Source organism: Collinsella sp. CLA-ER-H3, from assembly GCF_040092425.1.
In the GTDB taxonomy this organism is placed as follows: domain Bacteria; phylum Actinomycetota; class Coriobacteriia; order Coriobacteriales; family Coriobacteriaceae; genus Collinsella.
In genome coordinates, this window is record NZ_JBBNLP010000004.1 from 173,014 (window position 1) to 275,237 (window position 102,224).

At 61.1% G+C, this 102,224-nt stretch carries 77 protein-coding genes, 2 tRNA genes and 1 pseudogene (1 of these 80 running past the window's edge); 18 read left to right on the forward strand and 62 right to left on the reverse strand.

Features of this window, described 5'->3' with window-relative positions:
• A protein-coding gene (locus tag AAAX32_RS04855) for a phosphatidylinositol-specific phospholipase C (RefSeq protein WP_349100153.1) crosses the window boundary here: on the forward strand, positions 1-177 show its 3' end. The gene continues 2,313 nt to the left of window position 1, outside the view; only the last 177 of its 2,490 coding nucleotides appear in the window; its start codon lies off the left edge, out of view; its stop codon occupies positions 175-177.
• A gap of 94 nt (positions 178-271) precedes the next feature.
• On the opposite strand, the gene AAAX32_RS04860 is transcribed toward AAAX32_RS04855, so the two are convergent.
• On the reverse strand, positions 272-541 hold the full coding sequence (locus AAAX32_RS04860; RefSeq protein WP_022095134.1) for a hypothetical protein: 270 nt from the start codon (positions 539-541) through the stop codon (positions 272-274).
• Between the two features lie 205 nt (positions 542-746).
• Here AAAX32_RS04860 and AAAX32_RS04865 point away from each other — a divergent pair, with 205 nt between their 5' ends.
• The 3 genes from AAAX32_RS04865 (at position 747) to AAAX32_RS04875 (ending at position 2,866) form a co-directional block, all read left to right on the forward strand.
• Positions 747-1,760 carry a PDDEXK nuclease domain-containing protein gene (locus AAAX32_RS04865; protein ID WP_349100154.1) on the forward strand — a complete coding sequence of 338 codons (1,014 nt, stop codon included), beginning with the start codon at positions 747-749 and terminating at the stop codon, positions 1,758-1,760.
• Between the two features lie 63 nt (positions 1,761-1,823).
• Positions 1,824-2,612, forward strand: a complete 789-nt coding sequence (locus AAAX32_RS04870; RefSeq protein ID WP_117817517.1) for an ADP-ribosylglycohydrolase family protein — start codon at positions 1,824-1,826, stop codon at positions 2,610-2,612.
• Between the two features lie 32 nt (positions 2,613-2,644).
• Positions 2,645-2,866: a hypothetical protein gene (locus AAAX32_RS04875; protein WP_055250924.1), complete on the forward strand. Its 222-nt coding sequence runs from the start codon at positions 2,645-2,647 to the stop codon at positions 2,864-2,866.
• A 610-nt stretch (positions 2,867-3,476) separates the two neighbouring features.
• On the opposite strand, the gene AAAX32_RS04880 is transcribed toward AAAX32_RS04875, so the two are convergent.
• Both AAAX32_RS04880 and AAAX32_RS04885 read right to left on the reverse strand, forming a co-directional pair.
• Positions 3,477-3,848, reverse strand: a complete 372-nt coding sequence (locus AAAX32_RS04880; RefSeq protein ID WP_055250926.1) for a DUF1499 domain-containing protein — start codon at positions 3,846-3,848, stop codon at positions 3,477-3,479.
• A 116-nt stretch (positions 3,849-3,964) separates the two neighbouring features.
• Complete coding sequence (locus tag AAAX32_RS04885; RefSeq protein ID WP_349100155.1) at positions 3,965-5,302, reverse strand: hypothetical protein; 1,338 nt, start codon at positions 5,300-5,302, stop codon at positions 3,965-3,967.
• Positions 5,303-5,520: 218 nt separating this feature from the next.
• Here AAAX32_RS04885 and AAAX32_RS04890 point away from each other — a divergent pair, with 218 nt between their 5' ends.
• Entirely contained in the window at positions 5,521-6,702 is a 1,182-nt protein-coding gene (locus AAAX32_RS04890; RefSeq protein WP_349100156.1) for a cation diffusion facilitator family transporter, read from the forward strand.
• 12 nt (positions 6,703-6,714) lie between these two features.
• On the opposite strand, the gene AAAX32_RS04895 is transcribed toward AAAX32_RS04890, so the two are convergent.
• From AAAX32_RS04895 to AAAX32_RS04960, 14 genes are all read right to left on the reverse strand, one after another.
• Positions 6,715-7,704, reverse strand: coding sequence for a hypothetical protein (locus AAAX32_RS04895; RefSeq protein ID WP_349100157.1), 990 nt, complete (start codon positions 7,702-7,704; stop codon positions 6,715-6,717).
• Between the two features lie 179 nt (positions 7,705-7,883).
• Positions 7,884-9,551 (reverse strand): formate--tetrahydrofolate ligase, encoded by a 1,668-nt coding sequence (locus AAAX32_RS04900; protein WP_117778469.1) that lies wholly within the window; start codon positions 9,549-9,551, stop codon positions 7,884-7,886.
• 144 nt (positions 9,552-9,695) lie between these two features.
• On the reverse strand, positions 9,696-10,763 hold the full coding sequence (gene ruvB, locus AAAX32_RS04905) for a Holliday junction branch migration DNA helicase RuvB (protein ID WP_022095140.1): 1,068 nt from the start codon (positions 10,761-10,763) through the stop codon (positions 9,696-9,698).
• Positions 10,763-11,383 (reverse strand): Holliday junction branch migration protein RuvA, encoded by a 621-nt coding sequence (gene ruvA, locus AAAX32_RS04910; RefSeq protein ID WP_117564493.1) that lies wholly within the window; start codon positions 11,381-11,383, stop codon positions 10,763-10,765. The genes ruvB and ruvA overlap by 1 nt, the downstream gene beginning before the upstream one ends.
• Positions 11,383-11,904, reverse strand: coding sequence for a crossover junction endodeoxyribonuclease RuvC (ruvC, locus tag AAAX32_RS04915; protein WP_035137351.1), 522 nt, complete (start codon positions 11,902-11,904; stop codon positions 11,383-11,385). Before ruvC ends, ruvA begins: the two co-directional genes overlap by 1 nt.
• 137 nt (positions 11,905-12,041) lie before the next feature.
• Positions 12,042-14,027 (reverse strand): hypothetical protein, encoded by a 1,986-nt coding sequence (locus tag AAAX32_RS04920; RefSeq protein WP_117637342.1) that lies wholly within the window; start codon positions 14,025-14,027, stop codon positions 12,042-12,044.
• 117 nt (positions 14,028-14,144) lie between these two features.
• On the reverse strand, positions 14,145-14,507 hold the full coding sequence (locus tag AAAX32_RS04925) for a desulfoferrodoxin family protein (protein WP_349100158.1): 363 nt from the start codon (positions 14,505-14,507) through the stop codon (positions 14,145-14,147).
• A 150-nt stretch (positions 14,508-14,657) separates the two neighbouring features.
• Positions 14,658-18,122 (reverse strand): SNF2-related protein, encoded by a 3,465-nt coding sequence (locus tag AAAX32_RS04930; RefSeq protein ID WP_349100159.1) that lies wholly within the window; start codon positions 18,120-18,122, stop codon positions 14,658-14,660.
• A 28-nt stretch (positions 18,123-18,150) separates the two neighbouring features.
• Positions 18,151-21,954, reverse strand: a complete 3,804-nt coding sequence (gene dnaE, locus AAAX32_RS04935; protein WP_117716861.1) for a DNA polymerase III subunit alpha — start codon at positions 21,952-21,954, stop codon at positions 18,151-18,153.
• Between the two features lie 240 nt (positions 21,955-22,194).
• A complete protein-coding gene (locus AAAX32_RS04940) occupies positions 22,195-23,394 on the reverse strand; it encodes an MFS transporter (protein ID WP_349100160.1) in 1,200 nt (399 codons plus the stop codon).
• Between the two features lie 103 nt (positions 23,395-23,497).
• Complete coding sequence (locus tag AAAX32_RS04945; protein ID WP_349100161.1) at positions 23,498-24,007, reverse strand: DUF3284 domain-containing protein; 510 nt, start codon at positions 24,005-24,007, stop codon at positions 23,498-23,500.
• Between the two features lie 135 nt (positions 24,008-24,142).
• A complete protein-coding gene (locus AAAX32_RS04950; protein WP_349100162.1) occupies positions 24,143-27,766 on the reverse strand; it encodes a UvrD-helicase domain-containing protein in 3,624 nt (1,207 codons plus the stop codon).
• Between the two features lie 3 nt (positions 27,767-27,769).
• Complete coding sequence (locus AAAX32_RS04955; RefSeq protein WP_349100163.1) at positions 27,770-30,919, reverse strand: PD-(D/E)XK nuclease family protein; 3,150 nt, start codon at positions 30,917-30,919, stop codon at positions 27,770-27,772.
• Positions 30,920-31,138: 219 nt separating this feature from the next.
• Entirely contained in the window at positions 31,139-31,438 is a 300-nt protein-coding gene (locus AAAX32_RS04960; RefSeq protein WP_022094855.1) for a YerC/YecD family TrpR-related protein, read from the reverse strand.
• A 324-nt stretch (positions 31,439-31,762) separates the two neighbouring features.
• Here AAAX32_RS04960 and AAAX32_RS04965 point away from each other — a divergent pair, with 324 nt between their 5' ends.
• The gene (locus AAAX32_RS04965; RefSeq protein ID WP_349100164.1) at positions 31,763-32,128 is read left to right on the forward strand and encodes a phage holin family protein; all 366 of its coding nucleotides are present in this window, start codon (positions 31,763-31,765) and stop codon (positions 32,126-32,128) included.
• A 137-nt stretch (positions 32,129-32,265) separates the two neighbouring features.
• On the opposite strand, the gene AAAX32_RS04970 is transcribed toward AAAX32_RS04965, so the two are convergent.
• Positions 32,266-32,694 (reverse strand): Rrf2 family transcriptional regulator, encoded by a 429-nt coding sequence (locus AAAX32_RS04970; RefSeq protein WP_117583966.1) that lies wholly within the window; start codon positions 32,692-32,694, stop codon positions 32,266-32,268.
• 253 nt (positions 32,695-32,947) lie between these two features.
• Here AAAX32_RS04970 and cysK point away from each other — a divergent pair, with 253 nt between their 5' ends.
• Together cysK and mnmA are read left to right on the forward strand one after the other, a co-directional pair.
• Complete coding sequence (cysK, locus tag AAAX32_RS04975) at positions 32,948-33,886, forward strand: cysteine synthase A (RefSeq protein ID WP_349100165.1); 939 nt, start codon at positions 32,948-32,950, stop codon at positions 33,884-33,886.
• A 57-nt stretch (positions 33,887-33,943) separates the two neighbouring features.
• The gene (gene mnmA, locus AAAX32_RS04980; RefSeq protein WP_349100197.1) at positions 33,944-35,167 is read left to right on the forward strand and encodes a tRNA 2-thiouridine(34) synthase MnmA; all 1,224 of its coding nucleotides are present in this window, start codon (positions 33,944-33,946) and stop codon (positions 35,165-35,167) included.
• 136 nt (positions 35,168-35,303) lie between these two features.
• Here mnmA and AAAX32_RS04985 read toward each other — a convergent pair whose 3' ends face one another.
• From AAAX32_RS04985 to AAAX32_RS04995, 3 genes are all read right to left on the reverse strand, one after another.
• Positions 35,304-36,347 carry a M42 family metallopeptidase gene (locus AAAX32_RS04985; protein WP_250787427.1) on the reverse strand — a complete coding sequence of 348 codons (1,044 nt, stop codon included), beginning with the start codon at positions 36,345-36,347 and terminating at the stop codon, positions 35,304-35,306.
• 603 nt (positions 36,348-36,950) lie between these two features.
• Positions 36,951-38,117, reverse strand: coding sequence for a lactaldehyde reductase (fucO, locus tag AAAX32_RS04990; protein WP_022094861.1), 1,167 nt, complete (start codon positions 38,115-38,117; stop codon positions 36,951-36,953).
• Positions 38,118-38,282: 165 nt separating this feature from the next.
• Complete coding sequence (locus tag AAAX32_RS04995; protein ID WP_118377270.1) at positions 38,283-38,999, reverse strand: YoaK family protein; 717 nt, start codon at positions 38,997-38,999, stop codon at positions 38,283-38,285.
• A gap of 268 nt (positions 39,000-39,267) precedes the next feature.
• On the opposite strand from AAAX32_RS04995, the gene AAAX32_RS05000 reads away from it, so the two are divergent.
• Positions 39,268-41,403 (forward strand): YgiQ family radical SAM protein, encoded by a 2,136-nt coding sequence (locus AAAX32_RS05000; RefSeq protein WP_349100166.1) that lies wholly within the window; start codon positions 39,268-39,270, stop codon positions 41,401-41,403.
• On the opposite strand, the gene AAAX32_RS05005 is transcribed toward AAAX32_RS05000, so the two are convergent.
• From AAAX32_RS05005 to AAAX32_RS05060, 12 genes are all read right to left on the reverse strand, one after another.
• Complete coding sequence (locus AAAX32_RS05005) at positions 41,400-42,311, reverse strand: type II CAAX endopeptidase family protein (RefSeq protein ID WP_349100167.1); 912 nt, start codon at positions 42,309-42,311, stop codon at positions 41,400-41,402. The genes AAAX32_RS05000 and AAAX32_RS05005 overlap by 4 nt on opposite strands.
• An 88-nt stretch (positions 42,312-42,399) precedes the next feature.
• Positions 42,400-42,603 carry a hypothetical protein gene (locus AAAX32_RS05010; RefSeq protein WP_117637355.1) on the reverse strand — a complete coding sequence of 68 codons (204 nt, stop codon included), beginning with the start codon at positions 42,601-42,603 and terminating at the stop codon, positions 42,400-42,402.
• 215 nt (positions 42,604-42,818) lie between these two features.
• The gene (locus AAAX32_RS05015) at positions 42,819-44,195 is read right to left on the reverse strand and encodes an ATP-binding cassette domain-containing protein (protein ID WP_349100168.1); all 1,377 of its coding nucleotides are present in this window, start codon (positions 44,193-44,195) and stop codon (positions 42,819-42,821) included.
• A 3-nt stretch (positions 44,196-44,198) separates the two neighbouring features.
• Positions 44,199-45,245: an ABC transporter substrate-binding protein gene (locus AAAX32_RS05020; RefSeq protein ID WP_349100169.1), complete on the reverse strand. Its 1,047-nt coding sequence runs from the start codon at positions 45,243-45,245 to the stop codon at positions 44,199-44,201.
• A 2-nt stretch (positions 45,246-45,247) separates the two neighbouring features.
• Entirely contained in the window at positions 45,248-47,002 is a 1,755-nt protein-coding gene (locus AAAX32_RS05025; protein ID WP_349100198.1) for a [FeFe] hydrogenase, group A, read from the reverse strand.
• A 50-nt stretch (positions 47,003-47,052) separates the two neighbouring features.
• On the reverse strand, positions 47,053-48,885 hold the full coding sequence (locus AAAX32_RS05030) for an NAD(P)-binding protein (RefSeq protein ID WP_349100170.1): 1,833 nt from the start codon (positions 48,883-48,885) through the stop codon (positions 47,053-47,055).
• 256 nt (positions 48,886-49,141) lie between these two features.
• Positions 49,142-50,524 carry a 6-phospho-alpha-glucosidase gene (locus AAAX32_RS05035; RefSeq protein ID WP_117655571.1) on the reverse strand — a complete coding sequence of 461 codons (1,383 nt, stop codon included), beginning with the start codon at positions 50,522-50,524 and terminating at the stop codon, positions 49,142-49,144.
• 3 nt (positions 50,525-50,527) lie between these two features.
• Positions 50,528-52,144, reverse strand: coding sequence for a PTS transporter subunit EIIC (locus tag AAAX32_RS05040; RefSeq protein WP_349100171.1), 1,617 nt, complete (start codon positions 52,142-52,144; stop codon positions 50,528-50,530).
• Positions 52,145-52,243: 99 nt separating this feature from the next.
• Positions 52,244-53,098, reverse strand: a complete 855-nt coding sequence (locus AAAX32_RS05045; RefSeq protein WP_349100172.1) for a PRD domain-containing protein — start codon at positions 53,096-53,098, stop codon at positions 52,244-52,246.
• Between the two features lie 18 nt (positions 53,099-53,116).
• Positions 53,117-53,629 (reverse strand): PTS glucose transporter subunit IIA, encoded by a 513-nt coding sequence (locus AAAX32_RS05050; protein WP_349100173.1) that lies wholly within the window; start codon positions 53,627-53,629, stop codon positions 53,117-53,119.
• A 343-nt stretch (positions 53,630-53,972) separates the two neighbouring features.
• Positions 53,973-54,734, reverse strand: coding sequence for a 4Fe-4S dicluster domain-containing protein (locus AAAX32_RS05055; RefSeq protein ID WP_349100174.1), 762 nt, complete (start codon positions 54,732-54,734; stop codon positions 53,973-53,975).
• Between the two features lie 621 nt (positions 54,735-55,355).
• Complete coding sequence (locus AAAX32_RS05060; protein ID WP_349100175.1) at positions 55,356-57,599, reverse strand: DEAD/DEAH box helicase; 2,244 nt, start codon at positions 57,597-57,599, stop codon at positions 55,356-55,358.
• A 507-nt stretch (positions 57,600-58,106) separates the two neighbouring features.
• Between AAAX32_RS05060 and AAAX32_RS05065 the strand changes: the two genes are divergently transcribed.
• The 6 genes from AAAX32_RS05065 to AAAX32_RS05090 all read left to right on the forward strand — a co-directional run bounded on the left by AAAX32_RS05065 (position 58,107) and on the right by AAAX32_RS05090 (position 65,468).
• A complete protein-coding gene (locus tag AAAX32_RS05065; protein ID WP_349100176.1) occupies positions 58,107-59,069 on the forward strand; it encodes an FHA domain-containing protein in 963 nt (320 codons plus the stop codon).
• A gap of 171 nt (positions 59,070-59,240) precedes the next feature.
• A complete protein-coding gene (locus tag AAAX32_RS05070; protein WP_349100177.1) occupies positions 59,241-61,325 on the forward strand; it encodes a DUF6273 domain-containing protein in 2,085 nt (694 codons plus the stop codon).
• A 490-nt stretch (positions 61,326-61,815) separates the two neighbouring features.
• Positions 61,816-64,158 (forward strand): heavy metal translocating P-type ATPase, encoded by a 2,343-nt coding sequence (locus tag AAAX32_RS05075; protein WP_349100178.1) that lies wholly within the window; start codon positions 61,816-61,818, stop codon positions 64,156-64,158.
• Positions 64,159-64,305: 147 nt separating this feature from the next.
• Positions 64,306-64,527: a heavy-metal-associated domain-containing protein gene (locus AAAX32_RS05080; RefSeq protein WP_006235338.1), complete on the forward strand. Its 222-nt coding sequence runs from the start codon at positions 64,306-64,308 to the stop codon at positions 64,525-64,527.
• A 48-nt stretch (positions 64,528-64,575) separates the two neighbouring features.
• The gene (locus tag AAAX32_RS05085) at positions 64,576-64,848 is read left to right on the forward strand and encodes a metal-sensing transcriptional repressor (RefSeq protein ID WP_055285698.1); all 273 of its coding nucleotides are present in this window, start codon (positions 64,576-64,578) and stop codon (positions 64,846-64,848) included.
• 146 nt (positions 64,849-64,994) lie between these two features.
• Positions 64,995-65,468, forward strand: coding sequence for a hypothetical protein (locus AAAX32_RS05090; RefSeq protein ID WP_349100180.1), 474 nt, complete (start codon positions 64,995-64,997; stop codon positions 65,466-65,468).
• 133 nt (positions 65,469-65,601) lie between these two features.
• On the opposite strand, the gene AAAX32_RS05095 is transcribed toward AAAX32_RS05090, so the two are convergent.
• From AAAX32_RS05095 to gltB, 5 genes are all read right to left on the reverse strand, one after another.
• Positions 65,602-66,972: an amidohydrolase family protein gene (locus AAAX32_RS05095; RefSeq protein ID WP_349100181.1), complete on the reverse strand. Its 1,371-nt coding sequence runs from the start codon at positions 66,970-66,972 to the stop codon at positions 65,602-65,604.
• Between the two features lie 295 nt (positions 66,973-67,267).
• On the reverse strand, positions 67,268-68,356 hold the full coding sequence (locus AAAX32_RS05100; RefSeq protein ID WP_349100182.1) for a hypothetical protein: 1,089 nt from the start codon (positions 68,354-68,356) through the stop codon (positions 67,268-67,270).
• Between the two features lie 265 nt (positions 68,357-68,621).
• On the reverse strand, positions 68,622-69,329 hold the full coding sequence (locus AAAX32_RS05105) for a hypothetical protein (protein WP_349100183.1): 708 nt from the start codon (positions 69,327-69,329) through the stop codon (positions 68,622-68,624).
• Between the two features lie 353 nt (positions 69,330-69,682).
• Entirely contained in the window at positions 69,683-71,164 is a 1,482-nt protein-coding gene (locus AAAX32_RS05110) for a glutamate synthase subunit beta (protein ID WP_349100184.1), read from the reverse strand.
• Positions 71,165-71,169: 5 nt separating this feature from the next.
• On the reverse strand, positions 71,170-75,867 hold the full coding sequence (gene gltB / locus AAAX32_RS05115; RefSeq protein WP_349100185.1) for a glutamate synthase large subunit: 4,698 nt from the start codon (positions 75,865-75,867) through the stop codon (positions 71,170-71,172).
• Between the two features lie 419 nt (positions 75,868-76,286).
• Between gltB and gpmA the strand changes: the two genes are divergently transcribed.
• Positions 76,287-77,033 carry a 2,3-diphosphoglycerate-dependent phosphoglycerate mutase gene (gene gpmA / locus AAAX32_RS05120; RefSeq protein ID WP_192934668.1) on the forward strand — a complete coding sequence of 249 codons (747 nt, stop codon included), beginning with the start codon at positions 76,287-76,289 and terminating at the stop codon, positions 77,031-77,033.
• Positions 77,034-77,108: 75 nt separating this feature from the next.
• The gene (locus AAAX32_RS05125; RefSeq protein ID WP_349100186.1) at positions 77,109-78,365 is read left to right on the forward strand and encodes an Nramp family divalent metal transporter; all 1,257 of its coding nucleotides are present in this window, start codon (positions 77,109-77,111) and stop codon (positions 78,363-78,365) included.
• Between the two features lie 307 nt (positions 78,366-78,672).
• Here the strand turns inward: AAAX32_RS05125 and AAAX32_RS05130 are convergent, their stop codons facing one another.
• The 6 genes from AAAX32_RS05130 to AAAX32_RS05155 form a co-directional block, all read right to left on the reverse strand.
• On the reverse strand, positions 78,673-78,816 hold the full coding sequence (locus tag AAAX32_RS05130) for a rubredoxin-like domain-containing protein (RefSeq protein ID WP_055251878.1): 144 nt from the start codon (positions 78,814-78,816) through the stop codon (positions 78,673-78,675).
• Between the two features lie 89 nt (positions 78,817-78,905).
• Positions 78,906-79,409 (reverse strand): flavin reductase family protein, encoded by a 504-nt coding sequence (locus tag AAAX32_RS05135; RefSeq protein ID WP_349100187.1) that lies wholly within the window; start codon positions 79,407-79,409, stop codon positions 78,906-78,908.
• 206 nt (positions 79,410-79,615) lie between these two features.
• The gene (gene smpB / locus AAAX32_RS05140; RefSeq protein WP_006235325.1) at positions 79,616-80,086 is read right to left on the reverse strand and encodes an SsrA-binding protein SmpB; all 471 of its coding nucleotides are present in this window, start codon (positions 80,084-80,086) and stop codon (positions 79,616-79,618) included.
• The gene (locus AAAX32_RS05145; protein ID WP_349100188.1) at positions 80,076-80,993 is read right to left on the reverse strand and encodes a hypothetical protein; all 918 of its coding nucleotides are present in this window, start codon (positions 80,991-80,993) and stop codon (positions 80,076-80,078) included. Before AAAX32_RS05145 ends, smpB begins: the two co-directional genes overlap by 11 nt.
• Positions 80,994-81,090: 97 nt before the next feature.
• Positions 81,091-81,167, reverse strand: a tRNA-Glu gene (locus AAAX32_RS05150).
• Between the two features lie 17 nt (positions 81,168-81,184).
• A tRNA-Gln gene (locus AAAX32_RS05155) sits at positions 81,185-81,258 on the reverse strand.
• Between the two features lie 266 nt (positions 81,259-81,524).
• Here AAAX32_RS05155 and AAAX32_RS05160 point away from each other — a divergent pair.
• Positions 81,525-81,935, forward strand: coding sequence for a hypothetical protein (locus AAAX32_RS05160; protein WP_117564211.1), 411 nt, complete (start codon positions 81,525-81,527; stop codon positions 81,933-81,935).
• Positions 81,936-82,007: 72 nt separating this feature from the next.
• Here the strand turns inward: AAAX32_RS05160 and AAAX32_RS05165 are convergent, their stop codons facing one another.
• The 18 genes and pseudogenes from AAAX32_RS05165 to AAAX32_RS05250 all read right to left on the reverse strand — a co-directional run.
• On the reverse strand, positions 82,008-82,367 hold the full coding sequence (locus AAAX32_RS05165; protein ID WP_117638063.1) for an arsenate reductase family protein: 360 nt from the start codon (positions 82,365-82,367) through the stop codon (positions 82,008-82,010).
• A 92-nt stretch (positions 82,368-82,459) separates the two neighbouring features.
• Positions 82,460-83,512 (reverse strand): MupG family TIM beta-alpha barrel fold protein, encoded by a 1,053-nt coding sequence (locus tag AAAX32_RS05170; RefSeq protein WP_349100189.1) that lies wholly within the window; start codon positions 83,510-83,512, stop codon positions 82,460-82,462.
• A gap of 117 nt (positions 83,513-83,629) precedes the next feature.
• On the reverse strand, positions 83,630-85,060 hold the full coding sequence (locus tag AAAX32_RS05175; protein ID WP_349100191.1) for a PTS transporter subunit EIIC: 1,431 nt from the start codon (positions 85,058-85,060) through the stop codon (positions 83,630-83,632).
• Positions 85,061-85,117: 57 nt separating this feature from the next.
• Entirely contained in the window at positions 85,118-86,041 is a 924-nt protein-coding gene (murQ, locus tag AAAX32_RS05180; protein WP_349100192.1) for an N-acetylmuramic acid 6-phosphate etherase, read from the reverse strand.
• A 10-nt stretch (positions 86,042-86,051) separates the two neighbouring features.
• The gene (locus AAAX32_RS05185) at positions 86,052-86,903 is read right to left on the reverse strand and encodes a MurR/RpiR family transcriptional regulator (protein ID WP_117655743.1); all 852 of its coding nucleotides are present in this window, start codon (positions 86,901-86,903) and stop codon (positions 86,052-86,054) included.
• Between the two features lie 204 nt (positions 86,904-87,107).
• Positions 87,108-87,689 carry a VanZ family protein gene (locus tag AAAX32_RS05190; protein ID WP_158556474.1) on the reverse strand — a complete coding sequence of 194 codons (582 nt, stop codon included), beginning with the start codon at positions 87,687-87,689 and terminating at the stop codon, positions 87,108-87,110.
• 104 nt (positions 87,690-87,793) lie between these two features.
• A complete protein-coding gene (locus tag AAAX32_RS05195; protein ID WP_117638065.1) occupies positions 87,794-88,399 on the reverse strand; it encodes a recombinase family protein in 606 nt (201 codons plus the stop codon).
• Between the two features lie 177 nt (positions 88,400-88,576).
• On the reverse strand, positions 88,577-90,712 hold the full coding sequence (locus AAAX32_RS05200; RefSeq protein ID WP_349100193.1) for an RNB domain-containing ribonuclease: 2,136 nt from the start codon (positions 90,710-90,712) through the stop codon (positions 88,577-88,579).
• Positions 90,713-90,903: 191 nt separating this feature from the next.
• Positions 90,904-91,824 carry a permease-like cell division protein FtsX gene (ftsX, locus tag AAAX32_RS05205; protein ID WP_006235311.1) on the reverse strand — a complete coding sequence of 307 codons (921 nt, stop codon included), beginning with the start codon at positions 91,822-91,824 and terminating at the stop codon, positions 90,904-90,906.
• Complete coding sequence (ftsE, locus tag AAAX32_RS05210) at positions 91,811-93,031, reverse strand: cell division ATP-binding protein FtsE (protein WP_349100194.1); 1,221 nt, start codon at positions 93,029-93,031, stop codon at positions 91,811-91,813. Before ftsE ends, ftsX begins: the two co-directional genes overlap by 14 nt.
• A 451-nt stretch (positions 93,032-93,482) precedes the next feature.
• Positions 93,483-94,424 (reverse strand): transketolase family protein, encoded by a 942-nt coding sequence (locus tag AAAX32_RS05215; protein ID WP_349100195.1) that lies wholly within the window; start codon positions 94,422-94,424, stop codon positions 93,483-93,485.
• Position 94,425: 1 nt separating this feature from the next.
• Positions 94,426-95,256, reverse strand: a complete 831-nt coding sequence (locus tag AAAX32_RS05220; protein ID WP_006235308.1) for a transketolase — start codon at positions 95,254-95,256, stop codon at positions 94,426-94,428.
• Between the two features lie 207 nt (positions 95,257-95,463).
• A complete protein-coding gene (locus AAAX32_RS05225) occupies positions 95,464-96,354 on the reverse strand; it encodes a YitT family protein (RefSeq protein ID WP_035137417.1) in 891 nt (296 codons plus the stop codon).
• Between the two features lie 165 nt (positions 96,355-96,519).
• Positions 96,520-97,668, reverse strand: a complete 1,149-nt coding sequence (gene prfB, locus AAAX32_RS05230; protein WP_271740608.1) for a peptide chain release factor 2 — start codon at positions 97,666-97,668, stop codon at positions 96,520-96,522.
• Positions 97,668-100,475 carry a preprotein translocase subunit SecA gene (secA, locus tag AAAX32_RS05235; protein WP_349100196.1) on the reverse strand — a complete coding sequence of 936 codons (2,808 nt, stop codon included), beginning with the start codon at positions 100,473-100,475 and terminating at the stop codon, positions 97,668-97,670. Before secA ends, prfB begins: the two co-directional genes overlap by 1 nt.
• A gap of 307 nt (positions 100,476-100,782) precedes the next feature.
• A complete protein-coding gene (gene rpmE, locus AAAX32_RS05240; protein WP_006235303.1) occupies positions 100,783-101,208 on the reverse strand; it encodes a 50S ribosomal protein L31 in 426 nt (141 codons plus the stop codon).
• A 366-nt stretch (positions 101,209-101,574) separates the two neighbouring features.
• Positions 101,575-101,880, reverse strand: coding sequence for a hypothetical protein (locus AAAX32_RS05245; RefSeq protein ID WP_346979655.1), 306 nt, complete (start codon positions 101,878-101,880; stop codon positions 101,575-101,577).
• 54 nt (positions 101,881-101,934) lie between these two features.
• Positions 101,935-102,224, reverse strand: a pseudogene (locus AAAX32_RS05250) (hypothetical protein); the annotation flags it as partial.

The following is a 102,224-nucleotide window of genomic DNA, read 5'->3' on the forward strand; positions in this document are numbered from 1 at the left end:
AGCGCTGATAAGAACGGTAAGGGCAACAAGGGCAAGGGCTCGCGCGGAAAGCTCGCCGACACGGGCGACGGCTCTGGCGTTGCCGCCGGGCTCGCTGCCGCCGCCGTGGCGACAACGGTCGCCGGCGCGGCGATGCTTGCCAGTGACGGTGAAAACGCTGGGGACGGTAGCGAATAGGCAAGCCGGCCTTTTAGACACATCGACTCAATCGGGGGCGCAGAACACCGTTCTGTGCCCCCGATTTTTACCTTGGTCCGAACGCCGCTATCGGCTACATCACCATGTTCAGCGCGTTCACAAATTCCTGGGCCTTCGCACGGCTGCTCAGGCTAAAGACACAAGCAGTCAACAGCCTGTTACGTAGGAAAACGTCGCGGCCCTTGATCCTGTTGACCCCCGTGATGTCCTTAAGGTAGACAATCTCGGTGTGCTTGCCGCCGAAAGTGCCCTTCTTGAGTACCTCAATACGGTTGGGGTAGATCTTGACGTCTTTAAACCTACCCGAACCTTTGTCCTGGAACAGCAAAGTGTTGTTGTCCATACGCGCCGCTCCCCGTGGGGTTCGCTAAAACCGTCTCTATGGTCACATTTTAGTCACCGCAAGGCCCCCATGCAAAGGTGCCAGACAACGCAGCAATTCGTGTCCGCGCGAGGCTTTAAACTAAATGTAATAAAGATGCATTCCTCAAGAGGAAAGTCGGGCGATATTGATGGGTGAACTGGTAAACCGCGGGGAATCGACAATCGTGCCAGAAGTTTTTTACAAGCAGGTTTCCTCGATTCTCAACGCCGCTCGCAACAAGGCATATACCGCCGTTAACTTTGCGATGGTTGAGGCGTATTGGGAGATCGGCAAGAGCATTGTTGATGAGCAGGGCGGAGAGGAGCGCGCCAAGTATGGAGAGGCACTGCTCAAGGCCCTCGCAATCAGACTTACCAAGGATTTTGGTAAAGGTTTTGAAGCAAGAGAGCTGCGCAAAATGCGTCAGTTCTATCTTGCATTTCCAATTCGGGACTCACTGCGTCCCGAATTGAGCTGGACACATTACCGCAGGTTAATACGCATTCCTGACCCCGAAGCTCGCAACTGGTACATGAACGAATGCGCCGATTCTCGCTGGAGCACGCGTCAGCTCGAACGCCAGATCAACACCATGTTCCGAGAGCGCCTACTTGCCAGTAAGGACAAGGAGGCCGTCACCCAGGAAATCCAAAAGAGCGCCCCGGCTCGTCGCCCCGAGGATATCATCCGCGACCCATATGTGCTGGAGTTTTTAGGTTTCTCGGACGATACTGCGTTTCGCGAGAGCGATCTAGAGCAGGCGCTCATCACGCATCTTCAGAAGTTCCTGCTGGAGCTTGGCCGTGGCTTCGCTTTCGAGGCGCGCCAAAAGCGCATCACCTTTGATGGGCGCCATTTCTATATTGACCTTGTGTTTTACAACTATCTGATGCGCTGCTTCGTGCTCATCGACCTTAAGACCGATGACCTTACGCATCAGGACCTGGGCCAGATGCAAATGTATGTGAACTACTACACACGCGAGCTCATGAACGAAGGCGACAATCCGCCCATAGGCATCGTGCTCTGCGCGGACAAAAGCGATTCGATCGTCGAGTACACGCTGCCCGAAGACAACGACCAAGTGTTTGCCGCCAAATACCTGCCATATCTTCCAAGCAAGGAAGAGCTGGCGCGCGAGCTGAGTGCCGAGTACCGCGCCATCAACGAAGCGACTAATGGCGAAGCGCAAGGGTAGCGGCACGTTGCGACCGATACCCCCGACGGCGCTCCACATCACCCGGGATAAGAGGAGCTTTCCATGACAGACAGACCGAAAACAACACTGCGCGACTGCATCTATGGGCTTGCCGTCGGTGACGCGCTGGGCGTTCCCTACGAGTTCAGGCCCCGCGGTACGTTCGAATGCACGGACATGATCGGCTACGGCACGCATGGGCAACCCGCCGGCACCTGGAGCGACGACACATCTATGACGCTTGCTACCTGCGACTCGATTAGGGAGCTCGGGCACATCGACACCGCGGACATGCGCGACAAGTTCGTAAGCTGGATTGCCCGTGGCGAGTATACGATCGACGGCGTTTTCGATTACGGCGGTACGACCGCCCGCGCCCTGCGCACCGGCAAAGGAGGCTCCGGCGAGCGCGACAACGGCAACGGATCGCTCATGCGCATCGCTCCCCTGGCGTTCACCGATGCGACAGACGAAGAGGTCAGCAAGGTCTCCGCGATTACGCACGCCCACAGAACGTCGACCGACGCATGCATCATATTTGTCGAGCTGATGAGGGATGTGATGAACGACGTGCTCCCCTCGTGGGCGCTCCATCTGAAAGGCGTGCCTGAGCAGGAGATCAGGTCGGGTGGCTTCGTGCGCGACACGCTTAAGGCAGCCACCTGGTGTTTCGTCAACACTAACAGCTACGAAGATTGCGTGCTTGCCGCCGTCAACCTAGGCGACGACACCGACACCACCGCAGCCGTCGCCGGCGCCCTCGCCGGCACGGCATACGGTCTCAAAGCCATCCCACAGGAGTGGATCGACACTCTGCGCGGCAAAGAGCTGATTGAGAGCTGCCTGTTTTAAGGCGCCATTCAAGAAATAAGGCAGGAGGCATCATGGAGAGGAAGATCGCAAATATAGACGAGTTCCAAGTGGACGAAAACGGAATTCCGCTATTTCCAGTAGGACTGAAGGAGGAAGCCAGCCTCTATGTCCTCCCCGACGGGCGTTACCTCCCCTGCGGGGTCTACAGGACCGCGGACGGCGGTTCGATCATTTATGAGCCATCCGAACTAAGCTTCTTCGGGCAGATGCTTGCTCAATTCAAAGAGAACTAGAGGCTTGATTGCCCGTTAGATCGACACTGCTCCAAGCCATGGGGCGGGTAGGATGTCTCCCGCCGCGGCCTGTGAGGTAGAATTACGACTGCCGCGGAATCCGCCTGCGGGCAACGCTCCGATCTCCGATTGGGGTGAAGCCTATGAACTTGTTTCTTGAAATCCTGCGCCTCTCGATGTATGTAACCGGCATCGTCCGGAACCTCTACTCGATCTGGCGGGAATATAAGCAGTAACGGATAGCGAAGGGAGTCATGCAAAGGGCCGGTCGCACCCGGCCCTTTAGACGATAGTACCTGCGTTGCCCGCGCTTCCAAAGTTGACCGACTGAGGAGCGGGTTCCGCGGCACATCCTGATTTTACCCAGTGGCAAGGCTCTTTTACAGCCGTTCCACCGTTTATTTACATCCGCCAATCAAGACGAGGCTACTACGCACCTTTATTACACACGATGTTTTCAGCCTGGTATAAACAAGTTCAATAATAGAATGCAAATCCAACCATCGTGTCTGATTACGAAAGGATTTTTGCCTTTTCTGCAGCAAACTCTTCCTCGGTAAGTACTCCACTCTCACGCAGTGCTGCAAGCCTCTCAAGCCTTGCAACTACATCAACCACTATCCGCCAGCGTCTCAATAGTCTGTGAAACCTGCGGATACCGCTCGAGCTCCTTCGATAGGGCATCGACTATCTTGGCAATATTCTTTGCATTTTTGCCCCCGTTTAATACGTTTGCCCTGACCTTAGATGACGACTTGACAGTAACGCCAGATCCGCCTTCAACTGGAACAACCGAAATACTGATATTTTCGCCCCAAGACCAAAGGCTCATACCAATCTCGGCTGCAACTGTTCTTGTTGTGGGCGATGCACTATCAACTTTTACTTTAGGCAGCTTTTCCATAGCTGCCTTCAAGGCATTAAACGTGTCGTCAGGAGAATACGGTACCTGAAGCTGAAGCTGCTGATCCGCAAAACCCATAATCTGGCCTCCGCTTCTTACAAGATTAAGGCTATCGGCAATGGTAGCACGTTCCCAGCAGTCTTAAGTTCGTCTCATGACCTTGCGATGCAGCCCGACGCCCCGGCACCACTCCCCTACTTACCAAAAATCGCAGCGAACAATCCCTTGCGTTTGGGCTTTTCTTCTCGGTAAGAACCCTCGGCGACCGCTGCCACCTGATGCTGCTGCTCGCCGCCTCCACGGCGCACGATCTGGTACAGAAACGGCGACTTAACGTATTTGACCTCGATGGGCGTGGCGTGCACGGTGCTCTCGCCGGACAGATGCAGGCTCGGGTTGAGCGGTGCCACCACATGCGTCTCGCGCTTGTCGCTAAACACCACCGCGGCCGCGCGGCCCGTCTGGCCGTTCACAGCGATGCGCACTTGCTCGCCGTCGCGGCTGTCCGTCGCCGGACGATCGACAAAGTAGACCGGCACCATCACCAGACCGTCCTTATGCTTGCGGGCCTTGCGCGCCCAGGTTCGGATGCTCTTTTTATTGAGCCCAAGCACTGCCTCGGCATCGTTGCCGGCAATGTCGAGCGCCAGCTTATCAATGACCACCTGGTCCTTGGTAGATGCATCGACGGAGACAACGCGAAAGTCGCCCTCCTGCATGGCAGGATCGAACGGCCCCACCTTGCCAAAGTCCCACGGCTCCAAAATGCCCATAAGACGAACGTCCAGGTAGTTTGCCCGCGGATACGCCCAATCGAGTACCTCGTAGTACACCAAGGTCTCCTTGCTCAGGCCCTTGCCCGGGAAGGACGCCATCATGCGCAAATCCGCGAGCGCCATGGGGAAGTAGAAGAGCATCATGTCGTTTTGAATCACGTCTTCCACATCGTGCCCGGCAAAGGCGTCGGGGTACTGGCGCACCAGCTGCAGCGCGTTGGCACGTGCCTGCTGCGGTGAGATTTCGCAAGGAATACCCTGCTCGGGTACATACTCCGCGCCAACGCCCATGGTCAGGCGCTTGCTAAAGGTACCGGGCTTGAGCAGGTCGGTAACGCCGATCTTATTGCCGCAGGACGGGCACTCAAACACGCGCTGAGTGGACTCGCCTTCAAAGGACGCGCCGCAGAAGGGGCAGGGAATGCTCACGTGCGTGGCTTCTTGGAACTCCTGCGCCGTGCCGCGGTCCTCCCATAGCAGATGCTCCAGAACCGACTGATTGCGCCAGTGCGAATTAAAGAAATACCAGTCCGGGTCCTCCGGGCGCTCGAGCTGCGACACATGGGTGAGCTTAAGTAGCCCATCGACAACCGTCAGCGGCGCATGGCGAATGCCCAAAGCGCTCTTGGGCTCCCCCGCATCGGCCTGCCACGGAACGACCGTGCCGCAATAGGCGCACTCAAAGCTGCGTTTAGCCTGGTGTGAGTACATAGGGCCGCCGCAGTTTTGGCATTTAATGGCAAACATCTCGTCCATGGAAACGTCCTCCTTTGCACAGGGGCTGTCGACATTAAGTATGTCGAGCAAACAGGCACATGCCCATACCCATGTGGCCCAAAATGGACCACCCAGGCAAACGAGAAGGCTCGCTCGTTAGCACCGGCAGACCATTGCTGCATTTTCTGAGCATCGGTGCACAGCGCCTCCGCGCGAGCTACACTATCCCCTTAAACATGACTGTGAGGACGACCGCTATGCTATTTGTAAATCGGCTGGTACATACGCTTGTTCCCGGCAGCGAGGGCGAGCCGGTCGATACCTCCTGCCGCACCAACGCGGGCTTCGCCGCAAGCCTCATCTGCATTGGCCTCAACATCACCCTGTGCCTGGCCAAGGGCATCGCAGGCCTGCTCGCCGGCTCCGTCTCCCTCATCGCCGACGCCTTCAACAACCTCTCCGACGCCTCGAGCAACATCGTGAGCCTGCTCGGGTTCCGCCTTGCCAGCCGCCCTGCAGACGAAGGCCACCCCTATGGCCACGGCCGCTACGAGTACCTAGCCGGCTTGTTTGTCGCCGTCCTGGTTTGCGCCGTCGGCATCAACCTGATCCTCGAGTCGGTCACTAAGATCATCAAGCCCTCCCCCACCGCCTACACACTGGTCTCCCTAGCCGCTCTCGTCTTGTCCATGCTCGTCAAATTCTGGATGGCCGCATTCAACCGTGCGCTGGGCAACCGTATCGATTCCGAAACACTCATCGCCACAGCACAGGACTCCAAAAACGACGTCATCACCTCGGGATCGGTCCTGGCCGCAGCGCTTATTTCGCAGACGACCGGCTTTGACCTCGACGGCTGGGCGGGCCTGGGCGTGGGCGTCTTCATCTGCATCAGTGGCATGGGCCTGGTGCGCGACGCCATCAGCCCGTTGCTGGGGCAAGCGCCCGACCCCAAGCTCGTCCAGGCAATCCGCGACAAGATCATGTCCTATCCGCAGGTCTTGGGCACACACGACCTGATGGTGCACGACTACGGCCCCGGTCGTCAGTTTGCCAGCGCCCACGTGGAGATGCCCGGCGAGGGCGACGCGTTTGAACATCACGAGATCCTGGACACCATCGAGCACGACATCAAGCGCCAGATGGGCATTGACATCACGCTGCACTGCGACCCCATCGCGACAACCGGCGATGATTTGCGCGGCTGGGTCAAGCGCGGCATCATGCAGATCGACCCCGCACTCTCCATCCACGACCTGCACGAGCACGACGGGTTCGTTTCGTTTGACCTGGTGCGTCCCGACGGCTTTGATATATCCGACGAGGAGCTGCTGGAGCTCGTCACGCGCATCGTGCACGAGCGCCGGCCCAACGTCTCGTGCGTCGTCACATTTGATTCGGGCTTCAGTTCGCCCGAGCGTCCGGCCGAGCAGCTGTAGCCCGCTTAACAGCTAGTTTCCCTGCGCGCCCGAGATGCCGTTTTGTAGGGCGTTCCAGGCATCCGTCGCCATGTCGCCCAAGTTCTGAGCGGTGTCGCCCAGGTTCTGAGCCGTATCACCCAGCTCTTGGGCCTTATCCCCAAGCTCCTGTGCCTTGTTGCTCAAGTCCTCCAGCGTATTGGAGCTCGAGCCGTCGGTACCGCTTTGGCCGTCGGACGAGTTGCCCGAGCTGTTCTTGTGCGTGAGCTGAATTTCGAGGTTGCCGCTGTCGTTATAGTAAGCAGAAGTAACGATCCAGTTGGCATCGACGACGGGCGTTGAGCCATCAACAGTCAGGACCACGGCATTCGAAAGATCGGCGCCGCGCGACTTAAGGAGCTTCTTGGCGTTGGACCAGTACTGCCCCGGGATATCGCTCAGATCGACGGTGCTAGACGAGGCGGACTCGGTTTGCTCGGCAGCGGTATCGGCCGTTGAACTCCCTCGCTTGTTGAGCATGCCCGACACAATGGCAAACACAACCGACAGCGCAAAGAAGATCGCCAGCACGATGAGGATCTTCTTGATCACGCTCGACGAACGCGACGGCTTCTTCTCCTCGTCCTCGCCATATTGCGGAATCGACTTGGGGTACTCGCGATACGGCTCGCGCGACTCGTAGCGAGGCTGCGCCGTGCGAGGCATATACGTCGTCTGCTGAGGCTGCGGAATGGGATTCTGCGGCAGGTCATCATAGGGATTCGGTGTCGAAGCGGCATAAGAATCCTGCGACGCATAATCAAACGGGTCCGGAGCTGCGTTGCCATAGGGGCCTTGCGAAGATGCAGCGTAAGAATCCTGCGCCGTGTCGCCATAGCCCATAACCCGGGTGAGCTCGGCAGAAGGCTGCGTCGCGGCGGGGTCGGCATAACCGGGGTTGGGAACAACGCGGGTCGCATCGGCGCTATCGCCAGCCTGCGCGGAACCGTAGCCGCCCATCACGGTTGTCTTGTCCTGATCCATGCAACGATTCCTTTCCGTCGCGCGCGAGCCTCAAGTTATCCATGCATTCTACCCGCGCAAAAGCCTATGATGGGCAGAGTCCGTCGGTATCTACAAGACATGCGCGGGCCTAAGGATAAAAAAGCCCCGCCGGGCCTTGGGGGCACGGCGGGGCGGGCAGGCAGCTAGGGGCAACAGGCTTAGAACAGGCCGGTGATGTTGCCGTCGTTGTCGACGTCGATGTTCTCGGCCGCGGGAACCTTGGGCAGGCCCGGCATGGTCAGAACACTGCCAGTCAGTGCGACCACAAAGTGGGCACCGGCGGAAACCTTGAGCTCGCGCACCGTGATGCGGAAGTTCTCGGGAGCGCCCAGGGCCTTGGCGTTGTCGCTAAAGCTGTACTGCGTCTTGGCCACGCACACCGGCAGGTTGCCAAAGCCGTTCTCGCGCAGCTCGGCGAGCTGGCGCTTGGCGGCCGGCGTAAAGTCAACGCCGTCGGCGCGGTAGACCTTGGTGGCAATGGCCTCAAGAGCGTCGGCCACATCGGCGCCGTCCTCATAGGCAAACTTGAGCTCGCTCGGCTGCTCAATCAGACGCATGACCTCATCGGCAAGCTCGAGCGCGCCCTCGCCGCCCTTGGCCCAGACCTCGGAAAGCTTAACGTTGACGCCGAGCTTCTGGCACTCGGACTCGATGAGCGCAAGCTCGGCCTCGGTGTCCGTCGGGAAGCGGTTGATGGCGACCACGCAGGGCAGACCATAAACGTTCTGGATGTTGTCGACGTGACGCAGCAGGTTGGGCATGCCGGCCTTGAGTGCCTCGAGGTTCTCCTCGTTGAGGTCGGCCTTGGCGACGCCACCGTTGTACTTCAGCGCACGAGCGGTCGCGACGACCACGACGGCGCTGGGGCGAACGCCCGTCATACGGCACTTGATGTCGAGGAACTTCTCGGCACCCAGATCGGCACCGAAGCCGGCCTCGGTAATGGCGACATCGCCAAAGCGCATCGCCATACGCGTGGCCATGATAGAGTTGCAGCCGTGGGCGATGTTGGCGAAGGGGCCGCCGTGGACAAACGCGGGCGTGCCCTCGAGCGTTTGCACCAGGTTGGGCTTGAGCGCGTCCTTAAGCAACGCGGCCATGGCACCCTGGGCCTTAAGGTCGCGGGCACGGACGGGCTCGCCGGCAAAGCTGTAGCCGACGACGATCTCGCCCAGGCGCTCCTTGAGGTCGCTGATACTCGTAGACAGGCACAGGATTGCCATGACCTCGGAGGCGACGGTGATATCGAAGCCATCCTCGCGCGGCACGCCCTGGGCCTTACCGCCAATACCGTCGATGACGTGGCGCAGCTGACGGTCGTTCATATCGACGACGCGCTTCCAAGTGATGCGTTTAACGTCGATGCCAAGCTGGTTGCCCTGCTGGATGTGGTTATCAAGCATGGCGGCCAGCAGGTTGTTGGCAGCACCGATGGCATGGAAGTCGCCGGTAAAGTGCAGGTTGATATCCTCCATGGGGATCACCTGAGCCCAGCCGCCGCCGGCAGCACCGCCCTTAACACCAAAGACGGGGCCGAGCGAAGGCTCGCGCAGGGCCACGGCACTCTTGACGCCGCGACGACGCAGGCCATCGGCCAGACCGATGGTCGTGGTGGTCTTGCCCTCGCCCGCAGGCGTTGGGTTGATAGCGGTCACGAGGACGAGCTTGGCCTGGTGATCGGTCGGCTCGTTGAGCAGCGAATAGTCGACCTTAGCCTTGTCGAAGCCGTACGGAATAAGGTGCTTAACGTCGACGCCGGCGTTCTTGGCCACCTCGGTAATAGGCAGCGGCGTGACAGAACGTGCGATTTCGATGTCAGTAGGCATGGGCGGTCCTTTCGTTACCGAATGAGAAAAAGACCAATTCAGCATAGCACGGGCGCGCAATAGTAAAACACCCATAACCGATGAACGGCGATATGTTTACCCGATGCCCAGCGATAGCCCAACAGCCCGCCAAAACAAAGCGCCCTAAACGGTAGGTTCAATCCCCAGGTGCTCAAAGGTGCGAAGGGTTGCCTGACGGCCCTGCGGCGTACGAATCATCAACCCGCACTGCAGCAGATACGGCTCATAGACATCCTCGAGCGTGCCCGGGTCCTCGCCCACCGCGCTGGCAAGGGTCGTAAGTCCCACGGCACGACCGGAGAACGTCTTAGCGAGCGTCTCCAAAATGCGAATATCCATCCAGTCCAGACCGAGCTCATCGATCTCGAAGAACTCGAGCGCCTGGCGACAGATATCGAGCTCGATGGGGCCGTTGCCGCGCACCTGTGCGTAATCGCGCACGCGCTTGAGCAGGCGGTTGGCAAGACGTGGCGTGCCGCGCGAACGCGAGCCGATCTCGAGTGCACTGGGATGGTCGATCGTCACGCCCAGGATAGTCGCCGAGCGCGTAACAATCTGCGCGAGTTCCTCGACCGTGTAGTAATCCAGGCGATATGAAATGCCAAAGCGGTCGCGCAACGGGCCGGTCAACATGCCTGAGCGGGTCGTTGCCGCCACCAGCGTAAACTTGGGGATATCCAGGCGAATCGAGCGCGCCGCCGGACCCTTGCCAATCACGATATCGAGGGCAAAGTCCTCCATCGCGGGGTACAGGACTTCCTCGACCGAACGGTTGAGGCGGTGGATCTCGTCGATAAACAGCACATCACCCGGCTGCAGATTGGTAAGGATAGCCGCCAGGTCGCCGGTACGCGCGATGGCCGGACCACTCGTGGTCTTGATCTGAGCGCCCAGCTCGTTGGCGATAACGGTGGCCAGCGTGGTCTTGCCCAGGCCCGGAGGACCCGAGAAGATCACGTGGTCGAGCGTCTCGCCGCGGCTCTGCGCTGCCTCGATGAGCACACGAAGGCTCTGCTTGATATGCTCCTGACCGCAGTAATCGTCCAGGCGCTGGGGGCGCAAAGTGCGATCGACATCGAGGTCCTCGGCCGTCAGCTCCGAGCCCACCATGCGCTCGCCGTGCGCCATGGATGCCGCCGGCGAGTTGCCGGGCGTCGCCCACAGGTCCTGAGAGTCATCGGCTTCCCACATCACGCATCCATTCCGAGTCGCTTAAGCGCCGCGCCGAGCAAATCCTCGACACGCATATCCTGCCCATCATACCCGCTCAGAGCGACATCGGTCTCCTGCGGGCTAAAGCCCATGGAAAGGAGTGCCGCACGGGCGTCATCGATCGCCGAAGGAGCGGCGGCGGGCACGGGCATCGCAACCTGACCGGGGATCGCATCGACCGGCACAAAGCCCTTGTCCTTGGCAAAGGTGCTCTTGAGCTCCAAGATGAGGCGCTGGGCGGTCTTTTTGCCCACGCCGGGCACCTTGGCCATGCCCTTGTCGTCCTCGGCCATCACCAGGGAATACAGCTGTCCCACGGTATAGGTGGAAAGCACGGCGAGCGCCAAGCGCGGGCCAACGCCCGAGACGGACACAAGCCGGTCGAACATCGTGCGCTCATCCTTAGAGGAAAAACCGAAAAGTGTCATAGCGTCCTCGCGCACCTGCATACGCGTGTAGAGGCGGACCTCGCCGCCGGGCGTCGGCAACGTGGCCGCAGTGCTGCCCGAGATGCCGAGTTCAAAGCCAACGCCCGACACGTCGACGACAGCAGAGCTCATCGTGGCCTCGACAAGCGTTCCATGGAGCTGGGAGATCATCAGTATCCGGTTCCTCTCTGTTGATAGAACTCGCCGCCGGTGAGGGCGCGGGTGCGGCTGAGGTTAACGTGGCAGATGGCGCAGGCCAGGGCATCGGCGGCATGGTCGGGATGCGGGTCGTGATCGAGCTGCGTGAGCGTACGAACCATATACGCGACCTGCCGTTTGTCCGCAGCGCCGGTGCCCACAACAGCCTGCTTAATCTGCATAGGCGTATACTCGCCAATCTCGAGCGCGCATTCCGAAAGCGCCACGAGCGCGGCGCCGCGGGCATGCGCCGTAGGGATGGCCGAGCGAACGTTGGCGCCAAAGTAAATGCTCTCGATAGCAGCGGTATCGGGTCGATAGCGCTCCACGACACCCTTGAGGTCGCGGGCAATATGCGACAGGCGCACCGCGAGCGGACTACCCGCACTGGTCTCGATGCAGCCATAGGCACGGCAGCGAACCTCGCCACGCCGCTCCTCGATAATCCCCCAACCCGTATGAGCCAAACCGGGGTCAATGCCTAAAATAACCAAGCCAACCTCCCCTCGTCTTTTACCAAGCGCAAGGCAAGGCCCCGTGCACTACTCACGAACGTCTGTTCTAGAATAACACAACGGGGTCAAGATGCTTAGTTGAAGTATCGGGGTTGAGAGCGAATCCCATCCCCAGTTTAGTTCTGCGAGAAGAATGGGAACTGTCGGGGATCAACCGGCGGATGCGGCATCGGGCCACCCTGGGGCCCACCCTGCGGGCCACCCTGGCCGCCCATCATCTTATCGATGGCGTCCTGAACCTCGCCCTCGAACTTTTTCATTCCCTCGTGTAAACGACGCTGACCGTCTTCAGAGCGCAACTCCTCCATTTGTTCGGGCGAAATACCCAGTAGCTCGCCCAGCACGCCCATCATCTCGTTTCGCACGCGCTCACTAGTATCCTCGTCAGCAAAACGGCGCACCTCGGCGCGCGCCAGCGAATCGACCGTCATACGCTCCTTGCCGTTAAGCCCCAGGTCGGACCACGCGAGCATGTACGGCCAGGAGCGCTCGGCAAACGAACGGGACGAAACGATCGGCGCCGTCGGCAACATGCGGCGGGCAGCCTCACCCTGTCGAACGAGCATCAGCAGCAGCGAGCAGGCCTCAGGCTTGCCAGCGGCCATCGGGATGTCGTCGAAAGATCGATTGCGGTCCACGTGCGCCTCAAGCGCGCCATCGATCTCACCCGGCTCGACCCCGCCGAGCAGCTGTGCCGCGCGGTCGAGCATATCGACCGGACCGTCGAGCGTCGAGAGCGCCTGCGCCAGCACTCGCTCCATACAATCTTCCACCGCGTTGAGCGTCACGAGCTCTTGGGGCACCACGGCAGACGTGCGGTTGCGCACGCGCGCCACAAACTCAAGCGTCGACAGGTACACATCGCCAAAGGGCGCATAATCGCCCTGGTAGCCGCCGCAAAGCGCCGGCGCCGCCAGTGCGTACTCGGTTTTGGACAGCGGGCTCAGCGCCATCGCACCCAACTCGAGCGCCGTGTCCTCCAGCATGAGGCCCAGCGTGCGAGAGCGCAGGCGCTCGGCGTCGCCCGCCGACACATCGCGGTCGAGCACGCGCGCGGCATCCGGCGCATCGCGCTCAACCGTGCGAATATGCAGGCGCTCGGCGATGGCGCGAACGGCGGCACAGCGAGCAGCCTCGGCCTCCTCCTGCGCCGGCGTAAAGATGCGGTTGCGCCCCAGCACCAGGCCAATCACATTACGTGGGCCCAGAGCGTCGACGGCCAGCGCCGCCAGCAGGGACGACGGCAAGTCGCCCTCGAGTGCCACCACGGCGCGCGACGCACCGTGGGCCCGGGCGTTGTCGCGCACGGCGAGCACCAGCGCCTGCCACAGCCACTCCTCGGAACGGAACTCGGGCAGTTCGTGATCTTCCAGGGCATCGAGCATCACGCCGCGCTGAATCTCCTGAACCAGCAGGCTCTCCTCAAAACACGGCGCTTGGGCCACCACGCGACCGCAGTCGTCGAGCACAAACGAACCGCCGGTATACACCGACTCGTCATAGGCACCGACCGGCGCCATGCAGGCAAACCACACGCTGCGCTTGGATGCGATCTTGCGGTAGGCGCCGCTGCGAACGGCGGCAATGGCGGCAGTCTCGCGGTCGGTCATGTCAAACGCATTGAATTGGAAATACGCAATGAGGTCAACACCGGTCGGCAACATCTCGAGTTCGCGGTCCAAGTCAAAAATCACGGCAATGCGCACGCCGTCCACGTCGAACACCGGCGGCGCCCAACGCGTGTCGTTGTTCTCACCACGCTGCAGGGCAATGCTCGAACGTGCCGGCACCACATGACCGTCCTTGAGCATCATGTAGTCGAGCAGCGGCTGGCCCTCAAACGAAACCGCCGCGGGCACGATGCAGATCATGTCAAGCTCCTGGATACGCTCGGCGACACCAGTCAAGCCGGCAAGCATGTCGTGCTCAAAGTCGGCAGTGCCCACCAGGCCCCCGGGCATGGCGCCCATAAAGAGCGGAGCCGGAACGCACAGCACGCGTGCCCCGCGCTCGTGGGCCAGACGAGCCTGGTCCTCGATGCGGCCGCAAATGCCCTCAATATCACCCAGGCGCATATCGATCTGTGCAAGCGCGAGCTTCATGGCTCAGCCCTTTCCGTCGTAAACCATCGAAATCGTAGTAAAAGCGCCGGCCGCATAATGCAGTCGGCGCTCGCATGTGCATATGCTAGCTATGATACCCCGAGCGGGGGCGCGCTCCTAGAATGTCGCGGACCACAGCCCGTGCAGGTTGCAGTAGGCATAGACGGTACCGGTCTTGGAACCGCCGGCAAAAAACGTCGCGGGCTTCATGCCGGGCTCAAGGTAATGGACCTCTAAGCGGCCCTCGGCCTCAAGGGCGATCCACTCAATATAGTGCTCGGGCAGGCTGGGGTGCTCGACCGAGCCCACGCGTGCGCGAATCACGTGACCGTCGCGCTCGGTCTCGACAACAGGCACGTGCTTCTCGTGCGCCGCGTCCTCAGTGTTTGCGGTCAGTTCCGTGCAACCGGCAGGGGTTGCAACGTCGTTGCCCAGGGCGGCAATGAGCTTGCCATTGGGGTCCTTAAAGAATTTCGCCATGATGTTCTCCTTTGCTGATGTGCCAATGTTCTTAATGGTTCTTATGCCCAAAGGCAGACAAACCATCCACGGCATTGCAAATGAACACATAACGGGCGGGGACGATGGGGCAGCGTGTGCCATCCGCCCTGGCGGCCCCACCCGAGCGGGTTAGCGCCCGTCGCCGCCCAGCAGTGCCAGAACATCTTCGCGGGTAAACAGCGCCGACGAGATGCCGTCGCCGCCGAGCACGCTGTTGACCAGGTCGCGTTTGGACTCCTGCATCTGCATGATGCGTTCCTCGATCGTGTCCTTGGCGATGAGCTTGTACACGGTCACGGTATGTTGCTGGCCAATACGATGCGCGCGGTCGGTCGCTTGGTCCTGCGCCGCCACGTTCCACCACGGGTCGTAGTGGATGACCACGTCGGCCGCCGTCAGGTTGAGGCCCACGCCGCCCGCCTTGAGCGAAATCAAAAAGACCGGAACCTCGCCCGCTTGGAACTGCGCGACCATCTTGGCGCGGCTCTCCTTAGACGAAGCGCCCGTGAGCTTAAGGAAGGCGATGTCCTCCCTGGCCAAGCGCTTACCGATGATATCGAGCATACCCGTGAACTGGCTGAACAACAGGATGCGATGCCCGCCGTCGAGTGCGCCGTGCACGAGCTCCATACACGTATCGAGCTTGGCGCTCCCCGCCTTGTAATCCTCGTAGTGTAGACGCGGGTCGCAGCAGATCTGGCGCAGCTTGGTGAGCTCGGCGAGCACCTTGAGTTTGTCCTTCTTAAACTCCCCAGCCTCGCGGTGCTGCACCTGCTGGGCGATGCGGTCCTGGTTGGCCAGGTAGAGCTTGCGCTGCTCGCCGGTAAGCTGCGCCATGACGGTGTCTTCGATCTTCTCGGGCAGGTCGGCCACCACGTCTTCCTTAACACGGCGCAGCACAAACGGCGACACGAGCGCCTGCAGGCGAGCGGCGCTATCGCCCTCGGCATGCTCGACGGGGCTCTCAAAGCGCTTGGCAAACGACTCGCGCGTCCCCAAAAGGCCCGGCATCAAAAAGTCGAAGATGCTCCAGAGCTCGGACAGGCGGTTTTCGATGGGCGTGCCCGTCAGGGCAAAGCGCACGCCGGCAGGCAGGCGCTTGGCGGCGCGCGCCACCTGCGTGAGCGGATTTTTAATGTACTGTGCCTCATCGAGCACCACGCGGGCAAAATCCTGCTCGACGTACTCGTCGATATCGCGCCGCATAAGGTCATACGACGTCACGACCACGCTATGCTCGGCCACGCCGGCGATCTGCACGCGGCGTTGAGCCTTGGCGCCCACAATGGCGCACACATCGAGCGACGAGGCAAAGCGCTCCAGCTCGGCAGTCCAGTTGTACACGAGTGAGGCCGGGCATACCACGAGCGTGGGCTTGGTGTCCCCCGCCTCCACGCGCGCCAGAATATGCGCAATCATCTGGAGCGTTTTGCCCAGGCCCATGTCGTCGGCCAAGATGCCGCCAAGGCCCAGGTGTTCGAGCGAGCCGAGCCACTGGTATCCGTCGACCTGGTAGCCGCGCATCGTTGCCTTGAGCGATGCCGGCACCGTAAAGTCCATCTTGCCGAGCGTGTCCAGGCGCTCGACGGTACGGCGGAACGCAGCGTCGCGATCGGCCTCGAGCGCCGGCGTGCGTGCGAGCATGCTGTCGACGAACAAGGTGCTCGACGCGGGAAGCGACACGCCGTCGAGCAGGTCGACGGCATCGACACCCAGGTCCTCGGCAAGGCCAAACGCGGCGCGCGCCCCCTCGTCCAGGCGAATGATGTCGCCGGACGTAAGGCGCGCAAACGTTTGATGGCGCTTGTACGAATCGAGATAGACGGCAAGGTCCGCGGCCGAAAGCCCGCTCGCGCCCAGCTCGACATCGAGCAGATTGCTCTTAACGGTCGCACGAACCGAGAGCTTGGGCGCGGGGCGGACCGAGATCTGGCGCAGACGGTCGCTGAGCATGACCTCACCCAGTTCGGACAGGGCGGACAGGCCCTCGGTCAGCAGGCAGAACAAGCGGGCGTCATCGCGCTCCTCAAACGCCAGACCGCCCTCGTAGAAATCGAAGTACAGGGCCGCCGTATCCATAACGCGAAACTCCGCCACCTCGTCGCGGGGCGGCACACCGGGGCGCTGCTCTTCGAAGGGGCTGCCCGGAGCGCCCAGGCTAAAGAGATCCGCCGACCAATCGCCGTAGGTAACCGTAATTTTGCAGGTCACGAGCCCATCGTCGACACCGATCGCCATAGCAAAGCTCGGCTCGGGTGCCACGGTATCGAGCGCGGCGGGCGCGGTGAGGTCGGTGTAGTCGCGCAAAATGGGCAGCGCCATACGGCAGAACTCACCCACCTGCTCGGCGGCAATATGGGCGGGCGTGCGGCACGGCAGCAAGCGCGACAAAAAAGGTGCGGCATGCTGAGCAAATGCAGCGTCGGTACGGCGCGCGCGGCGCGTGTCAACCAAGTAGGCAGCATCGCCCGACGCAAAGCAGTACATATCGGCGGGCAGGCGCAGGTCATAGCTACCACCAGCCGCCGGCGCGATTTTGGCGGCAAGCAGCGGTGGGCGCTTAGCGGATGCCTCGTCCTCCCCTTGCGGAGACAGCTCAACCGCCACGTCGTAGGTGCGATGCGTCGTCATCCCCCGCGACCAGGCGGGCTCAAAGGAGATGGTCTGGCCGCGCAGCAGGTCCAGCACATATACGATGCTATGCTCGGACAGAGGCAACTGACGCTCGGCAACAAAACCGCTGCGGGCAAAGTCGTACGACGCCGAACGTGAGCTTGTGATGTCATCGAGATAGGCAACTGTCGTCACAACAAGGTTGAGCAGCTTTGCCGATGTTTCGTCAAAGGCCTCAGGTGAATGGACAAACGTGAGCTTCTTGCCATAGGAGAACGTGCCGCCGCGCACGTAGGCATCGGCCATGCCGTCGATGTCCTTGACCACGTAGGAGACCGATCCACAGCGAATGCGGAACTCGAGCGCCCAGCTAAAGCGGTCAGCGAACAGCGGATTGTAGTACGGCACCAACGAGGGCTCCAATGCCGCTTTGGGGGCGTCGGGATCAACGGCACCGGCAAGCTTGCGGCGCATGCTCGCCAGCTCATCCATGCGCGCGTCCGAAAGATCGGAGAGCGCCGCCACAAGGCTCGGGCTCGTGGGGACGGGCGCCGGAAAGGGAAAGTTGGGGTTGACGGCCGGCGCTTTGGGTGCGGTGCGCGCGGGCTGTTTCGACTGCGCCGTAAACGTGCGAACCGGCGTGCGCAAACCTTCGACGGGCTCGGCGCCGCTGGCATCCAAATACGCCAGCGCCGTGGCAATAGCGTGCTTGCACATACCGGGGTAACGATAGGCGGCGGGGCAATCGCAGTCGTAGTCGATCACCTCGTGCTCGTCCATGTCGAGCGCCACGTGCGTCTTGTACAGGTCGCCACGCGAACCGCGCACCGAGCCCTCAACCGTCACGTTTTTGGAGAAGCGCGAGCCGCTGTCCTCGATCGACAGCACGGCGCCGTTGAGCATGAGCGAACGCCCCTTCATAAAGGTGCCGCTCAACGCCGCCTCTTTGCGAAGCGCCTGCACAAACGTCCCCTGCGCCATCACTTCCTCCAATCTCACCCGGGGTAGCTTAGATCACCGTCACGCGACCCTGGTTACCCACAATGGCCTTGGCCTCGGCCAGCAGCGGAATCGAACGCGCGTTGACCTTGGCAGGTACCTCGGCACGCAGCACGCGCCCGTCCACCTGCTCGATAAAGATCTCCACGCGGTCGCCGCCCGGGTTGGCGGTGAGCACCGTGGCCAGGCGCGCCATATTGCCCTGGCTAAAGCGGCTGTTGGGCACCATGACCTCAAACACCTTGGGCTTGTTGTTCTCCTCGTTGAGCTCGAGCGGCACGATCTCCTGCGCGATGATCTGGTCGCCGCGGTCCGAGCGCTCGAGTTTGCCCTTAATGCGCACAAAGGCATCGGACAGCTGCGCGCCGGTCTCGGGATCGACCTCGCCGTACAGGTACCCCTCGGCCTCTTTATAGGTCTTGGGGAACACGACGACGGTGGCCTCGCCTTCCATGTCCTCGAGCTGCACGATGCCCATGGGGTCACCGTTTTTGGTCACGCGCTTGGACACGCTCGAGACCATGCCGGCCCACCACAGCGCCTTGCCCTCGGGAATCTCCTGGTTGATGGTGCCGCCCGTAGGATTCTGAACTTCGTAGCCGGTATCGATCTGCGAGAACGAGAAGTCGCGCGCCTTGGCTAGTGCATACTCAAACGGGCGCAGCGGGTGGTCCGAGACATAGATGCCCAGAACCTCCTTCTCCTGGCTCAGCTTAAGGTGGCGGTCCCACTCCTGACCATCCGGATCGGGCACGCTCACCTCAAAGCCCGAGCCCTCAACGTCGCCAAACATGTCGAAGAACGACGTCTGACCGCTCGCGCGATCCTTCTGGCGCTTCACCGCGGCATCGATGATGTTCTCGGGGTTGTTCTTATCCACAAAGTGCATCATCTGGCGACGCGGATACCCCGTGGAGTCGAAGGCGCCTGCCTTGATGAGCGATTCGATCACGCGGCGGTTGGCCTGGCTCGAGTCCACGCGCTCGACAAAGTCGTGCAGCGTCTTAAACGGGCCGCCCGCCTCGCGCTCGGCGATAATCGCCTGCGCCACGCCGGTGCCCACGCCGCGGATGCCGGCCAGACCAAAGCGCACGCCCTCCTTGGTAGCCGTGAACTCGGTACCGGACTCGTTGACATCTGGCGACAGCACGGGGATGCCGTCGTGACGGCATGCCGAGACGTAGTGCACGATCTTGTCGGTCTTGCCCGTATAGGACGTCAGAACGGCCGCCATGTACTCGTGCGGATAGTGCGCCTTGAGCCACGCCGTCTGCATAACCAGGATGGCGTAGCCGGCGGAGTGCGACTTGTTGAAGGCGTAGGACGCAAACTCGAGAACATCGTCCCAAATCTTCTGGGCGACCTCGCGCGTATAGTTGTTCTTGATGGCGCCGTTCATCCAGTGGTCGTAGGTGGTCTCGTCGGAGCCATCCTCCCAGTGGAGCACCGTCGACGTGAGCAGCTTGATTTTCTTCTTAGCCACGGGCTTACGGATACGCGAGTCCGATTCGCCCTTGGAGAAGCCGCACATCTCGACGGAGATGAGCATAACCTGCTCCTGGTAGACCATGGTGCCGTAGGTTTCGCCCAGGATGTCGTCCAGGCGGTCGTCGTAGGAGACCGCCGGCTCCTTGCCGTTCATACGGTTGATGTAGGACGAAACCATGCCGGCGCCCAGCGGGCCCGGGCGGTACAGGGCGATCAATGCTACGACGTGCTTGTACTCGGTGGGCTTCATGTTCTTGATCGTGGCCGTCATGCCGGCGGACTCGACCTGGAAGACGCCGGCGGTGTGGCCGGAACCCATGAGCTTAAAGATCTCGGGGTCGTCAAAGGGAATCTCTTCCTCTTTGATGTCGATGCCGAAGTTCTTTTTGATGTTTGCCTTGGCCTTGGAGATAACAGTCAGCGTGCGCAGGCCCAAGAAGTCCATCTTGAGCAGGCCCATGTCGGCAACGGTATGGCCCTCGTACTGGGTAATCTCGACGCCGCCCTTGGTGTCGAGCTTGGTGGGCACGTGCTCGTTGACGGGGTCGCGGCAGATCAGAACGGCGCACGCGTGCACGCCCTCGCCACGGGTGAGGCCCTCGATTGAGAGCGCCGTGTCGATGATGCGGCGGGCGTCGTCGTCCTTTTTATATGCCTCGGCAAAATCGGGGTTAAACAGGTCCTCTTTGCCGGGTTGCTTTTCGAGCACCTGCTTGAGCTTGACCTTGGGGTCGCTCGAGACCATCTTGGACAGACGCTGGCCCATGTAGACCGGGTAGTCCAGGACGCGAGCGGCGTCGTTGATGGCCTGCTTGGCCTTAATGGTCGAGTAGGTGATGACGTGGGTGACCTTCTCGGGGCCGTAGAGCTGGCGAACGTGCTCCACGACCTCGAGGCGCCGCTCATCGTCGAAGTCCATATCGATATCGGGCATCTCGGTACGCTGCGGGGACAGGAACCTCTCGAACATCAGGCCGTTCTCGAGCGGATCGAACGCGGTGATGTTCATGGCGTAGGCGACGATAGCGCCGGCAGCCGAGCCACGGCCGGGGCCGACGCCGATGCCGTTGTCCTTGGCCCATTGCACGTACTCGGCAACAATCAAAAAGTAGGCGGCAAAGCCCTTGTCGCAGATGACTTTGTATTCGTACTCAAAGCGCTCTTTGATGTTGACGCCACCGATCTCGCGCGTGGCCCAGTCGTCACCGTAGTGCTGGCGCAGGCCCTTCTCGCACTCGCGGCGGAACTGACTCTCGTGCGTCTCGCCGGGGTCGAGCAACGGGAAGCGCGGCAGGATGATGGAGTCCCAGTCCAGCTCGACGTAGCACTTGTCGGCGATCTCGAGCGTGTTGTCGCAGGCCTCGGGGCAATACGGGAACATCGCCCGCATCTCCTCCTCGGTCTTCATGTAAAACTCCGAGCCAGTCATGCGCATGCGGTTGGGGTCGTCGACCTTGGCGTTCATGCCGATGCACATGATGACGTCCTGCACGGGAGCGTCCTCGCGGCGCAGGTAGTGGAAGTCGTTGGTGGCGATGACCTTGACGCCTACCTGCTTGGCGATGTCGATGAGCGTGCGGTCCATCTGCTCATCGGTCAGGCCGTTGTCGGTGGTGATGCCGTGTTCCTGGATCTCGATATAAAAGTCGCCAGGTTCGAAGGTATCACGGAAGGTCTCGGCCCACTTGATGGCGCCCTCCATGTCACCGCGGTCGATGTATTTGGGAATGATGCCCGCGATGCAGGCGCTGGTGCAGATCATGCCCTTGGCGTGGCGGCGCAGGTTGTCGAGCGTCACGCGGGGCTTGTAGTAAAAGCCCTGCACGGCTGCCTCGGAGACCGTCTGCATCAGGTTGACGTATCCCTCCTGGTCCTTGGCCAGAAGGATCATGTGGTAGAGCTCGGGCTTATGGTCGCGAGCAAGGGTCTCGTCCGGCGTAAAGTAGACCTCGCAGCCAAAGATGGGCTTGATGACCAGAGGCGGCTTGAGCTCGTCGATGTTGCCCTTCTCGTCCCACATGGCCATGTCCTTCACATACTGGGCATGCTCGCGCGGGTTTTCCTCGGGATCGGGCTCCACCAGCTCGTCGCGGCGATCCTTTTCCAAAAAGGCCTTGTCGTGACTCCAGGTTTTGTACTCAGGCGTGTTGTGGTTGACGGCGTCGCAGGCCAGCGCCAGGTCGGGCACGCCATACATGTAGCCGTGGTCGGTAATGGCGACGGCGGGCATGCCCAGCTCTACGGCGCGATTGACCATATCCTGGATACGGGTTGCGCCGTCGAGCATGGAGAAAACGGTGTGGTTGTGCAGATGGACGAATGCCATGTGATGAGCTCCGATGCGGGTTCGTGTTCTGACTGAACGATTTTACCGCACGGCGCGGATAGCACCCGAACCTAGCCAAACCAACACGGGTAGTCAATTTGGGACCTTCAAAAAGGGGAATGAGGGCATCCAGATATATCGAGTATTACTGGAACCCCGGCGATGCGCGGAATGATTTGTGACGAATAGTCATGTCCATCAAGAAGGCTCGACGCTTCGGATAGCTCGTCAATCGATATATCAATTCTTGGAGACCTGTATTCCAACCATTTTTAATGAAACAACGGCGGTAATTGTTATCGCGATTGCACCAATAATACCGAGCGCTATCTGAATGGGATATAACCCCAACACATGTCCAAATATGGAGAAAAACACTGCAGAAAAGAGAGCCCTTACCAGAGACGCGACGGAAAGGATCGTCGCGCGGAGATCGTCCGCTATCGCGTCTTGGATTAAGTTTTCCGAAGTGATGTACACCACTTCTGGGAGAAAACAAAGCACCATGCTAAGGCCAAACAAACACAGCGGATTTGAAGCGAACCACGGAAGAATCATGAAAAGGCCAGCCTCGATTAGCATCGAGCCGAGCATGGTATTTCTTTTCCCGAAACGCAATGAGAAGAAATCTGCTGCAATGTAGGCCGTCGCATTTACTGCATAGGATGCACCGAAAAAGATTCCTATTATGGAGACGGGAGCATCAAATGCGTCGAATACCAACTGATTCAAGTTGTAATAACTCCCATAGAATCCATCGAGCATGCTTGTGCCGATTAGAAGAAGCAATACCGCAAAAGCGGATTCTCCAACACGCCAGGTTTCGCGTCTGAACATCTTGGCCGCGTCAAACCTTCCCTTTTCAGAGCTTTCAGAACGGGTCGCTTCCGTCCTCTCAATGGGATACAGAAGGAAAAGCTGCAGGAGATAGAAAACGGAGACACATACGTAGAGGGCGCTCCAAGATACTTGGGCAATGAAAGATCCGAGCACAATCGCCATTCCCGTCGCGATTGATTGCGCGGCAAGCAGCCGAGCGTTGATGGTGAGGAAACGCTCTCCTTGACCGGCATTCCGGGCAATTTCATATAAAAGTGCTTGTTCGGATCCCGATTGAAGGGAGTAGGCGAGTGCCTCAACAAGGGAAAGCACGACAAGAAAGGGACCTGAGAGCAACAGCATGCCAGCCGTATGGAAGAAAAGCAGCAGCACGCCCACTTGAATCGAAAACTTCTTTCCAAAGAAATCGCCTATCAGCCCTGTTGGCAGCTCGAGGACGACCGTTGTAATGTTAAACAGGGCTTGATAAAGCGCGATTTCCGTGACAGACATTCCTTTCTCCGCAAGGAAAAGTAGAAACACTCCCCGATTTAAAACAAATCCCGCGAGAACGAAAAAGGCGGAATAGATGTGCAGTTGCGTAGCGGCATTCTTATTCATTTGGCACTTCCATCAACTACTTTTGTCGGGCCGCTCGCTACTGACTCGAAGCCTGAAGTGTTCACAGTTGATGTGAAGAGCGGTAAAGCTTTTGCACAGGGTATCAATGGAATACATCCGAAGCGTTTTCGGCAGTATCATCGGCGAAGGCGGGATTAGCCTTTACGCGGCGCTCACCCTCGATGTATTTGACGATTTGATCAATCGTCTGGTTGGCGTGGCTCTTGAGCTTGCGCTCATAGAAGAAGAGGCCGAGCTTGCCGCGCGTGCCAGACGTGTTGCCACCCACACCCTGAAAATCCTCGGTATAGGTGAGCTCGCAGGCACCATCGCCAGCAGGTGCAGCCTCATAGCGCATAGTATTGATGCCCGCCGCATACTGAAAACGGACCTCATAGAGACACGGGTAGTCAAAGTGCTTGATTTTAACCTTGATCGCCATGCCCTTGGCCTTGCCTTTTGCGGACTGGGCGCGCTTCTCGTACTTATAGCCGTTGAGCTTGTTGCGGCTGGGACGCTTGCCCGTGGCGTTCTCGATATCCTGTATGATGGACCCCGCCAGAGCGTCAAAAAGCTCCTCCGGCGTCACCTTAAGCGTTTTGGCGAGCTGCATGATGGCTCCTTATTCGTTTGAACCGTTCGAGCCATTGTACCGCCCCAGGCTCTCCCATGCGTTGCGGTGAAATGCGGACTGTTTGGCGGCTTTTTTGGCCAAAACAGTCCGTATTCCACCGCAAGTTATTGAGGGCTAGAGGCTGTAGGTGACCACCTGAGGCTCGCACGGGTTGGCGGGGTCGACTTGCTCCACGCGGACGAACTTGACGGTCACGGCCTCAAAGCCCGCCTTGTGCAGAACATCAGCGTAAACGCGCGCCTGCAAGGCGTGCTTCTCCTGCAGCTGTTCCGGCGTCTCGTCCGGTGTGCCGCCCGTCTTGTAGTCGATGACCAGCGCGCGTGACGAATCCGCCGGGTTCGTCGCCAAAGCATCGATGGCGCCCTCGGCATATGCACCGTAGCGAGCGATGTCCTCATCCTCGCAGCCCAGCGAAAAGAACGGCACCTCGGCGCGAACGCACGGCCAGGCAAGCAGCTCGGCACGGACCGCCGACTTGAGCCAGCGATCCAGGGCAACGTCGAAGCGTTCGCGCTGTTCCGGCGTCAGGCGCCACAGGCGAGCCAGGCCGTCGGCACGCTCGGCGGGCAGCGCATCGGCACCCATCTCGATCAGCCACTGGCAGGCGGCATGGAACGCCGAGCCCAGCGCCATGGGGTTGCCGGCGGGCTCAACGGCGGCCACGCCTGCATCCGTCATCTCGGAACCATCCGACTCCGCATCATCGCCAGCCTCGTCCATGGGCACATGCGCCTCGGCGGCTCGGTCCTCGGACTCGGCATGCAGCGCCGCGGCAATTGACGAGTAGCTGTACGAATCGCGCGCCGGATACGGGCAGGTGCCCATGCGCACGCCCACCGCCTGGGGATACACGAGCTCAAACGCATCGGGCTCGGGGTCGGCTGGACCGGGAACAGCGGCGTGGGCATCCGCACCGGCACCCTCCGGCTCCGCATCGCCGCGGACAAGCCTGCCCTCGACATCCAGCGAAGCGTTGACCTCAAACGCCTGCTCGCCAAACGTAAAGTCCGCCAGCGAGATGAGCTCGTAGTCGCCCGGCTTGGAGTTGTCGAACACCAAACGGTCGCTATCGAGCTGCGGTATGTCCAGGCTGTCGGTCGGCAGGATGCGGCGCAGCACGTCGTAGGTCAGATCCGTCTCGACATCGAAGGTCGGCGCCGTCACCTTGCCGCGGCTCACGCCGACATCCATCGCCAGAATGACCAGCTCGCGCGCTCGCGTCATGGCGACATAGAGCAAGCGAGCCCGCTCCTCGAGCGAAAGCTGCAGGTCGTCGTTGCGCAGGCGAACGAATGCCTCGGCGGGAGAACCCGTCGCGCAGACATCCTCCATGAGCTCCGGCGGCAACCATAGCGACGTGCCCTTACCCTTAAACGCATGCTCAAACTGCTTTTTGACGTCATCGCCCTTTACGAACGTGCCGTCCGCGAGTTTAACGCCGTCGAAGCGTGCCGGCAGCGCCACGACCTGCGCTCCACCCTCGACACGCCCCATCTGAGCCGCACCCGAGGACTTACGCACGCCAAAGCACTCCGCAACCGCCACGACCGGATACTCCAGGCCCTTGGAGGCATGCACCGTCATGATGCGCACCGCGCCGTCGCCCTCCTCGTTGAGGGCGCCTGGGGCCTCCTTGCCCGCCAAGAAGCGGTCGAAGGCAAGCGCAATGGAACGCGGCGAGTTACCGAACTCGGCCTCCGCCTCGGCCACGGCATCGAGCGCCTTAAGCACGTTGGCGGCAATGGCCTTGCCCTCGGGACCACGCTGTGCCAGACGCACAAACCAGCCGGAAGCGTTGACAGTATCGCGCGCGATGGCGGCGAACGAATCGCGGCCCACGCGACGAAGCGCATACCGCAGCACCTCGCGGGCGCGCGTCACGAGCGGCAAGTCTTGCAAACCCGGCACATCGGAATCGCTCATGATGCCCACGTCGATGTTGCGGCGCGAGGTCTCCCCCGTCTGGTCGTCCAGCTTGGTCGCCAGCGCCAGGAACTCCTGGGCGCCGAGCGCAAACATCGGCGAGGCGAGCAGTGGCATAAGGCCCTGCGCCGTATCGACCGGATTGGCGAGCGCGCACACCAGAGCGCGCACCGTCTGCACCTCGGCAGCCTGGGCAAAGACCGAGCCGCCTGCGATCACGCAGTCGAGCCCTTGGTCGCGGAAGGCCTGCGCATAGACATCGGCGTTGGTCATGCGGCCCAGCAGCAGGACCATGCTGCCCTGGGGCTGCCCCGCTTTGACGAGCGCTTGGAACCGCTCGGCAATCGCACGAGCTTTCGCCTGCGTTCGCTCCTGCGTGCTGCCACCGGCAACGAAGACCGCCTGGCGGCGCGAAGCCTTTGCCTTGAGCTTGTCCTCGCGTTCGTCGCTCGGTTCAAGATCCAAGAACCCCTGCATCAAACCACCGGTGTCGCCGTCAAAGACGCGCGCCACGTAGCGCAGCACCTCGTCGTGGCTGCGGAAGTTGCGGACAAGCTTGACGAGCTCGCCGGCGGGGGCATCGGACGTGGTGACCGTCTCGGACGCCGCCGTCGAACCCACCTTGCGCTCCTGGCGACGGAACACCTCGACCTCGGCACCGCGGAAGCGGTAGATCGACTGCTGCGCATCGCCCACGGTGCACAGCGCGCACTCCCCCTCGCCCGTCAGATAGCGAATCAAATCGACCTGCATCTGGTCGGTATCCTGGAACTCATCGATCATGACCATCTTAAAGCGGCCCTCGTAGGCAGCTCGAATAGACGGGTAGTCGCGCAGCGCCTCGTATGCCATGCGCAACAGATCGTTATTGTCGAGCGCGGACTGGCCGGCCTTGAGCGCACGGTACTCCGCCTCCACAGCACGGGCAAGCGCCACCAGCGCATCGAGCGCCGGACCGCCGCAGGCAAGCACGATATTGATAAACGCATCGGCCGCCTCGGCCTTGAGTAGCTCCACCTGCTCCTTAGGAAACGCCTTGCTCGCCCGAGGCATGCCGCACGACATCATGAGTCGCGCCGCATCCTCCATGGTTTTGCCGCTCGCCTCAAACGCGTCGATGGCGTCGAGTGCCGCCTGCGCTTTCTCGGTCGCAGCCTTGCTTGCACCCAACGCCGCACGATAGGCATCGGCAAGCGCCGAGGTGTCGGTTTGGCCACGCGCAACGCGCACATCGTCCATGCCGCCCGGAAGCTGGCTCGATAGCTCCAGCAGGTCGCGCACCAGGCCTTTGATGGTGGTACCGGCGCCAAACGTCCCACCCTCGCCCGCCATGGGATACCAAGCGTAGAGGGCCTTAAGCGAAGCGGCGAGCTCGGGCGCGGCATCGGGCGCCGTCGCGCGCCCCAGCACATGCTCGACAGCCTGATCCATAAGCTCATCGGTATCGGTAAGCACCGTGAATTCGGGGTCGATGCCTAACTCCAGCGCATGCGCGCGCAGGATACGCGAGCACATACCGTGGATGGTCGAAATCCAAGCGTCGTCGACCGTCAGGGCCTCCTCGTCCATCCCCTCGTCGATAAGCGCGCGGCGCACACGGTCGCGAATCTCAGCCGCGGCGTCCTTGGTAAAGGTAATGGCGAGCACCTGATCCAGATGCTCGACAAACGGACCGGATTCGGGCGAGAGCGCATAGACAATGCGGCGCGTGAGGGTAAAGGTCTTGCCCGAGCCGGCACCCGCCGAGACAAACAGCGGACGGTCGAGCGTTTTGACGACTTGCAGCTGTTGCGGCATCAAGGTCGAAAGATCCATGGTCTACACGTCCCTCCTTACAAACGTTCCTTCGTGGTTATACGAGCAGCGCGCATGCTCGGCCTGCGCCGACGTCGGGTCGACGGCGGCGACGTTGCCCGCCTCGAGTTCGCGCAAGCGCTCGGCGATGCCGGCCTCCACGCGGTCGAGCAGTGCATCGAAGTCCATGTTGCCGCCCTCGCCCGGAAAGCCCTTCTTAAGGCCCGGAATGCGACCGTCGCCGCGCTCTTCCTCGAGCAACTCGGCACTCGCCGCGCCGCGCAGCGCGGGCTTGCCGCCCTTGGTCGAAAAATAGAGCGCAGCACGGGTATCTAGGCCCAACGCCCGACGCATGGCCTGCGCGTAGATGAGTGTCTGGGTATGGGGCGGCAGCCAGCGCGGGTCGTCGATGGGGGCCTCGCCCGACTCCTCGTCGCGCACCGTGGGGTCGGCGAGCTTAAACTCCTCGACACCCGAACGATGCTTGTAGTCGATTACCACGGCGCGGTTCTCGGCGTCCACATCCACGCGGTCGATGCGTCCGCCGAGCGGCCAACCGGCATACTCGACCCTAAGCTCATTAAAGGCGAACTCAAGGTAGCGTGGCGCAAAGGGGGCAAGTGTCTCGGACTCGTAGGCGAGCACGCCTTCCAACTGCGGCAGAATCTCGGCCACCTGACGTTCCTCCACCGGGGAAAGCGGCACGAGCGGACCCTCGGTACCGCGCTTGCCGGCATGCTCGGCCAGGGTCTCGTCAAAGACCTTGCTCAGCAGCTCCTGTGCCCGAGGCAGATTCATGGGCGTCACGCGCTCCATGCCCTCTTGGGGCAGACGGGCATGCAGATGCTCCAGCACGTCGTGGACAAAGTTGCCCTTCTCCATGTTCCCAAAGCCCGCGTCGATGGACTGGGGCTTGACGCGATACGACACGAACCAGCACAGCGGGCAGGTGGAATAGGCCTCAACCTGCGAGGCGGACGTCAGGCGCGGCACGAGCGGCGCGTCCTCGCCCTCGCCATCGCGACGGCGCAGGACCAGATACGGCACGGCCTCGGCACTCAGATGCTGAGGGGCCTCACAGGCCACGCGCTCGCGCTTGAGACCTTCGCCTGCCGCGGGATCGAAGTCCCTTACGATATCGCCCTCACCCACGCACTTCGCCTTGTCGGCGCCAGCGGCTTTAGCGTCACCAGCGGTCTTAGCGTCGTCAGCGATCTTAGCGCCGTCAGCCTCGGCATGCGCCCGCAACTCGGTCCACACGGCAGCCGGATAGCACTCGCGCGCCTGGCGATCGTGGGTCACACGGGCGAGCGTAACCGGGCCGCGTGACGCCTGCATCGCGTGGCCAAAGCGCGCGCGCAGCAAGGCCGCGGGCTCAAGCGTCACGCCCTCGCGACCAAGGCTCGCCGTCAGCGTGGCCAGCGGCCCCTCCTCGTGCGAGAGCGGATAGCTGTCCAGATCGACATCGGCAAACAGCACGGCATCGTAGCTGCCGGGGCGCAGAGCTGCCGCATCGGCAAGCGAAGCAAAACGAACCTGAGCACGTGGCGCACGGTCAACCTCGTAGGTCTCGTAATCGTAGGCGGTGCTACGCTTGTCCACCTTGGTGCGAATGCCATCGAGCACGGGCACGGTCGCGGCCTGCGACACGTCGAGCACGCGGGCGCCATTCATAAGGATGTCGATGACGTGGCGCAGCAAGGCCACCTCCGCCTGGCGACGAGCCTGACCGTCAAGGCCTCCAAGGGCGCGATCGGGCAACGCCTCGGCAACGGCAAGCATGGCCTTGAGCGCCGTCACGGGCTTGTCACGCCACAGCGCCTGGAACACGTCCGAAACCACACACGGTACGTTCTTAAACCAGTTGTCGTCGCTCGCCGCCTTGCGCGCGCCCCTCACCTGGCCTTGGACACTCTGCAGCAGGCTCTTAACGCTCGCGGTAGTCTTGCTGCGCGAGAGACGCATATTCTTATCGAAGGCACGGGCATTGACGGCATCAGCGCCCGAAAGCGGACTGTAGATCCAGTCGGTAAGCTCCGGCGCGGGCCACCACTCGGTCTTTGACGCCGTGCCCTCATCGGCGGCCTTCATGCGCTCGATCAGGCCGGCAAGCGCCGCAAACTGCCTGCCCGCAATGGATTGGGAAAACGCCGTGAACTCAGTTGTCTCGGCAGCGATATGGCGAGCCGCCAGACGAGAGGCGAGCTCACCGAACAGCTGGGGTGCCCGGGCAGAAACGACGAGCACGCGCACGGGGTCGGTGGGCATTGCAGTAGCTTTATCGGCCTTGGACTCCTTGTGCGCTTTCACCAACTTATCGACGGCGTCCGCATAGACATGAGCACGGGCATGGGGCCCGGCGACCTCAATAAAGGCAGGCTGAGCGGCGGTCCCGCAAGCGGCATCAGACGCGCCGACACCCTCCCCCAGCGGCCCGACCTCAAACAGCACGCCGCGGGCATCAAATGCCGCGGCAAGCTCCTCGCGCATCGCCGCCTGCTCGCGGGCAAGCAGCACGACGACCTCTCCCCCATTGTTCGCCACGGCAGACAGCAGCTCGAGCAGGCCGTGCGTAAACGACGTGACACCGCGCACGCATACGGCGCGGGCGCACGCCGGCAGGTTATCGGCCAGGGCACCGGCTATAATGTCAGCTGCCTCGCAGGGCTCGACCATATCTCGACGGTCCAAACCGCCCGCGTAGGCACGCAAAAGCTCGAACACACGAGCCTCGGCATCGCTTTTTGGCTCAGGCTGGCAATTGTTGCCACGGCATCGCTCGGCCGTCGTCCCCGCCACACCCGGCAGCACATCGCGGGCCATGCGCGCAAGCATACGCACCGTGCCCTGGCTGCGCGAAAGCGGCTGCAGGTCGGCATCGTCGAGACGCGTGACCATGTCCGAGAACAGCATCTGGCGCTGCAGGTTGTCGACAAAACCTCGCCCGTCGCCCAAAAGCTCCCAAAGCGAGCGAAGCCACGATGTAGGCGTCTTGTAGTCGATGCCCAGCGAAACGCCGGCTTCCGCCGCATCATGACGGCACAGGTCGAGCTCGGCAAACGTAGGTGCCAGCAACACGGCACGCCCGTGGCGGGCAATAAGATCGGCAAGCAACGCCGACTCGGCATCGCTCAAATCCGTGCCGGCATTGGTGGTATAGATTCGAACAGGCATGGTCCTCCGCTCAAACTGTTCGCAATAATCAATGCATCCATCCTACCCGCCCAAGCGGACAGATTTGCCCCACGCCAACAGATTTGATCCCTTGGGGACGGAGGAAAACGGATCATGGAGAGGGTCAGTCTAACCCGGTGATCCGTTTTCCTCCGTCCCCAAGGGATCAAAAAACCGCCCCCGGAGGAGCGGTTTTGCACAATTCGTTTTTGGCGCGGCCTACTCGCCATCCTCCAGCTTAATGAGGATCTTGCGGTAGCCACCGTACTCGCCGTTGAGCGCCTTGGACACACGGCTCACCGTGGTGGACGACGCGCCGGTACGCGCCTGAACCTCGACATAGGGCTCGCCCTCGTCCAGGTAACGCGCGACCTGCAAACGCTGCGATAGATCGCAAATCTCGCGCGGCGTGCAGATATCGGTCAAAAACGCTTGGATATCTTTCTCGTCGTCCAAAAGGCTAAATGCGTGGACCAGCTGCTTGACATCAGGCTTGTCAAACATGTTCTCGATATTCATCGATCACCGCCAAACCCGCCAAAAGGCATCGAAGTTGATACTGACATCGGGCATCGTTCGCCCGTTCTATGCAATAGGGCAACGCCTGTGGCTTTTGCCCGTAGCAGTTTAGCACACCACCAAACTAAAGCGACAAGACTCTCTGCCAGCGGCGCGTTTTTCAGGACGAACGCCGTTCAGAAACCGTATGCGCACGTAAGCTCCACGAATATTTGAGACAATGGGCGCCCAAACACCGCGGCACGCCCGCGCAACCATCCAGGTCGCCGCCGCAAGCCGCTTCACGCGACGCCAGCAACCCCGGCGCAAGAAAGGATTCACGCCATGCGCTTTATGCTTAACTGGCTCTTCACCTCGATCGCCATCGCGATCGCCACGTTCCTCGTCCCCGGTATCCAACCCTTCGGCTTTGCCGAGGCTTGGGTCTGCTTTGCCTTCGTGGGACTGTTCCTCAACATCGTCGACTCGCTCGTAAAGCCGTTCCTGACGGTCATCTCGCTGCCGCTCACTATTATCACGCTTGGTATTTTTCAGCTCGTAGTCAACAGCTTTATGCTCGAGCTGGCCAGCTACCTGTCGGTCAATCTGCTGGGCGCGGGTATCTCCATTGCCAGCTTTGGATCGGCCTTTATGGGCAGCATCGTGGTATCCATTATGCGCAGCATTCTCGACAGCATCGCCAGGAACTAATGCGACCGGATACGGACCGCCACAACATGCCAAAACGAAGGCCGTCCATCGCAACGATGGGCGGCCTTGTCATTTACCAAGCCTCAGAGGGCAAGAAAATCGACCATTTCTACCCCGTCCCCAAATGGCAGGTGCGGCTAGATGACGTAGTCGTAGCCCTCGTTGGGGGCGACGAGCGTATCGAGCGTCACGCCGTCGAGGTAGTCGTTAATGAGCTTGTCCAGGTTCTTCCACACGTCGAGCGTGGGGCACTCGTCCGAACGCGAGCAGCCCTTGCAGTCGCCGTCCAGGCATGCGACCGGTGCCAGACTGCCTTCGGTCAGGCGCAAGATCTCGCCCACCGTGTACTGCTCGGGCGGGCGCGTGAGCACATAGCCGCCGCCTTTGCCGCGCATGCCCGAGAGCATATTGGCGCGGACGAGCGTGGCCAAAATGTTCTCCAGATATTTCTCCGAAATCCCCTGACGCGCGGCGATCTCTTTGAGGGGAATACGGCCCGCCGCCTGGTGCTCGGCCAGGTCGACCATAACGCGCAGGGCATATCTGCCCTTTGTGGAAACCAACATATATATAGCTGCCTTTCGGTCTTTTAATTCGTAGAAATTCTAGCCGAAAAATTGGTTTTGAAAATACCTATTCCCGTCAAGCTGGTTAATCGACTCGTAATAATCTTCTATTTCCTATTGTGTTACTAGGCTTTACTGTCTACTATGCTTGCCAACAGCAAAACGAACAACCCATAAGGTTTGTGGGTTTCGCTGCCACACACACCGTAAAACCACACGGTATCCAGGCATTTGAACACTTTGGAGGTTCACCATGAGCAATGTTTACACGTCCATCGATCAGCTTATCGGCCACACTCCGCTTCTGGAGCTCACTCACTTTGAGGCCGATGAGAACCTCAAGGCCCGCGTGCTTGTCAAACTGGAATACTTCAACCCCGCCGGCTCCGTCAAAGACCGCGTCGCCAAGAACATGATCGACGAGGCCGAGAAAGCCGGCAAGCTCGTGCGCGGCGGCGACTACACCATCATCGAGCCCACGAGCGGCAACACCGGCGTCGGCATCGCCTCGGTGGCGGCGGCTCGCGGCTACAAGGTGATCATCACCATGCCCGAGACTATGTCCGTCGAGCGCCGCAAGCTTATGCAGGCATATGGCGCACAGCTCGTACTCACCGACGGATCCAAGGGCATGAAGGGCGCCATCGCCAAGGCCGAGGAGCTGCAGAAGGAGACACCCAACAGCATCATCGCCGGCCAGTTTGTGAACCCCGCCAACCCTGCCATTCACAAGGCCACGACCGGCCCCGAGATCTGGGACGACACCGACGGCAAGGTCGACATCTTCGTCGCCGGCGTCGGCACCGGTGGTACCGTGACCGGCGTGGGCGAGTTCCTCAAGGAGCAGAACCCCGAGATTCAGGTCGTCGCCGTCGAGCCCGCCACCTCCCCGGTGCTCTCCAAGGGCCAGGCCGGCCCGCACAAGATCCAGGGTATCGGCGCCGGCTTTGTGCCCGACGTCCTCGACACCCAGGTCTACGACGAGATCATCCCCGTCGAGAACGACGACGCCTTTGCCACCGGCCGCGCCGTGGGCCACAAGGAGGGCGTGCTCGTGGGCATTTCGTCCGGCGCCGCCGTGTGGGCCGCACTGCAGCTGGCCAAGCGCCCCGAGAACGAGGGCAAGACCATCGTGGCGCTGCTCGCCGATACCGGTGAGCGCTACCTGTCCACGGCACTGTTCCAGGACTAAGGTCTGTCGCCCATAGGTTGAGCCCAGGGACGAGCCGGTCTCCTCTCTCCCGGCAGCCTGAGCCCATCCAATCAGGGTGTCCCACGAGACGTCCGAACTTGCTACAATGTCTGCGGCGCGGAACCAGCCTCCCGCGCCGCTTTTCTTTTTTGGCCACATGCCACCAAGGAGAACCTCCCCATGCACAACAAGCGCGTGCTCGTCGCCATGAGTGGCGGCGTCGATTCCAGCGTGACCGCGTATCTGCTCAAGCGCCAGGGCTACGAATGCGTCGGTGCCACCATGCGCCTCACCTGCCCCGCGCCCGATCCTGCAACGGGTATGAGCAAAGTCGACCGCGACATCGCCGATGCAAAGGCCGTCGCCGAGCGCCTGGGGATACCCCACCATGTGCTCGACCTGCAGCAGACCTTCGACCGCAATGTTATCGAGCGATTTGTGACTGCCTATCAGGAGGGTTTGACGCCCAACCCGTGCATCATCTGCAACCGCCACATTAAGTTTGGCGCGCTGCTCGATGCGGCGCTGGACATGGGCTGCGACTACGTCGCCACAGGTCACTACGCCAAAACGAGTCAGGCATCCGACGGCACCTGGCGGCTGCACCGCGGCGAGGACCCTAAAAAGGACCAGAGTTACTTTTTGTATTCGCTCACGCAAGAGCGCCTGGCACGCACAATCTTTCCGCTGGCAGGCTTGGACAAAGAGCGCGACGTGCGCCGGATTGCCGCCGAGCAGGGCTTTGCCAACGCCAAGAAGGCCGAAAGCGAGGATATCTGCTTTATTCCAGACGGTGACTACGCGGGCTATATCGAGCGCCGCTGCGGACATCCCGCTGCACCGGGCGACATCGTATGGCGCGATGGCAGCGTGGTCGGGCGCCACAACGGCGCGCTGCGCTATACCATCGGCCAGCGCAAGGGCCTGGGCGTCGCGATGGCGCATCCCGTGTATGTGGCGGGCGTCGACGCCGCTAACAACACCGTGCATCTGGGCGAGGCCGAGGACCTGACCGCCGCTGCCCTCACGGCCGATGAGTGGATCTGGAGCGCGCCGGACGCACGCATGGAGGCCGAGCTGGATGCCGGCGGCATTCGCGTAGGTGCCAAGTACCGCTACCGTCAGAAAGACCAGGCAGCGACCCTTACGCGTGACGAAGACGGGCAAATGCTGCTAACTTTTGACGAGCCGCAACGAGCCATCGCCCCCGGCCAGGCCGTCGTCGTCTACCGCGGCGACGTCGTCCTGGGCGGCGGCACGGTGACCGGCGCACTTAAGTAGCCCCATCCCCTTCATAAATTGCGGTGAAATAGGGACTGTTTAAGCGTTTAAAACCGCCAAACAGTCCCTATTTCACCGCAACTTAGAGAGGACGGCCTCGGTCGGTACTGCCGTATCAGCCGAGGCCGCTGCATCGCTAGCGTTGTACGTAGGCGCGGACCAGCTCGTAGGTATTGCGCACGCCGTCGATGTGGCTGCGCTCGTAGTTGTGGCTCGCGTACACGCCGGGGCCGATCAGGCCGTGACGGATGTCGTAGCCGGCCGAGAGCGTGGCCTCAACGTCCGAGCCGTAGTGCGGATACACATCGATGGCGTAATCGAGCTCCAGCTCGCGCGCGATGTTGGACAGCGTGGTTACCAGGTCGTAGTTGTACGGACCGCCCGAATCCTTGGCGCAAATCGACACCATGCGCTCGGTGCAGCCCAGGTCGTCGCCCACGCAGCCCATGTCAACGCTGATCATCTCGCGCGTGTCGGCCGGCACGAAAGCACCGCCGTGGCCGACCTCCTCGTACACGGTAAAGAGCAGCGACACCTTGCGCGAAAGCGACACCTCGCCGTCAGCAACAGCGCGGGCCAGACCCAGCAGAATCGACGCCGACAGCTTGTCATCCAGGAAGCGGCTCTTGATGTAGCCGCTCTCCGTCACCGTGGTACGCGGATCCATAGCGATGATGTCGCCGGTCTGAATGCCCAGCTCAAGCACATCGTCCTTGCTGTCGACATTCTCATCGAGCAGGATTTCCATGTTCTTCTCGATGGTCTTGACCGGCTCGTCGGCCACATGCGCCGAAGGCTCGGTATTGAGGACCACGCCCGTGTAGACATTGCCGTCGCGCGTGTAGACGGTGCAGTTCTCGCCATCGGCCGTAGACCACTGATGCCCGCCGAGCGTCGTGGGGCGCAGGCGACCATTGTCCTTAATGGAACGCACCATGGCGCCCAGGGTATCGACATGGCTCGCCAGTACGAGCGGCTCACCCTCGCCACCAAGCTCAACGAGCACGTTACCCTTATTGGAACGCTCAGGCCCAAACCCCATATCGCGCAGGGTCTCCATCAGATAATCAGTCGCCGCACGGGTATAGCCCGTCGGCGAAGCAATAGAAGTCAGTGTCTTAAGCTGTCCCGCGATATAGGAGAGCGTCTCCTCTAGAGAAGCATCGATTACAGAAGCCATGTGCATCCTTCCAAGCAAAACTAAGACCGAGTCCCGATTTTAACCGTTCTGCACGCGCAAGGCCTGGGAGCCGAGCCACCTCCAGACGTCCTCGCGCCGATTTTGCGCACGCGCACGGCTTACAATCCCAATCTTGCATAAATCCTATCGGTATCTGCATAGAAATGAGGAGTCTTTTTGCTTCGTCTCAGGGTACCCCACCTTGGGCCGTGCAAAAAACGGAGTATTCAGCACCGTGGGCCCCAACGGCCCCATCACGAACGACAAAACGACGTGGTTACAGCAGTGTTGCAGGTCGTCGCAAAGCAAAAACTCAGTAACAACCCCCTCCACTCATCGATAGCCCGCCCACAATGGCTGTCGATGGGCGCCTGCGGGCCACTACGGGCCATTCAAAACGTTATGCATTTTTAAGAGCTTGCTGAATACTCCCAAAAATGCACGCTGGGAAGTGCACCACCTATCCGCAGCGGGCAGTACGCCTTGGTTTTGTCCGTCTCAGGGCATCGACGCAGCACAAAAAGCCCCGCCGTGCGTAGCACGGCGGGGCCAGCGGCACGTCAAAAGACCATACACCTACGGGCGAAGGACCACCAAACTGGGCTAGGCAGCCGGGCAAATCTTCTTGAAGAGCTCGATGACGTCGTCGAGCGTCGCCTCGCGCGGGTTGCCCGGGAAGCAGGCGTCGGCCATGGCGTCCTTGGCCAAGACCTCGATCTCGTCGGCCTTCATGGCCTCGCAGACGTGCGGGATGTTCACATCGGCAGAGAGCTGCTTGACGGCGGCGATAGCGGCGTCGGCAGCCTCGTCGGTGCTCATACCCGTGGTGTCAACGCCCATGGCAACGGCAACCTTGGCCAGGCGCTCGGCGCAAACCGGCTTGTTGAACTCCATGGCGATCGGCAGCAGCATGGCGCAAGCGACGCCGTGCGGGGTGTCGTAGTGAGCGGACAGGGTGTGAGCCATGGCGTGGTCGATGCCCAGGCCAACGTTGGAGAAGCCCATGCCGGCGACATACTGGCCAAGAGCCATGCCCTCGCGGCCGGAGCCGGGCTGGCCGGACTTGGCCTCGGCGACGGAGTCGCGCAGGTTCTCGCTGATCAGCTTAATAGCCTCAAAGTGGAACATGTCGGAGAGCTCCCAAGCGCCCTTGGTAGTGTAGCCCTCGATGGCGTGGGTCAGAGCGTCCATGCCGGTGGAGGCGGTCAGGCCGGCGGGCATGGAAGCCATCATGTCGGGGTCGACGACGGCGACCTCGGGGGCGTCGTTGGTGTCGACGCACACGAACTTGCGGACCTTCTCGGGGTCGGTGATGACGTAGTTGATGGTCACCTCGGCAGCGGTACCGGCGGTCGTCGGCACGGCGATGGTGAACACGGCATGGTTCTTGGTGGGAGCAACGCCCTCGAGGCTGCGGACATCGGCGAACTCAGGGTTGTTGATGATGATGCCGATGGCCTTGGCGGTGTCCATGGAAGAGCCGCCACCGATGGTCACGATAGCGTCAGCCTCGGCGGCCTTGAAGGCCTCGACGCCGTCCTTGACGTTCTGGATGGTGGGGTTGGGCTTGATCTCGGAGTAGAGGCTCCAAGCGATGCCGGCGGCGTCGAGCTCGTCGGTCACCTTAGCGGTAACGCCAAACTTGACCAGGTCGGGATCAGAGCAGACGAAGATCTTCTTGTAGCCGCGACGCTGGAGCTCGCCGGGGATCTCCTTGATGGCGCCGGAACCATGATAAGAGATGGTATTGAGAACGAAACGATTAGCCATTGATAGCCTCCTATCGTGTGCGGGGCACCCATTACGCCCCGCGCTATGAGTCCCATCCTAACGCTTTTGAAACAAAAAACACGCGAGAACATCAAAAGTGTTAAAGCGTTTCAACATATGATGAAAAATAATGCGGCGAAGGGACAGCCCCTTTGCCGCATTCGGTTACTTTCGGCAGCCCTCTTTCCAAGCCTCGGCCGCAACCTTCCAGCGTAAGCGCAAGTCGCGCTCGCGGTCGATGAACATGATGGCAAACGCGACAAACAGCAGCAAGCTCGCCACGACGATGGCGTGCAGGCCCATGCGCTCAATGCACCAGTTGCCCAACACGGCGCCAAACACAAAGGTAAAGATCACGCCAAAGTACAGCAGGCCGTTTTCCAAAAAGCCGCGTCTGTGGGTGATGATGTAGTCGTCCACGTTTTGCAAGGCATTACGGAGGTTGCCGATACACATGGTCGTGGCGATGCCGTGACCGTGGATCTTGCGGAAGCTCTCGACCTGCATGCCGCAGGCAAACGAGGTGAGACAGTTGGCGAGCAGGTTGTAACCGCCACCCGGGATAAAGCTCACGCCCAGCAAGATGACGGCTTCAAAGAACACCGTCACTTGGCGCCAGTGAATCACGCTGCCAAACCGTTCGTGTACCAGGTCGGCAAGCATAATGCCCACAGCAAACGACACCACAGGGAAGAAGTAGCGCCCCGCAAGTGCCCAATTGCCCTCCGAGATGCTCACGCCCACGAGCAAGATGTTGCCCGTCTGCGCGTTAGCGAAAACATGGTCGCGCCCAATGTACGAATAAACGTCCATAAAGCCACCGGCGAGCGCCAAGATGATGCCCAGCTCAATAGACTCCGATATCTGTTTGGCACGCTGCATCGTCGTGCATCCTCCTTGTTGACGACTCTCTCGTGCGTTGGCGGAGACATAGCCGCCGTTCATACTGTAACCCATTGACAACATGGCGTGCGCGCGAGACGGGTTCTCCAACGCGCAGATACACAGTCTGGAAACAAACGGCAGACGCGGCACCGACACCCGCATCGACGCGCCGATCCACCAGCTCGTGTACTCCACCAGTCTTTTTAGCCCCGTCCTAAAAAGACTGGTTACAATTACGTGCAGCATACAGACACCGGGAGGGATCGTGGCAAAAAAGCCTCAGCACGCTCAGAACAACCAGCGCAGTCAGCAGGGCAAACAGGGCCAGCAGCAAAAACGTGGCGGCAAGGCCCAGGGCGGCCACGCCACTCATACCCCGGCAGCACCTGTCCGTCCCTGGCGTCCAGGCCGCGATAAGTTCCTCCCCGTCAGCCGCTCCGATATGGATGCGCGCGGCTGGGACCAGTGCGACTTTGTCTACATCTGCGGCGACGCCTACGTGGACCATCCCAGTTTTGGTATGGCCATCATCAGCCGCGTCCTCGACGCGCACGGCTACAAGGTGGGTATCATCTGCCAGCCCGACTGGACCGACCCCGCCAGTATCACCGTGCTCGGCGAGCCGCGCCTGGGCTTTCTCGTCAGCGCCGGCAACATGGACTCCATGGTCAACCACTATTCGGTGACCAAGCACCGCCGCCACACCGATGCCTATACCCCCGGCGGCGAGGAGGGGCGCCGTCCCAACCGAGCCGTCACGGTCTACGGCAACCTCATCCGCCAGACGTTCAAGGACGCTCCCATCATCATCGGCGGCATCGAGGCAAGCCTGCGCCGCCTGGCCCACTACGACTACTGGCAGGACAAGCTCAAGCGCTCGGTACTGCTCGACTCGGGCGCCGACATCCTCATCTACGGCATGGGCGAGCATGCGATCGTCGAGATCGCCGACGCGCTCGATGCCGGACTGCCTGTCGATCAGATCACCTACGTCAACGGTACCGTCTACCGCACGGGTTCGCTCGACGAGGTCTACGACTACGACCTGCTGCCCAGCTGGGACGACCTTGCCGCTGACAAGCTCAACTACGCGCGCAGCTTTAATGTGCAGCAGCAGAACATGGACCCCATCACCGGGCATCGTCTGGTAGAGCCCTACCCCAACAGCGTCTATGTGGTGCAGAACCCGCCATCGGCAACACTCACCACAGACGAGATGGACGAGGTTGCCGAACTCCCCTACGCACGCGATTGGCATCCCGACTACGACGCAACGGGCGGCGTGCCGGCCTTTGCCGAAATCAAATTTTCCATTAGCTCCAACCGCGGCTGTTTTGGCGAGTGCTCGTTTTGCGCCCTCACCTTCCACCAGGGCCGCGTACTGCAGATGCGCAGCCACGACTCGATCATGCGCGAGGCCGAGCTGCTCACGCACGATCCCGAGTTTAAGGGCTACATCAACGACGTGGGTGGACCGACGGCCAACTTTAGCCGTCCGGCCTGCGACAAGCAGCTCAAGCACGGCGTGTGCAAGAACAAGCGCTGTCTGTGGCCGAGTGTGTGCAAGAACATGGTGGTCGACGAGAGCGGCTACACGCAGCTGCTGCGCGATCTGCGCCAGCTGCCGGGCGTCAAGAAGGTCTTCGTCCGCAGCGGCATACGCTTTGACTACACCATGGCCGACGCCTCGGACGAGTTTTTGCGCGAGCTGCTGGAGCATCACGTCTCGGGCCAGCTGCGCGTAGCACCCGAGCACGTGAGCGACGCGGTGCTGTCCGTGATGGGCAAACCGAGCCGCGCCGTCTACGACGCGTTCTGCCGTAAATTTGAACGCTTGAACCGCGAATACGGACTCAAGCAGTACGTAGTGCCATACCTAATCTCGAGCCACCCCGGTTCAACGATGAAGGAAGCTGTGGACCTGGCCGAGGCCGTACGCGACATGGGCTACATGCCCGAACAGGTGCAGGACTTCTACCCCACACCGTCCACCATGTCGACCTGCATGTACTACACCGGCGTGGACCCACGCACCATGGAGCCGATCTATGTGGCGCGCGACCCGCACGAAAAGGCCATGCAGCGTGCGCTCATCCAGTATCGCAAACCCGAGAACTACAAGCTGGTACGCGAGGCGCTGGAAAAAGCCGGACGTCGTGACCTGATCGGCTACACCAAACACTGTCTAATCCGCCCCGTGCCGCCGCGCCCGGGCGAGACGTCTGCTGGCGGTGGGCATGGCACCGGCAAGAAGGGCGGCAAGGCCCACGGCGGTGCTGGCGGCAAGGGACCCAAAGGCAGCAAGGGGCACGGCGGCATGTCGCGTGCACAGAACACTGCCGGGCGTAATCGCGCGGCCCAGGGGCGTCAGGGCGCCAACGGAGGCGGGCGTCGCAACTAGGGCAGCGGTGCTGTCGCTATGCCCGTCTCGCATGCGTGACGCAGTGAGCGCATCGTCTCCACGAGGATGATGCCGGCTATGGTGACCGTGATTACCACGTCGAGCGGTGTGTTCACAAACCACAACAGACCCATCAGGTATGACCCGGCATTAAAGGCAAAGTGCAGCAGAATCGTATAGCGAAGCTTTCCGGTGGTCACGAGCACCCAACCAAAAATGATGCCCGCGGCACCCGCATAGCAGCCCTGCACCCAGTTCATGTGCATAAAACCGAAGATTGCCGCCTGCAGCACGATTGCCGCGGCGATACCCCGCGCGCTCGGGGCCGCCCAGGGTACCATGGCGCCGTCCTGCGCGCTCGCACGACGCCGCCGCTTCCAAAGTGGGCGACATTGGGGGTTAAACGCTCGTAGCGAAAACTCAAAAACAATGCCGCGCACCAGCAACTCCTCGCAAAACGGAGCGCCGAGCACCGTGGTCAGGACGGCAAGAAGGTTGGTATCGCCCATACCCGTTTCCTCGACGAGCTCGCTATAGTCTGCCGCAACCTCGGGCAGCAGCGACAGCACGCCGTCGCATAGGTAGCTAATGACCACCTGCATGGATAGGCCGATCACGACAACGCATGCGATGCGCTTCCATGCAGCATTTACTCCCCCGCCGAGCGGGCGCTCACCTTGCCGGCGCGCCATGAAGGAGCGGGGCCACAGATAGCGCCACCACAGCAGCGCCATCAAAAACGACGCCGTCTGAGCGGCGGCCTGAAACCATTGAATATCGAGGTTGTCGATCGGGAAAGCCGTCAGCACCGACACGGCATCGAGAACAGAAAACAGAGCCACGCTCAGGGCTATATCGGCAGCGACAACACCAAAACAGGCAAGCGCCCAAACCAGCGCATTGAGCATGCTAACCTCCTCAAAACCCGGCACTTAGGGACGTTCCTTAACTGCCGGCAGAAAAGGAACGTCCCTAAGTGCCGGCAGTTTGGGACAGTCATTGTTGATGAGAATCGGGCGAAATGCCAAAGGCCCCGTTGGGCGAGATGTCGAACGGGAAGGTGCCGCAGCGATTGAACGCGGCGATAAACATGCGGATGGCGTTGGACGGCGTGGTGCCCACGAGCTGGGTTGCCGCCGCGAAGGCTGCCTTCTCCTCGGGCAAGACCTTCGCGACTACGGGGGTCATGTGTTCTGCCATGGCGCTTCCTTTTTGAAACGACGGTAGTGCGGATAGATGCGGGCCACGCGGCTGGGCGACGGGCTGTGAAGGCAACCCGATTGGCCCGCATCCGGAGTTTGTTTCTGCGGCGTTGGTATTACTTGGTATCCCTAAGTATTACCCCTCAGATAGAATACCACACCCGACCCCATGGGGACGGAGGAAAACGAATCATTTTGTTGCTGAGTTAGTATTTAGAGCGTGATGATATCCGAGATATCGAGGGCCTGAGCATCGGCGGTGTCGTGCGTGGCAAGCAGGAGCATGCGGCCGTCGAGCAAGTCGAGCACAGCGTCGGCCGTCACATCGCGCGCGGCGGCATCCAGGCCGGTAAAGGGCTCGTCAAGAATCACCGCGCCGCCCGGGCACAGCAGGGCTCGAGCGATCTCGACGCGACGGCGCTGCCCGCCCGAAAGCTCGGCCACGCGCGCATGCACGTCGATTCCCGGCACCAACCGGCGCAGCAAGGCCGCAGCGCTCGAAGCACTCACGCGCGCGTCGGCGCACACCAGCACGTTATCCAGGGCAGAAGCATCCTCGACCAGGCGCACATCCTGAAACACCATGGAGCACGGCGCGCACTCCCCCGCCGCAAGGGCAAGGAGCGTCGACTTGCCCACACCCGAGGCGCCCATCACACAGATACGCCCACCCGCGGGCACGTTGAGCACCAGCCCGTCGAGCGCCGGCGCCCAGGGCGCGCGATCGCCCACGGCAAGCGCAAGCTCCGCCGCAGCGCCATCGCTCGCAGCCCCCGCACGGCCGCGCAATCCATGCCCATGCGACCGCACCGCCGCACGCCACGCCGCAGGCCCCGAAGCCCGCAGCAGCCACACCAGCACGCGCTCGCATGCCCACGATGCCGCCACGACCAACACGGTCCACGCCAGCAGATCAGCCGTCTCAATCAAAAGCTTTGCCTGATAGATGCGCTCACCCACGGTGTCCGTCGCCATGCCGATCAGCTCCGCCGCCACGCCGGCCTTCCAGCTCATGCCGATCACGGCGCGGGCGCACGAAAGCACAAACGGCAGGACTTCGCGCCAGGTGTGGGCGAAGAGCAGTCGCCAGCCCCGCACGCCATGCAGGCGAAACATCTGCTCCAGCGGCTTATCCACTTGTGCCAAGCCCTCGACCAGCGAGAAATATACGCCCGGCAGCGCCATCAATAAGACCGCGGCGATGCTCACGCGCGCCGACCCCAGCCAAATGAGCAGCAGGACCACCACGCAGGCAACCGGCGTCGCCTTTACAAACGAAAGCGCCGGCGCCACCAAGCGTGCAAACGCCCGCGAGCGTGACGAAATTCCGGCCAGCAAACCACCGCACACCGCGGCAAGCGCCAAACCGCCTAGAATCCGCGCACCCGAGCCCGCCAGAATCGCCCACGTGCTAGCATCGCATACCAGCCGCAGCAACGCCACCGCAACAGCGCCCGGCCCCGGCAAAATCAACGGCTGCGCCACGAGACCCGCCACCAGCACCCACACGGCAAGCCAAAAGGCGGCGACGGCACCACCTGCCGCCACCGCCTTCATACGCTCTGTCATTTGTCGAGCAAACGCACGCACGGGCTACTCCATGTAGTAGAAATCATCGGCCGGGAGCTTGCCGCCCACGGCACTCGCGCCCGCGTCGGACAGCACCTGCAGATACCCGCTAAGTGCCGCCTTCATATCCCTGCCCGTCTGGCAGACAAGCATGCACCCGGGAATCGCCTTCTCGGCAATCTTGGCGTTGTCCACGATGCCGGCATCGACCACGGCCTGCGCCCAGTCTGCCGGCGCCGCATTGACAGCCTTAACGCTCGCCGCATGGCAGCTCAAGAACTCCGCCACGGCCTCGGGATGTTCCTCGGCAAAGGCTCGGCGCACCACGGTCACACCCGTCAGCAAGCGCGAGCCCGTGTCACCCGCCAGCTCATCCCACACATCGGTCAGACTTACCGGCGCCGACAGTTTGCCTTCGCTCTTTGCGATGGCAGCGGTCTTGAACGGCTCGGGCAGCACGCCCACGGCAGACGGATCGGCAAGCAGCGCCGACAGCACCTCGGTGGGCTCGCTCTTAAACTCAAGCGCCACCTGGCCGGTCAGGCCCGCGCGCTCCAGCAGGTAGTTCATGACGTACTCCGGCGTGGTGCCCTTGCCTGTCATGTAGACGGTACGACCCGCCAGATCGCCAAACGAGGTAACGTCCGCGTCGCCCGTCACAACGTTCAGCACGCCCAGCGTGTTGATGTCGATGACCTGCACCGCGCCCTCGGTCTTGTTGTAGAGCACGCTCGCCACGTTGGCGGGCACCAGGGCAATGTCGACATCGCCTTGAATGACCTTGGGCACAATCTCGTCGGCGGCAGTGTTGATCGCAAAGTCGAACTCGTTGTCCGTCTCGTCATCGGCAGCCTGGTCCATAAACTGCACCAGGCCAATCGAGGTCGGTCCCTTGAGCGATGCGACGTGCACCTCAACCGGCTCGGCAGCGGCACCGTCAGCGGCGGACCCGGCAGCCGACCCCGCCCCCGCAGCTCCGCCGCCGCAGCCAGCCAGCGCGAGCGACAACGCGCCCACGGCGAGCGCCGAGGCAAACCCCCGGCGCGTCATCTCAACATTAAACGCGCGCATCGCTAGCACGCCCCCTCGTTAGGCATCGTCCATGCGTGATGGTCGGTATACAGCAACTCCTCGGCCAGCGGCGAAAGCGGCGCTCCCAAGAACTCGCGATAGCACGCCTGGACATCGGGATTCTCGTGCGAGAAGCGAATCTCGGCGTTCGCATCGAGCCCCCACAGCACCTGGCCACGCTCGGCCGCCAGCTCGCAGCCGTCATGGATGGGCTGACCGCCGCCACCGACGCAGCCGCCCGGGCACGCCATAACCTCAACGAAGTCATAGCCCACACGGCCGTCGCGAATCGCATCGAGCAGGCGGGCGGCGTTGCCCAGCCCGTGTGCCACGGCGACGCGCACCTTGGTGCCATCGATATCGGCCGCGGCTTCCTTCCAGCCGTCCAGTCCACGCACGTCGGTAAAGAAATCCGCATCGGGGTTCTTACCCGTCACTAGGTAATATGCCGAGCGCACGGCGGCCTCCATCACGCCGCCCGTGGCGCCAAAGATCACACCCGCGCCCGTGCCAAAGCCCAGCGGCGTATCGAGCGGCTCCTCGACCAGCGTGTCGACGCTCACGTGGCTCGCACGGATCATGCGCACCATCTCGCGCACCGTCAGTGCAACGTCCACATCGGGCGTGCCGTCCTCGCCCACCATGCTCGGCAGCGCGCACTCGGCCTTCTTGGCCGTGCACGGCATAACGGACACCACGAACAGGCGCTCGGACTCCACGCCCAGCACCTTGGCGTAGTAGGTCTTGGCAATAGCGCCGAACATCTGCTGCGGCGACTTGGACGTGGACAGGCTGTCGACAAACTCCGGATAGCGCGCCTTCACAAAGCGCACCCAGCCCGGGCAGCAGCTCGTAAACATGGGCCAGCCGCGGCTGTCGCCCTCGCCCTTGGCGGCGGCGCCCAGGCGCTCGATCAGTTCGGATCCCTCCTCCATAATGGTGAGGTCGGCCGAGAAATCGGTGTCGAACACGTACTCAAAGCCCACGCGGCGCAGCGCGCAGGCCAGGCGCTCAACGGTGGCCTCCTCGCGAGATATGCCGAGTTCCTCGCCCCAGGCGCTGCGCACGGCCGGCGCGATCTGCACCAGCACGATCTTGTCGGGATTAGCGAGCGCGTCAAACACGGTCTCGGTATCGTCGCGCTCGCGCAGGGCGCCCGTCGGACAATGTGTAATGCACTGGCCGCACGCGACGCAATCGGTCTTGCCGATCGGTGCGCGCCCGCGGGTACCCACGGCGGTATGCGTGGCGCGGTTGGTCAGGTCCCAAATCCCTAGGCCCTGCACGCTCTCGCACACCTTGATGCAGCGCATGCATTTAATGCACTTGTCGTTTTCGCGGATGATGGGAAAATCGAAATCCCAGCCCTCGCCCGCCAAATGCCTTTGATACGGCAGATAGAAAATGCCAAGGTCGTTGGCGATGGTCTGCAGGTTGCAGTTGCCGCTGCGCACACAGCTCGCACAGCGCGAGTCGTGCTGGGACAGCAGCAGCTGCACGTTGGTGCGACGGGCCTCGCGGGCCTTGGGGCTGTTGGTATGGACCACCATGCCGTCGAGCACGTAGTTGTTGCAGGCGGCAACCAGCTGGTCGCAGCCCTCGACCTCGACCACGCACACGCGGCAACCGCCGATCTCGTTCAGATCGCGCAGGTAGCACAGGGTGGGAATCTGGATGCCGACGGACTTGGCCGCATCCAGGATCGTGGTGTGCTCGGGCACCACGACCTCGCAATTATCGATCGTGAGCTTGACCATGTTGAGTGCTCCGCTTTCGGTGTTGTCGCTGACAGTGGTTTTGTTGGGCTCTACCATTCCAGGTTCCTCCCTCCGCGGAACGCGCCAAAGCCAAAGTGGTCGCAACGCAGGCAGCGGCTTGCCTCCTGGCGTGCCTCCTCCTCGGTAAGGCCCTGCTCGACCAGATTCCAATCGTGGATGCGCTCGCCGGCTTCGCGCTCGCCCAGCTCGCAGCGGCCGCACTCGTGCTTGCCCTTAAACTGCACGGTCGGCAGCTCAACGTCGAGCTTGATCTTGTGGTCAAAGCCCAGATAGCGGTCGATATTTGCCGAAGCAACGCGGCCGGCGTTGATGGCACGGATGACGGTGGCGGGGCCGGTCTGGCAGTCACCGCCGCTAAAGAGGCCATCGAAGTTAGGCACGGCGCCATCCGAATCGGTGACGACGCGACCCCACTTGCAGGCGATGCCCATGTCCTCAAACGGCTTGGAATCGATGTCCTGGCCAATGGCCACAAACACGCGCTCGCAGGGAATGACGCGCTCGGGCGTGGCGGCGACACGCGGGGCCGGACGCCCACGACGGGGCTCGCCGATGATCTGCGGCTGCACGCGCAGGCCACTCACGCGACCTTCCTCGCCCGTCTCGATAGCGAGCGGGGCGGTCAACTCCAGTACCTCGCAGCCCTCGGCCTGGGCGCCGGCGATCTCGGCGTCCTGGGCCGTCATGTCGCAGATGCGACGGCGGTAGACGATGCTCACCTTTTCGGCACCGCAGCGCACGGCGGAGCGCGCCACGTCCATGGCCACGTTGCCGCCGCCGATGACGCACACGCGCTGGCCGCTCAGGTCGGGCAGCTCGTCGTCGCCGATGGCGCGCAGCATCTTGACGGCCGACTCCACGCCGAGCGCTTCCTCGCCCGGAAGGCCGAGCTTCTTATCGCTGTGGGCGCCAATGGCCAGGTAGACGGCATCGAACTCGTCGCGCAGGCGGGCAAGTTCCTCGCCGTTGACGGAGTGATCGAGCTCAACGTCGATGCCGGCGCTCAAGATCCAGTCGGTCTCGGTCTGCAGGCGCTCGCGCGGCAGACGATAGCTGGGGATGCCGTAGCGCAGCATGCCGCCCAGGTGGTGGCGCTGCTCCAAGATGGTCACCTTGTGGCCCATCACGGCCAGGTAGTAAGCGCAAGAAAGACCGGCCGGGCCGCCGCCGATCACGGCGACGCGCTTCCCGGTGTTGTCCACCACATGCGGCTTGTGGTCGTTGAGGTCGCTATGCTCAACGGCAAAACGCTTGAGGGCGAGGATGTTCATGGGGTCGTCGACCATGCCACGGCGGCAGTGCATCTCGCAGGGATGCTCGCACACCAGGCCGCAGACGAGCGGCAGCGGATTGTTCTTGCGGATGACCTTGACGGCGTCGGCATAGCGGCCGGCCTCGACCAGCGAAATGTACCCGGGAATGTCGACGTGCGCCGGGCAGCCCGAAACGCACGGGACGCGGGCCTCGCGGTCAAAGCCGCAGGAGTGCTCGCGAATGTGGTGCTCAAAATCGTCGCGGAAGCCGCGAATGGCCGTGAGTGCCATGGCGCCAGCTTCGTAGCCGATGGCGCAGTCGCTCGAAAGGTAGATGGTGCGGGCGGTGCGCTCAATCAAGTTGAGCGTGGACTCGTCGGCGCGGCCCTCGAGCACATCGGCGAGCAGGTCGCTCAGCGCGCTCAGGCCCACGCGGCAGGGCGTGCACTTGCCGCAGCTCTGGGTGGAGCACAGATTGACGAGCGCTGCCGTAAACTCAACGGGGCACGGGGCGAGCGAACTCACCGCCAGACGACGTCCGAGCGCATCGTGCAGGTCGTCCATGACGGCCTGAGCGTGGCTGCGTTCCATTACGTGTAGTCGAGCCATAAGATCCCCTCTCACATGGCAGCCCGGAGGCGAGGCCGGGCGAAGTTGCTACACGCACAACACTGACCTAAAAAGTTGTTAGGTCTCCACGCAGTTCGGCAGGCGGTATGAAATGTCACCCTCGGCGGTGAAATAGAACATTACCGCAGATAAATGCCATATTTGATAAAACGCGTTACCAAATGACAATGCCCCGCCCACGCAATCACGTGGACGGGGCATTGCTCCAGGTATGCGGCCAGCGACCCTGTTGCTTTTACTTAAGCTCGGGCCAGTAGCCCTTGTTGGCCTCGATCATGTCGTCGAGAACCTCCTTGGCGACCTTCATCGAAGGCACGGTCTTGTTCAGCGTAAAGGCCTTGAGCGCCTTCTCGTAAGAACCCTCGATCGTAGCCTCGACCACGAGCTTCTCGGAGTTCAGCTGCTGCATCATGAGGCCCTGCTGGAACAGAGGAATGTTGTCGCGGCTGATGACCTCGGGGCCATTCTTGCCAATGTAGGCAGGCAGCTCGACCATAGCGTCGTAGGGCATGTTGGGGATAGCGCCCTTGTTCTCGCAAATGACCAGGAAGCGCTGCTTGGTGTCGTTCTTCAGAGCGATAGCCAGATCGGCAATCCAGTCGCCGTGGCTGCCCGCATAGAACGTGCTCTCGTCGATCTCGCCCGTCTTCTCGTAGTGGTCGATGCCGTCGAAGAGGTTCTTCTCACGCGTCTCCTCAACCTCGTTAGCACGGGTGCGCTCGGGGTTGGAATGCTCGACGAACTCCTTCTGCTGCAGGTAGTAGTTCAGATACGTGTTGGGCAGGTACTCCGGGAAGCACTCCATGATCTCGTACTCGCCCTTCCAGACGTAGTACCAGCTGCCCTTGGTGTGGCGGTTCTGCTCGGGGTGCTCGTCAGTGGCCTCCTCGGGCTTCTTTGCCATGAGCGAGCCCATGCCCTTGAGGTAGGAGTCGGGCAGCAGAATCTCATGCTCCTTGATGTACTCGCGCAGCTGCGGGAGCACCTCCTCGCCCTTGTGGCGGATCGAGGTGAACCAACCAAAGTGGTTGAGGCCAAAGTAATCGTACTCGACATCCTTCTTGTCGATATCGAGTGCGGCGCAAACCACGTCGATGATCGCGATCGGCATGTCGCAGATGTTGATGATGCGAGCGTTGGGACGCAGCACGCGGCAGCCCTCGGACACGATGGCAGCAGGGTTGGAGTAGTTGAGAATCCAGTAGTCCTTCTTGGCGTACTTCTCAACGTCATCGATCAGCTCGACCATGGGGAAGATGGTGCGCATGCCGTAGGCAAGGCCGCCGCAGCCGCAGGTCTCCTGACCCACGCAACCGTGGCGCAGCGGAATCTTCTCGTCCTGCTCGCGCATGGCGTAGCCGCCCACGCGCATCTGGGCAAACACGAAGCTCGCGTCGGTAAAAGCCGTCTTTTTGTCGGTGGTCACCGTAAGCTTGATGTCCAGGCCAAGGTCCTCGTGCAAAATCCAGTCCACGAGCACGCCGATCTTGCGCTGACGCTCCTCGTTGATGTCGTACAGACGAATCTCGTCAACGTCGAGCTCGTCCTTGCGCAGGGCGATGGACTTGACGATGCCGGGGGTAAAGGTGGATCCGCCACCACACAGAGTAATGATCATTGTTTACTGCTCCTTCTCAATTGCGTTTTCGACCTTGTCGCGCATCTCGGCGACCTTCATGCCAAAGATGATCTGGATATTGTTGCCGTTGCGGTTGATGCCGCTGTTGGGCACGTGGTTGATGAGGTTCTCATCGATGAGGTCCGGGTTCTTAACGTTCACGCGAAGACGCGTAAAGCAGTTCTCGAGCTCCTCGATGTTGTCCTTGCCGCCAAGACCTGCGACCAGGTCGGCAATACCTGCATCGACGCCCTCTGCGGGAGCTGCGGCAACAGCGCCCTGCTTCACCGCGACAGACGCGGCGGCCTCGCCCTCGGCAACGGACTCGGCGAGCTCGGACTCCTCCTCGCGGCCAGGCGTGTGGAGGTTGAGCTTCTTAATAAGGAAGGTGAAGAGGAAGAAGTACAGAGCGGCGTTGACGACTCCAAGCACCAGCATAACCGGCCAGTTGGTCTTGTCGACACCGAGGACCAGGTTGGAAACCACGATGTTGATGATACCGCCTGCAGTCGAAGCGGGCACGGAGAGGACCTTGAGCAGAACCAGGAAGATGCCGGAAAGAACCGAGTGAACGACAAAGAGCACGGGAGCGGCAAAGACAAAGAGGAAGTCCATGGGCTCGGTGACACAGGAGAGCACGGCGGTGATGATCAGCGGGATGATAACGGCCTTGGTCTTATCCTTGTTCCCCTTGTAAGCGGTGAAGATAAAGGCGAGACCGATACCGATGTAGGGCCACAGGTTGTTGAAGGTGTAGCTGTTGAAGTAGGTGCTATCGGAGAAGGGCTGGCCCGTCATTGCCATCTCGGCGACACGGATGGGATAGGCGCCGGCGATAACCTGATCACCCAGCGTCAGGGTGCCACCCACATCGGAAAACTGGAACGGAGTGTAGATGAGGTGGTGCAGACCGGTGGGAACGAGCAGCTTGTTGAGCATGCCGTAGATAAACAGACCGATGTTGCCCGACTCCTTAATGATGCCGGCAACGGAGGAGATGGCGCCCTGAACCGGAGGCCAAACGATGCAGAAGCCAGCGCCCATGATCCAGGAGATGATGATCATGATCAGGAACGGAAAACGAACGCCCGAGAACATCGAAAGGGCAATGGGGAACTGCTTGTTCGAGTACTTGTTGAACACGGCACCGGTGATGCAACCAAGAATGATGCCGCCAAACACGCCGGTATCGAGCACCTGAATGCCCATAACGGTGCTCTGGCCGGTTCCGGTAAGGCCGAGCATGCCGCTCGCTTCGGCAAGAGAGCCGGTGGCGTTGAGCACGATGTTGTTAGCCTGCAGGAACAGGAAGAACGACATCAGGGCGATCAGCGAAGCATGGCCCTTGTTCTTCTTTGCCATGGCGCCGGCGATGCCCACGCAGAACAGAATCGAGAGGTTGTTGATGATAAACATCAGCGACTGATAGACAACGGCGCCCACAAGCTGGAACGGACCGGAGCCCAGCACAGGGATCACGGCGCAGATGGTCTTGTTGGTCAGAATAATGCCCACGATGAGCAGAATGCCGGCAACCGAGAGATACATCATCGGCTGAACGATTGACTTCGCGAACACCCCCAACGGCGCTTTGAAATTGAACTTCTTTTTTGCGGTCATAGCGGTACTCCCCTTCCTTTTCCGCAAATTAAGACAGATGTGCCCTGGACAAGGCCATAAGCCCTGCCTTATATCAATCGATGTGTGGGCACGTTATGCCTAGAGACCAGGTTCTCCAAGCAGGTTAACAATGTGGTAAGCGAGATAACTCTTCTCGGCATTGGTAACGACAACGTTATAGGTAGACGACAAGTGGGCGGCTATGGCGTCCGCGCACGAGGATGCGCACGGGTACACCGTTTCATCGATTCGGAACAGCGCGTCACCATTGATTTGCCCGGCCGCAGGATCGAGCGCTCGCTGCGCGAAAAACTGCAGGTGACGAACGAAACGTTCGTAAGGCAGCGAGGTGTCATCGAGGGTCGTGGCATAGCGCTCGGAAACAATCGCGAGCACGTCGCGAACAAGCTGGACCGAGATGATGAGACGGTCGGAGCGTTGCGGCATGGTGGCGTTGACGATATGCAGCGTAATAAAACCCTGCTCTTCTTCGCTCATCTGGAAGCCCATATACTCCTTGACAATCTGCAGCGCACGGCCCGCAAGCGCATACTCCTTGCGATAGAACTGCTGGATCTCGAGCAGCAACGGATTCTCGCAGGAGACGCCCTTGCGCTCGCGCTCCAAAGCAAGGCTGATATGGTCTGCAAGAGCAATGAGAATCTTGTCGTTGACATCAACATTGAGCTCTCGACGGAGCATCTGAACAATGTCCTCGGCAATCACGAGGTTGACGGTGGGAATGGACTCCAAAAGATGTGCCAAGCGGTCAATCGTACGCGAATCCTGAGAAGTGCCCTCCTGCAGCGCATAGGTCTTTTCGACCGATGCTTCATCGATAGCGTCGCCGGCATGACGGCCAAAGCAGAGGCCTCGACCGATGACAATGAGCTCGGAGCCATCGTCCGAAGTGACCATTGCGACGTTATTGTTGAAAACTCGCTTGATAACCACGGTACCCACCAAAAGAATTTACTCGGAAAGCCAGACGACAGGCTCTTTAACAGCAACAGGGCCGGAAGCGTGCTCACGAAGAGTCGAGTTCTCCGAACGCTCGCATACAATAACGAAGACCGTGGGATCGAAGCCGGCGGCGCGGACCGCGTCAAAATCGACCTCAACGAGGGGCTGGCCCGCGTCGACATGGTCACCCTGGGCAACAAGCGCATGGAAGCCCTTGCCCTCAAGTTTAACAGTGTCGATTCCGATATGCAGCATCACCTGAGCAGAGCTGTCGTCGGACATGATGCCCAGTGCATGCTCGGTCGGGAACAGCGCCGCGACGGTACCGGAAACAGGAGCGCACACCGTTCCCTCTTGGGGAACCACGGCAACGCCATCGCCCACGGCACGGCTGCTAAAAGCGGGGTCATTGGTTTTTTCCAGATGAACAAGCTCGCCGGAAACGGGAGCGAGGATTTCGAACTCGGAAGATGCAGTCGCCTGCTTGTCCGAGCCGCCCATAAGGCGAGAAAAGAAACCCATGGTGGCATGTCCCTTCATAAATATAGCCCAACCAAAATCAAGCGAATGCGTCCATAGAGACACATCCGTTCAAAGACTTTGGTTAGGCCCACGTCCGAGGGACTCGGTAACCTTCCGCATTTCTTTTTACGGGAGCTATTGTAGACAAGCCCAAAGCCAGAATAATCATTATGACCGGTGAACGGTATTTATTCTCCGATAAACGGTATTTAAGCGGCACTTAGGGACGTTCCTTTTCTGCCGGCACCCAGGGGCGCTCCTCACTCTGGTGCATTGGGGACAGGTTTGTTTGCACCAGGTTGGTGCAGATTAACCTGGCCCCAATGCACCAATTTCGTATGCGCTAGACAAAGAGCTCGCATTCCTTCCGCACGACGCAAACCTTGCTCAGCATCTGAGAAACAGCGGATAGCTTGTTGGGATCAAGCTTACGAGCGCCTCGCGGGCATACGGCAATGCAGCGCATGCAGGAGATGCACGCCTCGCCAGCTGCTCGTTTGGGGTCACCCTTGTCGATAGCACAAACGGGGCACGCCGCGGCGCATGCACCGCAGGAGACGCAATCCTCTGTTGCCTCAGGTGCCATGCGGTGACCTCTGGCTTGTTTATAAGGACGATTGCCGGGAATAGAGGGCTCGGATGTATCCTCAGCCAACAGCTTTTGCTGAATTTGCTGCGCAAACTCTGCGAGCTGCGCCGCATCCTGCGCATCCGGACGACCGGCAGCAAACTGTCGCGCAATGGAATGTTCTGCAATGGCTGCAACTGCCGCGATTACCCGGAATCCCGCATGCTTCGCAACGTCCTCCAGCTCTACGAGCGTGTCCTCAAACGCGCGGTTTCCATAGACGCACACCAGAACGACCCGCGCTCCGTTGCCGTGAACCATGTTCAGTCGGTCGACCGCCACGGCAGGGACTCTGCCGGCATACGCTGGCACGGAGATAACAGCCACGTCGTCCTTCGTCATCGAGACCTCGTGGAAATCCAACCCGCTATCGGTCAGATCGACGGTAACGGTCTTTTTGTCCAGCGCTCCAGCCACAAGGCCAGACACCTTCTGCGTTCCACCCGTCGGACTAAACACAATTTCGAATACGCTCATCTAGACACCCTCCCCCTACGCCTGGCAACGCGTCAAGCCGTTTTCACATCCAGCCAGAGTATACGGCACGTAGGGTCCCCGTTTTAATGCACCAAGCACCCCAATGCACCCACCCTACGCTGTCTGCCTCTTCGTTTTGTATAAATTACGGTACAGATTGTATATATTTACGGGATACCGCCGTGTTCTCCTGAGGTACCCCATCCTGGCCCGTGCAAAAAACGGAGTATTCTGCAACGTGACCGCGCCAGCACCGCCGCGGGCGGGCAAAACTGTAGGGCGCTGCGTCATTTAGGGTTCCGACATAGCGAGAATGACGTACCTTTGCTTCGAAAAACGGCGAAATCTAACTCAAAACGCTCATAGGGGGTATCTGAAGGCCACCGTTGGCAATACCGAATCGTATGCAGCCAGCTAGAGCTGCTGAATACTCCAAAAAATGCACGGCACACCCCATGGGACCCATTGCCGCATGGCAGGAAACAGGCCCACGGCATCCTCTAGATGCATTCCCGAGGAAATCACATTTGAACTAGCGATCGGATACGGCAAACAAAAAGGGCCCCGAGCGTAGTTGCTCAGGGCCCTTGGTTCACCTCGCTCTAGTGGGCGACGCGTATGTTACTTGCGCTTGCCGCCGCCGTCACCGGGACGACGGGAGCTGCCGCCGCGCTTGCCGCCACGGCTGTTGCCATAGCTGCCACGGTTATCGCGACCGCCGGCGCGGCCGCCGCGGGAGCCGGCCTGGTTGCCGCCACGCCCGCCACGATAGCCGCCACGACGCTCCTCGCGGGTATCGTCGTAGTTGCGCCAGTCATCGCGACGATCGCGGCTGGCACGCGGATCACGACGATCGCGCGACTCGTTAGAACGGCCAGCGCCGCTGCGGCCGCCATTGCCGCGAGCACCCTCGCGACGCTCGCCGCCGCGGCTACCGCGCTCTTCAAAGCACTTGCCGCCACGGGACTCACCGCCACGGGCACCTCGCTCACCGCGACCCTCGCCGCCACGGCGCTCATTGCGCCCGCCGCGCTCGCCATCGCGACCGGAACGACGACGGTCGCCCGCACCGCGTTTGCCGCCACGCGAACCGCGGCCCTCGTCCTCGCGCTCAACACGGCGACGACCTCCACGGTCCTCGTCCTCACGACGACGGCGGTGTGCCTCGCCCTGGAACTGCTTGGCACGGCGCTCGGCACGGTTGCCGCGCGGGCCCTGCTCAACAGCACCAGCGCGCTCCTCGGCAGCCACCTCGCGAGCCACGCTCTCCACAGCCTCGTCCACGCGAGCCTGAACGCCCTCGCGCACGCGGGTCTTGCCGCCGCGCTTAGGACGGCTCGGACGCTCGCCGTCGCCGCGACGCTCGTCACGACCGCGGTTGGAACGACCGGCCACATCACCGTAATCGTCGCCGTTGCGCTTGCCGTCGCGACGCGCCTGCTCAAGCTTCTTCTTGCTCTTGGACTTGCCGCGCTTGGTCTTCTTCTTCGCCTTAAAGGCCGCAGGGTCGCGCTCGGGGTCAACCGCGGGCGGATTAGGACCCACATTCAGGTCGCCGGCCTCGTAGATGTCGGCGGTCTTGTCCATGAGCTTCTCGATCTCGTAGAACTCGTCGACGTCCTGCTCGGTCACAAACGTGATGGCCCAGCCCAGCTCGCCGGCGCGGCCCGTACGGCCAATACGGTGGATGTAGTCGGTCGGCTCGGCCGGCACGTCAAAGTTCACGACGTAGCGCACATCGCTGATGTCGATGCCGCGGGCAAGCACGTCGGTCGCCACCAGCACGTCGACGGTGCCATCACGGAAGGCAGAAAGCGCGCGCTCGCGCTGGGCCTGGCTGCGGTTGCCGTGAATCGCGGCGGCCTTGATGCCCTTACGCTCCAGACGACGGCAGCAGCTGTCGGCGCGGTGCTTGGTGCGCATAAAGACGATAGTGCGCTCCGGGCCTTCCTTTTTGAGGAACTCGGGCAGCAGGTTGTTCTTGGCCTCGATGGACACCGGGAACACAAACTGGTCGACAGTGTCGGCGGTCGACGTGGCAGGCGCGATCTCCACGCGGGCCGGGTCGCTCACCAGGTCGGTGATCTCGCCCACGGCCTCCTCGTCGAGCGTCGCCGAGAACAGCAGCGTCTGGCGCTCGGCCGGCGTCTCGCGCACAATGCGGCGGACGGCGGGCAAAAAGCCCATGTCGAGCATGCGATCGGCCTCATCGAGCACCAGCACCTTGACCTCGTCCAGGTGGCAGGCACCCTGCTCGATCAGATCGACCAGACGGCCCGGCGTGGCGACCAGGATGTCGCAACCGTACTTGAGGGCAGCGGTCTGGGGCTTGTAGCTCACGCCGCCCACGACGGTCACGGCAACATGGCCGGTGACGTCGGCGATTTTGCTCGCGACCTCGTCGATCTGCTGGGCAAGCTCGCGCGTAGGGGTGATGACGAGCATCACGGGGCCACGGCCGTTGCCCTCGGGCTTCTTGGCACCGCGACGGCGGTTGCGGCCGCCGCGCTCACGCACGGGTTTGGGCGGAGCAATGTGCTCCAGGTTGTTCATGGTCGGCAGCAAGAAGGCGGCCGTCTTGCCGGTGCCGGTCTGAGCGGCGGCAAGCAGGTCGCGACCCTCGAGCACCACGGGGATGGAGCCGGCCTGAACGGGCGTGGGCGCCGTGTAGCCCAGATTCTCGATAGCACGGAGCATCTCGTCCGAAAGCCCCAGCTCGTCAAAGGCGGGCAGGCTCTCGGTAGCGGACTCGACGGCTTGGGCGGCATTGGCCTCATCGGCAGCATCGAAGGCAGCCTGGGTCATGGCCTCGCGGGTCTCGTCCAGAATCTCGGCGTCGGTGACGTCGGATACAGAATTACGCATATGTTGTTGTTCCTTATCTGCACGCGCAATGGGCACGGCATGCGGCCGCGCGGGCGTGCTTGGTAGTGCGCTAATACATACAAAAACGGGTGCGCACAGAGAGGACGTTGCTCAGCACGCTGGCGATCGCTTTGGCAGCCCTATCACGCGCCGTCCAGACGCAGCAGCACTAAGCGATGGAGCAGATTCGCCGCGGGTTAGTATACCCGTGCATCGCATGCCCCCACGTAAACCACAGATGACGAGGCGGACGAGGCGGGCCCGGCTGATTGTCTCAATCTGTAACGGCTGCGAAGCAAAACCGGCCCTAAATGTTACAGAACAAGACAGAGGGGGATTTCCGTCCAGTCCAAACCAAATCTCTCAGTCTTCCTGCAATTTCGAACATGTGGCCTATAATGTTGCTTTGGTTACGCTATATATTGCGCAGCCATTTAATACGTCGCCCACCGGGGGCCATTAATTCCTATCGCCATATTGGCTAGGAAGCAATCAAAGGAGGTATCCGTGGCAGCAGAGACGCCTTGCTCGGTCCTCTATAACGATATTCGCTCGTTCGGCGGTCTTAAACATCTCGAGATCGCCCGAATGCTCATCAATGGAAACTCTTATCTCGGCAGTACCCTGCTCGAGAAATGCTCTTCCAACCGCTCGTATCTCACCCGTTACATCGTCCATCGCGAGCCTGACCAGTGCGCGCCCGCCATCTACAGCGACTTTGCCATCACCACGCTCAATCTTTCCGCGGCAATCTGCAGCAAGCTCGGCAGCGGCGAGTCCGCCTATCAGGCAATCGCCGAGCACTATCGCGGCCCGGCCGCCAACGAAATGATGTCGGCTCTCGCCAGCTACAAGTTGGACAGCCGCCTATATGCAAATGCCCTCAATCGCATCGACAACTTTGACGGCAATGCCGTGCGCGAGAAGAGTACGCTTTACCTTATGCTCTTTGTGGCAACGGGGGCGCTCGCTGACCCCATCCAAGGCGTGGCCACCGTCGAGCGCTTTTGCGACAGCAAGACAGGCGGGCACTTTGGCACCACCGAAACTACCGTCGGACGTGGCTTTATGAGCAGCCTGGAGCAGCCGCGCACTGTCGCCCCCAACCTCGGTCTGCTCAGAACCCATGCCGACAACTGCGCCGACATGCAAATCCATCCCCTCACACGCGATCCGCGCGGCACGGTAATTGGGTCCTTGCCCAAAACCTCGCCCAGCATCACCGATGTAGGCGCTGATGCATCGCGCGAGCATCTCCGCATTTGGCTCGAAGGCGGACACTGGTACGCCCAGGGCCTTGGGTCGACCAACGGCACAGTGCTCGAATCGGGCGCGGGCGACGGCGATATCGTAATCGAGCCGCCGCGCGACCAACGCGAACCCGGCAAGATCTATCCCCCGGTGGAAATCGAAAACAGCGACAGGCTCCATCTGGGTCTCTACACGACATTCCTTGTCATTGTGGACTAGCGCGGACGGCGATCGAAAGACGGTCGCCGTCCGTCTTTCGTCTTCTACCTTCTGCGTCGTAAACGACAATACTCAGCGGTATACGTGGGCAGTGTGGCTATCATGGTACTTTACCGATATCCACACTGCCCACGTATACGCGCGGCAACCCATGCCAGACAAAGGAACGCCATGGATACTACCGATAGCGCCTATGGCGACAAACTCATCCGTCTCGATACGTTCGATACCGCCGTGGCGGTCGACCCCAGCGCCGAGGACGACGCCAAGCGTCGATTTATGACGCTTATTCTCCAGACGGCCCACCGCAACAACGGCAACATCGGGCACGTGCTACGCGCGACCAACACGAGCGGCGAGGTCTTTGCCGTCAAGCTACTCAAGGACAACGCCATCCTTTCCGGCCAAGCCCCCGACCGCTCCGCCGAGCAATCGGCCGCGCACCTGGCCAACACCGCCGCGCTGTTCGAGGAGTATCGTCATCTGTGTACCGTCTCGCACCTGCGCGGATTTCCGCGCGTCTATGGCTACGGATCGTGCGAGGACGACCCGCTCATCCTCATGGAGTGGGTCGAGGGCACCTCGCTCAAGCAGGCGCTGCCCTTGCTTCCGCACGACGCCTCGGGCGGGCTGACCACCCAGATGGTCGCCGCCGTCGGAAACGCCGTGCTTCGCGCGCTCTTGATGACCCAAGGCCTCGTGAATCCGGTCATCCATCGCGACCTGTCGCCTGCCAATATCATGTTCCGCACCACCAGCCGAACGCTCGAACAGCAGATTGCCGATTGCTCCTTTGACCCCTGCCTCATCGACATGGGCTCCGCGACCATGGCACTCGGCGACGACACAATCACCCGACGTGCCGACATTTGGCGTTTTGCCACACCCGCATATGCCGCGCCCGAAATGCTCACGCAGGATATCGAAGGCATCGCGGCCCTTCGCCGCTCGCCCGCGATCGACGTCTATGCGCTTTCGAGCATTCTGTACCAGCTCTACAGCGGTCGCAAGCCGTTCGATGTCGAGTCGACGGGTGCCGCGGCAACCGGCTCGTTCTACCTCATAAAGACCAAGACCAAACCGGCACCGCTCGAGCCGCGCTGCGAGGGCGACAAGGCGCTCGTCCAGATCATCATGAAAGGCATCTCGGTTGAACAGGGCGATCGCCCCACCGAGCAGCAGATGCTCGAGGCGCTCTCGGCATACCTCCCCGCTGCAGAATCTGAGGACCGCGAGGACGCAGGAGACGAGGCCGCAATTGATATCGATTCTGGCACGCACCTTAAGGTCGACGTCGCCGGCGAGCGCGCACGAGAGATCCTGGAGCAGGCCCGTCACGATGCCATGACCCGCCGCCGCTTTGTCATCGGCGGCGTCGTTGCAGCCGTTGCGGGGCTCGGCGTTATCGGGGCGGCAACCCATGGCTTTGGCATCCCCGACTACCTGGACGGCATCCGCGGTTCACTTGACGACTACGCCTGGGATCAGCTGCAGGAAATTTCGCTCAAGATTAAGGCCGCCGAGACCCGTAGCGAGGCACGCGAGATTGCCAAGCGCTACCACCTGCTCGACACTGATGGGCATATCCCCTATCCGTGCACCAAGCGTGTGAAGCTCGCCAACGGGCTGGAGGTCGGCGCTCAGCTTGTGGGCATCCGCCACGACGAACTTCTGGACGGTACAGGCAAGGCCGGGCTGACGTTTATGTTCGACGCGGGTATTGCCGAGCGCAACGCTACGGCTGAACCGCCGAGCGCCGGCTGGGCAGATTGCGAGCTGCGGGGATGGCTCAACGGCGACGGCCTTAAGCTGCTACCCAACGAGTTGCGCGCGCTCATTAAAGGGGTCAAGAAGGTCTCGAACAATGTGGGCGCCGCCAACAGTGCATCGTGTCTGAGCGAGTTGCCCGCAACCCTTTGGCTGCCCGCCATGGTCGAGCTGTGCGGTACGCAACCGCCCGATTCGTTTGCCGAGGGCTATCACTACCTGGCAGACATCTACAACGGCGAGGGCAAGGAGTATCAGCTCTTCCGCGAGCTCAAGGTGAGCCCGTATTCCACGAACGAGACGATGGTCCGCCAATGGAAGGGCAAGGACACCTGTTGGTGGGAGCGCACGGTGAGCCCCGACACATCGGAGAGTGGAGGCACACTCTATTTGAATCGCGTGGGACACGACGGCGACGTCTTTACGTACGCAACGCCTGCGGACAAGCCAAATAAGCGAACCTGTGTGATCCCCGGGTTCTGTATCTAGGCGGCGGGCGTCTTGCCGTGACGGGACCCCTCCCCGGCAATTGTCTCGATCTGTAACACCAGCTCGGCAGATACAGGTCTAGATGTTACAGAACGAGACAAAACCCCAACCCCGCGAGACAACATCTCAATCTGTAACAGTAAGGGGTTAAAACTTCTCTAGATGTTACAGATCGAGACATTGAGTTTCCTGCCAACTGTTTGTCTTGATCTGTAACAAATACTCGGTAAAACGGGGTCTAGATGTTACAGATCGAGACGTTAGTTTTCGGCTGAAATGTTTGTCTAAATCTGTAACAGTTACGGCTCAACGACTGGACCAGATGTTACAGATTGAGATGATTGGTTGGGACGGCCACCGATTGAGCAGCCACCCTCATCTGTAATGAAAAGTCATACATTCCAACCATTACTGGACACCCCCAGGGGGTATGGGTGTATAGTATCAGCAGGTTAACAATTCCAACAGCGAACCACAGAAAGGAGAAGCCATGGCTCAAGATAAGTTCGACGTGGGTGGCATGACATGCGCCGCCTGCCAGGCGCACGTGGATCGTGCCGTGAGCAAGCTCGACGGCGTCGAGAGCGTCGCGGTCAATCTGCTCGCCGGCTCTATGCTGGTGGACTACGACCCCGCGCAGGTCACCCCCGACGACATCTGCACCGCCGTCGATCGCGCTGGCTACTCGGCCTCACCCGTCGATGCGGGCACCGGTGCCGCCGGTTCAAACGGCGGCGCGCAAGCCAGGTCTGGCGCCGCCCGTATGGAGTCGCCCACCAAAAAGTTGGAGGCCGCCGCCTCCGCTATGCGCACCCGCCTCATCGTCTCGATCGCATTCCTCATCCCGCTGTTCTACATAGGCATGGGGCACATGCTCGGCTGGCCGCTGCCCGGCGTCTTCACCGACCACACCCACAGTATGACGCTCGCCCTCACCGAGCTCGTCCTACTCATCCCCATCGTCTATGTCAACGACGCGTACTTTATCAACGGGTTTAAATCGCTCGCGCACGGCGCGCCCACCATGGACGCCCTTATTGCCGTGGGCGCCACCGCTTCCGTCGCCTGGTCGTTCTATGCCATGTTTATCATGGCCGACCAGCTGGCCGCCGGGCAAATCCACGAGGCCATGATGACGAGCATGGGCAACCTGTATTTTGAGAGTGCGGGCACGATCCTGTCGCTCGTCACCGTGGGCAAATACCTCGAGACACGCAGCAAATCCAAGACCGACGGCGCCATCGAGGCGCTCATCGACCTGGCGCCCAAGACCGCGACCGTCGTGGCAGAGGACGGCAGCGAAACCACCGTCGACGTCGACAGCATCCTTCCCGGCCAGGTCCTGCGCGTACGCCCCGGAGAGTCCATCCCCGTCGATGGCGTGGTGCTCGAGGGCAGCTCGGCCGTGGACGAGAGCGCGCTCACCGGCGAGTCCATCCCCGTGGAAAAGACCGCCGGCGACACTGTCAACGCGGCCACGGTCAACCGCACGGGCTCGTTTACCTTCCGCGCCACGCGTGTGGGCGCCGACACGTCGCTCGCCAAGATTATCCAGCTCGTCGAGGACGCCAACGCCACCAAGGCGCCCATCGCCCGCATGGCCGACAAGGTCGCCGGCGTGTTCGTGCCCGTGGTGTTTGTAATCTCGGTCGTGACCTTTGTAGTGTGGATGGCACTGACCGGCAGCATGAACGAGGCGCTCACCTCCGCCGTGGCCGTGCTGGTGATCAGCTGCCCGTGCGCACTGGGTCTGGCCACGCCCGTCGCCATTATGGTGGGTACCGGCAAGGGCGCCGAGATGGGCATTCTGTTCAAGAGTGCCGAGGCGCTGGAGAATCTGCGCAGTGTGGGCACCGTGGTGCTCGACAAGACGGGCACGGTCACCCGCGGCAAGCCTGCCGTGACCGATATCGTAGTAGCCACGCGCGCTGACGGCTCGCCCGCCATGAGCGAAAAGTCGCTGCTCAAGCTGGCCGCCGCGTTGGAGCGCTCGAGCGAGCACCCGCTGGCCGAGGCGATTATGGCCGAGTGCGAGGCACGCGGAATTGTCGCGCGCATGGTCGAGGACTTTGCCGCCGTGCCCGGTCGTGGCGTAACGGCGCGCGAGGGGCAGAATGTCATCGCCGCCGGCAACGTACGCCTGATGAACGAGTTGGGCGTTACCGTGCCCGCGGGTCTTACCGAGCAATTTGCCGCCGAGGGCAAAACACCGCTGTTCTTTGCCAAGAACGGCGAGCTTGTCGGCACCATCGCCGTGGCTGACGAGGTCAAAGAGACGAGCGCCGGGGCCATCGCCGCGCTCCGCAAGCTCGGCGTCGACGTGCGCATGCTCACCGGCGACAACCGCGTGACGGCCGAGGCTATCGCCCGCCGCGTGGGACTCACCAGCGAACAGGTCATCGCCGACGTCCTCCCCGCCGACAAGGAACGCCACGTGCGCGAACTGCAGGATGCGGGCGGCAAGGTCGCCATGGTGGGCGACGGCATCAACGACTCCCCCGCCCTGGCGCGCGCCGACGTGGGCCTTGCGATCGGCACCGGCGCCGACATCGCCAAGGAGGGCGCCGACGTGGTACTCATGCGCAGCGACCTCATGGATGTTGCGCGCGCCATCGAGCTTTCGCGCGCCACGATCCGCAACATCAAGCAGGACCTGTTCTGGGCGCTGTTCTACAACGGCATCGGCATTCCGCTGGCGGCAGGCGTGTTCTTCCCCCTCACCGGTTGGCAGCTCTCGCCGATGTTCGGCGCCGCGGCCATGAGCCTGTCGAGCGTGTGCGTTGTTTCCAACGCTCTGCGCTTAAAATCCTTTAAGCCAAAAGTGGCAAAATAGGCTCACCATTAAGTCCATTTAGAACGGGTTTTCCAGGTGCCCGAGATTGACCTGAAAGAGGAGCGACGCGTACTTTGGTACGCGAGCGACGGCTTGAAGGTCAAGGTCGGGTGCCTGGGAAAGCCGACACAACAGAGAGGAATACCCATGCGTTACACAATTAAGACTTCCGGCCTTATGTGCGGCCACTGCGACGCCACCGTCGAGACGGCGTTGCTCAACGTTGCCGGCGTGACCGACGCCGACGCCGATCACGAGACCCAGACCGTCCAGGTTGAGTGCGCCGACACCGTGACCGCCGAGCAGCTCGCTGCCGCCGTCGAGGGCGCCGGCGAGAAGTTCCACGCCCTGTCCGTGACCGCCGCGTAGCAGCTACCAGAAGCATTCGACCCCATCGACCAGAAACGAGGACCCGCCATGATGGCAGACCACAAATCGGTGACCCGCATGCTCAAGACGGCACGCGGCCAGATCGACGGCATCTTGCGGATGGTCGATGAGGACCGCTACTGCGTCGATATTTCCACGCAGCTCATGGCAACGCAGGCGCTCATTGCGCGCATCAACGCCGATGTGCTCAAGGCGCATATCGAGGGCTGCGTGACTTCGGCAATCGAATCGGGCGACGAAGACCTCAAAGCCGCCAAGCTCGCCGAGATCGAACGCGTCGTCGACAAGCTCTCCAAGTAATTGGGGCATTGGGGACGGACTGCTTTGCACCTTCTTGGTGCATCGGGGACAGGTATGTTTGCACCACCTTGGTGCAGATTGACCTGTCCCCCTTGCTCTAAATCGGGTATAAAGGCGTGCAGCATATCGAACGAAAGGCAATTTGCATGAATGACTTTATGAAGGGCCGCAATGGCGCCGATGAGCTCACCATCGTTATGGGCTTTGTCGGCATCGTCATCGCGATGATCGGATCGATAGCCCATATCCAGTGGCTCAGCTGGATTGCCATCGCCGTAATCGTGATTGGCGTGCTGCGCGGCCTGTCCAAAAACATCGACGCACGTCGCAAGGAAAACGCGGCCTTTGTCGCCGCGACCGCTAACGTCCCCGGCCTGGGCAAGTTCATAGCGAGCTTGGGTAGCGGCGCCGCGGCTGCCAACGCCTCGCGCACGGCCGGTACCAGCAAGGAAGACTTTGAGCGTGCCAAGCGCACGGCCAAGAAGATGTGGAAGGGTCGCAAGACCACGGCATACCTCAAGTGCCCCAACTGCGGCCAGATGCTCTCCGTCCCCAAGGGCAAAGGCAAGATCCGCGTCACCTGCCCCAAGTGCCACGCCAAGATGGAAACCCGCTCTTAGCGCCCGCACGCGGGACAAATTAATCAGGTTTGTTTGTCCCAAATCTTAAGTATTTGTTCGATAAAAAAGCCGAGGCCTCGTGTTGAGACCTCGGCTTTTTGCATGCGGCAACGGAGCTGCCCCTTTGTCACATCTACGCCACACCGTCGCGGGCCAGCTCCTCAGCCAGCGCTTCGGCAGGCATGGCCATAATCGCGTCGAGCTCGGCGTCCACCTCGGGAATACGCTTCACCATGAGCTTGCGTACCAGATCACCGCGACACATCACATGCGTCGGCTCACGCAGAGCGCACAGGTCATCGAGCGGATTCTTGCGCGTCACCAGGATATCGGCGGCCTTGCCGCACTCGATCGTACCGGTCTCGCCGCCCAGCCCCAGCAGCTCGGCGTTGACTTGCGTAGCCGTATGCAGCGCGAAGGCGTTGCTCACACCGACATACTTGGCAAAATAGGCAACCTCACGCCACATGTCGTACTGCGTCACGAACGGGCAGCTTGAGTCCGTGCCCAGGCCCACCTTAATGCCAGCTTCCAGTGCGGCACGGGCGCTCTCGATGATGCCCGAGCACACGATGTCGCCGTTCTTCTTTTGTGTATCGGTCGAATGGGTCTTTTCCGGGTCGAGCAATACAAACGGCAGCGCCGGGCTGATCGTGCAGGTCACGCTCGGCGCGCGTCCCTCGAGCTGTGTGCCCGCGGCGCCGCGATACAGCTCCAGGATCTCGGGCGTCATCGGGGCACCGTGCTCGATCGTGTCGACCCCGGCCTCAAGCGCGGCCTTCACGCCCTCGGCGCTCTCGACATGAGCCATAACCGGCAGACCCACCTCGTGCGCCGCCTTGCACGCCGCCGCGGCAACCTCCACCGGCATACGCAGCACGCCCGGCTCGCCCACCTCGGTCGCATCGAACACACCGCCCGTTACGAACAGCTTAATGACGTCGGCGCCGCGCGCATACAGGTCTCGCACCTGCTCGGCTGCCTCGACGGGGCTGTTGGCCACCTGGGCGAACAAGCCCGCGCCATGGCCGCCCGGCACCGTGACGCCCGTTCCCGGCGCTACCAGGCGCGGACCCTGATACTTGCCGGCGTCGATAGCGTCGCGCACGGCAATGTCGGCAAACAGCGGGTCGCCCGCGCCGCGCACTGTGGTCACGCCGCTTGCCAGCTGCTGCTGGGCACTGCCCTTGAGGATGCGGCGGACGATGGCACGGCCCACGGGATTATCGAGTTTCTTCATCAGCGCTCCCGCATCGCCGGCCGAGACAGGCTTGCCCGAGCCGCACAGGTGCACGTGCATATTGATGAGACCGGGCATGAGATACGCACCACCCAGGTCGATAACCTCGGCACCTGCAGGCGCCTGCGCCACAGCACTCGGCCCCATCCAGGTGATGACGCCGCGCTCAACAGTCACGGCCATATCGGGTTGCGGCTCCATATGCTCCGAACCATCCAGAATGGTCGCATTGATAAACAACGTGGAACGATCGGCAGATGCCATATCGAGCTCCTCCCTCACGATTAACTTGAACATTTGTCCATTATCACCTAGTCCCGCTGGATTGCTGCAGACGCATCGGTTAACGGAAGGAAGAGAGGATGTGGGGGACGGAATACGTTGCAGTCCCATCCCAGCGGCACTAGGGAAATCTCTCGATCTATAACAGGTACAGGGTTATTGGGTCCCCTGATGTTACAGATCGAGACATTCGGTCGACGTTTCACCGGCTTGTCTCGATCTGTAACAATTACGAGCTCAAACAACCTCTAAACGTTACAGATCGAGACAAAACCTCTCAGCGCCCATACCACTGGCATCTCCACTCCTCAGCCAATTCAACCTGCCGAGGAATACCCGCCAGCCTCATTTTCTCGACTAGCTTCCCCGGGCCTTTGAGTTCATTAAACGTAAACCGAAGCACCTTATGCCCGAGCATTGTCAGATGAGATTCCCGCTGACGCTCTGCCACGAATGGGTCAACCGACTCCCGACCCTCGCCGCTCTGCAAGGTGTACTTCCCCTTTCCGTCGAGCTCGCCGATGACACACGTCCCGTCCTCGAGCCGCCAAAAATAGTCGACGCGAAACACCTGGCTCGGATCGAGCGGGTCGCGAAACTCCACCTGCAGCTCCGGAACCGGAAAGCCGTACGCAATAAAGAATGCTCGGAACCGAGACTCGCCGCCGTTTTCAGACAGCCCGTCCGCATACGACGCAATCACCTGTGCCCTGCGATACCCTCGCCTGCCCTCGCAATCGGCGCGGAGGCGCTCGCACAAATCCCCACGTGATACGCCTTTCGCCCGCAGTGCAGAATCGGCAATCGCCAACCCGTAGGAGAACGGCGCACGCAGTAGGCAATCCTCCACCGTGCGCCAAAACGACGTCACCCGCACGCCATCAACATGCTCGAGTGCGCCCGCCATCTGCGGACGCAACAACCTGCACCCGCCGCTCAACGTCACCGAACAACCCGTCTTAACAAGAAAACGCGACCCAAGCAGATCATTCGGCACCTTCAGACCCCACAAAAGCGCCGCGTCATAGCCCCAAAACGCCCAATCGGGATGAAACTCTGCAAGCCCTTTGATGGTACGCAGCGTTCGCTCCGCCGGCGTCAGCACACCCCAATCATGTTGAAAGCAGAACAAATACGGCTCGGGTTCCGCGATATCGTCGGTTCCAACATGACGCCGCAGCCACATGAGCTCGGCATTGTCATGCGTTGCGAGCAGCGCACCTTGCTCGGTCGCCTCCGTGAGTCGCGCGAGCATCCTATTCCGCGCCAACGTGTTGCGAGTCGTATGCTTGTGCTTGAAAACGGTATTAGACACTTCCATCACCACCACATCGGACAAATGGACCATCGTCACCGTTGCCTCCACCGACAAACGTCTTGATCTGTAACAAGAAGACCGATTTTTGGACTGTAGATGTTACAGATTGAGACATTCCCCCCAGCCAGGTGCCAAACGTCTCGATCTGTACCAGTAAGACGTTCTCCAGGCCCCTAAACGTTACAGATTTAGACAAACCAGCGGCGCCCAAGCATTCGTCTCGATCTGTAACAGATAGACTGGTTTTTGTCCCCAAACGTTACAGATCGAGACAAAAGGGCAGAAGGCAAGGCAGGCGACAACCGCCCATCCTCTACCCCCATTCCTGTTCGTAGATGTTGAGGGACTTTACGTACCGCCCCTGGGCGCCCATGATGTCGCGGACCAGACGCAAGAAGAAGCTGATGCACGAGGTGTCAAAGCCGTCCTGCAGATCCTCGGGATGCACCGCACCCGGTCCGTCGACCGCCGTGTCGTTCAGGCGCGCGATGTCATACAGGTAGAGCTGTCCCGCCGTAAGCCAGACATCGTCGACGCAGGCGAGGCGCACCGCAATCGCGCCATCGTTCCAGTGCTCCTTTTGCACGATATGTGGGTCGTGGACGTCAAAGCGACGGTCGGTACGCGTGTCCTTCAGCACGACCATGCCAGTCGCGGGATCCTTGTCCAAAATGCCAAAGCGCGAGAAATACTGCGTGTCACGCACCTGCTTAAGTCGCCCGAGCGAAGCAGGAGAAATTGACGCTGGCGGCTCGTCCACATACAGCTCCAACAGCGTCTTGCCGTGGTAATAGGGGCGCTCAAACAGCAGCCAATCGGTAAACGCCATGTTGTAGGCCATGATTTCGTTTTGAGAAGGTTCCTCGCAATAGCTGAGCCACGGATCGACGATAATCTCGAACTGCTCGCACGCCGGCTCCAGAAATTGAAACTTCCGCAGCATCCAAAAGTGAGCCATGTCGGCAATATCGTTGCCGACGGCTTCGGCCAGCTCTGCTCGGTCAAAAACTTGGTCAGTCATGGCATCCTCCTCAAACTGATGGGCCTCAATTTGAGCTTACGAGGAGGGCGAGCAACCGAGGCAAGCGCGGGCAAAATAGGCCTTCGGCTGCAAACCAGATGCTAACCAAACACTTGACGGGGTACTTGACCGAATGAGCGTACCGCAAAGAAACCGCAGGTAGACATAGACAGCCAACCCGCCCTTTTGAGCCAGATGCCCGCAGCCACCACAGAAACAACAGGTGACCACAGCCCAAGAAGTCGCCAAATGAACACCCGTACGTCGACAAACGAGTAAATCGCTCGCAAAGAGTGCCCCCAACGACTAGACAAAAAATGACTAGTCATTGGGGACGTTCTTAAATGACTACTTTACAGCTCCAGCGCGTCGGCGACTTCGGCTGCGCAGGCCAGGGCATCGGCCATGGCGTTCACCACGAGCGAGCTGCCGTTGCGGGCATCACCCGCCACATACACCGGCGCGGCATCCGCGGCGACGCCCTCCGTGCGAGCCGCGAGATGCGAACCCTCGGCAGCCATCACCGGCAGCGGACGACCAGCGGTGGCAACAGGCACGCTCACTGCATTGAACACACCGTGCTCCGGGCCCGTAAAACCGCAGGCGATGAGCACCAACTGCGCCGGCACCTCGTGCTCGGAACCAGCGATGCGCTCGGGCTTTCCCGCCGACCAGTCCAGATCGACCACGCGCAGACCCGCAGCCGCACCCTTCTTGTCCAGCAACACCTCGAGCGTATCCACGCCCCAGGCACGCATCTCGCCACCCATCGCAGCGATAGCCTCCTGCTGGCCGTAGTCGGTCTTCTTAACGTTGGGCCACTGCGGCCAGGGGTTGTTCGCCGCGCGCTTATCGGGCGCAGCCGGCAAGAACTCAAACTGGCGCACGCTGCGCGCGCCCTGACGCACCGCGGTACCCACGCAGTCGTTGCCGGTATCGCCACCGCCAATGACCACGACGTCCAGGCCGCGCGCGTCAATAGCAGGCTCACCGCCATCGAGCACCGAGACGGTCGAAGCCGTCAGGTAGTCCACGGCATACACCACGCCCGGGGCATCAATGTTCGCAGCCGAAAGCCCACGCGGAACACGGGCGCCGGCAGCCACCACGACGGCGTCAAAGTCGTCGAGCCTGGCGGTAACCTTGGGATCGCTCACGTCGGCGCCCAGCTCGAACACAATACCCAGCTCGCGCATGAGCGCCACGCGACGCTCGACCACGGACTTCTCGAGCTTCATGTTGGGAATGCCATACATGAGCAGGCCGCCCGGGCGGTCGTCACGCTCAAACACCGTCACGCGGGCGCCGCGACGCGCGAGCTCCCATGCAGCCACCAGACCAGCCGGTCCAGAACCAACCACGGCGACCGTGGGCGCATCCTCCCCTGCCGGCTCAAAGTGGCGCGGGCCGCCGTTTGCCCATTCATGGTCGCTGATCGCGCGCTCGTTATCGTGAATCGTCGTAGGCTGGCCGTCGACCGAGCCCAGGTTGCACGCGGCCTCGCACAGCGCAGGGCACACGCGGCTCGTGAACTCAGGCATGGGCGAGGTGAGCGACAGGCGCTCGGCAGCCTCATCCCAGCGGCCGCGGTACACCAGCTCGTTCCACTCGGGAATCAAGTTGTGCAGCGGGCAGCCGCTCGGACGTGCCTTGCCAAAGCTCGCGCCCATCTGGCAAAACGCCACGCCGCACATCATGCAGCGGCTCGCCTGGGCGCGACGTGCATCGTCGTCGAGCTCCACGTACAGCGGATCGAAATCACGGCTGCGCTCCTCCACGGGGCGAAGCTCGTGGGTCACACGATCGATATCAAGAAAAGCACCGGGCTTACCCATGGCACTTACGCCTCCTTCTTGGTCGAAGCAACAGAGCTGGCAGCCACAGACGCAGCGCCAGCAGCACCGCCCGCCACATCAAAGCGATCGACATCCGCGGCGCTCGCGCGACCGGTCACAATGTCAAACGCCAGCTCCTCGGCCTGCGCATGCGTCTTGCCGACGGCCTCGGCGGCGGCGACAATCGCCAGCACACGCTCGTACTCGGTCGGAATGACCTTCACAAAGTGCTTGCTCATCGTCTCAAAGCTGTAGAGCAGCTTGATGCCGCGCGGACTCTGCGTCGCGTCCACGTGCTCCTGGATGAGCTCGCGAATCTGCGCCAGCTCGCCGGCAGTCGGGGCCTTGAGCTCAACGCTCTCGTGGTTCACGCGGGCATCGAGCGTGCCGTACTGGTCAAAGACATAAGCCACGCCACCCGTCATGCCGGCAGCGAAGTTCTGCCCGACCTCGCCCAGGATGAGCGCCAGGCCACCCGTCATGTACTCGCAACCGTGGTTGCCGCAACCCTCGACCACCACGGTGGCACCGGAGTTGCGTACGCCAAAGCGCTGGCCTGCCAGGCCGTTGATGAAGCCACGGCCGCTCGTGGCGCCAAAGAACGCAACGTTGCCCACGATGATGTTTTCGTCGAACTTATAGGTCGCATGCGGGTTGGGGCGCACCGACACCTCGCCGCCCGAAAGGCCCTTGCCAAAGTAGTCGTTGGCGTCGCCGCACACGTTGAGCGTAATGCCGCGCGGCAGGAAGGCGCCAAAGCTCTGACCGGCCGATCCATCGCAATCGATGGTGATGGAGCCGGCGGGCAGGCCCTCGGGATGTGCCTTGGTCACCGCGTTACCCAGGATGGTGCCCACGCAACGGTTGACGTTGGCGATATCGGCGCGGAAGCGAATCGGGCGCAAGTGGGCACGGGCATCGGCCGTATAGGGCACGAACAGCGTGGAGTCGAGCGTCTTGTCGAGCTCGCTGTCCGCGGCCATCTGCGGCAGGAAGTGACGACCGTCGGCACCCGGGATATGGGCACCGAACTCGCAGGTCGCGCTCGCCAGCACGGGCGACAGATCGAGCAGGTTGGCCTTACGGTTGCCCGGGACCTCAATCTGGCGCAAGCACTCGGGATGGCCGACCATCTCGTCGACGGTGCGGAAGCCCAGGCTCGCCATGACCTCGCGCAGTTGCTCGGCAACAAAGAGCATAAAGTGCTCGACGTGCTCGGGCTTGCCGCGGAAGCCGCGACGCAGGCGGCAGTTTTGCGTGGCGATGCCGGCGGGGCAGGTATCCTGCTGGCAGTCGCGCTGCATGAGGCAGCCCATCGAGATGAGCGGCATGGTCGCAAAGCCAAACTCCTCGGCGCCCAGCAAGCAGGCGACGGCAACGTCGGTGCCGTCCATGAGCTTGCCGTCGGCCTCGAGCACCACGCGCGAGCGCAGGCCGTTTTGCAGCAGCGTCTGCTGGGCCTCGGCAAGGCCAAGCTCCAGCGGCAGACCCGCATGCCAGATAGAGTCGCGCGCAGCGGCACCCGAGCCGCCATTGTGACCGCTGATCAAGATCTTGTCGGCAGCACCCTTGGCCACACCGGTGGCGATGGTGCCGACGCCGGCCTCACTGACCAGCTTGACCGACACGCGTGCGCCGGGGTTGGCGTTCTTAAGGTCAAAGATCAGCTCTGCCAAGTCCTCGATAGAGTAGATGTCGTGGTGCGGCGGAGGCGAGATCAGGCCGATGCCGGGCGTGGACTGACGGACCTCGGCAATCCAGGGGTAGACCTTCTTGCCGGGCAGGTGGCCGCCCTCGCCGGGCTTGGCGCCCTGGGCCATCTTGATCTGAATCTCGAAGGCGCTGCACAGGTAGCGGCTCGTCACGCCAAAGCGCGCGCTTGCCACCTGCTTGATGGCGGAGTTCTTGGAGTCGCCGTTAGCCAGCGGGGTCTCGCGACGCGGATCCTCGCCGCCCTCGCCGGAGTTGGAACGGCCGTGCAGGCGGTTCATGGCGATGGCCATGCACTCGTGTGCCTCTTTGCTGATGGAGCCGTACGACATGGCGCCGGTGTTAAAGCGGCGGACGATGTTGAACGCGGGCTCGACCTCGTCGAGTGCCACCGGGGTACGGCCGCTGGCATCAAAGTCCAGCAGGTCGCGCAGGCGCACGGCGCGGCCGGTGCGGTGCAGGCGGGCGCTGTACTCCTTAAAGGTGTCGTAGCTGTCCTCGCGGCAGGCGGTCTGCAGCAAGTAGACAGTCTGCGGATCGATCAGGTGATCCTCGCCGCCGAGCGGGCGCCACTTGGTCAGACCCAGCGTGGGCAGCTGATCGGGAGCCGGGCTCTTAAGGATAGCGAGCGCGGCGTCGTAGCGCTCGTTTTGCTCGTGCTCGACGTCCTCGACACCCATACCGCCCACGCGGCTCACCGTGCCGGCGAAGTACGCGTTGACGAACTCCGGCGTAAAGCCCACGGCCTCGAAGATCTGCGCCGAATGGTAGCTCTGCACCGTGGAGATGCCCATCTTGGACATGATGGAGACGATGCCGGCGGTCGCAGCCTTGTTGTAGTTGGCGATGCCCTGCTCGGCCGTCACGTCCAGGTCGCCGCGTGCCGCCAGATCGCGGATGCACGCATGTGCGTTGTACGGATAGATGCCGCTCGCGGAGTAGCCCACCAGCGCCGCAAAGTCATGCGGGGACACGGCGTCACCGCACTCCACCACGATATCGGCAAAGGTACGCACGCCGGCGCGGATCAGGTGGTTGTGCACGCAGCCCACAGCGAGCAGCGACGGCACGGGCACCTCGCCCGCAGCGGCACGATCGCTCAACACCACAATGTTCACGCCGTCGCGAACCGCGGCCTCGACGTCCTCGGCAAGCTGTGTGAGCGCAGTCTGCAGCGCGCCCTCGCCGGCATCGCGGCGGTAGACGGCACGGAAACGACGGGTCTTAAAGCCAACACGGTCGATGGCACAGATATGCTCGAACTCTTCCTCGTTGAGCAATGGGCGCTCCAAGCGCACCAGCTGACAGGCCGTGCGGGAATCCTCGAGCAGGTTGCCGTGGTTGCCCAGGTAGAGCGTGGTCGAAGTCACCATGTGCTCGCGAAGGGCGTCGATGGGCGGGTTCGTGACCTGAGCGAACAGCTGATAGAAGTAGTCAAAGAACGAACGCGTCTTCTTGGACAGGCAAGCCAGCGGCGCGTCGATGCCCATCGAGGCGAGCGGGGCCTTGCCCTGCTGGGCCATAGGACGCACGACCTCGTCGACGTCATCCCAGTGGTAGCCGAGCTTGGCCATGCGCACAGCGGCGGGCACCTCGGCATCCTCGGCGGACGCGGGCGCGGCGGGTTCATCGAGCGCGTCGACGGTCAGCGTCTCCTCGGCAATCCAATCACGGTAGGGCTTTTCCTTGGCGTAACGGGCGCGCAGCTCGTCGTTGTAGATCACGCGGCCGCGGGCAAAGTCGACCTCGAGCATCTGACCCGGTCCCAAGCAGCCGCTCGTCAGGATGTTCTCGGGGCGCACCTCGATGGTGCCCACCTCGCTCGCCAGCATAAAGCGGCCGTCGCGCGTCACGTAGTAGCGAGCCGGGCGCAGGCCGTTACGGTCGAGGGCGGCGCCCAGGGTACGGCCGTCGGTAAAGGCGATAGCGGCAGGACCGTCCCACGGCTCCATGAGCATGGACTGGTAAGCGTCGTAGGCGCGGCGCTCCTCACTCAGGCTATCGTTGTGGTCCCACGGCTCGGGCAGCAACATGGACGCGGCACGCGTGAGCGGGCGACCGTTCATGACCAGGAACTCGAGCACGTTGTCCAGAATCGCGGAGTCGGAACCCTCGCGGTTGATGATGGGCATCACGCGCTCAAGATCGTGCTGCAGCACGGGGCTGTACAGGTTGGGTTCGCGGGCGCGAATCCAGTTGACGTTGCCCTTGAGGGTATTGATCTCGCCGTTGTGAATGATAAAGCGGTTGGGGTGCGCACGCTCCCAGCTGGGCGTGGTGTTGGTGGAGTAGCGCGAGTGGACGAGCGCCACAGCCGTCTTGACGGCGGCGTCGTTGAGGTCGATGAAGAAGCGGCGCATCTGCGTGGCGACGAGCATGCCCTTGTACACGATGGTGCGCGAGCTCATGGAGCAGACGTAGAAGATCTTGTCGCGCAGGGCAAACTCGGCATCGGCCTTCTTCTCGATAGTGCGACGGCACACGTACAGGCGGCGCTCGAAGGCGTCACCCGCCGGCGTATCGTCGGGGCGGCCCAGAAAGGCTTGCAGAATGGTGGGCATGCAGGCGCGTGCCGTCTCGCCCAGGTCGTGCGGGTCGACGGGCACCTCGCGCCAAAAGAGCAGCGGCACGCCGGCCTCGGTGCAACCCTCCTCAAACACGCGGCGGGCATCCTCTACGCCCTTGTCATCCTGCGGAAAGAACAGCATGGCCACACCATAGTCGCCCTCTGCCGGCAGAATCTGGCCGCACTTTTGAGCCTCTTTGCGGAAAAAGTGATGCGGAACCTGGAACAGGATGCCGGCGCCGTCGCCGGTGTTCTTCTCGAGTCCCGTACCGCCGCGGTGCTCCAAGTTGACCAGAATGGACAGCGCGTCGTCCAGAATCTGGTGATGGCGCTCGCCGTTGATATCGGCAAGCGCGCCGATGCCACATGCGTCGTGGTCGAATTCGGGGCGATAAAGGCCCTGCTGCTGAGCGGAATCTGCCTGCATCGCGATCCTCCCCTAGATATTTAGACAGTCAGTTGAATAGGCATACTAGGAGCATCGCCGGCCCGTTGTGTTTCCCACCCGTTTCGAAACAATCGCGTAACGCACGCCCTACGAGTGGACACCGCCGACCTCAAGGGCGACAACATAGGCCCCAAGTTCGGCCTGTTAGCTCACCACTTCAAACATCTCAATCTGTAACAGGAAGGCCCAATTACGACGACTAACTATTACAGATTGAGATGTTTTCGAGAGACATTTCGGCAGCCCCCCTTCATCATCCTATTCAAATACAACAATTTTGTTAGTCTTGGTTAACTTTTAAGCTTAAAACGGGTATCCTTTGCGGCGTCAAGCAAACGGCACGCACACCGTGCCAGATCAAGGAGGCCCCTATGGCGCACCGAGCAGACCGACAGACAATGCAACTTGTCCTTATCCGTCACGGAGAATCCGAGTGGAACAAACTCAACCTGTTCACCGGCTGGACCGACGTAGAACTCACCGACACGGGCCGCGAAGAAGCCGCAGCAGGCGGTCGAGCCCTCAAAGAAGCGGGCTTCGACTTCGACGTCTGCTACACCTCGCGTCTCAAGCGCGCAATTCACACCCTCGACATCGTGCTCGGCCAAATGGATCGCGAGTGGTTGCCCGTCATCAAATCCTGGAAGCTCAACGAGCGCCACTACGGAGCGTTGCAGGGTCTCAACAAGGCCGATGCCGCAGCGGAGCACGGCGACGAGCAGGTGCTCATCTGGCGCCGCTCCTTCGATGTCTGCCCGCCGGCACTCGAGCCGGACGACGCGCGCGATCCCCACACCCAGGAGCAATACCGTGATGTCGCGCCCGATCAGCTGCCCTATACCGAGTGCCTCAAGGACACGATCGCCCGCGCCTGGCCTTATTTCGAAGACGAGATTCGCCCCCAGATGCTCGCCGGCAAGCGCGTACTCATCGCCGCACACGGCAACTCCCTGCGCTCACTCGTCATGAAGCTCGAGCACCTCACGCCCGAGGAGATCCTCAAGGTCAACATCCCCACCGGCGTGCCGCTCGTCTACACCTTCGACACCGATTTCAACGTCCTCGACAAGCGCTACATCGGCGACCCGGCGACCATCGCCGCCAAGATCGACGCCGTGGCCAATCAGGGCAAAGCGCACAAGTAGCCCCAACCCAAAACCGACGCGTGGCGCCGCACGGCCCAGATGCGACGTCACGCCGCCCATACACAGGAGCGCACCATGCTCAACCATCTCAAACAACACTTTGGCTCCCGACGCACCGGTGGTCACGGAGGCCTAGACATTGCGCGGCATATCGGCCCCGGGCTGCTCGTGACCGTCGGCTTTATCGACCCGGGCAACTGGGCCTCCAATATGGCCGCGGGCTCGCAGTTTGGCTACGCGCTGCTGTGGATCGTCACGCTGTCCACGATTATGCTCATTGTGCTGCAGCACAACGCGGCGCACCTGGGTATCGCCACGGGCGCCTGCCTTGCCGAGGCCACGACACGTTACCTCCCCCGCTTCGTTGGACGCACGGTACTCGCCAGTGCCTATCTCGCGACTGTCGCCACCGCCATGGCCGAAGTCCTGGGTGGCGCGATTGCCCTTCAAATGCTCTTTGGGCTGCCCGTGCGCGCGGGCTGCGTCATCGTGGCGGCAGTATCGATGGCGATGCTCATGACGAACTCCTACAAGCATGCCGAACGCTGGATCATCGCCTTCGTAGGCGTGGTAGGACTCTCGTTTTTGGCCGAGCTTGCACTAGTCAAGGTCGACTGGCCGCAAGCCGCCGCAAGCTGGATCACGCCTAGTATGCCCACTGGCTCTGCCGCGATTATCGTGAGCGTCCTGGGTGCGGTCGTTATGCCACACAACCTTTTTCTGCACTCCGAGGTCATCCAATCCATGCACTTCGAAGGCCAAGGCGAGCAGGTTATCGAAGAACGTCTGCGCTACGAGCTCTTCGACACGCTCTTTTCGATGGGCGTGGGCTGGGCAATCAACTCGGCCATGGTCATCCTGGCCGCAACGACCTTCTTTGCGCACGGCATGGTCGTAGACGACCTCACCGTCGCAGCGGCCACGCTCTCCCCCATCTTGGGCCCGGCGAGCTCGACCATCTTTGCGGTAGCGCTGCTGTTCGCGGGATTATCGAGCAGCGTGACAGCGGGCATGGCGGCGGGAACCATCACTGCGGGCATGTTCGACGAGGAATACGACATCCACGACCGACATTCCTCGGTCGGGGTGGCGGCCTGTTTCGCCGGAGCAGTGGCGGCGTGCCTGGTCGTTCCAAATCCTTTTGAAGGTCTCATCTGGAGTCAGGCACTGCTGTCGCTTCAGCTGCCGATTACGGTCTTTGTGCTCATACGACTCACCAGTTCGCCCCGCGTCATGGGTAAATACGCCAACTCGCGCCCGCTCAACGCGCTGCTCGTAGGGATCGGTGTCATCGTGACGATTCTCGATGTCGTGTTGTTGACAGGGATGTAATGGGGCGGGGCACCTACCCAGGCAAATGTCTCGATCTGTAACAGGAAGACCCGCTTTTGATGTCTAGATGTTACAGATCGAGATCATTCCGAGGGATAGCTCCGTTTGTCTCAATCTGTAACACGTAGACCCCGTTTTCACTGCTAGATGTTACAGATTGAGACAAAAGGTCGGCCGGACTCACAACAGACAGGATCGGCCAACAGCAACCGTGATCCCTTGGGGGCGGAGGAAAAGGGCCCCGGCCGAGAATTCGACCGAGGCCCTTGGACAGAGCTATGTTCGGCTTTCGCCGTGTGTCTGCGAGCTACTCCTCGACGAGCTCAAACTGATCGGGACCGACGCCGCACACCGGGCACACATAATCCTCGGGCAGCTCGGGCGTATCGACCTCAACCTCGTAACCGCAAACGACGCACACGAACTTATACGTCTTCTTCTCCTCAGCCATGATGTTCTCCTCTCAAACGCGACTGGTGATGTACTTCATTTATCAGTATAGATTCTTAATAATATAATGCAAGTATTTTTAAAACATTTCTAGCCTTGATACGAGGACGCCTTCGGAGGCGTCTTGCCCTTCAGGACCTTATGGTAGTAATCGTAGGTGAGCGGCGTCTCGTCACTCAAGCGCTCGGCATCCTCGACCTCGCCGATAAGCAGCAGATGCGTGCCAACATCCACAGTGTCGATCAAATGGCAGCTAAACAGGGCCGCCGCGTGCTCGGGCACATAGGGCATGCCCAGAGCCGTCTCGCGGGTCTCGTATTTGGCAAACTTGTCATAATCGCTGCTGGTGCGGAACCCAAAGTTACCGATGTAGAGCATATCGGCGGTCTGATCGATCACGGTCAGCGCGAACGCTTTGGCCGAAGCGATGACGCCCGAGGTGACGTTGTCCTTGTTCACGGCAACCGAAATGCGCGGCGGCATGGACGTCACCTGCACCGCTGTGTTGATAACGCAGCCGGCACGCAGCCCGTCTGCCGCGGCGCTCACCACGTACAGGCCGCTCGGCATGGTAAAGAACGCAGTTTTGTCCATAACGATCACTCCCCTAGCTCGGGTTGGAACCTCATGGATGTATGTACCCACAAAAAAGGCAGCGCCCATAACGGACGCCGCCTTTGAAACATATGTGTCAGAACAGTAAGAAAGATGAGACACCCGCAGCTGCGGTGAAATAGGGACTGAATAGTCCCTCAAACAGGCAAAACAGTCCGCATTCCACCGCAACTTATACAGAGCGTCTAGCGGTTGCGTTCCTTGAGGGCGCGGTCGATCTCGCGTTGGACATCACGCTTGGCCATGTCCTCGCGCTTGTCGTAGAGCTTCTTGCCGCGACCCAGGCCCAGCAGCAGTTTTACGCGACCGTCGGTATTAAAGTAGAGCTCCAACGGAACCAGCGCATAACCACGGTTGCGAAGTTTGCCGTCAAGAAAGTCGATCTCCTTGCGGTGCAGCAGCAGACGGCGCCGACGGTCGGGATCGCGATTCCAAACGCCGCCATGGCTATAAGGGTGGATATGCAGGCCGACGAGCCAACACTCCCCGCCACGAATCAGCGCAAAGGTGTCGGTAATCTGACACGCGCGCTCGCGAATCGACTTGACCTCGGTACCGCTCAGCTCAATACCGCACTCAAACGTCTCATCGATAAAGTACTCGTGATGTGCCGAGCGATTCTTGGAAATGAGCTTGCGCTCGCGCTTACTGGGCATCGCCGGCCTCCTTGGCGCCATCGGCGTTTGAACCCGCAGCCTCGCGCTTTGCCCTGCGCTCGGCATTAAGCTCGGCATCGCTCTCGCGCACCAGCTTGATAATCGCCGCGCATGCCTCCTCGCCCACCAGGTCGCGGGCACGGACCGTCAGACGCGTAGCCTCCTGCTTGTCGCCGTCGCTTGCAGCATCGGTCGCGCACATGATCAGGCAGATGGCGATCTCGGCCGAAGGCGAGGTCGGCACGCCCTGCAGGGCGAGCTCACCCATCACATGGTCGTCACTCTCGTCCGCGGCATCCGGATAGGTGGTATGGATCTTGTTGAGCAGGCGCGTCGTATGCGCATCATTGGGCGCCAGGCGCAGCGCCAGACGCGCGCAGCCCACGGCAGCCGAAATGTTCTCGGTCTCGGGCTCCAAGAAGTACTGACCCAAATTGGTGTAGGCGCGTGCGGCGCACTTACCGTCGCTCGCGCGCTCCAGCACCGAGAACGAGAGCGATGCCCACTCCTGCTTGTCCTCGAGCGCGCGGAACAGCTCGGCCAAGTCCAAGCGATAGTTGCAGTTCATGGGATCCCAACGCACGGCCTGCATCAGGGCATTCCGAGCACTCACATAATCCTGCTGGCGAATGTAGGCATACGCCATGTCGGAATACAGGCGATCAAAGGGCACCTCGACCTGCACCAGCTCGCGCGGATCCTTTTCCACGCGGCGGTAGGCCAGACGCTCAAACTTGCTGTCGAAGCTAAAGTACTGGCGCTTCTCCTCCGTCTTGCATTCAGCGTCGATATACTCCTCGGCAAGCTCCACCAGACGCTCCAGCAGCGGCGTCGCCGTAGCCAGGTCGCCCTGCGCCAGATAGTTCTCGGCATACGTGATGTCTTCCAAGCTGATAGGCAGGTCCATGACAACTCCTCGGTCCGGGCGGCAGACTCAACGCGCGCCTTAAATATCGGTCAATACACAAAACCCGGGTCTCTTACGAGGCCCGGGCGTTCAATTTTGGTAGCCCGTACCAGATTCGAACTGGTGATCTCCGCCTTGAGAGGGCGGCGTCCTAAACCGCTAGACGAACGGGCCATATGTAGCAAATGCAATGGCTGGGATGGAGGGAGTCGAACCCCCATTGACGGAACCAGAATCCGCTGTCCTGCCATTAGACGACATCCCAATGACTGCATCGCTGCGCTCGGCTGTGCCTTTGCGCAAGAAAGAAATATACGGGAAGTCCGGCCGTGACGCAAGCCCCAATTTTGACTTTTTTGAAATTCAGTCAAATACGGCCAACACATGAAGGACCTGTGAAGTCGACCGCTGCACACGAAGGGCAAAACGCCGCGAGCGGTAGCCGTCAACCGTTGGCAGATTCTACCGCGAAAACGATAGCACCAGGCAACACAATCGAAGTATCAATGATCACGTAGATATCGAGGCGCCATGGACGAAGAGCTTGATTACCTATGGGAGACCCTGGGCCTCGAGATCACTGCTGACCTTTGGCCCGAACGGGACAAAATCCATCCCACTCTGCGCCCCGCCATCACGGTGATGCAGGCAAAATACCGCCGTGCATCCTTTTTGATCATGCGGATGTCATGGCACGCGGGACTCCCCGACCTTAAGCGAATCCAGGCAAGCCTCGTCGAGCTGTCCGGTATGCCGACTGTCATATCCGAGGCGCACCTGGAGCAGCGCCAGCGCGAGCGACTGCAACAGCAGCGGATCCCCTTTATCTGCCCCGGCGTTCAGGCATATCTGCCCTTTATGGACGAGGAGTACTGGAGCGGCAAGCCCAACAAGCACGTAAAGGTCTACGATCCGCACGAATGGGCGCAGTTGGAGGATTGAGCCGAGCGAGCCCGCCGATGGAAAACACGTCCCACCCTGAGCACTCAAAACGGGTCGCACTTTCCGCAGCCGCTACAGCAATGCCTCGGCCCAAGCCGATTCCTTAAAGCCGGGAATCGCAAAGTCGTCGCCTACCAGCAGTGGGCGCTTAACCAGCATGCCGTCGGTCGCCAGCAGCTCGTAGCACTCCCGATCCGTCACGCCCGCATCCAGGCGCGCCTTCAGGCCCAGCTCTCGATATTTCATGCCCGACGAGTTAAAGAAGCGTCGCACCGGCAGTCCCGAACGAGCAATCCAGGTCGCAAGCTCATCAGCCGTGGGATTGTCCAAAACGATATCGCGGTCGATATACTCTACCCCGTGTTCGTCCAGCCATGCCTTGGCCTTCTTACAGGTCGAGCACTTGGGATATTCAACAAACAGTACGGTCATGGAAATCCTCCGAATATAGATCGGCCAACGCAGGCACACGCCACACGAGGCGCCTTCGCATGATGGGCCAATTGTAGCCCACGGGTCACACGCTAAACGAACCGTACCCCGAATCCGCGTTTGATGAACGGCAGCAGCTCCATTGCCTCGGGCGTGATATGGCCCGCAACGTTCATGCGCTCGTCACCGGGAAGATCGACCCGCGCAATCTCAAGCTCGCCTTCGTAGCGCCCATAGCCGCTATTGCTCACAGCGATCGACCCCGTCTTTCGTGACAGGCCGGCACCGGCATCCATCGGCACGGAATCCGGCTTAAGCGTCGTACGCGACTCCTGAGACCTAAAGATGAGGGTGCTCGAATCGGGTCGGTCGTGATGAATCTGCCCACGTACATAGGCATAACCGGGCTCAAGCTCGCATTGCAGGTCCACGTATCCGGCGGAAACATGAGCAAGCTGCGTCCAGCCCGCATCGGAAAGATCGGGGTCGCCGACCAACACAATGTCGCAATCGGCGCCATGTGCAAGCTCAAGCATGTTGAGGGCAACCTTTGACGCGCGACCGCGCTGCGCCTCGACCGTCGGCAGTCCCTCGAATACTGGCCCGCGAACGTTAGCATCACCCGGCACAAAAGCCATGATTTCGAATCCAAGCGCCGCAAGACAAAGATTCACCCGAGCAATGTCCTCCAGAGCTAAACCGGTATAAGGCTTAGGGTAAAAATTGTGGCAGGCGGCAAAACGAGTCACATCGGCACCGGCCTCACGCCACGATGCGATTTCAACAGAACTCACCGTCGATGCATTGACCACAATGCGAAATACACCGGACAGCTCCGCGACCCGCTGGGCGCTAAAGCCATAGTCCAAACGAAGGTATTCCAACCCCAGATCGCGCAGGTCCTCGATGCGCTCAAGCCCGAGCAAATCGCACGTGCGAGGCCCCACATCGGCAATGAGCGCAATGCCGCGGGCGGAGAGCAGCGACAGCACATGACGGACCTTATCGGCATACGCCGCTCCCCCATCCTCGGGAATATGCAGTGAGGTGAACGCGTAGCGCGCACCCGCCGCGGCACCACGCTCAATCGTCCGCTCAATATCCTGCAAAGGGCTGGAAAGATAAATCGAAATACCCGTTTTCACGCTACAACGCTCCTTTAAAAAAGGCCGGCGGAGCAGTTAGCCCCGCCGGCACAACCATAGCATCAAGAAATCTGCCGCGCGCCGCGAACCCCGAGCAACACGGCTCGCGATATCAAACTACTCGCCAAAGAACTCATTGATCTTCTGCTCGTCGACGCCAAAGAACCACGTCAGGACAAAGCCAGCGGCATAGGCAAGCAGCATAGCGGCAACGTAGCCGAGCTGCTGACCAGGAACGACGATCAGCAGGCCAAACAGACCGGAAACGCCCTGAGAAACCGTGCCGATGTGAAGCAGCGCCGCGAGCGCGCCGCCAAATCCGGCACCCAGGCAGGCCGTTACAAACGGACGAACGAGCGGCAGCGTAACGGCATACATCAGAGGCTCGCCCACACCCAGAATGCCAACGGGAATGGACTCTGCGACGTACTTCTTGAGCTTGGCGTTCTTGGTCTTAAAGTACAGCGCCAGACCGGCACCGACCTGGCCGCCGCCAGCCATCATAAGGATGGGGAGCAGGTAATTGATGCCCTTGGTAGCGCCGTCGGGATCGTTGAGCATAGCGTGGATCGGCGTGAGCGCCTGATGCAGGCCAACGGAAACCAGCGGCAAGAAGCCTGCCGACAGGATATAGCCGCCCAGGACGCCCAGCTTCTCGAAGATAAAGGTCAAAACGCTAAAGATGGCAGTCGTCAGCCATGCGCCAACCGGCTGGATGACGAGCATCAGAGCAAAGGCGCCGATGATGAGCACCAGCAGCGGGGACAAAAACGTGTCGAGTGCGTTGGGCATAACCTTGCGAATCTGACGCTCCATCCAAGCAAAAAATGCGCCAGCGATAAGAGCCGCGATCATGCCGCCCGCTGCGGGGTTGTACTGCGCATTGGTGAGCGGCAGCAGAATGGCAGTGGCAGGATCAGCCGCGCCAGGCGCAAGCAGGGGCATGGCACTGTTGGCGATACACATCATGCCGGCGATGCCGCCCAGCGCAGCGGAGCCGCCAAACTCACGTGCCGCGTTATAGCCCACCAAGATGGGCAGATAGGCAAACAGGGCCCAGCCCATGGAACGAATGCCCTGGTACCACCACTCGCCTGCAAGCGCGCTTGCCGTCGAGACGTTAATGACGTTGCAGATACCGTTGATGAGGCCAGCCGCAATGATGCCGGGAAGCAGGGCGACGAAGACATTGGAAATCTTCTTGAGGAAGGCCTGAACCGGCTTGGACTCGTACTTTGCCTTCTGCGCGGCCTTGTTTGTGGCCGCAGCGTCAACCACGCTCTCGTCAGCAACGCCTTTCGCAAGGCCGGTGAGCTTGGAGAACTCCTCGAGCACCTTATTCACCTTGCCCGGACCCAGCACGATCTGCATCGTGTCGTCCTCGACCAAGCCCATCACGCCGTCGAGTGCCTTAATACCCTCCGTGTCGACGTTGCCCGTGTCTTTGACGGTCACGCGCAGGCGCGTCATGCACGCCGCGTTTGCCAACACGTTGTCTTTACCGCCCAAAAGGTCCAGCAGCTTTTGAGCCAGCTTTTTGTTCGTCATAACTCCTCCTTGTATTGGGTATCTCGTCTGGATGTCATATCAGCTCACGCCGCGCACCTATTGGGCATCGGCATTGCTCTTCTCATGGCCACTCACCGCAGCACGGACATGGCCTCTCGCTCGCTCAAGAGCTACCGCAGCCTGCTCGGCATCGCAGCCCAGCAGTACCGAGACAATAGCGGTTTTTACGTGGCCGCCGGCATCTGCAAGCGCCTGAATAGCGCGCTCGCGCGTGCAGCCGGTCGCCTCCATCACGATGTTCTGGCCGCGCACCACCAACTTCTCGTTCGTCTGCTGCACATCGACCATCAGGTTTTGGTATACCTTGCCGATCTTGACCATGGCACCGGTCGAAATCATGTTGAGAATGAGCTTTTGAACCGTTCCCGCCTTGAGCCTCGTTGAGCCGGTCAGCACCTCGGGACCGGGCACGGGTTCAATGGCAAGATCTGCGCTCTCCCCGATCTTCGACCCTTGGTTGCAGGCAATTGCAATGGTCTTGCACCCAGTTGCCTTGGCGTACACAAGGCCGCCCACCACATAGGGAGTACGACCGCTTGCCGCCAGGCCAACGACAAGATCCTTGTCCGAGAGTCCACGCTCCCGCAGGTCGCTCGCGCCAAGCTCCTCGCTGTCTTCGGCACCTTCGACAGCCTTGATAAACGCCGTCTCGCCTCCGGCAATGAGCCCGACAATCAGATCGGGTGACACGCCAAACGTGGGCGGACACTCCGAAGCGTCGAGTACACCCAGACGACCGCTGGTGCCTGCGCCCATGTAAAAGACGCGCCCGCCGCGCTCGAGTGCCTCAGCAGCCCAGTCGATTGCTGTGGCAACCTGGGGCAACACCTTCGTGACCGACTGGACGGCACGAAGATCCTCATCATTCATCGTCGTGACGATTTGCAGCGATGTCATCGTATCGAGGTCCATTGAACTTTGATTACGCTGTTCGGTCGTGAATTTTGTTAAATCGAGCATTTCATTCACCTCATCTTTCCTGTTTCTCGATGTAGTTTTGCTTAATGACATGCGTCGCCCGTTCGTAGTCGCTGGCAACGTAAGCAGCGTACAGGGCATCGACAACCATAAGCTGGGCCATACGCGAAGCCATGGCACCGCTGCGGACCAAGGGTTCACTCGCAGCGACGCCGAGCACGGCATCGGCCACGGTGGCAAGCTTGGATGATCCATCTACTTTGGTAACGGCCACAACGGGACAGTTGTGACGTTGAGCCTCGGCGGTGCAGTCCAGCACCTCTTGCGTCAAGCCCGAGTAGCTAAAGGCGATTGCCATATCGCCCTCATGCATGTTCTTGGCACACAAGAGCTGATCATGCCAGTCGTCGTACAGATGGCACTCCTTGTCGACACGCATGAGCTTTTGCGCCAGATCGTGCGCGACCAAACGAGAGGCACCGATACCGAACAGATTGACCGCACGTGCCCGCTTAAGATAGGCCGCACATCGCTCCAAGACGGTGTAATCGAGCGTTCGCGCCGTCGCTTCGATCGTGCGCACGTTGCTTTTCATCACCTTCCCCACGATACGTTCGACGCTGTCATCCATGGAGATGTCCTCGAGGGCAACGTCTTTCTTGTCACCCAAGAGCGCCAGCTCGGCAATCAGTTCGCGCTGGAACTCCTTGTAGCCCGCAAAACCCAAGCGCTTGCAAAAGCGCAAAATGCTCGAGGGCGAGGAGAACGTGGCATCGGCAAGACCGCGGACGGACAGCCCGACCACCTCGTGCGGATGAGCGCTTACATATGCGATGACATTGCGTTCCGCCGGGCTCGCGCTGAGCTCACGCTCGCGAAGCCGCAAAAGCAATCCGTTTGCCATCTCAAACACCTCCGTTGAGAAGAATTAAAGACCAACGAACGATTCGTACCGGATACAAACAGCTTTTACGGTACATTGTGCCGCATCGTGGCGCACAAAGGGCGAGCGTTCTACCGCTCGCCCCTCAAATCCGACCGCTCGGAAATACGCGCGACACAAAATAATTCAACAAGGTCGCATTATCAGAAACGGGTTTGTTACCGGCTAGCGCCTCGCATGGGCGCCGATCGGCCGAGTCGCATAGCGCACCAACGCCGCTGCCAGCAATACCAACAGCATGGCGGTGACATAGCCCGCAGCATCGAATCCTAAATCGATAACGTCGAAATGCCTGCCAGGAACAAAGATCTTATGTACCTGATCGCCAACGGAGCAGACGGCGCAAAAGAGCAACACGGGCACGCAACGGGAGCATACGCTCCACGGACGCCTGGAAAAGCAAACCACGACCACCGAGGCGAACAATCCGACGAAGAAAAACTCTACGGTATGGGCAACGCGACGGACGTTCGTGCCCACCCACATGCGAATGGAAGCAAGTCGGCCAGACCGGACATTCGAAGCAGCCGAATCGGTGCCCCCGGTCATCCCGTTCTCGGTCTGAGCTTCACCCGCGACATCGGCAGCCTGTACGCCCGTAGCCTGACCCTCCACCACACGCGCGGTGGACTCGCTCAGCAACGACGTCTCCACCGCATTCTGCTCCGTCAGCACCCAGATGCCCGCCAGCGTTGCAGCGAACAGAACGATCGCGGTCCATCCGATTATTTGTTTTACGCGCGCCAAGGGCCTACCTCCTTTTTTGAATATCAGCGAGTGTAGCCCCGAATGACATCGCCATCGTATCAAAATTTGAATCGCAACAGGAAGCGACAAAGCGACGCAAACCCCTACCCCGCCTCGCGCATCCAGCGATCAAACGTCCCCACGCACACGCCCAGGCACTTTGCTGCCTGGCTGCGGGTAATATCGCCCGCCTCATAGCTATCCCGTACCAGATCAAACTGAGGAGGGCACGGCTTGCGAGGTCGACCGAAACGGACCCCTCGCGCCCGCGCCGCTGCAATTCCCTCCGCTTGGCGCCGATGGATATTCTCGCGCTCCACCTGCGCCACGTAGCTCAGCAGTTGCAGCACAATATCGGCAATCAGGGCATTAGTCACATCCGGCGTGCCGCTTGCCCTGGCGCGCGTGTCAAGCAATGGCATGTCCAACACCACAATGGCAACCCCGAGCTCCTTGGTAATGCGACGCCATTCCTCAAGAATCTCGGAGTAATTACGACCAAGTCGGTCGATAGAAAGCACCACCAGCACGTCCCCGTCTCCCAGGACGTGCAGCAGCTCGCGATAGCGCGGTCGATCGAAGTCCTTGCCGCTCGCATGGTCGGCATAAATATTCGCCGAGCCCACGCCATAGGCGCCCAGCGCATCCAGCTGTCGATTAAGATTCTGATCGCGCGAACTCACCCGCGCATAACCATACACCGTCGCCATCTCATCCCCGCTTTCTTGTAAACCTGCCAAAAAGGGACAGGTTTATTTTGGTAGGTTTTACCTCTCAAATAGCAGGTAAGCGGGCGGCCGAGCAGACGGCAAGGTAGCCATGATCCAAATGCGGAGGGCGGCCCCGAAAGACCGCCCTCCGCTCCCCCACCATGAGTCGGGATTTGGCTAATGGATAAGCTTAAAGTCCAAGTGCCCACGCGTGGTATTGACGCGCGAGACCTCGACAATCACGCGCTGCCCCAGCTCGTAACGAGTCCCCGTGTCGGCGCCCGTCAGCGTAAGCGCGTCCTCGTCGAACTCGAACCACTCGTTGCCCAGGCTCTTGATCGAAATCAAGCCTTCGACCTGCGTTAGATCCAAGCGCACAAAGAGGCCCATGCTGCTAACCCACGAGACGGTTCCGGCATAGCGCTCGCCCAGACGGTCCTCATAGTACTGGGCAATCTTGATCTTTTGTGTCGCATGGCTGGCGGCATCTGCCGCGCGCTCGGCATCGCTGCATGCGCGGCAAATCTGCGGCAGAATGCGCGGCAGCGACTCGCGCCCCTTGCCGATCAGCCGCGGCGTACGGACCAAGGCGTCCTTGCCGCCGAGCTGCTCGTAGGCCAACTGCAGTTTGAGCACGCGGTGCACCACCAGATCGGGGTAGCGACGGATGGGACTCGTAAAGTGACAGTAGCACGGCGCGGCGAGCGCAAAGTGGCCCTCGTTGCGCGGCTTGTACAGCGCGAGCTGCATGCTGCGCAGAAGCAGCATGTTGACGAGCGGTGCGTTGGCCGTACCGGCGGCAGCATCGACTGCGGCCTGCAGCTCATCGGGACTCCCCAGGGCAATACCGGCAGCACGGCGATCGTCGATGATGCCTAGCTGCGCCAGCGCAACGGCGGCACCGTGCAGGCTATCGGGGCTCGGATCCTCATGCACGCGATAGCAGGCCTCGATATCACGGTCCGCCAGCCACTCTGCAACGCACTCGTTGGCGAGCAGCATGGCTTCCTCGATAAGCGACGTGGCACACGAACGCTCACGCGCCACAATCTGCACGGGCACTCCGTCCTCATCCAATAGAGCGCGAATCTCGGCCGTGTCAAAATCGACTGAGCCGCGGGCGCGACGAATACGACGGCGAAGCTCGGCGAGTTCGTTGGCGGCGACAAGGAAATCGCCGAGGTCGATGTTGTAGCCGCGGGCGGTCTCCTCGCACGCAAGACCGCGCTCAAGCGCTTCCTCGCGCGAGGTCTCGGCAGCCGCAACATCCTCGGCTGCACCCTCCAGCACCGAATACTCAACCGCGCCGGCACGCACCAGCAGCGCCTCGGCGCCGTCATAGTCCATACGCACACGCGAGCGAATCACGCTGGGGTACGGATCGTAATGCCGCACGCGACCCTGCTCATCGAGCTCGATATCGACGGTAAACGCAAGACGGTCCTCGTCAGGGCGAAGCGAGCACAGGTCACAGGACAGGCGTTCGGGCAGCATGGGAAGCACGCGATCGGCCAGATACACCGATGTCGTACGATGGCGAGCCTCAAGATCGATATGCCCGTCCCAAGCCACATAGTGTGAAACGTCGGCGATATGCACACCCAGCTTGTAGCCACCCTCGGGCGTGCGCTCCAGCGAAATGGCATCGTCGAAGTCGCGCGCGTCGACCGGGTCGATCGTGATGACAAAGCGGTCGCGCAGATCGCGGCGGAGCGGGTCCTTAAGCGCCGCGGACACATCGAGCGAAAGCCCCTCGGCCTCGTCTAGCGCGGCCTCGGGATAGCTATCGGTATAGCCGTAACGCGCCATCACATATTGAACGCCCAAATCGGGCGCGTCATCTCCGCCAATGCGGCGTTCGATCGTCACGGTGCCCGATTCCAGGCGCGTCGGGTAGGTCAAAATGCGCGCGACAACAGCATCACCCGGGTGGACACCCAGACGATCCGCCGAGGTATCCTCGGGCAAAATGAAGAAGTCGGCCTTCAGGCGCGAATCGAGCGGCTCAATCACACCGAGCGGACCGGCGGTCTGGTACGTGCCCACCACGCTTATAGCTGCACGCTCAACCACGCTTTCGATCACGGCGCGCCGCTCACCGTGCGGGCTGTTCTTAATGCTCACGGCAACGGTATCGCCATCCATGATCTCGCGCTTACCGCGGCCCATGACCTTGTAGTCGCCATTCTCGGTTATGACATAGGCACTGTGCTCATGGAGCTGCACGCGCCCGGTCAGGCTCGGACGGCGTTCGCTGCGCACCGGCCCGCGCTTATTGCGAGCTCCACGCTTATGCTTGTTATTGCGCCCCATGGCGCCTCCTAACTATCGATTGCCGTTTACATCCCAAGAGTCTACCCAAATGATCCCTAGGGGACGGCAGGATTGCGAATCATATAGATAGACCAGCGTCACGATGATCCGTTTCCTTCGTCCCCTAGGGATCAAAAAACGGGCCGCCCCATAAGAGACGACCCGTTGGAAGGGATGAATTCCAGGCATGCCTACACGCGCAGGTAGCGGCGCATGGCGATGGCAGAACCAAAGAGACCGATAATCACGCCGACCAGAATCAGCGCAGCATAGGTCACCAGGTAGTACTGCATCGGCAGGGCAAACGACATCCAGCCGATGCTCTCCTGCAGACGCGGAATCATCAGGTTGCGCAGCAGCTCCAGAACGCCGATGGAAAGCAGCGAGCCCAAAATGGCCTGCAGTACGCCCTCGGTGATAAACGGGCCGCGAATGAAGCCGTTGCTGGCGCCGACCAGACGCATAATCGCAATCTCACGACGACGCGCCGTGATGGACAGGCGAATCGTGTTGTTGATGAAGATGAATGCGATAAAGGTCAGAAGGCCAACGAGCACCACGGCGGCGATGCGGATGTAGTTGGTCACCTGGAACAGGCGGCTCACTTCCTCCTGGCCGTACAGCACGCTCGCGTTGACGTCGCCGTCATCCGCGATCTTCTGGAAATCGGCATCCTTCTTGAGCTTCTCTGCCGTGCTCTCGACCTTGGACGGATCGTCCATCTCAATAGCGAAGGAAGCCGGCAGCGGGTTCTGGCCATCGAGCGCGCTCATGGTGGCGTCGGCGTTGCCCGACATCTTGCTCGTATACTCGGCCAGCGCGTCGTCCTTGTCCTTATAGGTCACGGACTTGACGTTATTCCACGTCTTAAGCTCGGCCTCAAAAGCCTGAACATCAGCCTGATCGGCGTCATCACTAATGAACGCGTTGATGACAACCTGATCCTCGACGGTGCCGATCACGGAGTTCAGCATCGCAGAGCCCATGATAAACAGGCCGATGATAAACAGCGAAAGGAAGATCGTGATGACGGCGCCGAGCGAGGTAGTCCAGTTACGGAAGAAGTGGCTGATTGCCTCTTTGAAGGAGTAGCCTACGTTAGTTGGTGCCATAGTTGCCGTAACCTCCCCTCTCCTGGTCGCGGATAACGTGGCCGCCCTCGAGGGCGATCACGCGACGGTGCATGCTATCGACCATCTCGCGGTCGTGCGTGGCGACGATCACGGTGGTGCCGGTGCGGTTAATACGCTCGAGCAGCTTCATGATGCCCAGCGAGATCGCCGGGTCGAGGTTACCCGTGGGCTCGTCGCAAATCAGCAGCGTCGGACGGTTGACCATAGCGCGGGCGACGGCAACGCGCTGCTGCTCGCCACCGGAAAGCTGGTCGGGCAGCGAGTCCATCTGATCGGCCAGACCGACCAGACGCAGCACCTCGGGCACCTGGCTGCGAATGACGCCCTTGGGCTTGCCGATGCACTGCAGGGCAAACGCCACGTTTTCGTAGGCGGTCTTTTGCGGCAGAAGCTTAAAGTCCTGGAACACGGCGCCAATCTGGCGGCGCAGGAACGGAACCTTGCGGTTCTTGATCTTCATGAGGTCCTGACCGGCAACCAGGATGCGGCCGCTCGTCGGCTTGACGTCGCGGTTGAGCGTCGACAGCAGCGTGGTCTTACCCGAGCCGGAGTGACCGACCAGGAAGACGAACTCGCCCGGATAGATCGCGATGTTGATGTCGTCGAGTGCAGGCTTGTTGGGCTGTGCCGGATAGATCTTGGTGACATGCTCCATAAGGATGACGGGCTCGACACCGGCCTGCTTGGCCATCTTCTTGCGGCTGGCCTGCGGATCGATGGGCGCAAACACCGACGTAAAATCGGGGTTGTTGAGCGCGTTATCGAGGCTTGCGACCTCGGCGGCCTGATCGCTCTCGACCACCGGGGCAGCAGGCTGCGTGGGGTCGGGAATAGCGGCAAAGAGACCGGACTGCGCAGGCTGAGGAGCCGGCGTCGCAGGGGCCATGGGGTCGGGAATGCCGGCCATGGTAGGCTGCGGCGTGGCGGCGCCAGCCTGAGGCTGCTCCACGCGAGCGGTCACGGCCTGAACGGGCTCAAAACCCGCCGCGCCGGAAAGCGCGACATCGCTGGTTGGATTGTAGGCAAAGGGATCGGATGCCGGCTGTGCCTGATCTGCCGGCTGAGCGGGGACCTGAGCAACAGGCTGGCCCTCTGAATCCGGAGTGGCGAAACGACTGCCCTGGACGCCTGCCTGCGTCTTGGGGGCATCATCGCCCGCACCGGAGGTACGGAAGTGGTTACCCACTGGTGCTCCTTATCGTCGTGCGTTTAAACTACATGAGCGCTTTACATTTTAGCAGCATTAGCTTTGCTGCACATAAGAAGCATGGCGGGCTTTGGGATCCCACCGGCCGGGCGCAGGGTTACCTCCCAAATCGTCCTCGCGCATGGCCGGCATTTGTCCTGCTCCTGCGGAGCTGCGGACAAACGCCGGCCTGCGCTGCGGAAAGATTTGGGAGGTAACCCTGCGCCCGGCCTGCGGCTACTATGGGACCGACGCACCAACTTGAGATGCTGCGCATACAAAGTTGGAAGGGTCTGAATTGCACTTTGTTGGGATGGGCCCGTTTCCCCATGGGACCTTTGCTTGGCAGGACTCTAATTTAAATTCAACAAAAACAGGGGCGCCCTCTTTGGGGATGCCCCTGTTCTGGCTTGGATGTGGTTGTTGAGACGATACTTTGCCTCGTCTTGCCTTATGCCAAGAACTCCTTGGTGGTCGCCACGATGTTGGCGGCGTCCAGGCCATACTTGTGCAAGAGCTCGGCACCCGGACCAGACTCACCGAAGGTGTCGTTGACGCCGATCTTCTTGAGGGGCGTCGGGCACTGCTCGCACAGGACGTCGGCAACGGCGCTGCCCAGGCCGCCGATCACGGAGTGCTCCTCGACGGTCACGACGTAGCCGGTCTTGGTGGCGCTCTTGACGATCAGGTCGGCATCGATGGGCTTGATGGTGTGCATGTTGATGACCTCGGCGTCGATGCCCTCGACAGCGAGCTGCTCGGCGGCCTCGAGAGCCTCGCCGACCATCAGGCCGCAGGCGATGATGGTCACATCGGCGCCCTCGCGCATGACAATGCCCTTACCCAACTCGAACTTGTAGGTCTCGGGGTCGTTAATAACCGGCGAGGCCAAACGGGCGAAACGCATGTACACCGGACCGTCGCACTCGTAGGCGGCGCGCGTCACCGCGCGGGCCTCGACGTCGTCGGCAGGAACGATCACAGTCATGCCAGGGATGACGCGCATCAGGGCGATATCCTCGCAGCACTGGTGCGTGGCGCCGTCCTCGCCCACCGAGATACCGGCGTGCGTGGCACCAATCTTAACGTTGAGGTGCGGGTAGCCGATGGAGTTACGGACCTGCTCAAAAGCGCGGCCGGCGGCGAACATGGCAAAGGTGCTCGCGAAGGCAACGCGGCCGGTGGTCGCGATACCGGCGGCGACGCCCATCAGGTTGCTCTCGGCGATACCCACGTCGAAGAAGCGGTCGGGGCAGGCGGCCTTGAACTTGCCGGTCTGCGTGGCGGCGGCCAGGTCGGCGTCGAGGACCACAAAGTCATCGTGCTCGTTGGCGAGCTCGACGAGGGCCTCGCCGTAGCTTACGCGCGTGGCGATTTTTTTGACGTCTGCCATCCTAGAGCTCCTCTCCGGCGGCCGTGAGCTCTGCCATGGCCTGCTCAAACTGTTCATCGTTGGGGGCCTTGCCGTGCCAACCAACCTGGTTCTCCATAAAGGAAACGCCCTTGCCCTTCATGGTCTCGGCGATAATGGCGGTCGGCTGCCCCTTGGTGGCGCGAGCCTCGGCAAAGGCGGCGCGGATCTGGTCGAAATCGTTGCCGTCGGCAAGCTCCACCACGTGGAACTTAAAGGCGCGGAACTTGTCGGCGAGCGGCATGGGGTCGTTGACCTCCTCGACGGGGCCGTCGATCTGCAGGCCGTTGTGGTCGACGATCACGCAGAGGTTATCGAGCTGCTGGTTGCCGGCAAACATGGCGGCCTCCCAGACCTGGCCCTCCTCGCTCTCGCCGTCGCCCAGCAGGGCGTACGTGCGGTAAGTATCGCCCCAGTGCTTGGCGGCAACGGCCATGCCCACGGCGGCGGAGATGCCCTGCCCGAGCGAACCGGTGGACATGTCGACGCCCGGGGTGTCGTTCATGTTGGGGTGACCCTGCAGGTGGCTGCCGATGTGGCGCAGCGTCTCGAGATCCTCCTTGGGGAAGAACCCGCGCTCGGCGAGCACGGCGTACAGACCAGGCGCGCAGTGACCCTTGGAAAGCACGAAGCGATCGCGGTCGGCCTTGCGGGGGTCGGCCGGGTCGACGTTCATTTCCTCAAAGTACAGATAGGTCATGATGTCGGCAGCGCCGAGCGAACCGCCCGGATGGCCGGACTTGGCAGCGTGCACGCCGGTGACGATGCCCTTCCTTACCTCGTTGGCAACCTTTTTGAGCTCTTCGTCGCTCATTGTGCCTTCCTTTCATCCTCTTTAGACAAGATGCGCACGGCACAGAAGGTCGTCCCAACACAGCCGCAATGCACGTACGTCATTCATTATGCTGGAAACTGATGGCTTTACCAGAGTTTTTATCATTATTTGAACAATTTAGCAGGCAGAACCGCTGATGAAACGGTTTATCAATGTGAACGTCTTTTGGATGGAAGGCGGTCGACCCTACGCGCTAATGTCCTTGAATCCCTCGCCGAAGGCTTCCGTAACGTCAGCGACCGTCACGATGGCGTGAGGATCGCGCTCGCGCACGATCGTCTTGAGGGTATTGAGCTCTCGACGGCTCACGATGACCATAATCACCGGCTTCTCGGCACCCGAATACATGCCAGTCGCCTTAAACTTGGTACAACCACGACCCAGACCATACATGATATCGGCAGCGATATCAGGGAACTTGTCCGAGATGATGAGTACCATACGGCGTTTGTTGCCACCATCGACCACGGCATCGATCACGTAGCCGCTAATGACCATCGAAAGGCCTGCATACAGTGCGTTTTCGATTGAAAAGACCGGAGCCGACAGCGCACACACGGCAACATCGATCGCCATGACGGTCGAGCCCACCGGCAGCGAGGTGTTACGCGAGATGATTTGGCCAATCGTGTCCGAGCCGCCGGTGTTGGCGCCGGCGCGCAACACCATGCCGTAACCGATGCCCGTAATAATGCCGCCCCACATGGCAGGGAGCATCAGGTCCGCATCCGCCAGAGGTGCTACAAACGGGGCGAACAGATCGGTAAAGAAGCCCAGCAGCACAAAGCCCGTCGCGGTCTGCACCACGTAGAACATGCCGCCCTCGCGCATAACGACCAACAACAGCAAGGCGTTCATCACGATCGTCTGAATACCGACGGGAAGCGATAGGCCGCGCGATGCACCGACCGCCTGGATAATGGTGGCAAGGCCCGTAACGCCACCGGCAGCAAGGCCGTTGGGAATCAAAAACAGGTCGGTCGCAATAGCGGCCAGAGCGCACCCCAACATAATCTGGGGCAGGTCGTGAAAAAAGTTCATCGAAAGAATGCGCTTGATGTCCAGACGATATGCCATGCTGCCTCCCTCAAAAAAGCGCACCCAAACGGATGCGCTTCGAACTTCTTGCTGTATTCGATTCTAACGATTCGCCGAACAAAAACCACCCCTGCGCAGGGTTTATTCTGGATACAAACCCGTCCAACCGTTGGGCTTGGCATCGGCTTGAAGCCGCCCGATGTTTTAGACCTCCGAGCCTTCTGCATCGGCGTTGCCGGTGGCCCAGCGATGGTAGCCAATAACAAACGGGTCCAGGTCGCCATCGTCAAGAACGGCCTCGACATTGCTGGTCTCCACACCCGAGCGCAGATCCTTGACCATCTGGTACGGGTAGAGCACGTAGCTGCGAATCTGGTTGCCGAAACCAATCGTGGTCTTGGGTCCGCGAATCTCATCGAGCGCCTCGGCACGCTTCTCGAGCTCAATCTCGTACAGGCGGGCCTTGAGGATCTGCATGCACGCGGCCTTGTTCTGGATCTGGCTGCGCTCGTTTTGGCAGGTGACCACAATGCCGCTGGGGAAATGCGTCACGCGCACGGCGGAGTCGGTGGTGTTAACGCCCTGGCCGCCCGGGCCGCTCGCGTGGTACACGTCCACGCGGATGTCATCGGGACTGATCTCGATGTCGATATCATCGGGTAGCACGGGGATGACCTCGACGCCGGCAAACGTGGTCTGGCGGCGCTTCTTGTCGTCGGTGGGGCTGATGCGAACCAAGCGGTGGACGCCGGCCTCGGCGCGCAGCATGCCAAATGCGTCCTTGCCCTCGACAGTAAAGGTCGCGCGGTCGATGCCGATGACCTCGGCTGCGGGACAGTCGTTGATGGTGACCTTCCAGCCGCGACGCTGGCAGTACTTCATGTACATCTTAAAGAGCATGAAGGTCCAGTCCTGGGCCTCCAGACCACCCTGTCCGGGCTTGATGGTCACAATGGCATCGCCGTGATCGAACTCACCGGTAAACCAGCTCGAAAGCTCAAGCTCATCGATGGCACGGGCCAGGCGCTCAGCCGTGGCTGTAGCCTCCTCGCGAAGGGCGACGGCGTCGGGGTCATCCCCCATCTCCTCGGCAAGCTCCAGCGCGGCGCGGGCATCGGAAAGCTCGCCGCGCGCGGTGTCCACGGCAGCGATATCTTCCTTGGTACGCGCGATCTCCTCCATGGTGGCACGGGCGGCGTCGGCGTCATCCCAAAAGCCAGGGGCAACACTTTTGGCCTCGAGCTCGGTCACACGGGTACGCTTCTCGTCCAGGTGGAGATACGACTCGACCTCGCCGAGCCGGTCCGCGAACGCGTCCAGCTCGGCGGGCGTTATCTCTAAAGCCTCAGCCATTAACGATTCCTACCGTGGCAGTACTTAAACTTCTTGCCGCTACCGCAGGGGCACGGGTCGTTGCGGCCCACGTTGACGTACGGATCGTCGCTCTCGGACTTGCGATAGGTGGTCACCTTGCCACCGTTGTTGACGGCAGCCGGACCACCCTGGACAGCCGTGCGGGCCTGCACCTGCGCCTGCTTGCGCAGCACCGAGTCGCCGTTGTCACCATCGACCTCGGCAGGACCGGAGAAGCGCGCACCCTCGAGCGCGGGCTCCTCCTTGTGCTCCACGGCACGCGGGGCAGCCTTGATCTCGATGCGCAGAACCGTACGCAGGTAATCCTCGTACATGGTGTCGACGAGCATCTGGAACGCGCCGTAGGCCTCGGTCTTGTACTCGACCAGCGGGTCGCGCTGGCCAAAGCCGCGCAGGCCGATGCCGGTCTTGAGGTAGTCCATCTCCTGCAGGTAGTTCATCCAGCGGGTATCGATGACGCGCAGCATGACCTGGGTGTTGAGTTCGCGCATCAGGTCCTCGCCCAAGCGCTCGGCCTTCATGTTGTAGCACTTCTCTACGTAAGCCAGGACATCGGCAGCCAGGGCCTCATAATCCTCGTCGGGGAACTTCGGCGTATCGATGTGGCCGGTGAGCTCCACAACCCACTTGCGCAGGCCCTCCAGGTCGCGCTCGCCATCGTGACTGTCCTTGGTGCAGAACTCCTGCACGCAGCGGTACACGGTGTCGTGCATGACCTCGGTGATGTGGTCGGTCAGGTCCTTGCCGTCCAGAATCTTATTGCGCTCGGCGTAGATGACCTGGCGCTGCTTGTTCATGACGTCGTCGTACTCAAGGACGCTCTTACGCATGGAGAAGTTGATGCTCTCGACCTTGTGCTGGGCGCTCTCGACGGCCTTGGAGATGATCTTGTGCTGGATGGGCATGTCGTCGCCCATGTCGGCCGTGACCATCATCTTGGAGACGCGGTCCATCTTGTCGCCGCCGAACAGGCGCATGAGGTCGTCCTCGAGCGACAGGTAGAACTGGGTCTCGCCCGGATCGCCCTGACGGCCGGAGCGGCCGCGCAGCTGGTTGTCGATACGACGGGACTCATGGCGCTCGGTGCCGATGACGGTCAGGCCACCGGCGGCAAGCACGCGCTCGCGCTCGGCCTTGCAAGTCTCCTTGGCCTCGGTGTTAAACTGCTCGAGCTGCTCGGGCGTCACGTCCTCCATGGTCAGGCCCTCGTACTCCAGGCGCTCGCGCACCAACTCGTCGGGGTTGCCGCCCAGCAAGATGTCGGTACCACGGCCGGCCATGTTGGTGGCGATGGTCACGGCGCCATAGCGACCAGCCTGGGCCACGATATGGGCCTCGCGTTCATGGTGCTTGGCGTTGAGGACCTCGTGTGCGATGCCGCGCTTGGTAAGGGCGGCGGACAGCTTCTCGGAGCTCTCGATGGAGACGGTGCCCACCAGGACCGGCTGGCCCTTGGCGTGGCGACGCTCGACATCGTCGGCGACGGCGTTGTACTTGGCCTGAATGGTGCGGTACACCAGGTCCTCGTGGTCCACGCGCTGCACGGGCTTGTTGGAGGGGATAACCTCGACGGGCAGCTTGTAGATCTCGCGGAACTCGGCATCCTCGGTAAGTGCCGTGCCGGTCATGCCGGAGAGCTTGTCATACAGACGGAAGTAGTTCTGCAGGGTGATGGTGGCCAGGGTCTGGTTCTCCTCGCGTACGAGCACGCCCTCTTTGGCCTCGATGGCCTGGTGCAGGCCCTCAGAATAGCGGCGGCCTTCCATAATGCGGCCTGTGAACTCGTCGACGATCTTGACCTCGCCGTTGGTGACCACATACTGCTTGTCGCGGTGGAACATGTACTGGGCCTTCAGCGCCTGTTGCAGGTGGTTGACCAGCTGACCCGAAAGGTCGGCGTAGATGTCATCGATACCCAGGCGGCGCTCGATCTTCTTAAGACCGCGCTCGGTGGCAGCAATGGTGTGCTTGGCCTCGTCCATGACGTAGTCGCCCGTGGGTTCAACGTCCTCGGTGGCGGTAAGCATGTCGTGCGACACGTCCTCGCCGCGCTCAAGGCCACGCACGGCACGCGCGAAGTCCTTGTAGGTACTGGCGGACTTGGTGCCAGCGCCCGAGATGATGAGCGGCGTTCTGGCCTCATCGATCAGGATGGAGTCAACCTCGTCGACGATGGCGTAGTTGTGGCCGCGCTGCACGCGCTGCTCGGGACGGGTAACCATGTTGTCGCGCAGGTAATCAAAGCCGAACTCGGAGTTGGTACCGTAGGTGACGTCGGCCTGGTAGGCCGGGCGCTTGAGCTCGAGCGGCATGTTGTTCTGGAGCAGACCGACGGTCATGCCCAGGTACGTATAGATGCGGCCCATCCACTCGGAGTCACGCTTGGCAAGGTAATCATTGACAGTAACGACGTGCACGCCCTTGCCGGCAATAGCGTTGAGATAGCCGGCCAACGTGGAGACGAGGGTCTTACCTTCGCCGGTCTTCATCTCGGCGATGTGGCCCTCGTGCAGTGCCATGGCGCCAATGAGCTGCACGTCAAAGTGGCGCATACCCATGGTGCGCTTGGAAGCCTCACGCACGGTGGCAAAGGCCTCGGGGAGCATGTCGTCGAGCGACTCGCCGTTGGCGTAACGCTCGCGGAACTTATCGGTCTGGCCGCGAAGCTCCTCCTCGGTCATCTTCTCAAACTGGGGCTCAAGACCGTTGATCTGGTCGACGATCTTGTAGTAGCGCTTAATGTCCTTATCGGATCCAAAGGACAGCAGCTTTGACATGAATCCCATGTGGTTTTCCTTTTTGGCCATCGCCCACGCCGTGCAGCTGCGGGCGAGTTAAACACAGATGATTGTACTTTAGCCAAACAAGGCGCGGCCTATACGGTCGACCTCGACCGCCACGTAATAACTACGACCAACCTGCCACAATGGGACAGGTTAATTTTGGCAGGTTTTATCTGGGCAAACGCTGCCTCTCTGCCATTTGGTGCAATGGGGGCAGGTTAGCTTGCACCAATAAAAAGAAAAGGGCCACGCACCCAAACGGATGCGCGGCCCTTATGCCATGAATGCGAGCGATTCCGCGGCGAGCTATTTACTCAGCAGCCTCGGTGGTCTCGGCCTCAGCAGCGGCCTCCTCGACGGGAGCCTCTGCGGGAGCCTCGGCGGCCTGCTTAGCAGCCTCCTCGGCGAACTTAGCGGCACGCTTAGCCTTCTCGGCAGCCTTAGCCTCAGCGGCGGCCTTGCGAGCGGCCTCGGCCTCAGCAGCCTTGGCAGCCTTGGCAGCCTTGGCCTCCTCGGCCTTCTTGAGCTGGGCGGCAGCGGCGCCACCGAACTTGTCGGCGAAGCGCTGGACGCGTCCACCGGTGTCGACGAACTTCTGCTGGCCGGTGTAGAACGGGTGGCACTCGTTGCAAAGCTCGACCTTCATCTCGGACACGGTAGCGTGCGTCTTGAAGGTGTTGCCGCAGGAGCACGTCACCGTGCACTCGACATACTGGGGATGGATACCCTGCTTCATGGTAGGACTCCTTATTGGTCAGGCGCTGGTTACCGATCAGCGCATAAGGCGTCTTGGTTTCCGACCAAGACAACAAACTCGGCTATGGTACCACGGCGCCGCGCGTCCCACAAAAGGTTCACGGTCTTTTCGGAACGACACGAATCTGACCCATCGAAACACATCTCCACCGTTCCTTCAACTGGGAAAATGCCGTCCCCGGGGCCTGAGAAGGGCCCCGGGGACGTTCGACTGACTGCGGGAACGGCCTTTCCGCTCAATGTGTTCGGCTGAGATCGGAAATCAACCAAACTGAACTAGGTTCAGTTGACATGGTTAAAACGAGGGTCGACGCTTTTGCGTCACCCCTCGTCCCGGCCGGTTGCTTTAGTTGTACACACGGTAGTTACACTTGAACTGGGTTATGTGTCCATAGTTGGAGCGGTACCAACCCGACGTATAGCTGATTGCCTCTGCGCCTAGATAGTCGTAGCCCTTGTTGTAGCGAAGCTGACGGTAGGTCGTGTCGTACTCTGCTACGTAAAACGTGTCTCCAGAGAAGGCCTTGTACCGGTCCTTAACCGTCGAAGCCATGTACGCGGGTTCGACATCGCCTTTCTCCCCGTTGAGCGCATAGACGGGTGCCGCGATTCCGCATAAAGCCGTTGCCACGAGGATGGCGTAGACAGCCATGCGCGACGCATTGGACTTCAGCTGTTCAACTTCAGCTGTTCAAATAGTTTCATGTCATTCACCTACTTCGTATGTATCGAGGTATTCCTGCTTGAGCGTCTGCGAGGACGACTTGATCTTTTCCACGAGCGTGCCGGCTTCGATGAAGTAGAACGAGTTGGTAAGGTCTGCCAGGTCGTCGAGTAGATGGCTTGAAATGAGCACGCTTCGTCCCCGCGCCACCTCGCTGCGCATCGCGTCGCAGGAGGTTTTCCGTTTTCCCGGATCGAGGCCGTTCAGCGGTTCATCGAGGATGAGGTACGGGCAATCGGTCGATATCGCCATGGCAAGCTTTACCTGCTGCT

Bases quoted from the DNA above. Each gene is read 5' to 3' on its own strand.
- AAAX32_RS04860 (WP_022095134.1), bottom strand. From the start codon at position 541: ATGGACAACAACACTTTGCTGTTCCAGGACAAAGGTTCGGGTAGGTTT.
- AAAX32_RS04870 (WP_117817517.1), top strand. From the start codon at position 1,824: ATGACAGACAGACCGAAAACAACACTGCGCGACTGCATCTATGGGCTT.
- AAAX32_RS04875 (WP_055250924.1), top strand. From the start codon at position 2,645: ATGGAGAGGAAGATCGCAAATATAGACGAGTTCCAAGTGGACGAAAAC.
- AAAX32_RS04880 (WP_055250926.1), bottom strand. From the start codon at position 3,848: ATGGGTTTTGCGGATCAGCAGCTTCAGCTTCAGGTACCGTATTCTCCT.
- AAAX32_RS04885 (WP_349100155.1), bottom strand. From the start codon at position 5,302: ATGGACGAGATGTTTGCCATTAAATGCCAAAACTGCGGCGGCCCTATG.
- AAAX32_RS04890 (WP_349100156.1), top strand. From the start codon at position 5,521: ATGCTATTTGTAAATCGGCTGGTACATACGCTTGTTCCCGGCAGCGAG.
- AAAX32_RS04895 (WP_349100157.1), bottom strand. From the start codon at position 7,704: ATGGATCAGGACAAGACAACCGTGATGGGCGGCTACGGTTCCGCGCAG.
- AAAX32_RS04900 (WP_117778469.1), bottom strand. From the start codon at position 9,551: ATGCCTACTGACATCGAAATCGCACGTTCTGTCACGCCGCTGCCTATT.
- ruvB (WP_022095140.1), bottom strand. From the start codon at position 10,763: ATGTGGGAAGCCGATGACTCTCAGGACCTGTGGGCGACGCCCGGCAAC.
- ruvA (WP_117564493.1), bottom strand. From the start codon at position 11,383: ATGATCTCCCAGCTCCATGGAACGCTTGTCGAGGCCACGATGAGCTCT.
- AAAX32_RS04920 (WP_117637342.1), bottom strand. From the start codon at position 14,027: ATGAAGCTCGCGCTTGCACAGATCGATATGCGCCTGGGTGATATTGAG.
- AAAX32_RS04925 (WP_349100158.1), bottom strand. From the start codon at position 14,507: ATGGCGAAATTCTTTAAGGACCCCAATGGCAAGCTCATTGCCGCCCTG.
- AAAX32_RS04930 (WP_349100159.1), bottom strand. From the start codon at position 18,122: ATGGCGCAGGGGACGTTTGTGCAGGCGCTTCGCAAAGAGGCGGCGTTG.
- dnaE (WP_117716861.1), bottom strand. From the start codon at position 21,954: ATGGCATTCGTCCATCTGCACAACCACACCGTTTTCTCCATGCTCGAC.
- AAAX32_RS04940 (WP_349100160.1), bottom strand. From the start codon at position 23,394: ATGAATAAGAATGCCGCTACGCAACTGCACATCTATTCCGCCTTTTTC.
- AAAX32_RS04945 (WP_349100161.1), bottom strand. From the start codon at position 24,007: ATGCAGCTCGCCAAAACGCTTAAGGTGACGCCGGAGGAGCTTTTTGAC.
- AAAX32_RS04950 (WP_349100162.1), bottom strand. From the start codon at position 27,766: ATGGATCTTTCGACCTTGATGCCGCAACAGCTGCAAGTCGTCAAAACG.
- AAAX32_RS04955 (WP_349100163.1), bottom strand. From the start codon at position 30,919: ATGCCTGTTCGAATCTATACCACCAATGCCGGCACGGATTTGAGCGAT.
- AAAX32_RS04960 (WP_022094855.1), bottom strand. From the start codon at position 31,438: ATGAATATCGAGAACATGTTTGACAAGCCTGATGTCAAGCAGCTGGTC.
- AAAX32_RS04965 (WP_349100164.1), top strand. From the start codon at position 31,763: ATGCGCTTTATGCTTAACTGGCTCTTCACCTCGATCGCCATCGCGATC.
- AAAX32_RS04970 (WP_117583966.1), bottom strand. From the start codon at position 32,694: ATGTTGGTTTCCACAAAGGGCAGATATGCCCTGCGCGTTATGGTCGAC.
- cysK (WP_349100165.1), top strand. From the start codon at position 32,948: ATGAGCAATGTTTACACGTCCATCGATCAGCTTATCGGCCACACTCCG.
- AAAX32_RS04985 (WP_250787427.1), bottom strand. From the start codon at position 36,347: ATGGCTTCTGTAATCGATGCTTCTCTAGAGGAGACGCTCTCCTATATC.
- fucO (WP_022094861.1), bottom strand. From the start codon at position 38,117: ATGGCTAATCGTTTCGTTCTCAATACCATCTCTTATCATGGTTCCGGC.
- AAAX32_RS04995 (WP_118377270.1), bottom strand. From the start codon at position 38,999: ATGCAGCGTGCCAAACAGATATCGGAGTCTATTGAGCTGGGCATCATC.
- AAAX32_RS05005 (WP_349100167.1), bottom strand. From the start codon at position 42,311: ATGCTCAATGCGCTGGTTTGGGCGCTTGCCTGTTTTGGTGTTGTCGCT.
- AAAX32_RS05010 (WP_117637355.1), bottom strand. From the start codon at position 42,603: ATGGCAGAACACATGACCCCCGTAGTCGCGAAGGTCTTGCCCGAGGAG.
- AAAX32_RS05020 (WP_349100169.1), bottom strand. From the start codon at position 45,245: ATGCGCGCGTTTAATGTTGAGATGACGCGCCGGGGGTTTGCCTCGGCG.
- AAAX32_RS05025 (WP_349100198.1), bottom strand. From the start codon at position 47,002: ATGGTCAAGCTCACGATCGATAATTGCGAGGTCGTGGTGCCCGAGCAC.
- AAAX32_RS05030 (WP_349100170.1), bottom strand. From the start codon at position 48,885: ATGGCTCGACTACACGTAATGGAACGCAGCCACGCTCAGGCCGTCATG.
- AAAX32_RS05035 (WP_117655571.1), bottom strand. From the start codon at position 50,524: ATGATCATTACTCTGTGTGGTGGCGGATCCACCTTTACCCCCGGCATC.
- AAAX32_RS05040 (WP_349100171.1), bottom strand. From the start codon at position 52,144: ATGACCGCAAAAAAGAAGTTCAATTTCAAAGCGCCGTTGGGGGTGTTC.
- AAAX32_RS05050 (WP_349100173.1), bottom strand. From the start codon at position 53,629: ATGGGTTTCTTTTCTCGCCTTATGGGCGGCTCGGACAAGCAGGCGACT.
- AAAX32_RS05055 (WP_349100174.1), bottom strand. From the start codon at position 54,734: ATGAGCGTATTCGAAATTGTGTTTAGTCCGACGGGTGGAACGCAGAAG.
- AAAX32_RS05060 (WP_349100175.1), bottom strand. From the start codon at position 57,599: ATGCGTAATTCTGTATCCGACGTCACCGACGCCGAGATTCTGGACGAG.
- AAAX32_RS05070 (WP_349100177.1), top strand. From the start codon at position 59,241: ATGGATACTACCGATAGCGCCTATGGCGACAAACTCATCCGTCTCGAT.
- AAAX32_RS05075 (WP_349100178.1), top strand. From the start codon at position 61,816: ATGGCTCAAGATAAGTTCGACGTGGGTGGCATGACATGCGCCGCCTGC.
- AAAX32_RS05080 (WP_006235338.1), top strand. From the start codon at position 64,306: ATGCGTTACACAATTAAGACTTCCGGCCTTATGTGCGGCCACTGCGAC.
- AAAX32_RS05085 (WP_055285698.1), top strand. From the start codon at position 64,576: ATGATGGCAGACCACAAATCGGTGACCCGCATGCTCAAGACGGCACGC.
- AAAX32_RS05090 (WP_349100180.1), top strand. From the start codon at position 64,995: ATGAATGACTTTATGAAGGGCCGCAATGGCGCCGATGAGCTCACCATC.
- AAAX32_RS05095 (WP_349100181.1), bottom strand. From the start codon at position 66,972: ATGGCATCTGCCGATCGTTCCACGTTGTTTATCAATGCGACCATTCTG.
- AAAX32_RS05105 (WP_349100183.1), bottom strand. From the start codon at position 69,329: ATGACTGACCAAGTTTTTGACCGAGCAGAGCTGGCCGAAGCCGTCGGC.
- AAAX32_RS05110 (WP_349100184.1), bottom strand. From the start codon at position 71,164: ATGGGTAAGCCCGGTGCTTTTCTTGATATCGATCGTGTGACCCACGAG.
- gltB (WP_349100185.1), bottom strand. From the start codon at position 75,867: ATGCAGGCAGATTCCGCTCAGCAGCAGGGCCTTTATCGCCCCGAATTC.
- gpmA (WP_192934668.1), top strand. From the start codon at position 76,287: ATGCAACTTGTCCTTATCCGTCACGGAGAATCCGAGTGGAACAAACTC.
- AAAX32_RS05125 (WP_349100186.1), top strand. From the start codon at position 77,109: ATGCTCAACCATCTCAAACAACACTTTGGCTCCCGACGCACCGGTGGT.
- AAAX32_RS05130 (WP_055251878.1), bottom strand. From the start codon at position 78,816: ATGGCTGAGGAGAAGAAGACGTATAAGTTCGTGTGCGTCGTTTGCGGT.
- AAAX32_RS05135 (WP_349100187.1), bottom strand. From the start codon at position 79,409: ATGGACAAAACTGCGTTCTTTACCATGCCGAGCGGCCTGTACGTGGTG.
- smpB (WP_006235325.1), bottom strand. From the start codon at position 80,086: ATGCCCAGTAAGCGCGAGCGCAAGCTCATTTCCAAGAATCGCTCGGCA.
- AAAX32_RS05145 (WP_349100188.1), bottom strand. From the start codon at position 80,993: ATGGACCTGCCTATCAGCTTGGAAGACATCACGTATGCCGAGAACTAT.
- AAAX32_RS05160 (WP_117564211.1), top strand. From the start codon at position 81,525: ATGGACGAAGAGCTTGATTACCTATGGGAGACCCTGGGCCTCGAGATC.
- AAAX32_RS05165 (WP_117638063.1), bottom strand. From the start codon at position 82,367: ATGACCGTACTGTTTGTTGAATATCCCAAGTGCTCGACCTGTAAGAAG.
- AAAX32_RS05175 (WP_349100191.1), bottom strand. From the start codon at position 85,060: ATGACGAACAAAAAGCTGGCTCAAAAGCTGCTGGACCTTTTGGGCGGT.
- murQ (WP_349100192.1), bottom strand. From the start codon at position 86,041: ATGCTCGATTTAACAAAATTCACGACCGAACAGCGTAATCAAAGTTCA.
- AAAX32_RS05185 (WP_117655743.1), bottom strand. From the start codon at position 86,903: ATGGCAAACGGATTGCTTTTGCGGCTTCGCGAGCGTGAGCTCAGCGCG.
- AAAX32_RS05195 (WP_117638065.1), bottom strand. From the start codon at position 88,399: ATGGCGACGGTGTATGGTTATGCGCGGGTGAGTTCGCGCGATCAGAAT.
- AAAX32_RS05200 (WP_349100193.1), bottom strand. From the start codon at position 90,712: ATGGGGCGCAATAACAAGCATAAGCGTGGAGCTCGCAATAAGCGCGGG.
- ftsX (WP_006235311.1), bottom strand. From the start codon at position 91,824: ATGGCACCAACTAACGTAGGCTACTCCTTCAAAGAGGCAATCAGCCAC.
- AAAX32_RS05215 (WP_349100195.1), bottom strand. From the start codon at position 94,424: ATGGCAGACGTCAAAAAAATCGCCACGCGCGTAAGCTACGGCGAGGCC.
- AAAX32_RS05220 (WP_006235308.1), bottom strand. From the start codon at position 95,256: ATGAGCGACGAAGAGCTCAAAAAGGTTGCCAACGAGGTAAGGAAGGGC.
- AAAX32_RS05225 (WP_035137417.1), bottom strand. From the start codon at position 96,354: ATGGCATATCGTCTGGACATCAAGCGCATTCTTTCGATGAACTTTTTT.
- prfB (WP_271740608.1), bottom strand. From the start codon at position 97,668: ATGGCTGAGGCTTTAGAGATAACGCCCGCCGAGCTGGACGCGTTCGCG.
- secA (WP_349100196.1), bottom strand. From the start codon at position 100,475: ATGGGATTCATGTCAAAGCTGCTGTCCTTTGGATCCGATAAGGACATT.
- rpmE (WP_006235303.1), bottom strand. From the start codon at position 101,208: ATGAAGCAGGGTATCCATCCCCAGTATGTCGAGTGCACGGTGACGTGC.
- AAAX32_RS05245 (WP_346979655.1), bottom strand. From the start codon at position 101,880: ATGGCTGTCTACGCCATCCTCGTGGCAACGGCTTTATGCGGAATCGCG.